This window comes from Vibrio sp. SCSIO 43136 (assembly GCF_023716565.1).
Taxonomy (GTDB): Bacteria; Pseudomonadota; Gammaproteobacteria; order Enterobacterales; family Vibrionaceae; genus Vibrio.
In genome coordinates this window covers 1,499,462-1,614,804 of sequence record NZ_CP071849.1, presented here as the reverse complement: position 1 = coordinate 1,614,804, position 115,343 = coordinate 1,499,462, and the positions used below count along the sequence as shown (strand labels likewise).

94 protein-coding genes and 4 pseudogenes (1 of these 98 cut by a window edge) are annotated in these 115,343 nt (G+C 44.5%); 43 read left to right on the top strand and 55 right to left on the bottom strand.

Features of this window, described 5'->3' with window-relative positions; all coding sequences use genetic code 11:
* Positions 1-1,209, bottom strand: the 5' portion of a protein-coding gene (locus J4N39_RS22145; protein ID WP_252025020.1) for a putative nucleotidyltransferase substrate binding domain-containing protein. It extends 657 nt beyond the left edge of the window; only the first 1,209 of its 1,866 coding nucleotides appear in the window; the start codon lies at positions 1,207-1,209; its stop codon lies beyond the left edge, outside the window.
* Between the two features lie 470 nt (positions 1,210-1,679).
* On the opposite strand from J4N39_RS22145, the gene J4N39_RS22140 reads away from it, so the two are divergent.
* Positions 1,680-3,476 (top strand): hypothetical protein, encoded by a 1,797-nt coding sequence (locus J4N39_RS22140; RefSeq protein ID WP_252025018.1) that lies wholly within the window; start codon positions 1,680-1,682, stop codon positions 3,474-3,476.
* Positions 3,477-3,677: 201 nt separating this feature from the next.
* Here the strand turns inward: J4N39_RS22140 and J4N39_RS22135 are convergent, their stop codons facing one another.
* A complete protein-coding gene (locus J4N39_RS22135; RefSeq protein WP_252025016.1) occupies positions 3,678-4,304 on the bottom strand; it encodes a hypothetical protein in 627 nt (208 codons plus the stop codon).
* Positions 4,305-4,751: 447 nt separating this feature from the next.
* On the opposite strand from J4N39_RS22135, the gene J4N39_RS22130 reads away from it, so the two are divergent.
* Both J4N39_RS22130 and J4N39_RS22125 read left to right on the top strand, forming a co-directional pair.
* The gene (locus J4N39_RS22130; protein WP_252025014.1) at positions 4,752-5,483 is read left to right on the top strand and encodes a transporter substrate-binding domain-containing protein; all 732 of its coding nucleotides are present in this window, start codon (positions 4,752-4,754) and stop codon (positions 5,481-5,483) included.
* A 27-nt stretch (positions 5,484-5,510) separates the two neighbouring features.
* Positions 5,511-7,928: a sensor domain-containing protein gene (locus tag J4N39_RS22125; protein WP_252025012.1), complete on the top strand. Its 2,418-nt coding sequence runs from the start codon at positions 5,511-5,513 to the stop codon at positions 7,926-7,928.
* A gap of 64 nt (positions 7,929-7,992) precedes the next feature.
* Here the strand turns inward: J4N39_RS22125 and J4N39_RS22120 are convergent, their stop codons facing one another.
* Positions 7,993-8,949, bottom strand: a complete 957-nt coding sequence (locus J4N39_RS22120; RefSeq protein ID WP_252025010.1) for an AEC family transporter — start codon at positions 8,947-8,949, stop codon at positions 7,993-7,995.
* 158 nt (positions 8,950-9,107) lie between these two features.
* Positions 9,108-10,328, bottom strand: coding sequence for a D-mannonate dehydratase ManD (manD, locus tag J4N39_RS22115; RefSeq protein ID WP_252025008.1), 1,221 nt, complete (start codon positions 10,326-10,328; stop codon positions 9,108-9,110).
* A 130-nt stretch (positions 10,329-10,458) separates the two neighbouring features.
* Here manD and J4N39_RS22110 point away from each other — a divergent pair, with 130 nt between their 5' ends.
* The 5 genes from J4N39_RS22110 (at position 10,459) to J4N39_RS22090 (ending at position 15,813) form a co-directional block, all read left to right on the top strand.
* Positions 10,459-11,472, top strand: a complete 1,014-nt coding sequence (locus J4N39_RS22110; RefSeq protein WP_252025006.1) for a LacI family DNA-binding transcriptional regulator — start codon at positions 10,459-10,461, stop codon at positions 11,470-11,472.
* Positions 11,473-11,524: 52 nt separating this feature from the next.
* Entirely contained in the window at positions 11,525-12,115 is a 591-nt protein-coding gene (locus J4N39_RS22105) for an HD domain-containing protein (RefSeq protein WP_252026883.1), read from the top strand.
* A gap of 86 nt (positions 12,116-12,201) precedes the next feature.
* Positions 12,202-13,548 (top strand): DASH family cryptochrome, encoded by a 1,347-nt coding sequence (locus J4N39_RS22100; protein ID WP_252025004.1) that lies wholly within the window; start codon positions 12,202-12,204, stop codon positions 13,546-13,548.
* A gap of 12 nt (positions 13,549-13,560) precedes the next feature.
* Positions 13,561-15,105, top strand: coding sequence for a cryptochrome/photolyase family protein (locus tag J4N39_RS22095; RefSeq protein WP_252025002.1), 1,545 nt, complete (start codon positions 13,561-13,563; stop codon positions 15,103-15,105).
* The gene (locus J4N39_RS22090) at positions 15,106-15,813 is read left to right on the top strand and encodes an SDR family oxidoreductase (RefSeq protein ID WP_252025000.1); all 708 of its coding nucleotides are present in this window, start codon (positions 15,106-15,108) and stop codon (positions 15,811-15,813) included. It begins immediately after the preceding gene.
* Here J4N39_RS22090 and J4N39_RS22085 read toward each other — a convergent pair.
* On the bottom strand, positions 15,802-15,966 hold the full coding sequence (locus J4N39_RS22085; RefSeq protein ID WP_252024998.1) for a DUF2256 domain-containing protein: 165 nt from the start codon (positions 15,964-15,966) through the stop codon (positions 15,802-15,804). The genes J4N39_RS22090 and J4N39_RS22085 overlap by 12 nt on opposite strands.
* Positions 15,967-15,987: 21 nt before the next feature.
* The gene (locus J4N39_RS22080; protein ID WP_252024996.1) at positions 15,988-16,761 is read right to left on the bottom strand and encodes a substrate-binding periplasmic protein; all 774 of its coding nucleotides are present in this window, start codon (positions 16,759-16,761) and stop codon (positions 15,988-15,990) included.
* A 229-nt stretch (positions 16,762-16,990) separates the two neighbouring features.
* On the opposite strand from J4N39_RS22080, the gene J4N39_RS22075 reads away from it, so the two are divergent.
* Positions 16,991-17,263, top strand: coding sequence for a hypothetical protein (locus J4N39_RS22075; RefSeq protein ID WP_252024994.1), 273 nt, complete (start codon positions 16,991-16,993; stop codon positions 17,261-17,263).
* A 177-nt stretch (positions 17,264-17,440) separates the two neighbouring features.
* Here J4N39_RS22075 and J4N39_RS22070 read toward each other — a convergent pair whose 3' ends face one another.
* Complete coding sequence (locus J4N39_RS22070) at positions 17,441-18,361, bottom strand: siderophore ABC transporter substrate-binding protein (RefSeq protein ID WP_252024992.1); 921 nt, start codon at positions 18,359-18,361, stop codon at positions 17,441-17,443.
* 346 nt (positions 18,362-18,707) lie between these two features.
* Between J4N39_RS22070 and J4N39_RS22065 the strand changes: the two genes are divergently transcribed.
* Positions 18,708-20,708: a TonB-dependent receptor domain-containing protein gene (locus J4N39_RS22065; protein ID WP_252024990.1), complete on the top strand. Its 2,001-nt coding sequence runs from the start codon at positions 18,708-18,710 to the stop codon at positions 20,706-20,708.
* A gap of 56 nt (positions 20,709-20,764) precedes the next feature.
* On the opposite strand, the gene J4N39_RS22060 is transcribed toward J4N39_RS22065, so the two are convergent.
* The 7 genes from J4N39_RS22060 to J4N39_RS22030 form a co-directional block, all read right to left on the bottom strand.
* Positions 20,765-20,983 (bottom strand): DUF6500 family protein, encoded by a 219-nt coding sequence (locus tag J4N39_RS22060; protein ID WP_252024988.1) that lies wholly within the window; start codon positions 20,981-20,983, stop codon positions 20,765-20,767.
* Positions 20,984-21,445: an NUDIX hydrolase gene (locus J4N39_RS22055; RefSeq protein WP_252024986.1), complete on the bottom strand. Its 462-nt coding sequence runs from the start codon at positions 21,443-21,445 to the stop codon at positions 20,984-20,986.
* A gap of 142 nt (positions 21,446-21,587) precedes the next feature.
* Positions 21,588-23,084 carry a tripartite tricarboxylate transporter permease gene (locus J4N39_RS22050; RefSeq protein ID WP_252024984.1) on the bottom strand — a complete coding sequence of 499 codons (1,497 nt, stop codon included), beginning with the start codon at positions 23,082-23,084 and terminating at the stop codon, positions 21,588-21,590.
* Positions 23,085-23,093: 9 nt separating this feature from the next.
* The gene (locus J4N39_RS22045; RefSeq protein ID WP_252024982.1) at positions 23,094-23,543 is read right to left on the bottom strand and encodes a tripartite tricarboxylate transporter TctB family protein; all 450 of its coding nucleotides are present in this window, start codon (positions 23,541-23,543) and stop codon (positions 23,094-23,096) included.
* 70 nt (positions 23,544-23,613) lie between these two features.
* Positions 23,614-24,540 carry a tripartite tricarboxylate transporter substrate binding protein gene (locus tag J4N39_RS22040; protein WP_252026882.1) on the bottom strand — a complete coding sequence of 309 codons (927 nt, stop codon included), beginning with the start codon at positions 24,538-24,540 and terminating at the stop codon, positions 23,614-23,616.
* Between the two features lie 28 nt (positions 24,541-24,568).
* A complete protein-coding gene (locus J4N39_RS22035; protein WP_252026881.1) occupies positions 24,569-25,042 on the bottom strand; it encodes a hypothetical protein in 474 nt (157 codons plus the stop codon).
* A 344-nt stretch (positions 25,043-25,386) separates the two neighbouring features.
* The gene (locus J4N39_RS22030; protein WP_252024980.1) at positions 25,387-26,106 is read right to left on the bottom strand and encodes a FadR/GntR family transcriptional regulator; all 720 of its coding nucleotides are present in this window, start codon (positions 26,104-26,106) and stop codon (positions 25,387-25,389) included.
* Positions 26,107-26,451: 345 nt separating this feature from the next.
* On the opposite strand from J4N39_RS22030, the gene J4N39_RS22025 reads away from it, so the two are divergent.
* The 4 genes from J4N39_RS22025 (at position 26,452) to J4N39_RS22010 (ending at position 30,281) form a co-directional block, all read left to right on the top strand.
* On the top strand, positions 26,452-27,228 hold the full coding sequence (locus J4N39_RS22025; RefSeq protein WP_252024978.1) for an SDR family NAD(P)-dependent oxidoreductase: 777 nt from the start codon (positions 26,452-26,454) through the stop codon (positions 27,226-27,228).
* Positions 27,229-27,332: 104 nt separating this feature from the next.
* Positions 27,333-28,049: a FadR/GntR family transcriptional regulator gene (locus J4N39_RS22020; protein WP_252024976.1), complete on the top strand. Its 717-nt coding sequence runs from the start codon at positions 27,333-27,335 to the stop codon at positions 28,047-28,049.
* A gap of 109 nt (positions 28,050-28,158) precedes the next feature.
* Positions 28,159-29,469, top strand: coding sequence for an MATE family efflux transporter (locus J4N39_RS22015; protein ID WP_252026880.1), 1,311 nt, complete (start codon positions 28,159-28,161; stop codon positions 29,467-29,469).
* A 185-nt stretch (positions 29,470-29,654) separates the two neighbouring features.
* Positions 29,655-30,281, top strand: a complete 627-nt coding sequence (locus tag J4N39_RS22010; protein ID WP_252024974.1) for a hypothetical protein — start codon at positions 29,655-29,657, stop codon at positions 30,279-30,281.
* On the opposite strand, the gene J4N39_RS22005 is transcribed toward J4N39_RS22010, so the two are convergent.
* Entirely contained in the window at positions 30,278-31,192 is a 915-nt protein-coding gene (locus J4N39_RS22005) for a LysR family transcriptional regulator (protein WP_252024972.1), read from the bottom strand. The two genes, J4N39_RS22010 and J4N39_RS22005, sit on opposite strands and share 4 nt — an antisense overlap.
* Before the next feature lie 117 nt (positions 31,193-31,309).
* Here J4N39_RS22005 and J4N39_RS22000 point away from each other — a divergent pair, with 117 nt between their 5' ends.
* Positions 31,310-32,941, top strand: a complete 1,632-nt coding sequence (locus J4N39_RS22000; RefSeq protein ID WP_252024970.1) for a glycoside hydrolase family 13 protein — start codon at positions 31,310-31,312, stop codon at positions 32,939-32,941.
* Between the two features lie 103 nt (positions 32,942-33,044).
* Positions 33,045-33,539 carry a GNAT family N-acetyltransferase gene (locus J4N39_RS21995; RefSeq protein WP_252024968.1) on the top strand — a complete coding sequence of 165 codons (495 nt, stop codon included), beginning with the start codon at positions 33,045-33,047 and terminating at the stop codon, positions 33,537-33,539.
* 163 nt (positions 33,540-33,702) lie between these two features.
* On the opposite strand, the gene J4N39_RS21990 is transcribed toward J4N39_RS21995, so the two are convergent.
* The gene (locus J4N39_RS21990; protein WP_252024966.1) at positions 33,703-34,689 is read right to left on the bottom strand and encodes a zinc-binding dehydrogenase; all 987 of its coding nucleotides are present in this window, start codon (positions 34,687-34,689) and stop codon (positions 33,703-33,705) included.
* A 387-nt stretch (positions 34,690-35,076) separates the two neighbouring features.
* On the opposite strand from J4N39_RS21990, the gene J4N39_RS21985 reads away from it, so the two are divergent.
* From J4N39_RS21985 to J4N39_RS21970, 4 genes are all read left to right on the top strand, one after another.
* Complete coding sequence (locus J4N39_RS21985; protein ID WP_252024964.1) at positions 35,077-37,734, top strand: hypothetical protein; 2,658 nt, start codon at positions 35,077-35,079, stop codon at positions 37,732-37,734.
* A 224-nt stretch (positions 37,735-37,958) separates the two neighbouring features.
* Entirely contained in the window at positions 37,959-38,918 is a 960-nt protein-coding gene (locus tag J4N39_RS21980; RefSeq protein WP_252024962.1) for a transposase, read from the top strand.
* Positions 38,919-39,666: 748 nt separating this feature from the next.
* On the top strand, positions 39,667-40,845 hold the full coding sequence (gene malE / locus J4N39_RS21975) for a maltose/maltodextrin ABC transporter substrate-binding protein MalE (protein ID WP_252024961.1): 1,179 nt from the start codon (positions 39,667-39,669) through the stop codon (positions 40,843-40,845).
* A 74-nt stretch (positions 40,846-40,919) separates the two neighbouring features.
* Positions 40,920-41,648, top strand: a complete 729-nt coding sequence (locus tag J4N39_RS21970) for an HAD-IIB family hydrolase (protein WP_252024960.1) — start codon at positions 40,920-40,922, stop codon at positions 41,646-41,648.
* Here J4N39_RS21970 and J4N39_RS21965 read toward each other — a convergent pair.
* On the bottom strand, positions 41,645-42,457 hold the full coding sequence (locus J4N39_RS21965) for a fumarylacetoacetate hydrolase family protein (RefSeq protein WP_252024959.1): 813 nt from the start codon (positions 42,455-42,457) through the stop codon (positions 41,645-41,647). The two genes, J4N39_RS21970 and J4N39_RS21965, sit on opposite strands and share 4 nt — an antisense overlap.
* A gap of 97 nt (positions 42,458-42,554) precedes the next feature.
* A complete protein-coding gene (locus tag J4N39_RS21960; RefSeq protein WP_252024958.1) occupies positions 42,555-44,885 on the bottom strand; it encodes an aminotransferase class III-fold pyridoxal phosphate-dependent enzyme in 2,331 nt (776 codons plus the stop codon).
* 743 nt (positions 44,886-45,628) lie between these two features.
* Here J4N39_RS21960 and J4N39_RS21955 point away from each other — a divergent pair.
* Both J4N39_RS21955 and J4N39_RS21950 read left to right on the top strand, forming a co-directional pair.
* Positions 45,629-46,669, top strand: coding sequence for a porin (locus tag J4N39_RS21955; protein ID WP_252024957.1), 1,041 nt, complete (start codon positions 45,629-45,631; stop codon positions 46,667-46,669).
* Between the two features lie 366 nt (positions 46,670-47,035).
* A complete protein-coding gene (locus J4N39_RS21950; RefSeq protein ID WP_252024956.1) occupies positions 47,036-47,356 on the top strand; it encodes a cupin domain-containing protein in 321 nt (106 codons plus the stop codon).
* Positions 47,357-47,461: 105 nt separating this feature from the next.
* Here the strand turns inward: J4N39_RS21950 and J4N39_RS21945 are convergent, their stop codons facing one another.
* Entirely contained in the window at positions 47,462-48,319 is an 858-nt protein-coding gene (locus tag J4N39_RS21945) for a DUF2608 domain-containing protein (RefSeq protein WP_252024955.1), read from the bottom strand.
* A gap of 213 nt (positions 48,320-48,532) precedes the next feature.
* Entirely contained in the window at positions 48,533-49,807 is a 1,275-nt protein-coding gene (locus tag J4N39_RS21940; protein ID WP_252024954.1) for a serine hydrolase domain-containing protein, read from the bottom strand.
* Positions 49,808-49,966: 159 nt separating this feature from the next.
* Between J4N39_RS21940 and J4N39_RS21935 the strand changes: the two genes are divergently transcribed.
* Positions 49,967-50,848, top strand: coding sequence for a LysR family transcriptional regulator (locus J4N39_RS21935; protein ID WP_252024952.1), 882 nt, complete (start codon positions 49,967-49,969; stop codon positions 50,846-50,848).
* Between the two features lie 13 nt (positions 50,849-50,861).
* On the opposite strand, the gene J4N39_RS21930 is transcribed toward J4N39_RS21935, so the two are convergent.
* Positions 50,862-51,932 (bottom strand): LacI family DNA-binding transcriptional regulator, encoded by a 1,071-nt coding sequence (locus J4N39_RS21930; RefSeq protein WP_252024950.1) that lies wholly within the window; start codon positions 51,930-51,932, stop codon positions 50,862-50,864.
* Between the two features lie 252 nt (positions 51,933-52,184).
* On the opposite strand from J4N39_RS21930, the gene J4N39_RS21925 reads away from it, so the two are divergent.
* Both J4N39_RS21925 and J4N39_RS21920 read left to right on the top strand, forming a co-directional pair.
* The gene (locus J4N39_RS21925) at positions 52,185-54,287 is read left to right on the top strand and encodes an alpha-galactosidase (protein WP_252024948.1); all 2,103 of its coding nucleotides are present in this window, start codon (positions 52,185-52,187) and stop codon (positions 54,285-54,287) included.
* Positions 54,288-54,410: 123 nt separating this feature from the next.
* Positions 54,411-56,180: a solute:sodium symporter family transporter gene (locus J4N39_RS21920; protein ID WP_252024945.1), complete on the top strand. Its 1,770-nt coding sequence runs from the start codon at positions 54,411-54,413 to the stop codon at positions 56,178-56,180.
* A 58-nt stretch (positions 56,181-56,238) separates the two neighbouring features.
* Here J4N39_RS21920 and J4N39_RS21915 read toward each other — a convergent pair whose 3' ends face one another.
* A complete protein-coding gene (locus J4N39_RS21915; RefSeq protein ID WP_252024943.1) occupies positions 56,239-57,840 on the bottom strand; it encodes a sensor domain-containing diguanylate cyclase in 1,602 nt (533 codons plus the stop codon).
* Positions 57,841-58,152: 312 nt separating this feature from the next.
* On the opposite strand from J4N39_RS21915, the gene J4N39_RS21910 reads away from it, so the two are divergent.
* Entirely contained in the window at positions 58,153-58,521 is a 369-nt protein-coding gene (locus tag J4N39_RS21910) for a hypothetical protein (protein ID WP_252024941.1), read from the top strand.
* Positions 58,522-58,628: 107 nt separating this feature from the next.
* Here the strand turns inward: J4N39_RS21910 and J4N39_RS21905 are convergent, their stop codons facing one another.
* Together J4N39_RS21905 and J4N39_RS21900 are read right to left on the bottom strand one after the other, a co-directional pair.
* Entirely contained in the window at positions 58,629-60,779 is a 2,151-nt protein-coding gene (locus J4N39_RS21905; protein ID WP_252024939.1) for a heparinase II/III domain-containing protein, read from the bottom strand.
* A 3-nt stretch (positions 60,780-60,782) separates the two neighbouring features.
* Entirely contained in the window at positions 60,783-62,936 is a 2,154-nt protein-coding gene (locus J4N39_RS21900) for a heparinase II/III domain-containing protein (RefSeq protein ID WP_252024937.1), read from the bottom strand.
* A 313-nt stretch (positions 62,937-63,249) separates the two neighbouring features.
* Here J4N39_RS21900 and J4N39_RS21895 point away from each other — a divergent pair, with 313 nt between their 5' ends.
* The 3 genes from J4N39_RS21895 to J4N39_RS21885 all read left to right on the top strand — a co-directional run bounded on the left by J4N39_RS21895 (position 63,250) and on the right by J4N39_RS21885 (position 65,250).
* A complete protein-coding gene (locus J4N39_RS21895) occupies positions 63,250-63,588 on the top strand; it encodes a cupin domain-containing protein (protein WP_252024935.1) in 339 nt (112 codons plus the stop codon).
* A gap of 27 nt (positions 63,589-63,615) precedes the next feature.
* Positions 63,616-64,548: a 2-dehydro-3-deoxygluconokinase gene (kdgK, locus tag J4N39_RS21890; protein ID WP_252024933.1), complete on the top strand. Its 933-nt coding sequence runs from the start codon at positions 63,616-63,618 to the stop codon at positions 64,546-64,548.
* A gap of 78 nt (positions 64,549-64,626) precedes the next feature.
* Positions 64,627-65,250 carry a bifunctional 4-hydroxy-2-oxoglutarate aldolase/2-dehydro-3-deoxy-phosphogluconate aldolase gene (locus tag J4N39_RS21885; RefSeq protein ID WP_252024931.1) on the top strand — a complete coding sequence of 208 codons (624 nt, stop codon included), beginning with the start codon at positions 64,627-64,629 and terminating at the stop codon, positions 65,248-65,250.
* Positions 65,251-65,401: 151 nt separating this feature from the next.
* Here the strand turns inward: J4N39_RS21885 and J4N39_RS21880 are convergent, their stop codons facing one another.
* Entirely contained in the window at positions 65,402-65,848 is a 447-nt protein-coding gene (locus tag J4N39_RS21880; RefSeq protein ID WP_252024929.1) for a hypothetical protein, read from the bottom strand.
* A gap of 4 nt (positions 65,849-65,852) precedes the next feature.
* Positions 65,853-66,290: a hypothetical protein gene (locus tag J4N39_RS21875; RefSeq protein ID WP_252024927.1), complete on the bottom strand. Its 438-nt coding sequence runs from the start codon at positions 66,288-66,290 to the stop codon at positions 65,853-65,855.
* A gap of 738 nt (positions 66,291-67,028) precedes the next feature.
* Here J4N39_RS21875 and J4N39_RS21870 point away from each other — a divergent pair.
* Positions 67,029-68,804 carry a sodium:solute symporter family transporter gene (locus J4N39_RS21870; RefSeq protein ID WP_252024925.1) on the top strand — a complete coding sequence of 592 codons (1,776 nt, stop codon included), beginning with the start codon at positions 67,029-67,031 and terminating at the stop codon, positions 68,802-68,804.
* Positions 68,805-68,881: 77 nt separating this feature from the next.
* On the opposite strand, the gene J4N39_RS21865 is transcribed toward J4N39_RS21870, so the two are convergent.
* Positions 68,882-69,493, bottom strand: coding sequence for a DUF2913 family protein (locus J4N39_RS21865; RefSeq protein WP_252024923.1), 612 nt, complete (start codon positions 69,491-69,493; stop codon positions 68,882-68,884).
* Between the two features lie 248 nt (positions 69,494-69,741).
* Positions 69,742-70,185 (bottom strand): DUF2798 domain-containing protein, encoded by a 444-nt coding sequence (locus J4N39_RS21860; protein ID WP_252024921.1) that lies wholly within the window; start codon positions 70,183-70,185, stop codon positions 69,742-69,744.
* A gap of 294 nt (positions 70,186-70,479) precedes the next feature.
* Here J4N39_RS21860 and dmeF point away from each other — a divergent pair, with 294 nt between their 5' ends.
* Both dmeF and J4N39_RS21850 read left to right on the top strand, forming a co-directional pair.
* On the top strand, positions 70,480-71,430 hold the full coding sequence (gene dmeF, locus J4N39_RS21855; protein ID WP_252024919.1) for a CDF family Co(II)/Ni(II) efflux transporter DmeF: 951 nt from the start codon (positions 70,480-70,482) through the stop codon (positions 71,428-71,430).
* Positions 71,409-71,825 (top strand): MarR family winged helix-turn-helix transcriptional regulator, encoded by a 417-nt coding sequence (locus tag J4N39_RS21850; protein ID WP_252024917.1) that lies wholly within the window; start codon positions 71,409-71,411, stop codon positions 71,823-71,825. Before dmeF ends, J4N39_RS21850 begins: the two co-directional genes overlap by 22 nt.
* 52 nt (positions 71,826-71,877) lie before the next feature.
* Here J4N39_RS21850 and katG read toward each other — a convergent pair whose 3' ends face one another.
* A complete protein-coding gene (katG, locus tag J4N39_RS21845) occupies positions 71,878-74,070 on the bottom strand; it encodes a catalase/peroxidase HPI (RefSeq protein ID WP_252026879.1) in 2,193 nt (730 codons plus the stop codon).
* 516 nt (positions 74,071-74,586) lie between these two features.
* Here katG and J4N39_RS21840 point away from each other — a divergent pair.
* Positions 74,587-76,800, top strand: a complete 2,214-nt coding sequence (locus J4N39_RS21840; RefSeq protein WP_252024915.1) for a TonB-dependent receptor — start codon at positions 74,587-74,589, stop codon at positions 76,798-76,800.
* Positions 76,801-76,842: 42 nt separating this feature from the next.
* Here J4N39_RS21840 and J4N39_RS21835 read toward each other — a convergent pair whose 3' ends face one another.
* The 8 genes from J4N39_RS21835 to J4N39_RS21800 form a co-directional block, all read right to left on the bottom strand.
* A complete protein-coding gene (locus J4N39_RS21835; RefSeq protein WP_252024913.1) occupies positions 76,843-77,721 on the bottom strand; it encodes a metal ABC transporter substrate-binding protein in 879 nt (292 codons plus the stop codon).
* Positions 77,722-77,735: 14 nt separating this feature from the next.
* Complete coding sequence (locus J4N39_RS21830; RefSeq protein ID WP_252024911.1) at positions 77,736-78,617, bottom strand: metal ABC transporter permease; 882 nt, start codon at positions 78,615-78,617, stop codon at positions 77,736-77,738.
* Positions 78,618-78,625: 8 nt separating this feature from the next.
* A complete protein-coding gene (locus tag J4N39_RS21825; RefSeq protein WP_252024909.1) occupies positions 78,626-79,381 on the bottom strand; it encodes a metal ABC transporter ATP-binding protein in 756 nt (251 codons plus the stop codon).
* Between the two features lie 3 nt (positions 79,382-79,384).
* Positions 79,385-80,284, bottom strand: a complete 900-nt coding sequence (locus tag J4N39_RS21820; protein WP_252024907.1) for a metal ABC transporter solute-binding protein, Zn/Mn family — start codon at positions 80,282-80,284, stop codon at positions 79,385-79,387.
* Positions 80,285-80,298: 14 nt separating this feature from the next.
* On the bottom strand, positions 80,299-80,835 hold the full coding sequence (locus J4N39_RS21815; RefSeq protein WP_252024905.1) for a hypothetical protein: 537 nt from the start codon (positions 80,833-80,835) through the stop codon (positions 80,299-80,301).
* A 5-nt stretch (positions 80,836-80,840) separates the two neighbouring features.
* Positions 80,841-81,179, bottom strand: coding sequence for a hypothetical protein (locus J4N39_RS21810; protein WP_252024903.1), 339 nt, complete (start codon positions 81,177-81,179; stop codon positions 80,841-80,843).
* A 28-nt stretch (positions 81,180-81,207) separates the two neighbouring features.
* Positions 81,208-82,977, bottom strand: a complete 1,770-nt coding sequence (locus tag J4N39_RS21805) for a PepSY-associated TM helix domain-containing protein (RefSeq protein WP_252024901.1) — start codon at positions 82,975-82,977, stop codon at positions 81,208-81,210.
* Between the two features lie 460 nt (positions 82,978-83,437).
* Positions 83,438-84,436, bottom strand: a complete 999-nt coding sequence (locus tag J4N39_RS21800) for a GGDEF domain-containing protein (RefSeq protein WP_353505628.1) — start codon at positions 84,434-84,436, stop codon at positions 83,438-83,440.
* Positions 84,437-85,031: 595 nt separating this feature from the next.
* Between J4N39_RS21800 and J4N39_RS21795 the strand changes: the two genes are divergently transcribed.
* Positions 85,032-85,448, top strand: a complete 417-nt coding sequence (locus J4N39_RS21795) for a VOC family protein (protein ID WP_252024899.1) — start codon at positions 85,032-85,034, stop codon at positions 85,446-85,448.
* Positions 85,449-85,542: 94 nt separating this feature from the next.
* Here J4N39_RS21795 and tatC read toward each other — a convergent pair whose 3' ends face one another.
* The 5 genes and pseudogenes from tatC to J4N39_RS21770 all read right to left on the bottom strand — a co-directional run bounded on the left by tatC (position 85,543) and on the right by J4N39_RS21770 (position 89,789).
* Positions 85,543-86,295, bottom strand: coding sequence for a twin-arginine translocase subunit TatC (gene tatC / locus J4N39_RS21790; protein WP_252024898.1), 753 nt, complete (start codon positions 86,293-86,295; stop codon positions 85,543-85,545).
* 68 nt (positions 86,296-86,363) lie between these two features.
* Positions 86,364-86,645 (bottom strand): annotated as a pseudogene (tatB, locus tag J4N39_RS21785) (Sec-independent protein translocase protein TatB); the annotation flags it as partial.
* 3 nt (positions 86,646-86,648) lie between these two features.
* On the bottom strand, positions 86,649-86,909 hold the full coding sequence (gene tatA / locus J4N39_RS21780; protein WP_252024897.1) for a Sec-independent protein translocase subunit TatA: 261 nt from the start codon (positions 86,907-86,909) through the stop codon (positions 86,649-86,651).
* A gap of 93 nt (positions 86,910-87,002) precedes the next feature.
* Positions 87,003-88,925: an amidohydrolase gene (locus J4N39_RS21775; protein WP_252024896.1), complete on the bottom strand. Its 1,923-nt coding sequence runs from the start codon at positions 88,923-88,925 to the stop codon at positions 87,003-87,005.
* Between the two features lie 642 nt (positions 88,926-89,567).
* On the bottom strand, positions 89,568-89,789 hold the full coding sequence (locus J4N39_RS21770) for a DUF333 domain-containing protein (RefSeq protein WP_252024895.1): 222 nt from the start codon (positions 89,787-89,789) through the stop codon (positions 89,568-89,570).
* Between the two features lie 566 nt (positions 89,790-90,355).
* Here J4N39_RS21770 and J4N39_RS21765 point away from each other — a divergent pair.
* Together J4N39_RS21765 and J4N39_RS21760 are read left to right on the top strand one after the other, a co-directional pair.
* Positions 90,356-91,291, top strand: coding sequence for a universal stress protein (locus tag J4N39_RS21765; RefSeq protein ID WP_252024894.1), 936 nt, complete (start codon positions 90,356-90,358; stop codon positions 91,289-91,291).
* Positions 91,292-91,368: 77 nt separating this feature from the next.
* Positions 91,369-91,560 (top strand): hypothetical protein, encoded by a 192-nt coding sequence (locus tag J4N39_RS21760; protein WP_252024893.1) that lies wholly within the window; start codon positions 91,369-91,371, stop codon positions 91,558-91,560.
* Between the two features lie 44 nt (positions 91,561-91,604).
* Here J4N39_RS21760 and J4N39_RS21755 read toward each other — a convergent pair whose 3' ends face one another.
* The gene (locus J4N39_RS21755) at positions 91,605-92,138 is read right to left on the bottom strand and encodes a dihydrofolate reductase family protein (RefSeq protein ID WP_252024892.1); all 534 of its coding nucleotides are present in this window, start codon (positions 92,136-92,138) and stop codon (positions 91,605-91,607) included.
* A gap of 201 nt (positions 92,139-92,339) precedes the next feature.
* On the opposite strand from J4N39_RS21755, the gene J4N39_RS21750 reads away from it, so the two are divergent.
* Positions 92,340-93,353: a substrate-binding domain-containing protein gene (locus J4N39_RS21750; RefSeq protein WP_252024891.1), complete on the top strand. Its 1,014-nt coding sequence runs from the start codon at positions 92,340-92,342 to the stop codon at positions 93,351-93,353.
* 58 nt (positions 93,354-93,411) lie between these two features.
* A complete protein-coding gene (locus tag J4N39_RS21745) occupies positions 93,412-93,678 on the top strand; it encodes a hypothetical protein (RefSeq protein ID WP_252024889.1) in 267 nt (88 codons plus the stop codon).
* Between the two features lie 150 nt (positions 93,679-93,828).
* Here J4N39_RS21745 and manA read toward each other — a convergent pair whose 3' ends face one another.
* The 4 genes and pseudogenes from manA to J4N39_RS21725 form a co-directional block, all read right to left on the bottom strand.
* Positions 93,829-95,016, bottom strand: a complete 1,188-nt coding sequence (manA, locus tag J4N39_RS21740; RefSeq protein WP_252024886.1) for a mannose-6-phosphate isomerase, class I — start codon at positions 95,014-95,016, stop codon at positions 93,829-93,831.
* A 1-nt stretch (position 95,017) separates the two neighbouring features.
* On the bottom strand, positions 95,018-96,166 hold the full coding sequence (locus J4N39_RS21735; protein ID WP_252024884.1) for a glycerate kinase: 1,149 nt from the start codon (positions 96,164-96,166) through the stop codon (positions 95,018-95,020).
* Positions 96,167-96,213: 47 nt separating this feature from the next.
* Positions 96,214-98,853, bottom strand: coding sequence for a mannosylglycerate hydrolase (gene mngB / locus J4N39_RS21730; RefSeq protein ID WP_252024883.1), 2,640 nt, complete (start codon positions 98,851-98,853; stop codon positions 96,214-96,216).
* Between the two features lie 158 nt (positions 98,854-99,011).
* Positions 99,012-99,512 (bottom strand): annotated as a pseudogene (locus J4N39_RS21725) (fructose PTS transporter subunit IIA); the annotation flags it as partial.
* 749 nt (positions 99,513-100,261) lie between these two features.
* On the opposite strand from J4N39_RS21725, the gene J4N39_RS21720 reads away from it, so the two are divergent.
* From J4N39_RS21720 to J4N39_RS21710, 3 genes are all read left to right on the top strand, one after another.
* Positions 100,262-101,878: a PTS fructose transporter subunit IIC gene (locus J4N39_RS21720; RefSeq protein ID WP_252024881.1), complete on the top strand. Its 1,617-nt coding sequence runs from the start codon at positions 100,262-100,264 to the stop codon at positions 101,876-101,878.
* A gap of 267 nt (positions 101,879-102,145) precedes the next feature.
* A complete protein-coding gene (locus tag J4N39_RS21715; protein ID WP_252024879.1) occupies positions 102,146-102,865 on the top strand; it encodes a GntR family transcriptional regulator in 720 nt (239 codons plus the stop codon).
* A 212-nt stretch (positions 102,866-103,077) separates the two neighbouring features.
* Positions 103,078-105,537 (top strand): glycoside hydrolase family 31 protein, encoded by a 2,460-nt coding sequence (locus tag J4N39_RS21710; protein WP_252024877.1) that lies wholly within the window; start codon positions 103,078-103,080, stop codon positions 105,535-105,537.
* 57 nt (positions 105,538-105,594) lie between these two features.
* Here J4N39_RS21710 and J4N39_RS21705 read toward each other — a convergent pair whose 3' ends face one another.
* Positions 105,595-106,080 carry a VOC family protein gene (locus J4N39_RS21705; RefSeq protein ID WP_252024875.1) on the bottom strand — a complete coding sequence of 162 codons (486 nt, stop codon included), beginning with the start codon at positions 106,078-106,080 and terminating at the stop codon, positions 105,595-105,597.
* A gap of 375 nt (positions 106,081-106,455) precedes the next feature.
* On the opposite strand from J4N39_RS21705, the gene J4N39_RS21700 reads away from it, so the two are divergent.
* Positions 106,456-106,965, top strand: a complete 510-nt coding sequence (locus J4N39_RS21700) for an RNA methyltransferase (RefSeq protein WP_252024873.1) — start codon at positions 106,456-106,458, stop codon at positions 106,963-106,965.
* 206 nt (positions 106,966-107,171) lie between these two features.
* Here the strand turns inward: J4N39_RS21700 and J4N39_RS21695 are convergent, their stop codons facing one another.
* The 5 genes and pseudogenes from J4N39_RS21695 to J4N39_RS21675 all read right to left on the bottom strand — a co-directional run bounded on the left by J4N39_RS21695 (position 107,172) and on the right by J4N39_RS21675 (position 111,894).
* A complete protein-coding gene (locus J4N39_RS21695; protein ID WP_252024871.1) occupies positions 107,172-107,831 on the bottom strand; it encodes a DUF3626 domain-containing protein in 660 nt (219 codons plus the stop codon).
* Positions 107,832-107,938: 107 nt separating this feature from the next.
* A complete protein-coding gene (locus J4N39_RS21690) occupies positions 107,939-109,312 on the bottom strand; it encodes an EAL domain-containing protein (protein WP_252024869.1) in 1,374 nt (457 codons plus the stop codon).
* Positions 109,313-109,574: 262 nt separating this feature from the next.
* Positions 109,575-109,834 (bottom strand): annotated as a pseudogene (locus J4N39_RS21685) (transposase); the annotation flags it as partial.
* 111 nt (positions 109,835-109,945) lie between these two features.
* Complete coding sequence (locus J4N39_RS21680; RefSeq protein ID WP_252024867.1) at positions 109,946-110,737, bottom strand: hypothetical protein; 792 nt, start codon at positions 110,735-110,737, stop codon at positions 109,946-109,948.
* A gap of 98 nt (positions 110,738-110,835) precedes the next feature.
* Positions 110,836-111,894, bottom strand: a complete 1,059-nt coding sequence (locus J4N39_RS21675) for a DUF1214 domain-containing protein (protein ID WP_252024865.1) — start codon at positions 111,892-111,894, stop codon at positions 110,836-110,838.
* A gap of 504 nt (positions 111,895-112,398) precedes the next feature.
* Here J4N39_RS21675 and J4N39_RS21670 point away from each other — a divergent pair.
* A pseudogene (locus J4N39_RS21670) lies at positions 112,399-113,032 on the top strand (transposase); the annotation flags it as partial.
* 87 nt (positions 113,033-113,119) lie between these two features.
* On the opposite strand, the gene J4N39_RS21665 reads toward J4N39_RS21670, so the two are convergent.
* The gene (locus tag J4N39_RS21665; RefSeq protein ID WP_252024863.1) at positions 113,120-114,013 is read right to left on the bottom strand and encodes a LysR family transcriptional regulator; all 894 of its coding nucleotides are present in this window, start codon (positions 114,011-114,013) and stop codon (positions 113,120-113,122) included.
* A 532-nt stretch (positions 114,014-114,545) separates the two neighbouring features.
* Complete coding sequence (locus tag J4N39_RS21660) at positions 114,546-115,172, bottom strand: MarC family protein (RefSeq protein WP_252024861.1); 627 nt, start codon at positions 115,170-115,172, stop codon at positions 114,546-114,548.
* Positions 115,173-115,343: the final 171 nt, after the last annotated feature.

The following is a 115,343-nucleotide window of genomic DNA, read 5'->3' as shown; positions in this document are numbered from 1 at the left end:
GAAGTCGCAGCGAGCCAGTCCATTAGTGACCATCATAGCTAAGTGATTGAAGTAAATACGATCATTGTCAGTTGCATCATCGGCTAGCACGATAGCGCTGTCTTGATCCGATAGCATATGGACTTCGTTACGGGCGTGTGAACCTGCGACAATCCAAGAGAATTCACACGGCGGAGGTCCGAGTTTGTCGATAGCGATCTGGATTAAACGACGGGTATAGGCATCCATGATCATCGTCATTACTTTGCCTGTCGTCTCAGGACTCACCTTGCCTTCAACCAAGGCTTCAAAGATCGCTTGGCGTTCGGGTGTAAAGGAAGACAAAGTCTTAACACTGCCTGCGTACTTGATTTTCTCAATGAGGAAAATCGCCTGCATGCGATGGTTTTGCACTAAATGGGTTGTGGTTAACAGTCCGACGACTTTATTGTCATCCACGACAGGTAAGTTTCGAATATTGAACTGCATCATCACAGATGCTGCGTGCAATACCAAATCGTCGGGTTTTATGGTCAGGGGCTGCTGTGTCATCACTTCGGAAATTGGCTGAGTGACAGGGACACCATGAGCGATGACGCGTTTGGTCATATCTCGGTCTGTGACTAGCCCAACGATTTTGTCATTGTCATACACCACAGCGCAGGGTGAGCGTTTAACTATACGCATTTCGTGGGCGACTTGTTGGATGGTCTGATCCGCCGTCACAACCGCAATACGGCCACTCGCCACCTCTTGAACTTGTTTGATAAACAAGCCTTTGTCTTTATTTGACCACACCACATCCAACGCAGATTTCAAACGCACTTGCGCCTGTGAGGCAAAGTGCTCAGCACAATCTGGATAAGTTTTGAATAGCTGTTGCAGAGCGGTATGCGGAATGATGTAAATCAGTGAGTTCTCAATTGCAATGGCCTTATAGCCTTTATCGCCATCCACATCTTCAGATAATGCGGTAAAACCAAACAGATCTTCCGCCCCCAGCTTGGCTCTTAGCACTCCATCCTTTTTGCGCTGCTCCATTGAGCCTGTACGCACGATATAGAGGGACTTTTCTTGGTCTTTAGCACATAAGTCGATCACTTCCCCTTTGCTGAGATAAGTGATCTGCACCTGCGAAGCCAGTTCACGCAAGGCGGGCTGCGGGATTTTATCGAATGGGTCGATCTGGCCAATAAACTGAAGAATATTAGGAAGCAAAGACTCTGTCATGGGGTTCCACTGCGCAATTGAGTTATTTGTATGATTATATACTCAGAAGACATGAATGCACGTTGATTTCTATAAAACTTTGGTGTTGGTTAGGTTTGAAGAGATAAATGCCGGGTAAGTTGTGTTTGCACTCACACCCCTGAGGAGACGTAGATAGATAGGTTTTTGGATAAGTGCAAATTATCGTACTTAAATACTCGGTAACAATCAGTGCATAGATAATGCTTTTCAGTTAGATCGCTATAAGCGTTACTGGCTTCGCCAGCTTGTTTTACCACTTCGCTTTCTGCAAATATAAAAAAGGGCGCATAAATGCGCCCTTCAGTATGATTGGTCTCAGAACTTCTCGGGAACATGCCACAGTCAAAAGTGGAGACCGTTTTTTTCGGAATCAACAGCTTAGTGTGCTATTGATGTAAAATCTGTATGATGTGGATGAGTATAACTGACACTGGTGGATTGAGCAAGGTATGCGCATTTTCAAGGAGATTAACCGAAATCTGGAGAAACAACAGCTGTTCTTTATTGAATGCTGGGCTAGCATGAGCAATGTCAAAAGTTTAGACAGTGATCGAGTCTCATATAATAATACGCTAAATTCGGTGTTAGAACTGCTGGACTTATACTCTTTAGGAAACAAGCACCGAGCACCAGAAAAACGAAAGCATGTTGTTGAGGAACTTACTTCATTTATAGATAAAGATACAATTCTAGGCGCTGCTTGCTTTAATGGTATTCCTAAAAAGCTAAATGACATTTTTTCTAGTCATGGTGAACCACTTGAAAACCAAAAGGAATTGGTCGTTAGCTTGCTGCAAGAGGTAAAAGACCTGCTGATTTTGCACTATAGAAATGAAGTAGTGCAAGACTTGAGACAGCGACTTGCAGACGGAGCAGATTCTGGTTCAGAAGCACTAACAACCATTAATATTAAAGCTAATGCTCTTTTGAGCCACCTCGTAACTCTCGGTATGCCGACTTCTGAATGCTACCTTTTATGCAGGAATTATTTGAAGAAGCGTAGAGATGATGTCGCTTTTATTGATGCTTTCGAAAACTTCACCAGCAAAATCACTCTCGACACTAAGGCTTATACAGTAAAGCTAAGCCTCGACAATAAATCACTGTTCGAGTTGTTAAGCCGAACTGAAGTGCAAACTTTGGAAGATTGTCAGTTTGAAGTGCCAGAGCAAGTTGCCAACAGAAATCATATTGTCAATGCTACAATAAAAGTTGCTGCCATTTCATACAGTTCTGCGCGCCAACTTGCCGAAAAGCGTATTCTTCAAGCTTTAGATTTGTTCTCGTATTTCCTAGGCAAAAATGAAATTCAAATTGGCTCGAAAGTAACTGTAGTAGACGAATCGGGAGAGTCTAAGTCATTGCCTAGATTTGACAAAGACTTAAGCAACTCTCTCGATCGCTGGGCCAGTGATGATCTATCCATATACATAGATGCGGTGAGTCACCTTAGACAAAAAGGTTCAATAAAGACAGGTAACAAAATCAGCGCAGCTTTTCGTTTCTTCCAAAATGGTGTGAATGAGAAAAGTCTTGAAAGTAGGTTTACCGCTTTTTGGTCGGCACTGGAGTCATTGACCCTAATCGATGAGGATGGTCCTCTGAGACATGATGAACATGTAATAAAAGCTGTATTACCATGTATTGCTCTTGATTACCCAGTAAAGCAGTTGTTTGCCCTGAGAGGGTGCGCAAAATCGCTGAATTGGACAGCGATTGGTAACATACTGGTTCAAGATGCTGATCTAGGGACTATTTACAATGCACTTAAACGAAAAGATTTTGCTAGTGAGGTCAATAAACGACTAAGTGAGCACCCTTATGCTCAATACCGATTCGGTAACTTTATGGAACTGTGCTCTAGTCCATTCGAACTAGCACAAAAAATTGAAGCGCATGAGCGCAAAGTGGAATTACACATCCATCGAATATATCGCGTAAGAAATGCGATTGTTCACAACGCATCTCCACATGAGCGACTTGAACTTTTGATCGTAAACTTGGAACATTATCTTCGCAGCACATTAAATGCACTTGTTTACATGGTACATAAGTCCAAGAGCATTAAGTCTCCAGAGGAAGCATTCATCCGTTATCAGTTTGAGGCAAAAAGGATTTTTGGCGAAATGGACCCTTCGAGAGGGCTTTCTGGTAAAAAGCGTAATGGGCATATTACGTCTATAAAAGCCGGGAATGTGGTTATCAAAGATGAACAGCTAGTGAGCTGGTTAAGTATGCATCGCTAAAACCGTGTTATAGATAACTTTAGGTTTTCTATTTAAGTAAATTGTCTTGTGACTCTAGCTTAATTCCCTCTAGTTTTTGTTCTAACCTCTGTCCTGCATGGCAAGATCTCCTATTACCAAAGCCCTGACCTGAAAACAGGGCAGGGCCCTCCTACTAATCGCACTTGAGCTACAAAAAATTAGGATTCTTAATTTCCAAATTTATCGGGGTGAGTGTGTAATTAAGCTACGTCTCATCATAGGGTGTTTGCTGACGGTGAAAAACAGCAAAAGCAGAAGTGAGATACCGATATAAATCCCAGCCACATGGTGCAAATAACGACTTGCTTGTGTTTGAGACTGTGCCTGTTTGATGGTTTTTGCCACGTTAAGGTGGAGCTCAATACCCAAGTCATTAAGTAAGGTACGTACTTGGTTTCCAAATTGGTAGGGAAGTCGGTGCATGGCTTGGCTCTGCGATGCCGTATCTAGTTGCGTTAGAAGGTCGAGGTTGGTCTCTACGTCTTTTAGCGCTGCGGTTAGGTTTTGCACTGTATGAGACTGCGGCAAGTTAGTGTTGATATCGGCCAGGTGGGTATGTGCCTTTGCTAGTTGCGCTATTACTGAAGGCAGTTTGCTAGCGTCTTGGTCGGACAGCATGACGATGTAGCGGTGAGCCGACGTTATATCATGGCTTAACTCATTATAAGAGACTTGGGCCTGTTGCAGTTGGTCTAGTTGATAGGTGTAGTAAAACTCTCCTGCCCATTTACTCATTAGGTAAAGTAGTGCCATCACACAAATGGCGCTGTTGACTAAAGTGAACCACTTAAATGCTCTATCCATCATTCTCTCTTCCTTGAATAGGTATAGATAGCAATACGGCTCCCACGGTGAGTGAGTCGCCTGTCTTGAGCAGTGTATGAGTCGAATATGACGATTTGATTGACGTGTGCTCAAGATCATTCGCTAAATTATGTTCGAGTAGAGAGCGTAATTAGGCATTGCAGAGCAATTATGAAGAAATTGAGGAGTTGAGGTAAAAAGTGCCCGCCGTTTGCAAAGGGGGCGCTGAGGGACAGGGTGCAAGAGCACTGTTCGGAATCTGGTAATACCTCTTATACGTTTCTATGCTTGTATATGGAACAGCGCAATGGTTTCGGGGCTTTGCTGTGTGGATGACAGACATGCGCAGGGTTTTTAACTATCCACCTAACGGCGGACAGGAGCAAAACACCGTTGCCTTTCAGAATATAAACAGTTAGTTTTATAAATGATTATGAAAATAGTGAACTGATGATGCGTAAGATTATTTTGTTTTTCATATTTATATTTAGTGGCCTAGTGAGTGCACAGGAGCCGCTGACCTTTTATGTCGTTCACTATCCTCCCTATATGATCGTAAATAGTGACAACGAGATATCTGGTATGGATGTTGAAGTGGTTGCGGCTGCATTTCAAGAAAGTGGTCAGGAAGTGAAATTTGATGTTCTTCCTTGGAAACGTGTAATGAAATTAATGCAAGTCGGAGAAGTCGCTGGGGGGTTATCATGCAGTAAGAGAAAAGGGCGGGAAAAATATATGCTATTTAGCGAGTATATTAGTACCACTCGGCAAACTGCTATTACCCGAAAAGAAACGCAAACGGAACCGATTAATAACCTGAATGACCTTGCAGGTTATAGCGTTACCACTATTGCGGGTTGGGGGGCAACAAACAAGTTGGAGGCGCACGGTATTGAATACCTGCCTTCAAAGGATATGCGTTCAGCACTGGTTAGTGTGCTACATCGCGGTGTGGATGTCTTTTACGGGCCCGAAATTCCAACAATGCATATAGCGAAAAAAATGCAGTCTCAAGAAAACCTCAAGGTTACATATATCGAGGATGTGGCATCCATTTCGCTACATTTATGTGTGAGCAAACCTTATCCGAATAGCGAGCAAATAGTTACATCTTTTAATCGCGGCCTACAAGCAATAAAGCAAAATGGAACATACGAAACGATACAAAGAAAATATTTTTAGTATGCCTATAGAAGAGTTGTTCCTCCAATGAAGTTAAGTCTCTCTATTAAGCAAACCATATACGTTTTTATCGCATCTATGTTATGCGGGGGGCTTTCGGCTGCTGTCCATGTTTACTTAAATCTTGAGAAAGATAGAGTTGTTCAGGCAGAGATTATTGCCCGTTCGGTTGATTTGCACCGGGATACATTGAGTAGTGCCGTTTATACCCTCGACGAAGAGCAAACCGAAGAGATATTAATGTCTCTTATTCGCCAACCCTTAATTAAAAGAGCAGCCTTTTATGATGATTTTGGTGACGCATTAGGGGATAAACAACGTGCGGAGACCTATGCCATGTCTCCGTATATTCAAGCTGCATCATATTTGGTAAACATGCCACCAGAGCAATCCTTTCAAATCAGTGTCAGCTCACGCAAGCAGAATGCGACGCTAACAATCTATGTTGACGAATCAGTGTTAGCTAATGAATTAGTCAAGGAGGTCCAGATCAACCTTGGCATCGCATTGATTTTTACCTTGCTGCTAGCAGCAATTCTTGTGCTTCTTAATTATGTGTACATATCTAAGCCGGTGATGAAAATTGGGTTGTGGGTAACCAACCTAAGCTCTGGGAAGAGCATGGAGCCATTGCCTTATATCAGGGACGATGAACTTGGTTTGCTGGTGGAACGTTTTAGTAACGAGTGGCAAGCCAATCAGGCGGCTTCGGTAAAATTGACCGAAATGGTGGACAGTCTCGCAACAAGTGAACGCTTTTCTCGCTTGCTGATGGAGAACTCCAGTGAGGCTATGTTTCTTTGCCATCCCAATACACAGGTGCAGTTTGTAAATAAACTGGCAGAAGAGTTACTGGGGCTGAGTTTTGACACGCTTAATGGACGCAGCTTGGCCGAGTTTAGTCAGCTCTTCTCTGTCGCAGAGATGGAAGTTCTGTTCAAGAAAATAGCAGCACATAGTGTACATAGTTACGATGATGAGTTTGTCAGCATGGTTGGCGGGAATGATGAAAAGGTGCATCTGGAGTGCCGTGCGACCTATTTTGATGTTGATGGCAACGCATTTGTGATGGTCAATGCACGGGACGTCACTGAAAGAGTGATTGCTCAGAAAAAGATTCATGAGCTTGCCTATTATGACTCATTGACTCAGTTAGCCAATCGCAGCCTTTTCTCTCAGCAGATTGAAGAGTTGATCCAACAGCATCATGAGGAGAGCAAGTATGGTGCGCTTCTCTACTTTGATTTAGATCAGTTCAAAAAAATCAATGACTCCTTGGGACATGGTGTCGGTGACCAAGTGTTGATCGAAGTTGCATCTCGTACTCGTTCCATTTTTAAAGCTAAAGCGATATGTGGTCGTTTAGGGGGAGATGAGTTTGTCGTTGCCCTATCTGATCTGGCGGACAGTCCAGAATATGCTGCCGAGAAAGCCATGGTGCTGGCACGTGAGCTAGCAAATAGTCTATCGAAGCCACTAATTCTTGATGATGCGACTCTGCATACTACTGCCAGTATTGGTATCGCTTTTTTTCCGGACGAGAACGTTGATGCCAGTGAGCTAATTCGCCGGGCAGATACAGCTATGTACAAAGCAAAATCTCTAGGGCGCAATGGGGTGCAGTTTTTTGAACGAGAAATGCAATACGCTGCCCAGCATCTGCTTGAGCTGGAAGAGGGGATCCATATTGCTTTGGAGAAAAACCAGTTTGAGATTTGGGTACAGCCTCAGGTTAGTATAGGTAAAAGCCGTTTAAGAGGAGAAGTGCTGGTAAGGTGGAACAGTCCAAAGCATGGGCTAGTCATGCCTGGATTTTTTATCCCCCATGCTGAGGAGAGCGGGCTCATAATTGACATCGATAAATGGGTTCTAGAAGAGAGCATGTCACATTTGGCGACTTGGCGACAGATTGGCAAACTAGACCAGATTGAACGTCTGTCTGTGAACGTCAGCCCTTCTTTTTTCCTCCAGGTAGATTTTGTCACATACATCACCAATCTTCTTGATAAGTACGAGATACCAGGCAATCTGATTGTTCTGGAAATAACGGAAAACCTGTTGTTGAACAACTTTGAAGTCGCCAAAAACAAAATGCTTCAGCTCAAAACAAAGGGAATCGCATTTTCTATTGATGATTTTGGAACGGGTTATTCGTCGTTACGTTACCTTAAAGAACTTCCCCTAGATGAGCTGAAAATTGATCGCTCCTTTGTTAACGGGCTGACTGATGGGACAGATACCTCACCACTGATTGATGTCATTTTGACCATGGCAAAACGCCTGGATTTAGAGGTGATTGCTGAAGGTGTAGAGACTCAGACTCAGCTCGATTTGTTAGTCAGCCAGGGGTGTGTGAACTTTCAGGGGTATTATTTCGGACATCCGGTGGTCAGCGACAAGTTTGTCGGAAATAGTGTGCCGTTGCCTATTCAGGTTCGTAGTTAAGTTGTGCTAGAAAGCTAGCACAACTCTAATTAGAAACGCATTTAGTAGATTCAATACACGGCCGTTATAACAGCTTAAAACTCGATAGAATAACAAGCCCTAAGGTGCAAGTGATGGTAGAGATCGCTGTACTCATGGCGATGACATTCGCCGTTAACGTTGCGTTTCCTCCCATAGAACGAGCCATCACATAAGCTGCGGCAGCCACTGGTGCGGCGTTCATTAAGTACAAAATACCCAACTCGACACCTCTAAACCCAAGTAAGTATGCACTTACTGTGATGACTAGCGGTGCTACCACTAGCTTATAGCTGGTAGCAAACCAAGCTGGCCCTGTGTCCTTCTTCATTGAGCCTAGGTTAAGAGAGCCACCAGTACATAGTAGTGCTAAAGGCAATGTCATGCGTGATAAATAGTTACCAGCATCTTCAACCATCTGTGGGATAGGGAGAGAGAGCAGGAAGAACGCAGTACCCGCTAAGATCCCGATGATCAGTGGGTTCTTAGTTAAGGTTGTCATCATCAGCTTAGCTGCTTGTGAAAATGTCGTTTCCCCTTTCGGTGATAAGCAAATCACCGCTTCTACGTTGTAAATAAAGGTTGTTGTCGCTACGTACAGTGCTGCTAAGGCAACGCCATCTTCACCATAAGCACTTGCAACATAAGCGATGCCGATAATGGCAGTATTGGCGCGAAAACCGCATTGGGTGATCACCCCTTGATCTGGAGACCCTCGGAAAAAGAGCTTAGTCGAGAGGGTGGTAAAGATAAAAAAGAGGATACTCGCCACTGCGCCAAACTGAACGAAGTCACTGGCCGCACTGAAGTCGTGATCTGAACTGGCGATGCTCAGAAACAGCATGACTGGAAGGGTTACTTTAAACACCAGCTTTGAAGCGACATCAATGAAGTTTTCGTTTATCCAACCGATACGCTTAAACACTACCCCAAGGACTAGCATTAGGCAGATAGGACCGGTAATTGAAAACGAAAAATAGAGCTGCTGAAGCAGGGTTTCCATGGAGTGTCCTTAACAATAGCAAAGAGCAAATAGTATTATGATATGCCCATTAGGGTAATCTATTTCTATCGTAAAGCAAAAACCTCTCACCTAGTAAGTGAACTACGATGAGAGGTTCTATTGTTAAGCGAAATCTTAGTTAATTACAAATCAATTGTTTACCAGTGCCACAGTGTCCCATCTTCCAAACGGCTTACAGGCAGGTAAGAACGTTTGTACGGGTATTTCGCTGCGGCTTCTTCATCAAAGTCGATTCCTAGACCCGGTTTATCGCTGATCATTAGCATGCCGTTTTCTAGCGTTGTCTCGTCGCCAGGGAACACTTCTTTGGTTTTTTCGTTGCCAAAGCCAACAAATTCTTGAAGGCCGAAATTCGGTGTTGAGATGTTTAGGTGCATATGCGCAGCAAAACAAATTGGCGAAAGATCAGGTGCGCCGTGTGGCGCAGTACGTGCGTTATATACTGCCGCAAAATCAGCAATACGCTTCATCGCTGTAATACCACCTGCATGGGTCGCTGCGGTGCGGATGTAATCGATCAGTTGATTTTCTAAAAGCTCTTTGCAATCCCAAATAGTGTTGTAGGTTTCACCTAGCGCCAATGGGATGGTGGTGTGGTTTCGGATGATCTTGTAGTTGTCTTGATTTTCCGCAATCGACGAGTCTTCGAGGAACGTCAGATTGTATGGCTCTAGCAGTTTGCCCAGACGTGCAGATTCAATAGGTGTAAGACGGCTATGAACATCGTGTGTTAGCAAAATATCATCACCCAAGCGCTCACGAGCTTGCTTACATAGCTCTGGTACTATCTTCATGTATTTTGGAGTTGACCATTCTTGCTCAGGTGGAAGTGGGCGATTGCCTTGCAACTCGAAGTAGTCTTTCTTATCGCCTAGCACACCATAGGTTTCTTTCATACCTGGAACGGCGCATTGAAGACGGATAGCTTTGAAGCCTTGTTCTTTCAACGCCTCCGCTTTATCTAACGTATCTTCGATAGTTTCACCGTTTGCATGAGCATAAACAGTAACACCTGTACGGCTCTTACCACCGAGCAGTTGGTACACCGGAAGACCAGCAACTTTACCTTTGATATCCCAAAGTGCCATATCGATGGCAGCAATCGCTGCCATGGTAACAGGACCACGGCGCCAATAAACACCTTTGTATAGGTACTGCCAGATATCTTCGATCATGTGAGGATCACGTCCAACCAAACAAGGCGCAACATGCTCTTCAAGGTAGGTCGCTACTGCCATCTCACGGCCGTTGAGTGTCGCATCACCAATACCATAAACGCCTTCATCCGTTTCAATCTTTACGGTAACGAAGTTACGGCCGGGAGCACATACAAAAACTTTCACTTGTTCGATTTTCATTTGTTGATCCTTCTCATGTTTATCGGTTTACAAAACCGATTTACCAAATCGATTTACTCGATAATTTATGGATCATTGGTTAGTATGTCAATCAGCCAAACATGACTTAGATAACAAAAAAAGAATTTGTATGACAAAAGTTAGAATTATCGATGTTGCTGAGAAAGCAGGCGTGTCGAAAAGCACCGTCTCACAATATCTAAATGGCCGTTTTGGCCATATGTCAGAAGCGACGAAAGAGCGTATTAAGTTAGCCGTTGCCGAACTTAACTATGTACCCAACCCTATAGCGAGAAGCTTAAAAACGGATTCGACCAAAACGATAGGCGTTATCGTGCGCGATATTACAGGCTTTAACACCAGTCGAGTGTTGCGAGGTATCGATGACTTTTGCAAAGGCAGTCAGTTCAATGTGTTCATCTACAATACTGACTTCGACCCAGATATAGAGCGCCGAGCATTAACCAATTTAAAAGAGATGCGTGCGGATGGCATCATCATTACTTCTTCGGGCAAAAATAATGACCTGATCCGAGAATATGTTGAGCAAGGTATACCTTTAGTACAATTCCAGTTGGAATACGATGATGCTCCGAGTGATATGGTCTTGTCTGACTACCGACAGGCAGCGTTTGAAGCAACTGAGCATTTGATCAAGCTTGGTCATCGCCGTATTAGCTTTTTGACTCAAGATTTTTCTCTCAGTAATTCCCGCAAGGCACGTTATCAAGGTTACGTCGATGCCCTCGAAAAGCATGACATTAAGTTGGATACCGATTTAATTCATTACTGGGACAGACAGCACGGCTTTGATCAAGCACCGACAAAAATCCTATCCCAAGCCAATCCGCCCACCGCTTTTTTTAGCCAACACTTGGCATTAACAACCGATGTGCTTAAAGACTTAGATGGCTCATCATTTAAAATTCCACAAGACGTATCACTGATTGGCTTTGATGACATTCCTATGGTGGAGCTATTTAAAGTCCCAGTGACTGTAGTGAAACAGGATGCTTACAAAACGGGAGAATTAAGTGCCAAGTTATTGCTTAGTAAAGTAAAATCGAAAAGCAAAACGCTAGAAAAAATTGTCATCCCATGCGAGTTGGTAGAACGGGATTCTTGTTCTCCGATCGCTCAATAAAGAGTATACGTCAGTGAATTTAGATCATTTTGAACCTCAATTTGTTCAGTTTATGCAGCAGTGCATGACGCAAGATGCCGGCCATGACATCGGACACGTGATGCGCGTGGTTAAGACAGCCAAACAGCTATGTTTGGCAGAGGATGCTCAAATGGCGGTGGTGCTGCCAGCGGCCTATCTACATGACTGTTTCACTTACCCTAAAAACCACGCTCTTCGTGCCCAAAGTTCGCAAAAGGCGGCGGAAGTTGCAATTGACTTTCTAGCATCGATTGATTACCCGAGTGAGCACTTTGACGCAATCGCTCACGCCATTATTACTCACAGTTTCAGTGCCAACATCAAACCTGAAACCCTTGAAGCCCAAATTGTCCAAGATGCAGACCGACTGGATGCGCTTGGTGCGATTGGTATTGCTCGCTGCTTGCAAGTGAGTACTAGCTTTGGCGCTAAGCTGTATAACCCAGTGGACCCGTTCTGTCATGAGCGAGCGCCAGATGATAAGAATTACACAGTCGATCATTTTTATATCAAGCTTTTGAAACTGGTGGACACCATGAACACCGAGGCCGCAACGCAAGAAGCCCGTCAACGTACTGAGTACATGCAGGGCTTTTTGCACCAGCTGGAGCGAGAAGTTTAACTTGTCCCCTAAATGGAAGGAGTAATGATCGCTTAGCACTTGATGGTCGTAAGCAATTAAATGCGATACGGCCCCAAGGAGAGAGCATGGTCAATCAAACAGCGCTGTACTGGTTTACTAATGACTTACGCCTTCAAGATAACGCCCTTTTATCAAAAGCTGCTCGGGATTCGGACAGACTAGTGTGTCTGTTTTGCAGGCCACATCTGAATGATTACTTGCGGCGATATGCTCAGGTTGGACAATTTGGTCACGCCAAGCATTGCTTTCTTGAGCAGTCACTTACATCGCTTGATGATGGATTGAAAGCGCTTGGACAGCGTTTGTTTGTTTCAGGCTTGCCCCCTTTGGTTGCTATGATCCGTACGATTGAACATCTAGGTATTACCCATCTCTATTGCAATCACTCTGCGGGCAGTGATGAGCAAAAAGTAGTCTCGGCTCTAAGTGATCACTTCGAATTCTTGACCATTGTTCAGCAGCCCGTTGGTACTTTGTACGAGATAGCTCAATTACCCTTTGATCTTTCTGAGCTACCTAAGACTTTTACTCAATTTCGCAAAAGAGTCGAAACATTACCGATAGAGTTGCAGGTCAGCAAAATAGATACACTTCCTCCTAGCCCGAGCCATATTGGTGTGGGAGGAGATGCCATTACACCTTGGATGACCAGTGGCGATTTTGTAGGTGGAGAGTTTGTCGGTGGCGAGGGAGAAGCGCTTGTCCATTGCCAGCGATACTTTGCCCGCAATTTAGCCAGTCACTATAAGCAGACTCGTAATGGCCTAGATGGTAAGGATTACTCAACCAAGTTTTCTCCTTGGTTGGCACATGGTTGCATCGCTCCGAAACACATTTTGCGCTCACTGGTCAACTATGAACAGAGTTTTGGTCGCAATGACTCTACTTACTGGATCTTCTTCGAGCTTTTATGGCGTGAGTATTTCTACTGGTATGCACGTCAGCATCGGGAAAAACTGTTTAGTTTTTCAGGCATTCATGGCAAGTCACCACTTACCAGTTTTTATCCTAGTCGCTTTAAAGCGTGGCAGGAGGGCAAAACACCTTACCCTCTTGTTAATGCGTGCATGAACCAACTTAGTAGCACTGGATATATGTCAAATCGAGGTCGGCAGTTAGTTGCAAGCTGTCTGGTACACGAGCTAGAAGTTGATTGGCGGTATGGTGCGGCTTACTTTGAATCTCAGTTAATTGATTATGACGTAGCGTCAAATTGGGCCAATTGGCAGTACATTGCAGGTGTTGGGGCCGACCCGCAAGGCAGCCGTCGTTTTAACCTTGAAAAACAGACCGAAATTTATGACCCCAACCGAGAATTCATTAACCAGTGGACGAATACAGAGGACAGACAAGGTATCGATGTTGTTGATATGGTGGATTGGCCAATTATGGTCGACTCTAGCAATAGATAGTGAGGATCGATAATGACGATACAAACGGTGCGGCTCATTCTAGGCGATCAATTAAACCTACAGCACTCTTGGTTCGATAGGGTCGACGACAGTGTCATTTATATTGTGGCTGAGCTTAAACAAGAAGGTGTATACGTTTCTCACCATATTCAGAAGATATGTGCATTTTTTGTTGCCATGCAGCAGTTTGCCAAGGAGCTGCAAAGTGATGGTCATCGGGTCATGCACCTTACCTTAGATGACACTCATGAGTTTGATTCACTCGATGGTCTACTTACTCACTACCTGCATGAATTTGGTGCTCAGCGCTTTGAGTACCAAAGACCTGATGAATATCGCTTGCTTGAACAAATGCAGTCTTTCTGCGCTGAAGGTGTTGAGGTTTCTTGTGTCGATAGTGAGCACTTCTTACTCGAGTTTGACGAGCTAGAGAGTCAATTTCCCCGTGGTAAACATGTGATGATGGAGCACTTTTACCGCCGCATGCGTAAGCGTTTTGACGTGTTGATGGAGGCTGGTAAGCCAGAAGGAGGAAAATGGAATTATGACGCCAATAACCGCAATAAACTCAAGCCTTCGGATATTGAATCGCTACCGCAACCACTGGTGTTTTCGCAAAATGTTGAAGCTGTGGTGCAACGTCTCGAACGTCATGACATAAAGACCATTGGGCGACTCGATGGCCCTCTCCTTTGGCCGACTAATCGTGCTCAAAGCCTGACATTACTGGCGCACTTTTGCACGGTGTGCTTACCTCTTTTTGGGCGCTTTCAAGACGCAATGACTCATAAGCACCCTGCTCATTGGAGCTTGTACCACAGCCGTTTGTCTTTTTCGATCAATACCAAACTGCTCAACCCAAAAGAGGTCATCGACACGGCAGTTGATACTTATCGACGCAACCCAGATATTGAACTGTCGCAGATTGAGGGGTTTGTCAGGCAGATCTTAGGCTGGCGCGAGTATGTGCGAGGGATTTACTGGGCGAATATGCCGCACTACGCAACTCTAAACGCATTAGAAGCCGATAGGGCGCTTCCCGGTTATTTCTGGACAGGACAGACCAAGATGAATTGCATGAAACATGCTATTGATCAGTCTCTTGACTATGCCTATGCCCATCATATTCAACGTTTAATGGTGACAGGCAATTTTTGTATGCTGACCGAGATTGATCCCTCTCAAGTCGACGCTTGGTATTTGGGTATCTATATCGATGCCATTGAATGGGTAGAAATGCCTAATACACGAGGTATGGCCCTATTTGCGGATGACGGTATTATTGCGACCAAGCCTTACGCAGCAAGTGGTGCTTACATCAATCGTATGAGTGACTATTGCCAAGGTTGCCAGTACGACATAAAAGTCAAAAGTGGCCCTCGCTCATGCCCCTTCAATAGCCTCTATTGGCGCTTTATGGATAAACATCAAAAACGACTCGCCGTGAACCCAAGGATCGGCATGATTTATCGCTCGTGGGACAATATGAGCGAAGAGCAGCGCCAAGCGGTGTTAGATACAGCAAACCACTATTTAGACAATTTGGAGTCTCTTTAAATGGATATCTTAGTCATCGGTGGTAATGGTGGTATAGGGCTTGCGATGGTAAAGGCGCTGGCCCAGCGTTTTCCCCAAGCAAATGTACACGCAACTTACCGTCGACACCAACCGCAATGGACGTCAGAGTGGGTTATCTGGCATCGGCTCGATGTCACTGATGAACATCACATTGCACAACTTTCGAGGGCGCTCAACCAACTGGATTGGTTGATAAATTGTGTTGGCATGCTTCACACCAGTGAGTGCGGGCCTGAGAAAAATATCGCTGCTATTGATGAAGACTTCTTCCTGCAAAATATTGCGACGAACACCTTGCCATCCATGCTGCTCGCCAAGCACTTTAGCCCTTTGCTCAAAGCGAGTTCTATGGCTAAGTTCGTGACCATTTCTGCAAAGGTGGGCAGTATTGAAGACAATCGTTTGGGTGGCTGGTATAGCTATCGCATGTCTAAAGCGGCGCTCAATATGTTTTTAAAAACCTTGGCGATAGAGTGGCAGCGTACGATTAAACAAGGGGCGGTGCTTGCACTTCACCCAGGCACAACCAATACCGCGCTGTCCAAGCCTTTTCAATCTAACGTACCGACAGGAAGTCTATTTCATCCAGACAAGGTAGCGGATGATTTGATTGGTTTAATTGAAGGTGCGACACCTGCTGATAGTGGTGCGTTTTGGGCTTACGACGGGCAGCGTCTACCTTGGTAGTTTGTGCTCAGATTTGGTGTTTTTTTGTCGTCGACAGCGCTCTGAGCAATAAACCACCTCATTCCAATTAAGAGCCCATTTTTTACGCCAAGAAAAGGTGCGCTGGCATACAGGGCAGATTTTGGTGGGTAGCTGTTGTTTAAATCCTTTCATTCGGTTCATACCGCCAAGAGATCAAAGGCCGTACTTGTCCCTCAATTCTTGGTATTCCTTGGTTTGCTTGAATAGCTTCATTTGAGCGGTGAACTTTTCAGCAATCGTTTGGGTGTGCTCGTGCTTGGAAAAGCCAATGTAGACCGAGGTGGTATAAAGGGGAGGCAGAATAAACTCTATTTGGTCTATGTACTCGGAACGATTGGCTTCACCTAAATCTTCTTCGCTGATCACGCCAAGATCATAGCGCTGGCTTGCGATGAGTTTCAGTATCTGCTTAGTAGACTTCACTGCAGTCTTGTTAATGTCGGTGGCATTATCGAATGCATCACCAAAAGTATACTGTGAAAGATGCACGACGGTATGTGGGGTGAGTTGATTTAAATTACCATTGAAGTGAATGTCTTTGCGAGACTTGTGTTTGAGCAAATAGTGGGCAGTGCCCGAGAGTGTATTGGCGTGGAAGTAATGAATAAACTTAGTGCGTTCTTCATTTTTGGCAACGTAGGTAACGGCATCGGCTTTGCCTCGTTGTACCATTTTGATGGCTCTTGGCCACGGCAAATTTTTGAACTCAACATCAATATCAGCTTGATAGGCGACGACTTTGACAAGTTCGATATGAAAACCCGTGAGCTCACCGTCTTCAACCATCTCAAATGGCGGCCAGTTACCATCTCCACGAGTGACGATCATCTTATCGACTGCAAAGGCCATGGGTGATGCAAGACTTAAAAGCGTCATTAGCAGGCAAATATGGCTTAGTGCTCGAAAATCAAAGCGTTTATTCAACATTGACCAAGCTTCCTTGAGGAGCAATATTGGCGAATAGTGATTGTAAATATAGACCTCAGCGGCTTGATTTATCTAGTTTTCACAACGGGTAATTGTTCAACGATTGTCTGTTAGACTCTCACAGTTGCACCAATAAGCACACTGTTATTTGCTTCGCAAAGCAGAATCAAAATGCAAACTATGAGTGCTAATAGTGAATACAATCTACAGCACTAGGTTGGAGGTGGAGATGAACTTAAAGCAACAATCTGAGTGGAAAGAGATACGTAAAGTTGGCCGTAGGCGCTATCTTCTAAACAAAATGACATCAATGCTAATGACTGTTGTCTGTGGGTCACTATTTGGCTACTGGTTGCAATCAGACCGATTGGATTTAGGCCAATTTATCACTCAATATGGTTTGTCGATGTTTATCGTGCTCTTTTTTGGTGGCTTTGCGATAGATAGATATTGGCACGTAAGGGAACGTCGTTATAACTATCGGGAGGCAGGCGACGATTAGACTTCTTCAGATCGTTAATCATCCATTCGGCTATAGAGAAATATAGTGATGAATATTGATAAAGTGATTCTACAATTCGCTATCCTGATAGCCAGTTTACATGCCCTAATGTATCAATAAAATCAATGATGCTGTTAAGAGCGGCTGCTGTTAGTCAAGCAGCCACTTGATGATTGTTTAATCTAGAGCCTTGAAGACATCTTTGATGATATTGTCTGTAGCTGTGATTCCGCCAGCCGTTAGATACCAAGCATTGGGATCGATAAATACGATTTTGTCATTCTTGCTTGCAGGCGTAGATTTGATTAGTGCATTGTTGAACTGCTGTTTTGCCTTATCTTCACTTAGGCCAATAGCTTGTTCACGGTCGAGGATAAAAATAACCTCTGGCTGTGCATCTTTAATGTATTCAAACGAGATCAGATTTCCATGCGGTCGGTTTACTGTCGGCTTAAATGTGGTCGAAGAGTCTGTGAAACCAAACTCATCGAATACTAGTGAGAAGCGACTACCTTGATTGTACATGGAGATATTACCTCCGCTATTCATCAGCATAAGTGCTTTTAACTGCTGTTCTTTTGCCTGACTTGAAGCTTTAGATATGAGCTTAGAGGTTGCACTGATCTTGGCTTCTATATCGTCTTCTCTACCCAATACCTTGCCAAGCATACGCCAGTTCTTTTGCGTGTTTTTCCAATACTCTCCGTCCTCTACGTAGAACATCACGGCAGGTGCAATTTTGCTGATCTCTTCATATAAGTGGACCATACGATTTTCCACGATGATCAAATCAGGTTTTAACGTATATAGGGCTTCAAAGTCTGGTTCATGGAATGACCCGGTATTCACGGTTGTGGATTCATATTTTTTCAAATAGCTCGGCAGTAGCGAATGAAGTGCCCCAACAGGTTGAATTTCCAAGTAATTGAGTAGATCTAGGCTACCGTGACCTAATACGGCAATACGTTGAGGTACTTTATTGATGGTCGTTTTGCCTGCGATGTGTTCTACCGTAACCGCATTAGCGGCAGTGACAAAACCCAAGGCAAGAATACAGACCAAGCTTATTTGCCTGAAAAACCTTTGAAGAAGATACATTTTTATTCCCTATTTATGCATGAATTAGTCGAACAGGATTGGCAGTATAAAATTATGTTAATGATAATCAATATCATTTATTGGCGAAGTGTTCAGTGGTGCAACAGTAACTAATTGAATAGTTGTGATTTTTGTCAGTTACCGCAGATTGGAGTTTTTCACGAAGTGTAACCATGATCACAAAACGTGCGAGTTGATTAGTCTTTTTGGTGTTTTTCTATGTGGAATTGTTATAAAACACTGCTCGCAATGATAATGAGATCCATTATCATTGCGAGCAGTGGTAGTCGCCCATAAGCGATTAAATAACACAATTAAATAGAGCTCGACTCATGGAAAATAAAATATGACAACCAAAGTTTCTTTGATTGCCCTTGCAATCAGTAGTGCGATTTCAGCACCCACTCTCATGGCACACGAACACGATTCAACTTCAGATACACAGGAGCAAAACAAGCCTGAAGATGTCATTGTTGTTGTAGGCGAAATGACTAACTTCGCCGTAACGGATAGTGAACTTGAAAGCTATCAAGCCCAAGACTTAGAAGATATTTTTCGTACAGAACCTTCAGTTACTGTTGGTGGCTCATTGGGAGTTGCGCAGAAAGTGTATGTTCGTGGATTGGAAGATACTTTCTTAAATGTCACGGTTGATGGTGCACCACAAACCAGTACGCTGTTCCACCATATTGGGCGTTTATCCATTGACCCTTACTTACTGAAAAGTGTAGAGGTTCAAGCAGGTGCCGGTGAGGCAACCAGTGGTGCAGGTGCTATTGGTGGTGCTATTCGCTTTAAGACCAAGAATGTCGATGACTTATTGGCTCCAGGTGATAGTTTTGGCGGCTCTGTAAGTGGCAGCTACTTTAGCAATAGTGGTCGTAAAGCCAGCGCTAGCTTGTATGGTGCGATTAGTGATGACTGGGGCTTGATGGGGACTTTCGTCGATGTAAAAAACAACGACATGAAAGATGGCGATGGTAATGAGATCCCTGGGACAGCATCAGATAGAAAGCTTGGTTTCTTAAAGGTCAATGGCAATATTGCAGATAACCAAACGCTGACGTTAAGTTACGAAAACCGAAACGAGCAAGGCGATTACAACCAAAGACCTAACTGGCCTGCAAGTATTAGTTCAACTTTGTACCCAATGGAGTTGCAACGTCATACCGTCACGGCTAACCACACATTGACATTGAACCAATTAGTCCATTTAGAAACAACGCTTTATCACACACAGGCAGATGTCACCCAAGATGTGACTGACCGTTGGGGCAAATACAATGGTGAAGTGCGCACCGCTGGTTTGGATATTCGTAACACCAGCAAAGTAGATCTCCACTCGGTGACATATGGTGCTGAGTATCGCAATGACAAGGCAAAAGCGAAATCTCTAGAGCCTAATGCCGCCGATGGTCATGAAGAAGTGGGTGACGTGTTTGGTCTCTACGTTCAAGACCACTGGCAGCTTACCAATCAGTTCCTATTAAGTTATGGCTTGCGTTACGACAAGTATCAAATGGAGCAAAAGACCACGGACACCAAGGTAAACAGCGATGGTTTTAGTCCTAATGTAGGTTTCAACTACCAAATCACCGATAACTGGAAGCTGAATGCTGGTTATGCTCAAGCTATGCGAGGCAAGCAAGTAGGCGATACATTTACCCTAGAGTCAAAAAGTGTTGACCCTGACTTGAAAGCTGAAAAAGTGGATAACACAGAAGTTGGTATAGAGTATCAGGCGAGCAATTGGCTAGCGTCAGCCACTGTGTTCCAGAGCGCAATCAATGATGTAATCAGTGCTCAAATTGGTAGCAGTCAGTATAAGAATATTGGAAAGTTGGAAACTAAAGGGTACGAGCTGAAAGCGCATTACTGGTATGAAGATTTATCCTTGGTCGCCAGTTTCACAAGCTTTGATTCCAAATTGAACGGCAACACAGTGGAAGGCTACGAACATATTGGTCTTGCTAACTCCCGTGGCGACACTTTTGGTTTAAATCTGACTTATGATGTTAATCCAGACATTGAGCTTGGGTGGAACTACACCTATGTTGCTGACTTAAACAACATCGAAGTTCTTCAACGTGCTGTGGAAATTGGTTGGATTGGAGAGACATACAAAATCGATAAGCCGGGCTATCAGGTTCATGATATTTATGCGCAGTGGTACCCAATGAGCAGCGAAGATCTTCGAGTAAACTTCACGGTCACCAACCTGTTTGACCAGTTGTATCGCGACCATTCAAGCGTAGGAGATTACAGCAGTGTACCGGGGTGGGGCTCTGTCTCAGGTTTGTATGCCGCAGGTCGAGATGTTCGTGTATCGGTAAATTACGCTTTCTAAACTTGTCCTATCTCAACCAAGCCGCTAGATATGATCTGGCGGCTTGTTTGCATTTACTAAGCGTTTGATTCTACCAGCTCCATCACTTTTACTGCCTTCTCAAAGTGGTCAAGTTCGTGAGTTTGAATCCACCAAGTGGCAGCTTCCATCAACAGTTCAGGGTCGTCATTTTTGTTGGCGAAGAATGCATAGAATGAGACGCCAACATTGTCGCCTTTTTGCGCAATCTTCTTTTGGCAGACTTGGATGATTTTTTCTCTCAGTGATTGACGCATTTAAGCTTCCTTACTGATTGGAACTCGGTAAAGAGGGTTGATGGGTTGACTGACGAAATAGCGCCAAACGTGTTCATAGACTCGGTGCTGGTTGGGAAATGGTGCTAGGGCTATCGCTTCTTCAAGGTTGCACCAACGGTATTCACTGTGTTCATTGTTGAGGGTGATGTCCTGGTTTGGCGGACACTGAACCACAAACACAGGGATGAGCTCGATGACATTCACACCCGCTTCATAAAACTGTTCCAAAAACTGAGCGTTATAGAGCTCGGTGACCTCTATCTGTGTCTCTTCTGAAAACTCCCGAATGATCGTCTGCCAACCCGTTTCTTCTCCTTCAATGCCTCCGGCGACGTGGCACCAAAAGTTGCCTTTGGTGCGTTTCATTAACAGCATTTTGGTTTCGCCATCGATAACCGATAGTGCAACGCCAGCCACGATAGAAGTATTGAGTGGGATCATTTTGAACCTTTAAGAGTAAATGGAGATGGACGAGGCGCAAAGGGTAGCATTAGGTGGGCTTGCATGGGTGTGTAGTGAGTCGCAAATTCCATTTGTTGCATAAAAAGTAAGGACAAGCCTTGGCTTGTCCTTATCGGTGGGGTTATGCAGGTTCTTCGACCGTATTGAGTTTTTTCTTTTTCATCTTCATGGTGGAGTAGACCGAGAAGATGGCAAGTAATACGAATGCGAGAGCAATTGGCCTTTCGTACAAGAAGGACCAACTGTTGTCGTACATCAGCAGCGCTTTACGCAAATTGGTCTCCGCCATCGGCCCAAGGATGATAGCCAATAAAATCGGTGAGGAAGGAATCTCTAGTTTGCCTAAAACAAAACCGAGCAGGCCAAAGCAAAGCGCGATACCCACATCAAACATTGAGTTGTTAATGGCGTATGCCCCGACGACTGAAAGGAAGATAATCACAGGGATCATCAGTATCTTTGGCACTTCAATGATGCGACAGAAGAATCGAATGCCCACTAGGCCAACAATCAGCATCACAATGTTAGCAACCAACATAGAACTGAATACGCCGTATACCACTTCAGGGCTTTGGCTAAACAGCAGTGGCCCAGGGGTTAGACCTTGCACTATCAATGCGCCAAGCAACACTGCGGCCACAGCATCACCAGGAACCCCTAGTGTTAAAAGTGGTACTAATGAACCACCCGTTACGCCGTTATTACCGGCTTCCGCAGCAGCAAGGCCACGTACAGACCCTTTACCAAATTCATCAGGATTCCTGGACACACGTTTGGCTTCGTTGTAACACACAAAGGCAGAAATATCGGCGCCCGCACCCGGCACAGAGCCAATTGAGGTGCCTAAAATGCCACTTTTCACTGCGGTTGGCATCATGTCTTTAAGGTCTTGTTTGCTCAAGAGCTTGCGATCAAATTTAGGCACTTCAGTTTTCTTGTCTTTGATGAACTTCTCAAGCTGATTCAGCGCTTCCGACAGGGCAAAAAGACCAATGAGGACTGGAATAACGTTAACACCGCTGTAGAGATCCATGACGCCAAAAGTAAACCTTGGCACACTGCTGATAGGGTCAAGACCGATGGTGGATACCAGAAGACCAATTGTGCCAGCCAGCAAACCTTTGAGGATGTTTTGCGACGAGACACTGGCGATAATGGTCAAGCCAAACAGTGCCAGGGCAAAGTACTCAGGCGCATTGAAACGCAGTGCGAAGTTTGCCAAGAGCGGAGCAATAGCAATAAGCACTATGGTACTGATTAGGCCGCCAACAAAGGATGCGACTGCAGAGATACTTAGCGCTCTCGCCGCTTGCCCTCTGGCTGCAAGGGTATGTCCATCAAGCACGGTAGCTGCGGATGCAGGAGTGCCGGGCGTTTTAAGTAAGATGGCAGCGATCGAGCCGCCGTAAATGCCACCTATGTATACGCCAATCAGCATCACCAGCGCCGCCGTTGGCATCATGCCAAAAGTGAAAGGTAGCAAGATGGCAACACCCATGGTGGCAGTCAAACCGGGTAGGGCACCTAAAATGATCCCGCCTAACACACCAAATATCAGTACTGGCAAAATCTCAGGGCTCATCGCCGTAAGAAGACCACTTAATAGATAATCAAACATAGTGTCTCCTTAGTAGAACAGTAGACCTTCAGGAAGTGCAATCACAAACACTTCACCAAAGAGGTAGTAAACGCCTAATACGAAAGTCCACGCAACAGCGTAGTAGAGTGGTTTCTTCACTTTGAAGAAAACCAAGTAGGCGGTAAATGCAGCAAGGCTTGCAATTAGGTAGCCGAAAACATGGATCAGTAGGGCGTAGCCAAATAGGAAACCTAAACCAAATAAAGACATCTTGGAGAATATCGGGGCTAACTCAGCGTCTGGATTTTTCTTAATCCAGTGTTGGATCATCAGCACGATACAAATAATGATTTGTGCAATTGCAATAACGGTTGGGAAAAATTTCGCATCGACACTGGCGTCTTGAAACCTCGGTTCAGCAAACTGACCAATGGCCACCAGAATGAAAGCGCTCAGGGCGATGATTAGTGAGGGGAATACTATGTTTCGATTAATCATAATGCGTACCCATAACGAAGCGTTGAAAATAAAAAGGAGCGGCAAAGGGCCGCTCCTAAAAGGGCATTACTTAGTTGATTAGTGTGCCTAGTGCTTTAGTGTCGTCTTTTACAAACTGAGTGAACTCTTCAGCGTTCATGTTGTGGATAGTCATCGCACCTTTTTCCATAAACTCTTTGAAGTCAGGAGAAGCCATTGCTTGGTCAAATGCTTTGCCTAGAACTTCGATGACTTCATCTGGAGTATTCTTAGGTGCGCCAATACCACGCCAAGTACCTGTCACCACGTCGACACCTTGCTCTTTTAGCGTTGGAACATCAGGGATGTAAGAAATACGCTCGTGAGACATCACGCCTAGAGCTTTAAGTTGGCCTGAACGAAGCTGCGCAATAGCTTCGCCTGGAGTCACCATAGTCACGTCAGTGTGGCCACCAAGAACGGCTGGAATAGCTTCAGAAGCACCGTTGTAAGGGATTGCATTTAGCTTGATGTTTTGGTCTTTCTCTAGCGCCATTAGGTAGAAGTTTGGCGCTGCCGTGGAAGCAAACTTAACAATGCCGTCGCCTTTTTTCGCTTCGGTGATAAGGTCATTAATCGTGTTGTAAGGCGAGTCTTTTGACACTAGAACGACTGCAGGGTCTAGGTTGACCAAACGGATCAATTTGAAATCATCCGCATCGTGTTGCATCAGGCCCATTTGAGGCAGAGATGCAATTTCGCGAGTTACCACCGTCAGTGTGTAACCATCAGGTCGAGCCTGAGCGCCAAAGCTCATGCCTACGGCACCTGCGCCGCCAGTGCGGTTCATCACCGCAATGTTTTTACCTAGGATATCTTTTGATGCATTGGCTAGCGTTCGGCCAACTGCATCGGTACCGCCACCTGCGCCAAATGGCACTACGAGACGAATGTTCTTAGCTGGGTAATCAGCGGCCGTTGATGCACCCGAGAAGATGATACCGGCAGCCATAAGCAGGGAAGTAAGAAGTTTGCTGATTTTCATACCTATTGTTCCTTCAATCTTATTATTTACGTAGGGTTTGAGTCGGATTGTCGACTTTGTTGTTCTGATATTCCGCCATGCAAAGCTGCTCAATTGCTAACGCAATCCAACTGCTAATTAACATGTCGTACCATTGCTCAACACCACTGCAAGCCACGACAACATCGCCATAGACAAATGAGCCGTAGAACAGCAAGTCATCTTGTCGTAGGGAAGCGGTGTGCGTCGTTTGTTGGGTGATATTAGGCGCTGAATTTCGCCAAGCTTGCTGGGCTTTTTTACGCGCAAACTCGTCAAATGGGATGGTCCATTGCTCAGGTGAGCCTAATGAGGCCTCACACAAGATGGCTTCTTCAAATGAGCTTTCCCAAGGCTTGACTCTTGGATCCATCACAACGATGTGCAGCTCTTTACGGTTAGTGCGTTCGAACAAACGTTCGATTGCTGGGGTCACTAGTTCAATGGCGTCTTTTGCAATGTCTGCATGACTCTTGATCATCACTGTCGTCCTGATAGTTGTTCTCATTAACCATCTTGACTATATGATAATACAAATGTTTTGGGTGAGCTCATGCAAACAACTGATATCTGCATCACTCTACGAGGGTTGGAAGTTTGAGAATGATCTTACTATTGAAGGGTTTTGTGAAACCAAACAGTGATCTATTTCACGTAAGATGTTTGACGTCAGATTTTTGCCGATTAAGCGACGGGTTGTGTTCTTATATTAGTTATAACCAAACGGGGTTTCAGGAAAAAAAAGTATAAAAAAACCTGCTTAGTCGCAGTCAGATTTTTACTAACTGGGCTAAACAGGTCAATTTGTTGGTGGTTATTTAATCAACCCACTTCGGTTAGGCGGTGCTTCGACTCTTGAAGGTGGTTTGCCGACGCAATACGCGCTTTATCCGAGTTGCCTGCCATGATTGCTTCATAGATTTGGCGGTGCTCTTCGATACAGGTGCTGCCTTCTTCAGAAGAGTGAGCAATAAAGTTCACAAACATGGTGGTTAGGATATTACCAAACGGTAGGTAAAAATCGTTGCCCGTGGCATTGAAGATGAGGCTATGGAAACGAGTATCGACTGATAGCCAAGCTTGTTGATCAAAAACTTCAGCGTCAGAGACTTCAACCATTTCTTGGAAAGTTTCAGAAAGCTCAATGCGCTGTTCAGCGGTGGCATGAATAGCTGCCAGTGCACATGCTTCAGGCTCGATAGCACGGCGCAGACCTAGGAACTGGCCACAGAACTGGTCAGTATCAGCAAGACCGTCCATCCATTCGATCAGCTGTGGATCAAGGAAGTTCCAGTAAGCACGGTCAATCACTCGCGTACCCACTTTAGGGCGTGACTCCAAAAGGCCTTTCGAGGTAAGTAGTTTTACCGCTTCACGCAGTGCTGTACGGCTGATGCCGAATTGTTCACACAGCACCATTTCGCCAGGGAGGATTGAACCTTGAGCGAGTTCCCCAGATAAGATTCCACGCGCGATTTCACGTGCGACTTGCACGTGCAGGCTGCGCTTGGAGCCTGAGATTGATCTGAATTCACCGTTCATTGCTATTAGCTTCCGACATAATATGTATTATTTAAGTGCGACTATAGCACTAACCCCTGATCGCACCAACTCTGGAGGCTGTAAAGGTGATGTAGCACCACATCTATTTTGTTCTATAAAACGGCACGTTTTAAACGTATTACTTATTAGCCAAATTGCATTTTGATCTGGCGGAGAAAATTCATACAAGAGCCTGTTCGATATTAAATGAAATTCTTGATGGTGTTCACAGTTATCGGGTGAATGTTCGGTAAATAGTGTAAAAATTTGAGCTATGTCGCTGTGGAACATAAACCATATTGTATTATTAAATAAGAATTGAAAAATACTCATAGGATTTTCAACATGTTTAATGATTTGAAAGGCAAGCGTGTTCTGATCACAGGCTCAACTGCGGGTATGGGTCTGGCGACAGCACGTGTTTTTGCCAAGTACGGGGCGAAAGTGGGCATCAATAGCCATCAATCCGGCCCTGACGCAGAAGCTGCAGTGGCAGAGCTAAACGCTCTGGGCGGTGAGGCGGCATTTTTCCAAGCCAACTTGATGGAAACTGCCGACTGCGAAAAGCTCGTCACCCAATTTGTTGAACGTTTCGGTGGCATGGATGTGCTGATCAATAACGCTGGTGGTTTGGGTGGTCGTGAAGGGCTTGAAAACATTGACGATGAATTTTATGACCGTGTCATGAATCTCAACGCACGTTCGGCGCTAATGACGACTAAGTTCTCTATCCCACATCTTCGAGCGTCTGCTGCGCAATCGGGCGAGACTTCCTGCGTGATCAGCACCGGCTCAATTGCTGGACGTGAAGGTGGCGGTGTTGGTGCGGGTATTTACGCAGCATCAAAAGCTTGGCTACACGACATTCACCGTAACTGGGTGAAAGAGTTTACCCAAGACAATATTCGCTTCAACATTGTCTCTCCAGGCACTATCGATACGGCATTCCACGACGGTAAGTCTGATGAACTAAAAACGGCAATTGCTAATAGCATCCCAATGGGCCGCTTTGGTCGTATCGAAGAAGTAGCACCAACATTTGCATTTTTTGCATCGCATGCATGTGCTGGTTACATCACAGGTCAGATCCTGGATGTTAACGGCGGCCAAATGGCACCCTAATAAAATAATAATTAATGATCATTGGGGCGTTATGCGACTGCCTGCTTAGCGTCCCAGCACTTTCTCTCATTTAGGGAGAAAACTAAAATACACAGGAGCACCCCATGGCAATTTTTTCTCTGGTTGCTGACTCAAGCCGGAAAATCCATGTACAGGTTGCTCGGCAAATGGCGAGAAAGATCCTCTCTGGTGAGATCAAACAAGGTGAAAAGCTACCGAGTGAAGTTGAGCTTTGCGAATTGTTTGGTGTTAGCCGCACGGCTTTGAGAGAATCAACTAAGCTGCTTAACGCTAAAGGCCTTATTGAATCCAAACCTAAAGTAGGTACACGGGTTCGTCCTCGCTCTGCGTGGCATTTTCTTGACCCGCAGTTACTTGAATGGATTCAGGACTTAGAAGATAACCAGATTTTTTTAACCCAGTTTTTGGGACTTAGAAAAGCAATCGAACCAGAAGCATGTGCGCTAGCCGCAAAACATGCCACCGCCGAGCAACGTAAAGAGCTATCCGTTCTTTTTCAGAAAATGACGATGGCTGCGAATAGCTTTGATTATCACGAATGGACCGTGAATGATCAGTTGTTCCACCAAACCATTTTCCTAGCCACAGGCAACCGTTTTTACATACCGTTCAGTAATATACTGTCGACCATTTTGAAACAGTTTATCGATATGTCCGCTGAAGGGGGCCGATTCTGTCTCGAAGAGCACAAAATGATTTACGACGCCATCATGAGTGGCGACGGGGATAAAGCAAGAAACGCCTCTTTACTCCTCCTCAACGACGACAATCAGAAACTGGCCAAGGTCGCCAACGGTTAACAAACCCCACAGCAGCAAAACTAAGTTTTGCTGCTTTTTCACTATCTAAAGCAAGCAAAAAATGGCATCCGAATCTTACGTAAGAAAAAACATATCCATTGCATGGCCAATGGCATTAAACGCCCTGTTGATGCAGTCCATGTTGATGATAGATACCTTTTTGGTCTCCCCACTGGGCGAAATATCATTGGCTGCGATGGGTATTGCGACAACCATCATCGCCTTCATCCTAGGCATCCAAATGGCGTTGGCTCAAGGCTCGCAATTGGTTCTTAGTCGTGCGGCAGGCTCGGGTAGTCAAGTTTCTTTAGCGAAAGGTTTTTGGTCGGGGGCGATGATCAACTTCTCGGTTGCATCACTGTTCTGGTTGCTGCTTACCTTGTTTGAGTCTCCGCTAATTGCTTTGCTGACAGATCATCAAGCGCTACACGCTGAGATATCAGACTATCTTGCTATCGGTAAACACATCGTGTTGGTGAATGCGATCACACAAGTCATGATCGCACTGTTCAACGGGCTTGGGCGCACTACGGTGCCATTTAAGGGCTATTTACTAGAGATGCCTGTGAATGCCATATCTTCTTACTTCATGATCTATGGGTTTGGTCAGTGGCAAGGGATGGGCGTGGAAGGTGCTGCGCTGGGCAGCTTAATTGCGATTGGTTTACGTTTGGCCTACTTAGCACTTTGCATGCGTATTGACGATGCTGTGCATGTGCCTTTGAGTGCTCTAGATGCCTCAATGAAAAGCAATAGCTGGGCGCATTTTAAAGAGATATTTCCCGTGGCGGCCAACATGACCATTTTGTCGGTTGGAGCTACCATCTATCAATTGATCTACTCGCAGCTCGATATCAACTCCTATGTAGCGATTACCCTTATCTTCCCTTGGGTTCGAGCGGGTACGCAGTTTATCACCGCTTGGGCGATGTCGTCGGCGATATCTATCAGCCAAGCGATCGGCTCTAAAAATTTGGATGATTTAGACAAGAATATAGATGCGAGCATCAACGTAGCGGTTGGTTTGTCATTTATCTCTTGTTTGTTCTTTCTTGGCTTGAGCTTTGTGATGGATGACTTTTACCCCGACCTTGACCCAGCAACCTATGAAGCGTTGGCGATTATTGCCCCTTTATATATCTTGTTGCCATTGGTGAGAGGCTACAACACTGTGCATGGGCATGTGATGCGTTCTCTAGGAAAAACCACCGAGGTGTTTAAGATCAACTTCACTGGTCAGTGGCTTGTATCCATCCCCCTATGTGCATTGGCGATCCTTTATTTTGAACTGTCGGTGTTTTGGGCGTTTGCGTTTATGCCATTCGAGGAGTTAGTGAAATTGCTGCCATTTCGCCATCTCGCTCGTAAAGCGGTACGAGAATTCGATGACGACAAAGCTAAGCAGTTGATGTACGACTAAATGGTGAGTAACACCTGCGATATGCTAGCTCATTTATACAGGATGGCATATAAACTGGATGCATATCACAATATAGAGTGCCATTGGCATTGACTGTGAGTGAGCACTAATCATTTTTGTTACAGTTGAGTGATTCCAAGCTCTGATAAAAGAGCAAGCTAGGCTAGAAAACTCAGGCATATATAATGTTAATTCGTCACGTGCGTATCAGTGTTGCAGTGGCCCTATTGGCGATCGTTTTCGTCACGGCTTTTATTGCATTTCAGCTTCAAACCATACGCAATAATTCTGCATATATAGAAAATGTCGCTCAAGTGCGAGAGTCTAAAGGGATAGCACTTAGAGAGAGTCTACTTGAGATCCAACGCATTCTGGCGGTCGCCAGTGCCACTCGTGGCGAATATGTGCACGCAGGCGAAGCGACCGAGCATTACCACCAAGCAAATCAATTGCTTGAGGACTTGAAGGCCTTACCAACGGAAGATCTTCTTCTCTATCAAAAGCTCGCTAAAGAATTAGACATTTATTATCGCACCGCAGTGAAACTCTCCCGAATCTATATCGAGCAGGGCAATGCCGAGGGCAATAAAGTTGCGCCTGCATTCGAGTCGGTGCACCATCAAATCTTCTCAACCCTAAACAAAGTTATTGTGCAGGCCTCGCAAGATGTAGAGAATCGCATGGCGCAGGTACGAGCGCATTCTGCCCGCATAGAGTGGACGTTATACGGCCTTGTAAGTTTTGTACTCATTGGTCTGTGCGTCCTGTTCATATTACTGTGCAATAATCGACTGCATTTCGCTAAAGCTTAACTTTGTTTTAGTGCTAACATTTCGACGCTAGTACGCATTTTATCGATTAAGTCGAGCGTCTTTTGATCTTCTAGCTGGCGCTTATGGTATATCCCAACATTGCCGACTCGTTCATGATTGACGGACAGTAGCTCGATGCCATTTTTCTTCATCCACGCTTGCATGCAATCGCTATAGGGCATAATGGCATCCGTGGCTTTAAGTAGATCAAGGCTCGCCAATAGTGAGTCAACTTGATAAACCACTGAGGTATCGGATACCCCTTTTTGGATTTCGCTAGTGAAGTCGATGACACTGTTTAACACCGAATGGTGACGTTGATGAGCGGGCGTGATCCGAATGACTGGAAAGTCTGCAATATTCTTTTCACACTGAGTAAGTAGGGGATGGCCTTCCCGTACAAAGATGGCTTCTCTGTCATTGAGCAGCGGACGAAATGTCACGGGTATGGATTCTTTAAGCCCCGTCACTTCATGACCAATCAGCAAGTCAATGTCTCCTTGGATGAGGTGATACATCAACGCAAGGTTATTGCCAAACTCAAGGTAAAGCGAGCTGTTAGGGTTTTGCTGCTGATACTGGGTAATACTGTGACGAGCAAACAATTCCCACCAGACTTCGCCTACACCAACTTTAAGCTTTCCCTGCTCTCGCTGATACATGTCTTGGATGCTATGCATCATGGTTAGATGTTTGTCTTGCTCTTCTTCCACGTACCGCAAAAACACCTCACCATATTCCGTCAGGTCAACGCCTTTAGAGCGGCGGATTAACAGTGGTACGCCCATATCTGCTTCGAGTTTTTTAATTGCTGAGGTAAGGGCGGGTTGGGTGACGTAAAGTTGCTCAGCGGCCTTTTTAATATTGCCGGTACGAGCTACCATCAAAAAATATCGGTGTACGCGGTTCATGCTATATCCAGTGATATCAAGATAATTAATATCATGGCAAAAAAGTTCAATTTCTAAAGTGGTGAGTATCACACTATAGTCGTTACTATGTTCAATAGTTTTTTAGGCAGTTAACTTATGAAATTTCAGTGGTGGCATGATGCCGTTGTTTACCAGATCTATCCTCGCAGCTTTTGTGACTCCAATGGAGACGGCATCGGTGATTTACCCGGTGTTATAAGTAAACTTGATTACCTAAAGATGTTGGGCATTGATGTTATCTGGTTATCTCCTGTGTACCAATCGCCGATGGATGATAACGGTTATGACATTTCTGATTACCAAGCCATCGCACAAGAATTTGGGTCTATGGAAGATATGGAGCGACTGTTTGCTGAGGCAAAACAGCGCGGCATTAAAATTGTGATGGATCTGGTCGTGAACCACACCTCGGATGAACACCCTTGGTTTGTGTCGGCTCGCAGTTCTAAATCGAGCCCATATCGTGATTTTTATATTTGGCGAGATGCAGACGAGCATGGCAACCCACCCAATGACTTAGACTCCATTTTTGGTGGCAGTGCGTGGCAATGGGATGAGACCACCCAACAGTTCTATTTGCACCTGTTTTCTAAACGCCAGCCAGATCTAAATTGGGAAAACCCAAAAGTGGCCGAAGAGGTCTACAAGATGATGAACTGGTGGATCGAGAAAGGCATTGGTGGCTTCCGTCTCGATGTCATTGACTTGATTGGCAAAGAAATTGATAAGGGCATCACCAATAATGGTGAGCGTCTTCACCCGATGATCCAGCAAATGAACCGAGAAACGTTTGGTGGTAAAGACCTGATTACTGTAGGCGAAACATGGGGGGCGACACCGGAAATTGCCAAGCTCTATAGCCAACCTGAACGCAACGAGTTTTCAATGGTGTTCCAGTTTGAGCACATTACTCAGCGCTGGAATAATGGCGACAAATGGGACCCAAAACCTTTGGATTTGCGCTCATTTAAGCGGGTGTTGACTAAGTGGCAACAAGAGCTAGCAGATGACGGCTGGAACTCACTGTTTTGGAATAACCACGACCTGCCACGTGCGGTATCTAACTTTGGTGATGACGGTCAATATCGTATTGAGTCTGCCAAGATGCTCGCCACGGCACTTCACTTTCTGAAGGGCACGCCTTACATCTATCAAGGCGAAGAGATTGGCATGACGAACGTCGCCTTTGACACCTTGGAAGACTACCAAGACATTGAGACCCGCAACTTCTACCAAGTAAAAACGGCGGCAGGTGTCAGTCATGAACAGATGATGGCCGCTATTCATGAAAATGGTCGGGATAACGCCCGTACACCGATGCATTGGAGCAGCGCCCAAAACGCTGGCTTTACCGATGGTCAGCCGTGGATCAAGCTCAACCCAAATTACCCTGAGATTAATGTTGATGCCGCACTTAATGATCCCAACTCGGTGTTCTACCACTACCAAAAGCTGATCGAGCTGCGCAAAGCGCACCCAGCTATTGTGTATGGAAACTTTACCCCACTGTGGGATGCCAGTGAGCAGGTGTTTGCTTATCTAAGAGAGTATCAAAACGAGCGCTTGCTAGTGGTTAATAACTTTAGTGGTGAGAGAGTAAGTTTATCTGTACCAGAGCAATATCAGCAATTTAAAGTCACGGGCTTGATTGGTAATTACGAGATACCGACCAAGCTTGGCGCTGAGCTTAATTTATCGCCCTATGAAGCGTTTGCGGTGAAGTTGTAATTGATTTAGGGAGACTAGTAATCTCTAATTGTTTGTCGCCGATTTGAGCATCTAGTGGTAGGTTAAGCCAAGCTGTATGATTTTGATCGCCAAGGAGGGGGACATGAATATCAGAGAAGCGAATCTCTCGGACTCGGCAGCCATCGCCGATATCTACAATTACTATGTAGAATCTACTTTTATCTCATTTGAAGAAGAAATAGTGGCTTCAAGTGAGATGGCAAAAAGAGTGGAGCAAGTTGTGGCTGCAGGATATCCGTGGCTTGTGATGGAGATAGATGGAGAGGTGGTCGGCTATGCCTACGCTAGCACTTGGAAAGCTCGCTCGGCGTACCGCTTTACCGTTGAACCTTCAGTTTATGTATCGCACCGACACACTGGCAAAGGACTTGGCATCGCACTCTACACCGCACTTTTTGAGCGACTAAAACAAGATAACTTTACCAATGTTATCGGTGTTATTGCCCTACCAAATCCTGCCAGTATCCGACTTCACGAGCGCCTTGGTTTCAAGAAAGTTGGCGAGTTTGCCAATATCGGAGTGAAGTTTGGTGAAAAGCGCTCGGTGGGGTATTGGCAGTTGGAGTTAGCGGAATAAAGCTCCGATTGACGGATATTGTTTATAGTATTTGTATTAGTGAGCCGACGTGGTGCTTCTTGTATAGCCAATGCTATAATCCAAGCAATATCGAGTGTAGAAATGGTCACAGACTCCTAGATAGGAGTCTATGGTCAAGATTCTGCGATTCATCAATTATGTATTAATCTAGCTTCGCCACAATCTTCCCTACGGTTCGCTGATTACGCATGTCTTTCAATGCATCTCCAACTTGTTCGAGAGTGATGATTTGAAGGTTAGGTACGGTAAGTACGCCTTGCTCTAGTAATGCCGAAACTTGTTTCCCAGCATTGACCAGAGATTGTAAGCCTTTCTCGCCATTGCGATGTCCAGAGCCAAGGCTGAGCTGGTGAAAAGTGAGTCCTCGTAGGAAGGCATTATGGTAGCTCGCAGGCTCGACGGTTTTTACTAGTTCAACCATTTCACCTTCAAAGCTGAGTACCGCAGCGCATAGCTTGTCGTTGTCACCACCCACGCAATCTAGGGCGACATCAACACCAATCCCATTGGTGATTTGCATCACCTCTTGTTCGATATCTTGTGATTGATAATTAAGGATATGGGTGGCGCCGAGTTGTTTAACGAACTCATGGTTGCGCTCAGAGCAGCTGGTGATAATGGTTTCTACCCCAAAGTGCTTAGCCATTTGAATCGCAAAGCTTCCCACACCGCCAGAGCCCCCTGCGATGAAGATGGAATTTCTCTGCTCGATAGCAAGCTTATCGACTAGTGCTCGGTATGCAGTCCATGCAGCACAAGGCGTTGCAGCCGCAACCTCTGGGGAGACATTTGGGTGAGCAACTAAGGTTCGAGCGTCCTGAACTGCAAACTCGGCAAAGCCGCCTTGAGTGCGTGTCATATTACCGTGATAAAGTACCTTATCTCCAATGCTCCAGCCTTCTACGGCTGAACCCAGGGCGATGATTTCACCAGAGACATCCAACCCACCAACAAAAGAGTCATCAAAGCCATCAACCATACTGTTCCACAAATGCACTTTGGCATCGACTGGGTTAAGTCCAACGGCGTCCACCTTAACCAATACATCATATGGCTTGTGAATGCTTGGAGTATCTAGTTGCGTGACGGTAAAGGTATCTTGAGATTTTTGGTAAGTGATGGCTTTCATGACTTTCTCTATGTCTTCAATAAGTGATAATTCATGTTAGCTCAGATAGTGATAATTCATGATTATCAATAGTTATTGCTAGGATAATTTTGGTTAATGATTTAGCTCAAATTACCGCAAATGTGTCAGTGGGTAAGAACCTGCGTTTGTGCTTTTTATAGGGTATGGCATCCTGCAATAGGTCTAATCTCAGTTCACTATCTAATTGATTAGTAAGGTCAATGTTTCCTGTGTTGCTCATTCATAAAATTAAGTGATTACGATCGCTTTTATATAAAATATCAATGATATCAACTTAATTAATATCCTATGATTGCATATCCGGTTCGGGCAGGGCAGATGTCGGACCAGATAAGTCTATTTATAAGTAATTAAGGATAATGTTGGATGAACACACGTTGGTTGTATAACAACAAAACCATGGTAGCTGCGGCAGTAACAGCAGCATTAGTGACGGGCTGTGGGGGAGGGTCGGATTCATCTACTGACTCTGGCAACCCTACACCAGTAACAGGCTTTACAGTCACGGCTTTAGATGGCTACTTGCATAAAGCAAGCGTTAAGGTAGATAACGATAACAATGGCGTTTGTGAAACCGATCTTGGTGTGACGGATGAAAAAGGCCAATTGAAAGTTGATGGTCAATATAAAGATAAACCATTGTGTGTGACAGCAACGCCTGGCACAACGGTGGATATGACCCGTGGTGTTGTTGAAAGTGCCTTCACATTGAAAGCACCAGCGGGTGCAGTTGTTGTTAACCCTCTGACAAACTTAGTGGTAGAAAAGCTAGAAAACGACTCAACGTTAGACTTAGCTGCGGCGCAAAAAAGCGTTGTTGATGCCTTAGTTGAGAGCGGCATCCCTGTTGATAATGATGATGCTTTTGGTGATTACCTTTCTGCCACCAACTCACCGCAAGATGCATTGAAGAGTAAGCAGCTTGAAGTGATTGGTGAAGTGCTGGTCGATAACCACGATAAAGCCAACATCAGCCCAGAGTCTAAACTGACGATTGTTAAGCAAGTGGCGACGGAAGTTAAGGACAAAACCAGTGCTGACGAGCTTGAAGGTTTTAATCCGGTTGTCGGCGACATCAAAGAAGATGGTAGTGTTGATCCAATCACTGTTAACCACCGACCTAAGAGTATTGGTGCGAAAGATCTCACCTTTAAGTCTGAAATTTCTGTCGGTGGCACCACCAGTATTAACCTCGCTTCACAGTACGGTTTGGCGTTTGAGGATGTTGATAGCGGTGATTCATTCACCCTTAAAGTATCTACTGACTCTGAGTATCAAAATGGCGTGAGTCTCAGTAATGAAGGTGTGCTCTTCAATATCAAACATGATAAAGCCGGGGTTTACACTTTCTATATCTTTGCTATCGATTCTCACGGTGCTCGCTCCAACCCTGTGGAGCTGAAAGTTACCTTTACTTCTCCAGATCTTGCGCCAAGTGTCGACGAAGAGACTAAAGCGACATTTGTTGAGACCATTAAAGCGATCGAGTTTACCAAAGGGGTTGAATTCCCAGAGCAGACCTTCAGCTTAGACGGCTTGTTCATTGACGAAGATGTTGCGGCGTTAACCATCAATGCGGATACAGATGCCCCGGGTATGAGTGCAACCATCAGTAGTGGTCAGTTGGTAATTAAAGGTACTCCAACAGTTGATGGTGAGTTTAACTTGGTAGTGTGGGCACAAGATGCAGTTAACCAAGATCAAGCCAGTGTTAATATCTTCTATACCATCAAACCATCAGATGTTGCGGTAACTCACCCTCTGGAAAACAAGGTATTTTACTCTATTGAAAACAGCGCTGTAGCAGAGCATCCGATGCTTGGGTGTTACTCACTTAAGTTTGAAAACAACGTCCTTTATTTCTCTGATATTAGTACCGACTACACTTGTTCTGAGCCTAACCTACAAGTGGGCACTTACAGTGTTGAAGGAGATATCATCAAAACGGTAGTTAATGATGGCACTTCAGACGAAGTGGATCATATCTCTATTGTTAAAGCGTATGACTTCAGTCAGGGTTACTTGATCAAAGCAACCTCGCAAACTAGTCAAACCAACGGCGCAGCTACGGTATGGCTAGGGGATATTTTTACTACCAGTAAACATGTGGAAAGCACCTTGAACATGCGTGCATCAGGCACCATTTACCGCTCCTTCTTGTGGCATAACAATGGTTATATAGACCCAGCAACAAGCGTGATGCTTAATGGTCTTAATGCGTTGAATAACCAGCCATTTGCCAGCGTCTCTTTTGCATCAGCATTAACGTGTGATGATGTGATGAGCATCTATCCGACCTTCTATCTGTCTAATGAAAATCGTGCAACAGCGATATCGACAGTGTGTGCGGTTAATAGTGAGACTAATCAGCCTACGGTTCAATTCAACAGCCTTTCTGGTACAGGTGAAGAAAACTTGGTTAATGGTAAGTTCTACACCATTAGCGCTGATCTCGCTCCGGCATTCGCAGACAAAATGGCACCACTTGCGGCACGTATAGAGCATCAAGGTGTTCAGTCTTGTACAACAGGGGATGACTCAAGGGATTCTAACGACAATCCGATTTCTCTATCGAGCATTGAACAATACCAAGCAGCGATTACTGATTGTAAAGCAGCCAGCAATACTGTCATGAACATTGAATCAGCAGTTACCACTTTGCTATTAAACGAGCCAGTGAAACACTTCACGCTGAAAAACTTGAACCAAAGCTACGTCTTCTATGATCAGCCAAACGGACAGCGCAGCGTTAACGTGAAAGAAGGTTCACAAAGTGTTGGCATCGGTACGTGGGATTATGTAGACGGCGATATCGTTATTTCCAATGCAAAAGATGCGAATAACACGCCTGTAAACCTCAAAGAGACCATCGCAATGACCTCTTGGAGATACGATAATCTAGGTATTGCGGTTAAGAGTTTGCTGCAAGAGCAAAGCAACGACTCACTTGGCCTAGGGGATTGGACAACGCATGGCAGTGTTTCGTCTGATGTTTATGTGATCGTTGTTGGCGCTGAGCATTAATTTGCAGGAGCGCTAGAATCACACAATTAAGTGACATAAATCCGAGTGCTGGCGAAGCACTCGGTTTTTTTATTTAGAGGACAGACACCAAAAGCTGACTCTATTATGAGGACACACACCGAAAGTATGAATTTTGACTGAATTCTCCTTTAAGCGGATAGCACACGCATTTTCTCGGGAGCTCAATTGCTAAATTATTGGCAAACTCATTGCTACTTACATTCATGACTACTGCTAGAAGTAAGCTCGTGTCCGTTGAGGCCACTTCCTATTACCACTGTGTTTCTCGTTGCGTGAGACGCAGCTTTTTGTGTGGTGTAGATAAGCTGACTAACACTAGTTACGAGCATCGACGATCTTGGGTCGAAGAAAAAATTCAATCACTTACTTATACATACTGTATTGATGTATGTGCATATGCTGTGATGAGCAATCACTTTCATTTAGTTCTGCACGTCAACCGAAATAAGGCCCAAGCCTTAACACCAGATGAAGTGATTAAACGTTGGGGACTAGCGCACAAACTTCCTGTGATTATTAAGAGGTGGCAACAAAATCAACTATCTAGTGAAGCAGAAAAACTAAAGTGCTTGGAGATAATAGAAGTTTGGCGTGAACGTTTGTGGTCGTTGAGCTGGTTTATGAAAGAACTCAATTATGACATTGCCTGTCGAGCCAATCGAGAAGACAAGTGTACTGGCCATTTTTGGGAAAGCCGTTTCAAAAGCCAAGCATTGCTTGATGAAAAAGCACTCGCAGCAGCGATGGCCTATGTTGACTTAAACCCTGTACGGGCAGGTGAAGCTAAAACCCCTGAGAATTCAGCATTTACATCAATAAGAACTCGTATTTCTGCTTTGCGCAATAACCTCGAAACCGCACCGTGTCTATATCCGTTTGTTGGTACTGTCGAGGATAAAGTACAAGATGGATTGCCATTTAAGCTTATCGACTACATTGAATTGGTCGATTGGACCGCTCGTCAATTAAGGCCAGATAAGTGCACAATGGACAGAACGTTACCCCCGATACTTATTAGGCTTAACATCGCTCATGTGAGTTGGTTAAAGGTCTGTACTCAATTGGAAAAGCAAAAAATAACAGCGATTGGTAATGCTAGTCTAATAGGGCAGGCAAAATTGGCTTTGGGGAAATCCAAACTTCACCTCTATCATCTCGAATAAGCACACCTTAAAACCTTAAATCACCCCACGCCAGCTAATGCTGGTCAATTGTGTTGGACTAACTTAGACATATTTGTTTACAAGTTACTGAACGACGGAGTTCTTGACTTTGTGTGTTAACTCTCGTGAGCGAGTGGTTTAGGCGCCTGTCCTCCATCAAGGAACAGCTAATAATGAAATGGGCGAGTAGGCTAGTTTTTGATTCGGTGTGTGTCCTCAAATTGAGGAGACCATTTTCAAGCGAGAAAACGAGCCAGAAATAGCTCGTTTTTTATGTGGTAGGTTGGTCACTAAGCAACTCTTAGTGACCAACCTACTATCTTATTTCGTTAGCGCTTCTACGATCGCAGGAACGAACTGATGGAACTGCATCACAGCGAAACGTGGAGTTTCAGCCATAGAGCATCGGTGTCTGTCCTTGTTTCATTATCTCGTAAACGAAGCGGCTGGTCCTATTGATAGCTATTGATTTAGGTGTCTGTCCCCAATAGGAAGGTACATTCTCATTGAGCCACAAATCACATATCTGTTTAATCAAAACTTATAACAATTTTGTTAGTTCAGGTGAGTGGGCCTGTTGAATCAAGGGCTCTGGAGTAGCGGTTAAGCCTAGTCTTAGGTTGGTATAGATTTTGACTATATCATGGCTAATTTAATTTATTTTCTATCTCATTGGGACGTTCATAAGATGAGAGGGCTTAGCACATCTTATCCACTGGTTCGGACCAGATTTGAAGGAATAAATATAATGAAAGCCCTACTTAATACCCTCTCAATTTGTACACTTTCTGTTTTGCTTGCTCCGTCTGTCAGTGCGATGGAGGAAGGCGAAATCATCATTTGGATCAACGGGGATAAATCCTACGAAGGACTTGCTCAAATCGGCAAACAGTTTGAGCAAGACACTGGAGTTGCCGTGATTGTTCAACACCCTGATTCGTTGGAAGAGAAATTCCAACAGCACGCTGCAACAGGTGGCGGTCCAGATGTGATTTTTTGGGCTCACGACCGCTTTGGTGGTTACGCTGAATCGGGGTTACTTTATGAGTTAAATCCTAGCCAAGAGTTTAAGGATAAATTGGTGGATTTTAGCTGGGATGCGGTGTCGGTGAATGGCAAGATTTATGGCTACCCCCTAGCGATTGAAACACCATCGCTGATTTACAACAAAGATCTATTGCCAGAGCCTCCAAAGAGTTGGGAGGAGCTTGCGCAAATTGATAAGCAGATGAAAGCGCAAGGTAAGCAAGCCATCATGTGGGATGTGAAAAATGCTTACTTTACATGGCCCATGATCTCTGCTGGTGGCGCATACGCTTTTGAGAAAGTAGAAGGTGGCTATAATGCGGCTCATACTGGGGTGAACAATGATGCAGGGATTGCAGGGCTGCAATTTCTTGTCGATATGGTGAACCAAGGCGTGGTGAATCCGGATATGGACTATTCCGTATCGGAATCTGAGTTCAGTAAAGGGCAAGTGGCTATGACGATAAACGGTCCTTGGTCTTGGGGCAACTTGGATAAACGTGGGGTTAACTATGGGGTAGCAGTGTTACCGACCTTAAATGGTGGTAAAGGCAACCCGTTTGTCGGCGTGCTTAGTGGTGGTATTAACGCATCCAGTCCGAACAAAGATTTGGTGATAGAGTTTTTTGAAAACTATCTATACAAAGACAGCGCACTAAAAATCATGAACGATGATAAACCACTAGGCGCTGTGGCGTTGAAGTCGTTCCAGAAGATCATTGAAAGTGACGAGAGAATTCGCTCAACCATGATCAACGCGGCGAATGGTGAAATCATGCCAAATATCCCGCAAATGACAGGATACTGGTTTGCCGAAGGGGCGGCGATTGAAAGTGCTATCTTAGGCAAGCAAGGGGTCAAAGAGGCGCTAGATACCGCCGCTAAACAGATCCTAAAATAGGGTAGAACACGTATAAAGGGAAGGCCTAGCGGTGTGCTGGGTCTTTCGTGTATTAACAAGCAAGGGTTTCTCGCATGATCAAAATGTTAGTATGTGATTTCGATGGCACCATTCATGGTGGTGGCGACGCAGATGTGTCACACCTTTATCAGGCGATGCAGGTAGCACCTGATATTCGTTTTGTGGTTTCGACTGGTCGCACGTTTTCATCGATTCAGCGAGGCTTGTCAGAGCATGACTACCCCACAGCGAGCAGTATCATCAGCGATGTGGGCACCCAAGTCTTTCACTGTGGCTCGCACTCGGTTGACCTTGATTGGCAAAACAGATTGCGAATGTGGGATCGTGAACAAACCCTTGATGTGCTAGCAACATTGGGCTTTTTGGGTAAGCAGGTTGCCCAGCACCAGAGTGATTACAAGGTGACTTACGAAGGGCAGCTAACGTTAGAGCAAGTCAGCAAGCTTCAAGCTCTGATTGAAGAACAAAGTCTTGCTGTGGATATGACTTATTCACATGACTGGTTTCTAGATATCACCCCAGCAGGCATAAACAAAGCTAGTGCTCTGGAACACCTAATGGCTTTGTATGAACTGGCTCCTAATCAAGTCGTGGTGGCTGGTGATTCCGCCAACGATACGGCAATGTTAACGATGCAAGGCATTAATGCCGTGCTGGTCGCCAATCACTTCCCAGAAGTTAAGCACCTAGTAGAAAATGAGAATGTGTACCTTGCCAAAGCCAGCCACGCTCAAGGAGTTGTGGAGGGGTTGAGGTATTGGCAAAAACGTTACCCTGATTAATCAAACCTAATTTTATTTTTGACTTCTCCCACCTGCTCAATAGATACCGAAATAACATCGTTATCTTTGAGCGACTGTGTGCGTCCCGGTGTGCCCATAAAGATCAGGTCTCCAGGTTTGAGCGTAAAATATTGGCTTAAATAGCTCACTACTTTGGCGGGGCTGTGGATCATATTCTTGGTGCTCTCTTGCTGCACGATTTTGCCGTTTAAACGTGTGGTGAGTTCTACATTTTCATAATCAACGCCAGTGACAATCGTCGCACCGATTGGGCCAAATCCGTCTGCGGCTTTTGCTCGCATCCATTGCAAGTCTGAACCTTGCCAATTGCGTTCGGTCAAGTCATTTCCTACGGTTACCCCCCAAATTGCTTGTTTGGCTTGCAGCTGCGAAACATTGCGAACTTGTTTACCAATCACCAATACCAATTCTCCTTCAAAGTGCACATTGCGAGCGTCTTTGGGGGCTTGAATGGTGTCTCCTGTGAGGATCAAAGATGAAGGCAGTTTAAGAAACAGGGGCGGCGCTTGGTTGGAAGGAGATGCGAGATGACTAGCGAAATTCATTCCGACAGCAAATACCTTTTCAGGTGTTGTGGGTAAGAGCACCTCAATGTCGTTTAAGTCGAGCGGTGTGTTCGTGACTTTGTGCTCTCCAAACAGGTCACCTTCAATAGGATAGACGGTCGCACCATCGAGCTTTCCATGCTGAATATTGCCTTGATGTTCAAAGCGAACGTAATGTTCGGTTTCAGCCACCGCAGTTAAAGAACCAAAAATCAATACTATTGGAAGGGCAGACAGCTTCATCGTCGATTCCTAATTTTTTAATGTCTATTGATAAAGTTTAGAATAGAAAAAATCCGGTGCGAATAACACCGGATTTACATTGTAAATTGATTATTGTTTAAGCAGCATTAACTTGCTGATGGATTTGTGAAAATACTTTTTGAAAGGCAGCCAGAAGCGTTTCACATTCGTTCAAACCAAACACGAGTGGCGGACGGATCTTGATACTACAACCTTCTGTACCAGTCAGACCTACTAGTACGCCGAGCTCTTTCATCGCATCCGGGATCAAGCTGGCGAGCTGATGATCTGGTTCTCCGTCACTCTGGATATCAAAGCTGAAGTACAGACCTCTGCCACGAATGTTGGTGATGAAGCTAAACCGATTGGCAAGGTTATGCAGGCCAATCGATAATAGATGCTCCATTTTGGCTGCATTGGTTACCAAATCTTGCTGCTCGATTTGTTCAAGTACCGCACTAGCAGCAGCGCAAGATACGGCGTTGCCACCAAAGGTATTGAAGTAAACAGTGGACTGCATGAATTTTGCGGCGATCTCTTGGGTAGTTACTACAGCGCCCACTGGGTAGCCGTTCCCCATAGGTTTACCTAGTGTCACCATATCGGGCACGACGTGATATTGCTCAAAGCCCCACATTTTCCCAGTACGGCCAAACCCTGATTGAACTTCATCGGCAATGCAGTAACCGCCATTATCCCTTACTTTGGTGTAAGTTTTAGCAAAGAAGTTTTCTGGGGCGATATGCCCACCGTATGAGTCAAAAATGGAGTCACACATGAAGGCTGCGATTGGGTGCTGCTTATCCTCTAACTCGTTTATTGCATCAGTAAGCTGCTGATCGATTGCGGTTTCATCTTTTGGCAAAGGGAGGGTTGCGACAAACTCGGCAAGTGGTCTGTAGTTGAGTTTATGTGTCGCTGGCGATAAACAATCGATCAACTGAGTATTGCCGTGATATGCCGCATCCATAACCAGAGCACCAGAACGCCCGCTGATAGTGGTGGCAATTCGCATCGCAAGGTCGTTGGCTTCACTGCCTGAGTTGGTAAAAAATACTACGTCCAGTCCTTCGGGCATAGTAGATGTAAGTTGCCTAGCATAGTGTGAAAGCGTTGGGTTTAAGTAACGGGAATGAGTATTAACCTGATTGAGTTGCTCAAAGATTGCATTGGCGACCGCACTGTTTGCGTGGCCAACACTTTGCACATTGTTGTAGCAGTCTAAATACGCATTGTCTTGATGATCAAACAAGTAGCAACCTTCGCCTCGCTGTGCAACTAGCGGCTGTTTATAGAATAGAAAGCTTCCTCCAACACTCGCACGACGTTGTTCTACCAGTGTTGTAAGTGACTGATCTTCCAAATCATAGTCATTAAGGTCTGTGGTGGCGCTGCCTAGCATAGAGCCTTGTGGCTGAAGAGAAAGGTATTGCTCAGCGAGCGCAGTCGCAGCTTCTATCACCATGCCTGTCATCTCTTTTGCGGTAGAAGAGTCACGACGAGTATGCATCCAGCCGAGATAAGTTACTGAGCGGATAAATAGGAAGAGAGGAAGTTTGTCTAGGTGATTGTCATCCATCGGGCGGACTTCCATGTAGCCCACGAGAATGGCATCAAGCACCTGTTCAAAGTGATCTTCCCCTAGGTACGGGAATACTGCCGTTGCGATATCAAACAGCAACCAACCAAATCCCGCATCGTCAAAATCGATTAGGCAGATGCCTTTGTCTGATTTAAGTAAGTTCTCTGGCAGGAAATCCGCATGGATCAAGCTATAGCGATCAGAATCTTTACCGTATTGTTGTAGATCTTTGCGGGCGAGGCGACAAGCTTTGTCGATGAGCTGAGTTTGTTCGTCACTAAGTTGGGTTAAATCTTGGTAGTTGCCCCAAAGTGAGTTTGGCCCAAAGATACCTTGCTCGTCCCAACTATGACGTTCAAAATCTGCTGGCGGTGTCCATTCTTCAGCATGATTGTGTGTCATTGCCATTAAGCGGCCTACTTGGTGGTAGGTTGATTCGAGTAGTTCTATGTCATCGCACCCATCTTCAATAGTGGCAATAGGCGCACCATCTGCCCATTCTAATAAATCGATCTGTAGCGGTTGCATGCCAACTTCCAAGGCAAGGTTAAGGAACAGCTCACCATTGAGCGTTGGTAACACATCAGCGGTGAACAGCTCACCATTTGGGATTGCATGTATCCAGTGCAGTTCTGAAAGCAGTTCTTGATCCGTATGGTAGCCAAATCGGTGAATACGCATTGCGTAAGTACCTTGTCGGCTAAAGATTTTAAATACTGCGTTTTCACGATGTTTGATCAGCCTTATTTCAGTAGAAGGCTCTAGCCCCCAATGGCCAATGGCTTTATGAGCTAGAAGTAAAAGTTCTTGAGTGGTGTAGTCTACAGTGGTGATTGAGTTCGACATAAATATTCCATCCATGGCTGTCTTGAGCGATGAATTGGTCTGAGCATAACGCATGCCAAAACTCGAATTTTTTCGAGTTTAAAATTAATGCTTTTATTATTCAGTGGCTTACATTCGCTTCCAATACTGAAAAAAGGAGGTTGGAGAAATCTTGTCGGTTGTAAAATGCACATTATAAGTGCATAGAATTTCATCCAAGCCCAATTATTGGTCAACGATTTTCACTCTGTATCATTTAATAGCACTTCTACTTTTACTTGTTAGCTTTAAGCGACTCCATACGTTCTTTTTAGAGGAGTGGAGATTGATTCTTCATGGAATCATTAAGTTTAATTCGCTAGGCAGGATGCAAATATGTGAGACACATCAAAAACATTGTTTTAATGTGAAATATTGACACTTTCTAAGTATTGATTCAGTTTATTGAACCCCTTTATGTATTAAAGATCTGCGATTTTTAAACTATTTCACTTAAATATTGGTTGTTTTATGGTTACATTATCTATCTTGTTGCTGCAATGTAAGATTTCATTTCTGATGGGTAGTCAAAATCTCTCCTGAAAATAAGTTTTATGTCAAATTATTTTGAACGAAGATTGAACGGATATAGATGGTGTCTTTACAAGGTTTTTACATAGGTGTGATATAATACCTATTGTTGACAAGGAACTTAATTGCTAGCTTGTAATCAACCCACAGCGGATATGTGGGGCATTACAAAACATGACAGACAGGAAAGTTTCATGAAAAAAACACTTCTAGCAGCGGTAATCCCATCTCTTTTAGTTTCTTCTTTTGCTGCACAGGCTGTAAATATTCACCAGTCAGAAGCAGGTAGCGTTGACTTTTATGGTCAGCTTCGCGCTCAGTTCCTTGATTCGGATCATCCTGAATCTGCACTAAGTAAATCAAAACTAGAAGCGGGTTCTTCACGTGCAGGTATCGCTGTTGATTTTAACGTTGATGAAAACCTGCGTGCCATTGGTAAAGCAGAATTTGGTCTGTATGCAGGCTCTTCGGATCTGGACTTATACAGCCGTCTTCACTATGTGGGTCTTGCGGGCGATTTTGGTCAGGTGACCATGGGTCGTCAATGGACTGTTGCAGATGACTTTTCTGGTGCGGATTTTACCTACTTTTACGGTGGTGATGCGCTGCGCTACAAAACGCTAAACGACGGTCTACATAGCTCATTGATCAAATACGTCTATGAAAGCGAAGGTTTTAAACTCGCGGCGAACTACGGTGTTGAGCAAGAAGCAACCAAGCACCAGTTGATTGAGCTATACGTTGCCAAGGAATTTGGTGATTTCCTAGTACATGTAGGTGCTGGTCGTGATACTGCGAAAGAGTACGAGCTTGCGAGTGGCGACAAAGTAAATCTACGTAACACTTATGCTGAAGTCACAGCAGAATATGCAATTGCTGGTGGTGTAGTCGCTGCGACTTACTATGCAGCGAAGCAAGAAAAACTAGACTCTACTCCAGAGCAAAGCATCGATGAAGGCGCTCTATCTCTATCTGCAAAACTACCAGTGGCAGAAAAAACCTCAATCTACACAGGTTTTGAGTACACAGTACAAGAAAAGAGCACCAACAGTGACAAAGATGACTTAACTTACGGCTACGTTGGTGGGGAGTACAAGTTTAACCAATACGCACGTGTGTACGGCGAATATGGTTACAAGAAAGGCGAGTCTCAAAGCTTCACAACGACTGGAATCAACACCAGTAGCAATGATGGCGAAGGCCTATTCGCACTAGGTGCACGTATCTACTTCTAAGCTGAGAAAAATTAAGGGCGGTGCATGGTTGCTGCCTAGTCCTCAGTGACGTGCTTAGGTGACTGTCCTTAATCGCTAGTGTTCAAAAACTAGCAACTTAAAAGCTCTGCATGGATTTGCAGAGCTTTTTTGTATTAGTTATTGATAGGTGTCACGGGTAAATAAGTTTGATCTAAATCTCATTTTGGCGCTTAGCACGTTACTTTCGGCATCACTTCATATAGTATTTGTAATACAAAATGATTAATGTGTTCTTGTTGATCATAGAATAAATTCAATCGGTGAGCCTTTGATGGCTTGCCTAACAATTATCACTAATCGTATCGATCAAACGCTTTAGTGCACTGGAAGAAAAAGGTTATAACTATGTTCGTATTCAACAAAGACGTTGTTATTGAAGATCTAGGTGGCGGTCTTTCACGTAAAGTTCTTGCTTACAGCGATAACATGATGACTTGTGAAGTGTACTTCGAGACAGGTACTGTCGCAGCTATGCACAACCACCCACACGAGCAGCTAACTTACGTAGTGTCTGGTAAGTTTGAATTCACTGTAGGCGACGAAACTAAGATCGTTGTTGCTGGTGATACAATTTACAAAGAGCCAAACATCATGCACGGTGCTAAGTGTCTTGAGAAAGGCGTGCTTATCGATAACTTCACGCCAATGCGTCAAGATTTCGTATAAGAGTTAAGTATTTCGAAAAGCGCCCTTAGAGTTTTCTCTAAGGGCGCTTTTTCATGGGGTAACAAAAAAGCTTCACAAAAAGTGAAGCCTTTTAAAGTGGCTAGATTAAAACCCTAGGCAAACATCACCAACGCGCGCCGGTGCGATTTTATCGAGCGTTTTGTTCAGCGCTTTCCAGTCACTTGCCATTTTGTCGGCTTGCTCTTGAGTTAGAACAGCGCCGTTCTTCTCGATACGGTCGTGCTCAACTTTGGTGTAATAGAAGATGGTCATATCAACGTCGTTGTTGTCTTTATATGACTCTTCCATCGCAACGATGTTGTGCTTGCTGTCATCAACAAAGATCACAGAAGTGAACTCTTGCTCAGTTTTCGCAAGGATGTGCTGAAGCATTTCACCTTTGTGCATGCCAGTCGTCATCATGATGCCGTTGATGTAGCTTAGTGGACGCTGAGTTTTCTCGATGTAGATTGGAGTCTCATCTGAGCCTTTCTCCTTAAGTGGAGTTAGCTTCATATCGAAACCGTTGCGGTACATCTCTCGCTCAGTCGCATAACGGTAGTTTGGTGAACGAGAAGTTAGAGCAAAAACAGTTAGACCGTTGTCCTGCCAGCTGCGTACTGTCGCAGGTGCATTTTCTTCAATAAGGTCCATTGGCACGAGTTCGTATAGCAGGCCAATAGAGTCTTCAAATAGGCAATCTACTTTATCATCACCTTGTGGTTTAACGTCTAGCTTACCACGTTGCCACTGGTACCAGATGTCACCACCAATGTCCGCAGAAGAAGTTAGAAGTGTGTTGTCGATATCTAGAACGATTAGTGGCTTCTCACCAGCTTTTTTAAGTTCTTCAACTTTCTTCGCCACGTCTTGGAAGTGGTTGGTTTCTTTCACAGTAACACCAGCAAAAGCGTTAAAGGATAGAGAAGCAGCAAACAGTGCTGAAAGTGCTTTAAATTTCATGGGGACTACCTAAGAAATAGTAAATGTGATTTATATCACGTTATATTGCAACGTTTGCGCAAACGATATCACAATTTTTGAAGTGGTCCTATATCAAATCATAGCTTGAACAATCAACTGATTAATTAGCCATCGGCATAAAAAATCCGGCGTCGATTTCTCGACACCGGATTAATATTGGGTTGATTACTTAAGCGAGTTACCCCGCAGTAATTATTTTACTTCGTCAGCTGCTGCGAAGATTGCTGGTAGCGCTTTGTAGAAGATAGCGATAGCCATGCGTGGTGTTTCAGTTTGAGGGTAGCCACCATTCATTGCGACAACAGTACCTGTTTTGTGGTCCATTGCGACAACCTGACCGTGGATACCAACCATCGCCATGATTTGACGACCGCCAATGTTTAGCGAGCGGAATTGGTCTTTGTACCAGCCTTCAGCCAGTGCAGACTCTTTACCTTTCAGCCATGCAGCACGTACTTCGTCGTTACCTTCTAGGATGTTGTTGATGAACTCAGCAGGAACGACTTGCTCGCCTTTGTAGTTCTTACCACTGTTCATTAGCATGCGACCAACGCGTGCAAGGTCTTTTGTTGCTGCGTTCAGACCGCCAGAAGCAACTGGGTTACCTGCGAAGTCCGCTTGGTAGTGTGCGTTTTCGCCCATACCTACTTTGCCCCAGAAGTTCTTCTCTAGAAGGTCAGCCAGTTTCTCACCAGTTGCTGCTTCTACAACTTTACCTAGAACCTCAGTGTTGATGCACTGGTAAGAGTATTTAGAGCCCATTGGTGCAGATACTTCTTTTACCATTGGGAAGTAGTCGTTGATGCCGTTCGGGTAAGTTTTTGAGAAATCGCCGTTCCAACCTTGAGAGTCAGTCATGCGAGTATCCCAAGACTTGTGTTTTTGGATCTCTTGGATAACGTTAGTACGCATGTCGGCAGTTTCTTGAACTGTCGCACCATCCCACGCGGTACCTTTAAGGTGGGGTAAGTAGTCAGTAACTTGTTTAGACATATCAAGTTTGCCTTCAGCTGCTGCGATACCTGCTAGCATTGCTGTAAAAGACTTAGTTACAGACATGTCTAGGTGAGTTGAGTGCTCATCCATACCGTTCCAGTAGTGCTCGTGCAGCATTTGGTCGCCTTTAAGAACAACCATAGAGTGGTTCTTAACACGGTCACGTAGGAAGTCGTTTAGAGACATTTCACCATCAATAGCAGGAACCATGATCTTATCAAAGTCTAGAGACTTGTCTGTTTTGAATTGCTCAGGAGCAAGACCAGACTTTACGATCTCGTATGATGGTGTGAACTTATAAGCATTTGGGAAAGAAGACGCTGCATATTCTGCGCTGTCCCATAGTTCTACTGGCATACCAGACGCTGCTGCGCCTTCTAGGAATGCTGCATCAGGCTTGCTGAACGTTGCTGCGTTAGCGGCGAAAGAGCTGCTTAGTAGGACAGCTAGTGATAGTGCTTTAAGTTTCATGTTTGGTCTCCTGCTTCATGTTTTCAGATGGAGTGAATCATGAAGGTTAGATATAAAATCAATTAAGGTCTGAGAAAGAATTTAACTTAGATACTATTACTGGCATAATTGCTGAGCATGCGACATTTGCATGCAAATGATCATTTAGTGGAGAGTGTTATGAGTCTTAATTTGGATTATTTGGCGGCTTTTGTCGAAGTATATGAAGAAGGTAGTTTTGCTAAAGCAGCAGCAAAGTCTCATCGGCACGCATCTACATACAGTCGAAAAATCAGTGCGTTAGAGGATGATTTGGGTTTTGAGTTATTCATTCGATATAGCCGTTCATTAGAGGCAACTGAGAAAGCGAAGGCCCTTTACGATCATGCAAAAGCATTTTTGTTAGAAGCAAGTGCGTTTGATGTCAAAGTTGAAGGGATATTTCAGGGGCATTCGGGAGAGACCGTAATTGTGATCGATGTCGCAGTGATAGAGCTCGGTGTGATGACTGCGATCAGTGAGTTGATTAAAGCAATGCCATCGTTGAAAGTCACTGTAAAGACTGGCGATACACAATCAGTCCGTCAGGCACTAATCGACGGTAGCGCCGACATGGCGTTTGCGCTAACAACATATTCCTTGCCTGCGGAGGTAAACAGCTTTCGCCATATGGACTTTCCTTTGGTACGAGTCGCTACGCCTGAATATATGCAAAGGTTCGGCTTTAGTACCGATAAGCCACTGACTCCAAGTATGATCCGAAGCATGACTCAAGTGGTAATGACGCCGCTTAGAAACCTTGGTGTAGAGAGCCAAGTATACAGCCACGATATCATCAGCGCTGATAGCTTAAAGGTGGGGATGGAAATGGCCAAGCAGAGCGTGGCATGGTGTAACCTACCCGAGTCATTAGCTATGCAAGAGATCAATGACGAGAAATTGATTCAGTTTGAAGTCGAAGATGACTATGACTTGTCTTGGTCAGTCGAACTATTGTGGTCCACTGAGAAGATATTTGACCCTGTCAGAGACCGTCTAATTGAGTGCTTAGAGTCTAAATAATTGTTTGCCGTTATCACAGCAGTGCTTCTACCTTTCTTAATAAACGTTTGATTTCATGACGGCTATCGTCATCCTGCGTTCTATTAGCTGAGCTTTGACGCACAATCAACTCAACAGGGACGTGTATCTGTTTGCAAACGGTTTGTGTTTGAAGAGTGCTATTTTTGAGCTCAATGGCTGCGACAACCGCTTGCTCACCAATTGCAGTGAAATCTTGCTTTACGGTTGTTAGGGGAGGGTTGAAAAAGGCGCTGTCAGCAATGCCATCAAAACCTGTTACAGCCACCTGCTCAGAGACGGCAGTTTGCATTTCGTCTAACGCTCTAAGTGCACCAAGTGCCATTTGATCGCTTGCGACAATCACCGCATCAAAATCCACTTGGTTGCCGATAGCTTCTCGCACTGCTAAGTAACCACTGCTTGCCTGCCAATCTCCTTGGTATTGATAGCTAATTTTTTTGTTCGCCGCTTCGATCTCTTGCTGCCAGATTTGGTGACGAATGTTGGCCGCACTCGACTCTTGCGGGCCGTTGATCAGTAAAAACGTCTCTCGTCCTTGATCTAGAAGGTGCCGTACTATCGCCTTCGCCCCCTGAGCGTGCTCCCCATACACATAATGGACCGGAGTCCCCTCCGGCACATCAATGAAAACTAGATGCAAACTTGGAAATTGTTCAACTAAGGCTGTTGCGTCTGACGAGGTCAGCGGGACATTGAGGATGATGCAATCTACCTGCTGGGCAATTAATTCTCTGACCGAAGCTTGAACGCAACCAAGTCCAGACCCAGACACCACTGAAAACGCAGTACCAAAACTGAGTTCAGTGGCCTTTCTTCTTACACCATTGGCGATCAATGCGGCGCCATGCAGCGCCATATCGAGTGTGACCAAACCAATATTGGTCGATTGAGCACGGCTTAACATCTGTGCTCCTTTGTTCGGCACATAACCGAGCTGCTTTATCGCTTGGTTGACCTTTTGTCGGGTCTTTTCCGCCACACTCTCTGAGCCATTGGTGACTCGAGATACAGTTTGAGTCGAGACACCAGCAAGTTTTGCTACATCTTTGAAGGTTACCGTCACGTTTATCTCCACCAATACACTCAATAGGAGTTTGGATAGTAGCTATTCTTTAGAATAGGTTCTGTGGCAGCGCTCAAAAAATGTTGGCGAAAACACGGAAGAATGTTTTCGAAAACAGTCGATCTAAAGCAGGTTTTTGATAATTTAAAGCGTGTTTTCATCACATTTTGTCGGGAATTAACTGAGGTTGAGACAGATAAAGCGCACTATTGGTTCTAACAAATGTTTACGAAAACAATTATTGGGTTTGATATGACGAAGTTTCTACATCTGCAAAGTAATAAGCATAGTTTGATCATTAAGACTGACCGCATGCCAGAGATCCTTCATTGGGGAGCGAAGATCGCTCAGATAGATGAGGATCTATTGTTATCCACTGAAAGGCCGATATCTCAAGCGCGATTGGATGTGGATGTGCCTTTGTCATTGTGCCCAGAGCTTGGTAGTGGTCACTTTAACGCTCCGGGTCTAGAAGGGCATCGTGACGGATTTGATTGGGCTCCAGTATTTGAGCTAACCTCATCCAAGCTTGAAGGAAACCAAGCCCAATTTGTCATGAAAGATGAGATTGCCAAGCTCGAACTTACCGTTGAGCTTAAGCTCGACTACGACACTGATGTAGTGCAAAAGCGCATCAAGGTGAAGAACTTAGGTGAGGGCAAGTACTACCTTGGCAAGCTCTCTTCAACCTTACCTTTACCGAATCACGCCAATGAACTGATGACTTTCCATGGACGTTGGTGCCATGAGTTCCAGACTCAGCGTCAGCGCTTTGAGCACGGTGGATTTATGCAAGAAAACCGCCGAGGCCGCACTTCTCACGAAAACTTCCCTGGTCTGTTTGTTGGCACCAACGGTTTTAGCGACCAACTGGGCCAAGTATGGGGTTTCCATCTTGGTTGGAGTGGTAACCATCAGATGCGTGCAGATGTACGTAGTGATGGTCGACGTTTTGTGCAAGCAGGTGAGCTACTTCTTGCTGGCGAGTCTATTCTTGAGCCCGATCAAGAGTATCAAACCCCTTGGCTTTACGGCTGTTATAGCAATACCGGCCTCAATGGTATTTCCCAGCGTTTCCAACAGTTTGTGCGCAGCAATATCGTTAAGTTTCCAGTGGATAAGCCGCGCCCAGTGCATCTGAATACTTGGGAAGGTATTTATTTTGACCACAAGCCTGAGTACATCATGGCAATGGCGACGGAAGCTGCCAGCATGGGCGTTGAACGTTTCATTATCGATGATGGCTGGTTTGTCGGTCGTGACGGCGAGCGAGCAGCGCTGGGTGATTGGTATCTGGATGAAACCAAATACCCAGACGGACTAGAGCCTGTGATCGAGCACGTCAACCAACAAGGCATGGAGTTTGGGCTTTGGGTTGAGCCAGAAATGGTCAGTCAGGACTCTAACCTTTACCGTAATCACCCTGATTGGGTGTTAAGTCTACAAGGATATCATCAGCCGTCTGGCCGTTGGCAGTACGTGCTTAACCTGCAAAACCAAGACTGTTTTGATTACTTGTTCGAGCGCCTAGACGCACTGCTGGCGCAATACAATATTACCTACATAAAGTGGGATATGAACCGTGAGTTGGTTCAGCCCGGACATCAGGGAAGACCGGCGGTGCACGGTCAAACGCAGGCGTTATATCGCTTGGTTGATGAGTTAAACAAGGCGCATCCAGATGTTGAAATCGAATCTTGTTCTTCTGGTGGAGGACGGATTGATTTTGAAATCTTAAAACGCATGCAACGTTTTTGGGCATCCGATTGTAATGATGCACTTGAGCGACAAGCGATTCAAAAAGGGATGAGCTATTTCTTCCCACCAGAGGTCATGGGGGCACATATTGGCCCTGCTGAGTGTCACTCGACCAATCGTCGCCACGGGATCAACATGCGCGGTGTAACAGCGTTAAGCGGTCACATGGGGGTTGAATTGGATCCTGTTAAAGAGTCTCAAGAAGAGAAACAAGCCTTCTCTCGCTACATTGCTTTGCACAAGCAGTACCGACATTTGCTGCATAGCGGTCGAAGCTTCCGCATTGATGCCGCTGACAAAAATCAGAACATCTATGGTGTCGATAATGGTGAAGAAATGCTGATCACCGTATGCCAACTGGCGATGCCTGATCACGCACTGCCATCACCACTGCGTGTTAGTTGCGCAGATGTTGAAGCCAAATATCAGGTCAAGCTGGTGGAGATGCCGCAAACCAGTTTCCAGCTGATGAAGCAGCGCCCTAAATGGCTCGATAAAACTCTGACCCTGAGTGGCGACAACATAAAGGAAATCGGCCTAACCCTGCCAATTTTGGACCCTGAATCTGCATTGATTGTGCATCTTAAAAAAATCTAGATAGGTCAACACACTCAAATAAATTCGCTTGAGATGAAGGTGCGACGTCGTCGTGCCTCGTATCCCTTCGTCTCAATAAAACAGTTACAAACGATTATTCAATAACTTAAGGACGATTTAATCATGCCAATGACAATCCTACTGTCATTCTTTTTCTTTACTGCCTTTGTGGTGTTATTCACCTGGCAACGAGTAAAGAAAGAGAGAAATGACTCAAAAGATGGCTACTTTCTCGGTGGACGAAGCCTCACTGGTGGTCTTATTGCAAGCTCACTGATCCTGACTAACCTTTCTGCGACCAGTTTTGTTGGGATGAGTGCGCTCTCCTTTAAGGGCAATATGTCGGTGATGGGCTATGAGGTAGCGTCGGGGATCACTTTGATCATCATCGCATTGTTCCTCGTTCCACGCTACTTGAAACAAGGCATCACTACGATTCCTGATTTCTTGGAATCTCGCTACGACTTGTCGGTGAAGCAGTTTGTCACCGTACTGTTCTTACTGAGCTATATCATTAACTTATTGCCAAACACCCTGTATGCGGGTGCGATGGTCATTGGTGGCATTTTTGATGTTGAGACCATGCTGGGCATCACTCGATTTGAGGCGATTCTATTGATCGCTTTGATCATTGGTCTGCTGGGACTGTTCTATGCCATCTATGGTGGCCTAAAAGCGGTGGTTATAGCCGATACGCTTAACGGTGTTGGTCTGATTGTTGGCGGTATGATGATCCCAATTTTTGGTTTGATCGTGCTTGGCGATGGCAGTTTTATGCAAGGGGTCGAGGTCATCACTACCAATGCTACCGACAAGTTGCAGGCCGTTGGGGCTGAAGACGATCCTAACGTGCCGTTCTCAACGATGTTTACCGGTCTGTTGTTAGTGAACCTCTATTACTGGGGAACGGATCAGGCGATCATCCAACGTGCGCTTGGCGCTAAGAACCTCAAGGAAGGACAAAAAGGGGTGATTCTAGCGGGGGCTATCAAGGTCATTACTCCACTGTTTTTGATCATTCCGGGCATTATCGCTTTTCACATGTTTGGTACGGCAGATGCTGCAGGCCAAAGTTATGAAGCAGACACCATGTATACGCGTCTTGTGAATGAAGTGCTGCCTAAGCCTCTGGTTGGTTTCTTCTTAGCGGCGATGTTTGGTGCCATTCTATCGACCTTTAATGGAGTGCTTAACTCTTCCACTACGCTGTTTACTCTCAATGTCTACAAGCCACTGTTTGATAAAGAGAACAAGCTGTCAGACTCAGAGTTAGTGAGCAAGGGACGTCTGTTTGGTATTTTCATCGCTGTCCTGTCTGTGGGTATTGCTCCGTTTATCATGTTTGCTCCCAATGGATTGTTTGATTTACTGCAACGTTTAGCGGGTCTATTTAGTGTGCCGATCTTCACCATCGTGTTTATGGGCTATATCACTAAGCGAGTACCAGCGATTGCCGCTAAGGTATCTTTAGCGGTCTTCGTTGCTGCATATGGCATCATCCAGTTTACTCCAGCATCTATGCATAGCTACCTTGGTCCGTTGCAACCGCTAGCCGAGCTGCACTTCTTCCACCAACTAGCAGTGTTGTTTGTCTTCTGTTGTAGCTTAATGTTTGTGATTGGTAAGGTTCGTCCTCGCGATACCGATTACGTGTTGCCAGTGAACAAGAACATGGATATTAAGCCTTGGGAATTCCGTTTCGAGGCATCCGCAGTGATCCTATACATGGTGCTTGGTGCATACATCACTTTCTCTGACCTTGGCCTAGTGGCAGGAGACACTGCCTTTATGGTGACATACGCCCTGTGTGGCATTGTTATATTGGGTGGTATCTTTGCTCGTGTTCGCAGTAAGAAAGCGAAAGCGGCACAGCTAGCGCTTCAAGATGCGTAATAGTTAGTTTGAATGAAAAAGCGGAGGGAAACCTCCGTTTTTTAGTTTCAGTGTTAGGTCAAAAAGCCACGACTTTGTTTCGCCCATTATGCTTTGCTTGATATAAGTATTTGTCAGCACGCTGCATGATTTGCTCAATGTCATCTTTGTCTTGTACTTGAGTTACACCAACGCTGATGGTGAGCTTGAGCTCATTGGTAAATTGATGTTCAGCAAAGCTTTTACGTAGCTTTTCACTGATATGCATCGCTTGTTTTAGGTCAAGGCTTGGCAACACGACTAAGAACTCTTCGCCGCCCCAGCGGCCGACGATGTGATGGCAATGGCTGCTGTTTTTCAGTTGAGTAGCGGCTTCTTGAAGCACTTTATCGCCCATGGCATGCCCGTAGGTGTCATTGACACTTTTGAAATGGTCAATGTCGATAAGCACCACGCTAAATGGCGTGGAATTAAACTCGAACATTTGAAGCTCTGAGTAAAGGCTTGCATCCATTTTGCGACGATTGTATAGCCCAGTTAGTTGGTCTAGTGAAGCCAGTCTTTCTAGCTCTCGGTTTTTAGATTCAAGCTCGACATTGATGTTATCAAGGCTATTGGCACGCACGCATAGTTCGTGCTTGGCCAGTTGCAGAACTTCATTGGCTATGTGGCCTATTTCATTTTTGGGGAAATCGTACCCAACATCATGGGTATCTTTGCCTGAAATCACTGCTCTAACATGCTGTTTAAGGGCGACCAATGGGCGTGAAACACTGCGGCTTAGGGCTCGGCTAAAAGCCAGCAATACAAGAAAGCTCACTGCGCTTATTAGGAACACTGTTAGCAGCAATTCCTTCCAAATGGGTTTAAATACTTCATCAGAGTCGACGGTAGTGAACAGCAGCCAATCTTTTCCTGGAACTCGAGAGTAGAAAGCAATCTTTTCGTCCTGCCCTTGTTGATATTGAAAGCCACGATGACTGTTTTCAGCTAAATCTCCAGAGGCATGAAAATAAACTCTGTCGCCGATCCTCTCTGGGACTGGGTGCATGATGATTACCCCATTCAGATTGGTGATATAACTCATCGAGGTGGCATATCTTGCAGCAGGCTTGGCAAGTAGATTGGCGATGATTTCTAGGGAGCTGTCGATACCTACTACGCCAAGCGTGCCATCTTCGGCTTTGAATGCGGTTGCGGTTGAAATGAGCCAGTCATTCGTTATTGCCGCTTGATAAGGCAAACCACTGACGACGTCTGGCGCAGTGGCCACAGAGTGAGTAAACCAAGGACGGGACATGACGTGGAAGTCTTGAGGAATATCGTAATGGTTGATCAACAAATCACCATTGTCGTAACCCGCATAAATATGGGTGACTTTGTTATTCGCTGCTTGTATCGCCTTGAAATAGTCGAGTACCTGACGCTTGGCATTACCTTCTGGCTGAGCGCCATTTCTGACAAAGCTAAGTTCGCCCAACGCATCCACAATGTCATGAATGTCGGTAAAGTGCCCTTCAATGATGTGGCTAGTAGATTCGTTCCTAAGTTGGATTATGTCGTACGCTTTGGATTTTTCGCCTTCATATAATGCAATGGCTGAAATGATGCCCAAGCAGGCGATAGTGATCGAGGAAAAAACGATTCCCTGTCGAAAGATCTGATTTTTAATACTTTCCATGGTTGTAGTTATTTTATAAGTCCATTTTTAGTTCAAGTAATGACCGAAGAATATGAATGGTTATTCATTGGTTTTACTTTAAACCTTATATCACAGATAGAGTGAAAAGTATTTGTCTTCTTAGATTTAGTCCTGTTTGCGGTGTATAAAATCTGTAACAGAATGATATTGGCGAATAAAGATGCGCTGGAAGTGACTTAGTTGAGCTTAATTTTGGGGCAAAATGATGCTGGTGTTTTCGGCGGTTTGATTTATTCTGTTGATACATTAGCCTGCCGTTATCGGCTAAGAAGTAAGTATTAAGGACAGATCATGAGCTCAAATAAAATTCTAAATGAAACGCTAATAATCAGTGGCCGAGACATCCCACTAAAAGAGCTGTTGTTCGCTAAACGTGTATTGGATAACTACCTAGCCATTGTCAATGAGACGAGCCCAAGTGAGTTGCTGGCAGAGATGTCAGAGGCAATCAAAGGGGTAAAGTACTTTCAGACCCAAGATAACCCTTGTGAAGCACGGAATGTTGTAAGCAATATGCTGGTGGACGCCAGTGGTGCTGCAAGTGTGGAAGAGTTTAAACGTGTCGCCAGCCAACCTCGTCAGGCACTCCATGAGCTAATCCAAGATCGTGCAGAGCTTATTCAGCACGAGCGTAGCCTGCTTTCTGCGGCGGGTTATTAAGGCCAACAGGTTTAGGCTAAATAAGAAAAAGCCAGATGAGGGGGAATCATCTGGCTTTTCATTGGGAAGTTAAGCCGCTGAATGGGGATTTAGCGGCTTTTTTTTACTTAAATCTGCGCAAAGGCACCTGTCCAAGTAAAGTTTTTGCCACCAAACTCAACGGTGTGCTCAGCATCTTGCTGCGCTTCTTCACGGTTAGAGATTGCGATGTGGTATGTGTTACCAGACGTGGTCTGGATGCGTACTACGGTACCTACTTCGTTGTGACCTAGTACTTCTACCGACTCCACCAATCCACGCGCGTTAAGCGAAGCTTCGAACTCTTCGTTGAAGTAGCCGTGGGTTTCTAGTATCGATGCGAATACATGATCTTTACCGGATTGGCGGAAGATGAACGCTGGCTCGCTACGTAGGTTGAAGTCAGGATCATTTGCACCTAGGCGAGCAAAGTACACTTCAGAACCTTTTGGCGCAGAAGTTACAAGGCTGTAGTAGCTGTTGTCGTGTAGCCAGCTTACTAGAGAGCTGCCTTCTACTTCACCAGAACCTAGGTTCCATAGGTGTTGGTAACCGTTGTCTTCGCCCATTGGCTTAAGTGTCTTAGCCGTTTGGTATTCAAAGTCGGTACGTACGATTTGACCGCTGTAATGCATTGGTAGGTCGTACTGGTTCTCTTGCTCTGATTCAATGCGGTAAACATCGATGATCAGTGGCTTTTCAAACTCTGGGATATCCGCAAGGATCACGCTGCGCTGCATCTCGGTGCCTTCGTAGTAGCCAGAGATACGACCGCTCATGCCTTGCATCTTCTCGTTGTCAGCGACAAAGAAGTGTTTCTCACCAAACTTAGACTCAGCCAGTGCTGTGTTGAAGTTGTTTTGCGTTTTCTGGTTCACAACTACAGTGTTGTGCGCCACGGTTTGCTTACAGTAAGACTTGTTCTCTGGGATGTAACGACCACCGAACTTAGGCTCAACGTTTACCCAACGACCGTAGCCGTAGTCATGCAGTACTTCGTGACCACGGTTAAACACGCTTAGGTGCAGGCCGTCATAGTGACCGTGATCCAGCGCTGAGTGGTATTGGTGATCAGAACCGTGTTGGCCGAACCAGATCAGAGCCATAGTATCGTCATCTTGCTCATCGCGGTGGCGAAGAATGCTTAGACCACCTTTTTCACCTTTCGGGCCGTCAGTCACATATAGGCTGCCCCAGCTAAATGGCTTGATTTCATTAGCAGCTTCAACCGCATCAGAAAGTGTCTTACCTGCGGTGTGAACCCATACGTTTTGCTGGTGGTTAGCCATACCTAGTAGCGTTTCAGACTGCTCGTAACGGTGGAAACATACCGATGTCGCCATGATCACGCCTTCATCGTTGATAGAGATGGTCTTCGATGAATCGTTAAGCGCTGGTAGCGTGCCGTCAGGGAATGCAGTCTTAAACACAGCGTAAGACGTTGTCTTGATCACTGAGTTGTTGAACTCATAGATACCGATCTCTGGTTGGCGACGCTCAATGGCTTCGGCAAACAGGTAGATTGGACGTAGCGAGAAACGGTGGTAGTAAGGACCTTCCATGTAGTAGCCATCTGGAGAGAATAGCTGCTCAAGCTGAGCAAGGAAGCCGCCGCTTACTTTATCTAGTTTCAGGCCGTAAAGGGCTTTATCTACTGACTCTTGGTCGTTAATTGCGTAGCCACAGATACCTACTGCGGCTACCGCCCACAGACCGTGGTTGTGGATGATGTCGAAGTCGTGTCCGTAAGTCACTAGGAACATGTGGATCATCTGCTTGAACAGGTCATCTTCGATCTTACGCTTCTGGCTTTCCTCAAGTGTGTGGTAAACACACGAGTACGCACATGAAGAGTAAAGCATCCACATGTTTTCGTTCAGCGTCTGGTGGAACAGCTTGCCCGGTGGGTTTGAATCACGGCTTACGTGATCTGGTAGGGTCGGGTAAACCGTTGCGTACGCCTCTAGCATCTCAACGATGTAGTTGCGGTATTTTTCATCTTCAGTGATTAAGAATAGGCGACCCGCTAGATCCATGTGGATGTAGTTTTGCTTGTGACGGTTATGTTCGTAACCGCCAGCTTCGCCAACGCCCGGTACTTCAATACCGATTTCACTGATGTATTTATCCGTTTGAGCTATATCGCGCGTTAGCGCTTTACCAAGTAGGCTATCCGTGCCTAGCGACTTCTTAAGTTCCGCCGCCTCTTCAAAGCTAAGTAATAGTGGTTGGTAGCTCATTGCTTAATTCTCCTGTACTACTGCACTGATTTCCAGCGAGTAGAAGCCTTTCCAGCTGTAGTTTTTACCGTTGATTTCAACGTGGTTTTCTGTCGCCTCGTTAGCACCTTGTTGGTTGCTAACCATAAGCGTAATTTGGTTGCCTGTAGTTTCGATCTCAATCACAGAACCTAATTCAGTGTGAGCAATGATGCGAATGTCCTGCACCTTGCCACGAGCATTAACAGACTGCTCAAACTCTTCATTGAAGTAGCCGTGCGTCTCTAGCACTGAAGCAAATAGGGTCGATTCACCTTTGCTGCGTAGCATAAATGAGGTTTCGCTACGTAAGTTGAAGCTCGGATCGTTAGCACCCGTGCGCGTGAAGATCACTTCGCCATTGTCGTTTGAGCTCGTGCCAAGCCAAGTGTAGTAGCTATTGTTTTGTAGCCAACTAACAAGCGCAGTATCGCTTTTCTCACCTTGTGCAACTTTCCATAGGTGTTGATAACCGAAGTTTTCACCTAGGGTTTCAAGCTCTTTATTCGCTTGGTAGTCAAAGTTAGTACGAACAATTTGGCCATCGTATTGGTGCGAGTAGTCATACTGATGCTCGCCTTCGCCAGTTAGGCGGTATAGATCAATCAGCAGTGGGGCATCTAGCTCATCACTGTTGAGCATAAATACCGAGCGCTGCATGCCTAGATCATCATAATGATCATTTGCGAATGCGCTCATGCCTTTGAAGTTAGCGGCATCTGCGGTGAAGAAGTGCGGCAGACCGTGAACAGAATCAGCACGCTCTACGTCGAAGTTGTTTTGGCACTGCTCATCAACCGTGACAGCATTGTGAGCAATAGTCTGGCGTGCGTAAGACTTGTTTTCATCAAGGTAACGACCTCCAAATTTAGGCTCAACGTTTACCCAGCGGCCAAAACCGTACTCACGCAGCACTTCCTGACCACGGTTAAAGTATGAGATACCAAGCGTATCAAAGTTTCCGTGACCCATGCCGTGTTGGCCGTAGTTCATAACAAGTTGTGAAACGTCTCCTGTCTCATCTTGCATACGCATAAAGCCTTGAGCACCTTTGTCGCCGTTAGGGCCTTCGTTTAGCTCAACACTTGGCCAGAATGGTAGGCCAATTTCTTTGTCAGCGGTTGCAGCTTCGTATGCGTTAGATAGCTCTAGGCCACAGCCGTGCATCCATACGCCGCCTTGGATCTTCGCCATGCCTAGCACGTTGTCATCAATGCCGTAGTGTTTTGCGTAAACGCTTAGTGCAACCTGAACACCTGCATCCTTGATGCTCATGGTGCGAGAGGCATCGTTCAGTGCTGGGAATGCGCCGTTCGGGTAAGCAGTTGCAAGCAGCGCTTGAACCGTATTACCAATAACTTTGTCTTTGTAGTTGTAGATGTCGATCTCTGGCATGTGGCGATGAACTACTTCTGCAAGGACACACAGTGGACGAATGGCATAGCGGTGGTAGTAAGGACCTTCGATGTAGTAGCCAGACGGTGCAAACAGTTGCGAGATCTGTGCTAGGAAACCACCTGTGCCATCATTGTCTTGGCCGTAAACTGCTTTTTCAAGGTATTCAGGCTTACCAATCGCAACACCACAGATACCTACTGCGGCAACTGCCCACACGCCGTGGTTATGAATACGGTCAAAATCGTGGCCATATTTTACGGTGAACATCTCAAGCATTGGGTCGAAGATGCGGTCGATAACGTTCTGACGCTCAGCTTCTGTCATGGTTGATGCAACGCAAGAGTATGCGAGGCTGGTAAACATTAGCCAGCAATGTTCGTTCAAGATCTGGTGGAAAAGGCGGCCCGTAGGGTTAGTATTCTTTTGAACATGAAAATCAAAAGTAAGGTATTTATCCGCATAGATAGCAAGCAGGTCTTTGACGAACTGAGCGTACTTTTCTTCGCCTGTCACCAAGAATAGACGGCCTGCAAGGTTCATGTAGGTGTAGTTTTGCTTGTGACGGTTATGCTCATAACCCCCAGCTTCACCATGTCCTGGCACATCAAGTGGTAAACGCATAAAGGCTTCCAGCTCTTTTACATGCTTAGCAATGCTCTTGCCCATCAAACTTGATTTGCCGACTTCCTTGCGTAGTTGTTCTACTTCAGAGTTCGCCAATAGAATTGGTTGTGTTGTCATTATCCTTGCCACCTTGGGATGAAGTATCGATTACCAATATTTTCAATATAAAGTAATACAATAAGAGGTTTTGAGGAAGTTTGGTCTCCGAAAATGATGAGTAATGTCACACAACTTTGTATAAGGCATTGAAATATATAGGCTGAACATCAGGGTTGAGTTTTCTATTGAGCGTGCTTTTGTTTGCCGTTGAAAATTTCTAGTATGACAAACATCACACTATTATGGATATATTGTATGACAATTGAAATGTGTGGGTTATGCTAGGTCCCATCAAATGAATTGAGCATTTAAATTTGTCGGGAGTACAACAATGAACGCATTCTTTCACGCGGATGAACATCCATGGGAAGATCTAGGAGGCGGTCTAAAGCGTAAAATCGTGGCATATACGGATGACCTGATGGCAGTTCATGTATGTTTTGATAAGGGCGCAGTTGGGCATCTACATGCGCACGAAATCCATGATCAAATTGGTTATGTCGTTGCTGGCAGCTTTGAAGCTGAAATCGACGGTCAGAAACGAATCCTTAAACCAGGGGATGCGTACTTCGCCAAAAAACACATGGTTCACGGTGCGGTTGCTCTAGAACAAGACAGTGTACTACTCGACGTATTCAATCCAGCTCGCGAAGATTTTCTCAATAAATAATCTGAGCCAGCACACTAAGGTAAAATAATGAAAAATATCAATATTGCTATCATTGGTGAATGTATGGTTGAGCTGCAGCGTAAGGACGGTGTACTTGACCAAACGTTCGGCGGCGATACTCTTAACACTGCGTTATACCTAACTCGCCTGACTAAAGCTCACGGCATCAATACGAGTTATGTAACAGGTATGGGCACTGATCCTTTCAGTAAGCAGCTAGTTTCTGCTTGGGAAGCTGAACAAATCGATACAGATACCGTAGTAACCATTGAAAATAAGCAGCCGGGTCTTTACTACATTGAGACCGATGAAACTGGCGAGCGTACCTTTACGTACTGGCGCAGTGACGCAGCTGCGAAATTTATGTTCGATCAAGAAGATACTGCGGCGCTTATCGATAAGCTATCTAGCTATGATGCTGTCTACTTGAGTGGTATTACGCTGGCGATTCTGACTGAGTCTGGCCGCGAAACTCTGTTTTCATTCCTAGATGGCTTTAAAGCGAAAGGCGGCAAAGTATTCTTTGATAACAACTACCGTCCAAAACTTTGGAAAGATGCGCAAGAAGCACAATCTTGGTATCTGAAGATGCTAACCTTTACCGACACGGCACTGCTGACTTTTGATGACGAGCAGGACCTATATGGTGACGACGATGTCGAGCAGTGTATTGAGCGTACTGCGGCGGCAGGTGTCGCAGAAATCGTTATCAAACGTGGTAGCAAAGATTGCCTAGTGGTTGAAAATGGTGAAGCTAACTATGTTGCAGCCAACAAGATTGACAACGTAGTCGATACTACCGCTGCTGGTGACTCGTTCAGCGCAGGTTTCTTAGCGAAGCGCCTATCAGGTGGAACCGCTCAGGAAGCCGCTTATGCAGGTCACTGCGTGGCAGGTAACGTGATTCAGCACAAAGGTGCAATCATTCCAGCAGACGCAATGCCAGACCTAGCTCTATAATTTATATGGCCCAGCACAACACGCTGGGCTTATTCGTTTGTCCATTGATGGGCTCGTAAACACGATAAGAGAACTAACATGACTACTCTAAACGAACAGCTTTCAAACCTTAAAGTAATCCCAGTAATCGCTATCAACAAAGCAGAAGATGCGATCCCTCTAGGCCGTGCGCTAGTTGAAAACGGCATGCCTTGTGCTGAAATCACATTCCGTACTGAGTGTGCAGCAGAAGCTATCCGCCTAATGCGCAAGGAGTTCCCAGAGATGCTGATCGGCGCTGGTACTATCCTAACTAACGAGCAAGTAGACGAAGCTGTAGATGCTGGTGTTGACTTCATCGTAAGCCCAGGTTTCAACCCACGTACTGTTCAGTACTGTCTAGATAAAGGTGTTGCTATCGTACCGGGTGTTAACAACCCAAGCCTAGTTGAGCAAGCGATGGAAATGGGTCTTCGCACACTTAAGTTCTTCCCAGCAGAGCCATCAGGCGGCGTTGGTATGCTTAAAGCACTAACCGCTGTTTACCCAGTGAAGTTCATGCCAACAGGTGGTGTTAGCCTGAAAAACGTTGACGAGTACCTGTCAATCCCAGCAGTACTTGCGTGTGGTGGTACTTGGATGGTTCCAACCAAGCTTATCGACGAAGGTAAGTGGGACGAGCTAGGCGCTCTAGTACGTGATGCAGTTGCGCACGTGAACTAACTAGAAACTCAAGCCATAAAAAACAGATCTCTTTCTTTGCTTCAGCATGTAAGTATTGAAAGTAGGTCTGTTTTTTTACTCTAGCTTTGTCGTTCTAGGTTGTGTTCTTGCGGCAATAGCAATTGTTTAGAGCAGATGGCTGCTCGCGATTTTAGTTATTTAAAGCTTTATCAACACGACGCATTGTACCATTGTGGCATTGGTCAAAGTTAATAAGCTCGGCTGGTGAATACACAGATGTTACTTTATCTATTTTCCAACGCTTATCTTGCTTGACTAGGTCTACCATCAAATAGTCAATGTCACCATTAGACGGTAAGAAAACGCAGCCAATTTTTCCGCTATATGATTCTAGAGAATCCTCCCAAGAATCCACCTTGTCTGAAAAGTGAATATAGGTATAAAACTCTTCCTTCGCACTTGGCAAAATATCAAAAAACTTCTCGATAGTTGCATCACTCCAATATTCAGCTAAAACAATGGCGCTATCTTTGTTGAGCGTCACATCTGAGTACGACTTAATCCTCGATGTTAATTCACCCGAATGAGCCTGAAAAGTTAGAATAAATAGAAAGAGTATCGATAGTGAATTCTTCATAGCATTAGTCCATAGCTTCGGGAAGGTGTTTCCTGAGAATTTCTTCTATTGCTGCATGTCGAGCCTGTGTCTTATTTACTAAAACACATGGGCTTAAATCACATGCTTTAAGCCAAGCATGAGTATCAATAATCCCATTGACTTGTACGGACGCCAACTTACCGACTCCAACAGAAGCCGTATAAGAAACTTGACCAGTAGTCCTAGAAGTTAGGTGAACCCCTATATTCCCAACTTGTAACCCTGCTGATGTGAAGTCATCTTTCTTAGAGGATAGCCTGATATTTTTCCCTGCCAACGTTCCGGTTATATTGCCATGTTCATCGATTTTAATTGCGCCAGACTTTGATCTAAAAACTAAGCTAGGATCAATGCCACTCTCAGAAATAGTGAACTCTATATACTTTAGAACGACTATTTTAAGCGATTGCTTCTCTTCCATCTTATTTATAACTCCCTTAACAGAATTGAATCCTTAACCTTGGATGGTTTCAATTGTCGATTTTCATTGACTACCAGATTAGACCTTTTAAGTATCACTAGTAGAGGATTCTTGTTTTCCCATGGACTCTATTTTAAAACGTAATGAATAGATTCAACGTATCATGCCAGATATGTTTGTGTAAAATGTCAAAGTAAATTAGTAATTTACTCATTAGTTCCTTATCTTCGAGTTTTTTCTACGGCTTAGATTGCTGTGAAATGCTGGAGGGAGGCGGGGCACCGGCAGGTTTGGTCACAATATTCAATAGCCAACAGTAATGACATTATGGTGATTTATTGTAATACAAGGGCTAAGTCGTGATTGTGAGCTTTAAGAAAAGATCGGCCTCGCTCACGCGCTTTACGGGCTCAAGAGTATCAATCCATTCTTGTAGTACCTAATTTGCTCTAACATAAACACTTCTAATTGAAGGGCTAGACAGTCTAAATCAAGTGTTTGGTTAATGAAAATTTACGATTTATTGTATTACTAAAGAACAAATTTACTTTACTCTGACATTTGTAGCGATGAGGTTATATTGGTAACAAACCTATATACACCAATGGTTGCAGAATGATTTATTCACCAAAAAAAAGATACGTTCGAGATCACAATTAAGACTTATTGTAATACAAAAGAACTTAACGAAGCTGTAGTCTTGTCATCAGTAAATACTGAAACCTTAAAGGCTCAAAAATGACTATTGATACGCTTGTTGTTCTCGCCTATTTCTTCCTATTGGTAGCCATTGGATGGATGTTCCGTAAGTTCACGACATCAACCAGTGACTACTTTCGTGGGGGAGGCAAAATGCTCTGGTGGATGGTGGGTGCGACAGCATTCATGACCCAGTTCTCAGCATGGACGTTTACAGGTGCGGCAGGCCGCGCATTCAGCGATGGATTCGTTGTTGTTATCCTATTCCTAGCCAACGCATTTGGCTATTTCATGAACTACATGTACTTTGCACCTAAGTTCCGCCAGCTACGAGTGGTTACGGCTATTGAAGCCATTCGTCAACGCTTTGGTAAAACTTCTGAGCAATTCTTTACATGGGGTGGTATGCCTGACAGCCTTATCTCTGCGGGTATCTGGCTAAACGGTCTGGCTATCTTTGTTGCAGCGGTATTCAACATTCCGATGGAAGCGACAATCATCGCAACTGGTCTAGTGTTGATGCTAATGGCGGTGACAGGCGGTTCTTGGGCGGTTGTTGCGTCTGACTTCCTACAGATGGTTGTTATCATGGCGGTAACTATTACCTGTTCTATCGCAGCCTACTTCTACGGTGGCGGCCTAACCAACATCATCTCTAACTTCCATGTGGGTAATGAGAGCTTTGAAGGCAGCTTCATGCTGGGCAGCAACTTGAACTACATCAGCATCTTCGTGCTATGGGTGGTGTTCATCTTTGTTAAGCAGTTCGGTGTAATGAACAACAGCATCAACGCATATCGTTACCTATGTGCAAAAGACTCTGAAAACGCACGTAAAGCGGCAGGTCTTGCATGTATCTTGATGGTGATTGGTCCTCTAATTTGGTTCCTTCCTTCTTGGTATGTAGCGGCGTTTATGCCTGAATTTGCTCAAAACTTCTCATCGATGGGTGATAAAGCAGGTGATGCGGCTTACCTAGCGTTTGTACAAGAAGTGATGCCAGCAGGTATGGTTGGTCTACTGATGTCTGCGATGTTTGCGGCGACTATGTCTTCAATGGACTCTGGTCTAAACCGAAATGCGGGTATCTTCGTGATGAACTTCTACAGCCCGATTCTTCGCAAGAATGCGTCGCAAAAAGAGCTAGTAGTGGTAAGTAAGACAACAACCGTTGTAATGGGCTTTATCATTATCGGTATCGGTCTGTTCATCAACTCACTGCGCCACCTAAGCCTATTTGATATTGTACTGAACGTTGGTGCCCTAATCGGCTTCCCAATGCTTATCCCAGTACTGCTAGGTATGTGGATTCGTAAAACGCCAGATTGGTCTGGTTGGGCAACACTACTTGTGGGTGGTCTAGTGTCATACATCTTCGGTATTTCGCTACAAGCGAGCCACATCAACGAGATGTTCGATATTACGCTGACTGGCCGTGAATGGTCTGACTTGAAAGTGGGTATATCACTGGCAGCGCACGTAGTATTTACTGGTGGCTTCTTCCTAGTGTCTTCACTGTTCTACAAAGGCCTAAGCCCAGAGCGTGAAGCTGAAGTTGAGCAGCTATTCAAGAACTGGAACACGCCAGTGGTTGCAGAAGGTGAAGAGCAGCAGAACCTAGACACTCGTCAGCGTTCAATGCTAGGTAACCTAATCTCAGTGGCGGGCTTTGGCATCATCGCAATGGCGCTTATTCCGAACGAGATTACTGGTCGACTACTCTTCCTACTGTGTGGTTCGATTGTCTTGACTGTGGGTATCTTGCTGGTTAACGCAGCAAAAGGCCCAAAGGCTAAGCTTGCGGCAGTGAAGTAATTGAAACCTTAAGATAACGAAAAACGCCACTGAAGAGATTCGGTGGCGTTTTTGTATGTTTGAGTTTTTAATTAAAGTTATTTAAAGCTCACCGACAATGTAAAGCGAATGAAATCATCGTCTTCGTATTGCACTTTGGGTTCAAACAGTGCGAACCCAGAAATGGCATTAAAAAGCATTGAACGGTTGTATCGCGACGTGCGGGCAAGGAAGTTGACTGGGGTGGTCATTTTACCTTGGCTGTTAAAGTGTGCATTGAGATCGTCAGACAATACACACAACAACTCTTTCTCTTGTTTGTAATCAAGCTTGACCTGTTGCGGAGATGACAGCATTAAGGTGGAGTTAAATTCTTTTTCTATCGAGCGCACCATGATCAAAAACTCTTCAAGGTGTGTGGTCTCAACTTCTTCTGAATAGTTGATCGCCTCTAATAGCACCTTCTCTAAATCAATACCTCGTGAGCTACTAACGCTGGTCAGCAGAGTCCTGACTTTCTTCTTAAGCAGCTTAAAACGTTGGCGAGCCGACTGTTTTTTCAGCCAAGTCGACAGCGCAGCATTTCTATCCGATACCGTTAGCGAACGCTTTGCCTCGAGTTTCTTAAACTCAAGATGCAACAACCCACTTAACGCAAGGTCTCGCAGTAGGAGAAATTTGGTTTCTTCTTTGGATAGTAAGGTCTTCAAAATATACAACTTAGCTGGATTAGAGAGTTATCGATTCACCGTTGCCAAGATGATCTAGAAGTAAAGGTATGAGCTATTTATATCAATAGCTTAGGGGGAATACTGCGATACACCTGGCTGAAAGTGAACGTGTAATAATAATTTAATTGAAAAAAGTTGCCAGCTTTAAATGCGCTAAAAGCCAATGGTTAGGGCTTAACAGTAATATTCAGCAGCGCTGTTGAGCGCAAGCGCTGCTGAAATTAGGGTTATCGCGCGCTTACACCCAGTTCAGGCATACTATAGCGCTTATAGACCACCCAGTGGCACAGCGGTACGACCAAATAAGACGTTATCATGCCAACCGGAACCCCAACCAGAATCGCATTGAATAGCAGTGCGAAGTCGAGCCCAACTCGAGGGATCAGTGCAAATGGCACCATGATGAGGCTCATAACTACCGACATCAATAAGCTAAATAGCAGTGCCTTGAGGTGGTGAGACCAATGCGGTGTGTATTTAGCAATGAAGATACTCACGCCAATACCGACCAGAGCACCGGCAGGAATGGTTAATGGTAGTTGCATCGCCCAGTTCAAAACATTAAAGGGTTGCTGATAAGCGGTGAGAAAGATGAGGTTCATGGTCAGTGAAAAGGTCACAGACACTAATAAACCAAACTTGCGACGACGGTTACGATCGTATTCGGACATAGAAAAGCCTCTCTAGTTAGATTGAGAGGCGAGCATATATAAACATTTTTGAAATTATCAGTCTAGTTTTTTAACAAAAACTTGTTATTGGTCATTAGTGACCTTTAATTAAGTTGCTGTTAATAATGGTTTTTTGTTTAAATTGGCGTGGTTGAGGGAATTGAAATAATTTCGAGTAAGCCGTGGTATTGCGTTGTAAATTATTCCGACAGTCCCTAGAACATTGACATAGTTTGATAATCAAACTATCTTGATATTCAAATACTTTGACTATCAAACTAAAAGCATCTCAAAATGGATAAACCTGCTGCAGTTCCACTTAAACACTCACACGACTTTGCTTCTCACAATCATCGAGGTGAAAAGCGTACATTTTACGTCTTGTTGCTAACGGCAGCGACCATGGTGATTGAGATCGTTGCAGGCACTGTATACGGCTCAATGGCTCTGCTCGCAGATGGCTGGCACATGGGTACCCATGCGGCTGCTTTCTGTATCACCTTGTTCGCTTATCGATATGCTAAGCAGCACGCAAATAGTGATCGTTTTTCTTTTGGTACGGGAAAAGTCAGTGTGCTGGGGGGCTTCACCAGTGCTATTGCACTGGGCATCGTGGCAATGCTGATGTTTGTAGAGTCAGTGCATCGATTGTTAAACCCGCAAGCGATTCAATTTAATGAGGCCATTTTAGTCGCTTGCATTGGCTTAGCCGTGAACGTAGTAAGTATATTTTTGCTTGGTGATGAGCACCACCACGATCACTCCCATGGGCATTCTCATAGTCACGACCACGATGATCATCATCACCACGATCACAATTTACGAGCAGCCTACATGCACGTACTTGCGGATGCATTAACCTCGGTGCTCGCTATTGTCGCTTTGTTGTTCGGTAAGTTTTATGGCTGGCATTGGCTAGATGCAGTGATGGGGATGGTTGGTGCTGTTGTGATCGGTAAATGGACATTAAACCTGATTCATCAAACCAGCCCTATCTTGCTTGATGAAAATATCGAACAGGGTTACCGCCGAAAGATTATCTCTGAGCTTGAGCCTCATGGCGTCATCGAGGACATGCACGTTTGGAAGGTCAGTGGTCACCATTACAGTGCTGCTATCACCATTTCTCCAGACTCGGAGTTGAATGCGGCAGACTTTAAGCAGATGCTAGCGAAGTTTGATAAGATAGTGCACCTGACAATTGAGGTACATCATTCTCCGTTATGCAAAACATCGAGCACTTAAGCCAATTACTGACAGAATTTTACGACAAGATGTCATCTTGGGAGCAGTCCGTGGTCAAAGATACGGGCTACTCTTTGGCCCAAGTCCATACCATTGAAGTGCTTGGTGTCCATGGTGCGCTGCGAATGAAAGAGCTGGCTGAAAAGCTGGGCATTACTACCGGAACATTGACAGTGCAGATTGAAAAGTTAGTTGCGGCAGGTCTAATCGAGCGTAAAGCTCACCCCACCGATCGTCGAGCCATAGTGGTAACGCTGACCGAACAAGGGGAAGTGATTCATCGTCAGCACAATCAGTTACACATTGATTTGGTGACGGATTTAACTCGTCATATCGAGCCGTCTCAACGAGCTGTGTTGATTGAGAGTTTAACCAAGATTAACCAAGAGTTTTAAGCAACAAAAAGGTGGAGCATGCTCCACCTTTTTACTTTTAATTGTCCCGTTGTTACTTCACGTCAAAGCGATCTGCATCCATCACTTTCACCCATGCGTTGACGAAGTCTTGAACGAACTTCTCTTTCGCATCGTCACAAGCATACAGTTCAGCCAGTGCACGCAGTTGGGAGTTAGAACCAAACACCAAATCAACTCGAGTGGCGGTCCACTTCTTCTCGCCCGTTGCACGGTCAGTGCCGACGTAAGCGCTGTTGTGTGGGCATACTGGTTTCCACTCAGTGCTCATGTCTGTAAGGTTAACGAAGAAGTCGTTAGTTAATACGCCTGGCGTCTTAGTAAACACACCGTGTGGTGTTTCACCGTGGTTCGCACCAAGTACACGCAAGCCACCCACAAGTACCGTCATTTCTGGCGCTGTTAGCGTTAGCAACTGAGCTTTATCAAGCAGTAATTCTTCTGCTGGAATTGTGTAGGTTTTCTTCGCAAAGTTACGGAAACCATCAGCCACAGGTTCAAGCACCGCAAAAGACTCTGCGTCTGTTTGCTCTTCGGTTGCATCCACTCGTCCCGCAGTGAAAGGTACTGAGATTTGATGACCTGCTGCTTCTGCCGCCTGTTCTATTGCGAGGTTACCACCGATGACAATAACATCTGCAAGCGATACATCACCGCTGAACTGCTCTTGAACTTGGCGATAAACATTTAGCACGCGTTCCAACTGCTCAGGTTGGTTTACTTCCCAGCCTTTTTGAGGAGCAAGCTGAATTCGAGCACCGTTCGCACCACCGCGGAAGTCTGAGCCACGGAATGTCGACGCTGAAGACCAAGCGGTATACACCATTTCTGCAACGGATAGATCGGTTGCTTTGACGATGTCTTTGATTGAATGTACACAATCTGCCGTTAGGGCTTTTCCTGTCGCTTCAGGTAGTGGATCTTGCCAGATCAAATCTTCAGCAGGGACTTCTTCACCAAGATAGCGAGCTTTTGGCCCCATATCACGGTGAGTCAACTTAAACCAAGCACGAGCAAATGCGTCGGCAAATTGGTCAGGGTTTTCGAAGAAGCGCTTAGAGATTTCTCCGTATATCGGATCCATACGCATCGCCATGTCCGCCGTTGTCATAATAGTTGTGACTTTCTTACTATTATCATGAGCTTGAGGCGCTTTATGCTCTTCATCAACACCAACAGGTACCCATTGCCAAGCGCCCGCAGGTGATTTCACAAGATCCCAGTCGTAGCCAAACAGCATTTCAAAGTAGCCGTTATCCCATTGAATTGGGTTTGGTGTCCAAGCCCCTTCAATACCACTGGTGGTAGTGTCATCACCAATACCTGTGCCATGACTATTGGTCCAGCCAAAACCCATTTCTTCAAGTGGTGCCGCTTCTGGCTCTGGGCCCATTAACTCAGGGTCACCTGCACCGTGAGTTTTGCCGAAGGTGTGTCCCCCAGCAACCAATGCTACGGTTTCTTCATCATCCATACCCATGCGCGCAAAGGTATCGCGAATATCACGGCCAGAGGCCAAGATGCTTGGGTTGCCATTTGGACCTTCAGGGTTTACATAGATAAGACCCATTTGAACCGCCGCAAGTGGGCTTTCTAGGTCACGATCACCTGAATAGCGTTCGTCGCCTAGCCACTCACTCTCTGCACCCCAGTAGATGTCTTCTTCTGGCTCCCAGATATCTTCTCGTCCGCCAGCGAAACCGAAGGTTTTAAGACCCATAGATTCAATTGCAACGTTACCTGCAAGGATAAACAGATCCGCCCAAGATAGGCTATTGCCGTACTTTTTCTTCACCGGCCAAAGCAGGCGGCGAGCTTTATCTAGGTTACCGTTGTCTGGCCAGCTGTTTAGTGGCGCAAAACGTTGGTTGCCTGTGTTGCCTCCACCACGGCCATCGGCGGTGCGGTAGGTTCCCGCGGCGTGCCACGCCATACGGATCATAAATGGACCATAGTGACCGTAATCTGCTGGCCACCACTCCTGAGAGTCGGTCATCAACGCCTCAAGATCTTGTTTTACCGCCTTGAGATTTAGCGCTTTGAATGCTTCTGCGTAGTTGAAATCGTCGCCATTTGGGTTCGATTTAGTATCGTTCTGGTGCAAAATTTTAAGGTTCAATTGGTTTGGCCACCAATCGACATTTTTTGTCGCTTTGCCACCTAACGTCGTGTTACCGCCGTGCATGACAGGGCATTTGCCGCCCGAGCTATTGTGTTCACCGTGCATCATCGCCTCCTGATTGCGACTTAAAGAGTTGTTTGTCATTTGAACTAAATCAACCTAGCACTAAACCTGGTCAGAGCAGTTCAAATTTACATAAAAACCATAATCTTTACATGGTTATGTGATATGTATTACAAATAGTATGCAGGTATAGAACCCATAAGGATAATGGGTTCTTTCTATAGAGTTGATAGGCATTGACTATCTATTTATCGCTAATCTCTCACCTTGAATATCTTGAAATCTTGGAGATATATTGTTTATTAAATAGCTTCAATAACAGGTTCAAAAAGGTGGGAAATAGTTTAATCAGACTAGTTAAACTATAGGTCAGACCACCACCCTGTAAGAGTAATGATAATTATTGTTATTAATATTATCTGTATGTATACTCCTGCTTTCATCAGGTATGTCAATTGTTTGGTGCTTGGTTTTATAAAATAAGTATGCTGGATTAACAGTACTAAACAACGCTAGAAACCTTCTCGAAGGCTTGAGAAGTATGTTTAAGGAGTAAACGTGTTTAAAAAAACAACGCTAGCAGTGGTTGTGTCATCATTATTTTCAATTCCTGCTGTTGCAAACAGCACTAATTCAGAAAATGTTGATGAAATAATTGTTGTTAAAGGACAAAAGCTAGAGAGAGCCCTGCAGGATACTAAGGAAAGTGTTGCTGTAGTGACAACAGATGCCATCGAAGAGTATGCCATCGTAGATTTGAACAATGCATTTGCACTGTCTGCCAACGTTTATGATCTAGGGGCAGGAGAATCATTTGGTATTCGTGGTGTGAGCCAGAACTCATCTTCTACTGGTGGTGGTACTGGAGAACTAGGGAGCTTATACGTTGACGGTGTGGCATATACAGGCTTTGCAAGTCGATTTATGCCTAAAGATTTGTGGGATGTTGAACAAGTCGAAGTTTTGCGAGGACCTCAATCTACTAACGTTGGCCGAAACGCATTGATAGGTGCAGTTGTTGTTACGACCAAGCGCCCAGAATTAGGCTACCACGAAGCAGCTCTGCGTGTTGGGGGTGGTAACTATGGTAAACGAAGTATTGAAGCGATGTTTAACGCACCAATAAGCGATATTGCTGCATTTCGTTTTAGTGGTCAGTTTGCAGAATCAGATGGTTATATTACTAATGCACCATTAAATGACGACAAGTTTGATGCACGCAAAAACTACAATCTTCGTTCCCAATTACTGATTGAGCCAAGCGATATCTGGCGCCTGAATTTATCAGCCCAGTACGCAAAGACTGACCGTGGTCAGGATATCTATTATGTTAATGAAGCCAATGGTTTCCCACTGGATAGCCGTACATCACAAGATGATGTCGAAGCTTACGAACGTTATAACGGTTGGGCATTAGCTGCTAATCTAGACTACATGATCAACTCAAACTGGTCACTTAATGCAGTCACCTCATACCTAACAGGTGATTATAGTCGTCAAGATGACACTGATCGTAAACCAGGTATCACTGGTAATGTGGTAAATCGTACTGTCGATGATCAAAATATATCTCAAGAGCTAAGATTTAATTATCATGACTCTAAACTAAATGGTGTTATCGGTTTGTATGCCACCCAAGTTAAGTACCAAATCGATAGTGATCGAATCGATGGTTTTACACTTGAGTCGTTTGGTATTACTGACCCTACATTTAATGCGCTTTACGGCACCTTATATGCAAACCAAGATTATAAAGGTGGTCATACTACTGAGAATATTGCACTGTTTAATGAGTGGGATTACCAACTCGATAGCAATTGGATACTTTCTGCTGGGTTCCGTTACGATTATGAAAAGTTAAAAGTGGATCAAACTGATGTAAAAGCATCGCTAGCCAATGGAACAACCTTGCCTACTGCCAATACAGGTAATCCTCTTATTGATGGCACGATAACCGCAATTAACAACCAAATTAATGGCTACCTTGGGGATAGTCTAACACCAGCGCTCGATACTAGCTTCCATGCGTTTCTGCCACAACTAGGTGCGACTTACAAAGTTTCTCAAGATACCTCTGTGAGTGCCTTCTATAAACGTGGTTATCGTTCAGGTGGTGCTGAATTCCAAGCAAACTCACGTGAAACCGTGAAGTATGATCCTGAGTACCTCAATAATTATGAGCTGTCTGCTCGTAGCCAATGGCTTGGTGGTGACCTAGTAACAAATGCGAACGCCTACTACGGTGATTGGGGCAATCAGCAAATTAACGTTTGTCCAGCAGGTGACGTTACTGCTTGCCGTACAGAGAACGCTGCAAAATCAGAAATCTACGGTGCTGAACTTGAGGCACAGTATCGTGTAACCCGTGATCTCGCCGTTTTTTCGAACATTGGTTGGGCTAAGACCAAGTTCAAAGATTACGTAAGTAAAGAAGGGGATTTCTCTGGTAATGAGTTCGCGTTTAGCCCTGAGTTTACGTCAAGTATTGGCGGTCGTTACTTCATTACAGATAGTTTATATGCCACTGCTACGGCTAATTACCAGTCAGAAATGTGGGGAGATATTGCGAATAATCCAGAATACAAGATGGACTCTCGCACCCTTTTTGATGCATCGATTGGTTACTTAGGAGAAAATTACAAAGTGGATGCCTACATTAAAAACATCACTGATGAATTTTATCTAACAGGTAACTGGGATAGTACGGGAGATCGCAATGTTAGAGCAGGTGCACCACGAGAGTTTGGGGCATATTTGAGCTTTTTCTTATAACTTGAGTCAGAACTAAAAATGCCCGGAAAAACCGGGCATTTTTTATGGTCGCTTGGTTGGCAGATTCTCAATATTTTTCTGCCAACGAGTGCTAAAAGACTCAGCGCTTAACTTAGAAAAGTCATCGATATGCCATACGTAAAAGTGGTCAGGTAACTCTTTAAGGCTCTTGTGATTTGGTTTGCGACCAGTTAAATACAGTGTTGGGAAACCGCTTTGTTCAGCTTCAAATTTGCTGACAATCGGTAGCATAGTTGCAGCGGCTAAGTCGATGAGTTCGGGCTTATCAATCGTGATTTGCATAAAGTCGCTATGGGCTATCTTTGCATCGAGCATAAGCTGTACTTTTCTTAATGACTCGGCTAGCGATGCGTAGTTTGCTCTCAATTCGACGTTTGAATCTATGCCTTTAGTTTCGAGTACTTGATTTAAATCCCGCTGCATAATGCCGATCATGATCAGTGCATTAGAAGGGCTGAGCCAAAAGTAGCTCACATTTTCAGAAGGGAAAACAGCAACGCTCTCACCACCCAACATCATAGCCTGTGCAACATCAATCGGGATAATTGCAATGTTGTTGGCTCTAAGCGCAGGGTACGCATCTATAGCAGGCCATGATGAAGCGATTCCTATAATTACGTCAGCTTTTGGGAGGGTTTTAGCATCTTGACGGTTTAACCAACCTGGTATGCGACGAATACTGTACTTTTCAGGAGTTAGTGCGAGTGTCTGAATCGGTGTGTTCAGAGTCAGCTCGGTTGCCATACTGCTGACGACGGGCACAGCAGTCACTGCAGAGATAGTATTCAAATTATCTTCTTTCGGTGTTGAACACCCTGATAAGGTTGATGCGATCAGGCTGGCAACTAGTGCCAATGATTGACTATTACGCAGTTTGAAATGCCTCAATTGAGAAGTCATGTTAGTCCTTAAATTTAGGCGGCTCGCAGTTTTGTTTGACGATGAATTAAACTTAAAACAAACCAGCCACACGCAAATAAGGTGATAGCTGGTCCAGCAGAGACTGGCCAATGTAGATACATGGGAATCAAAACACCCATTACCGAAGCAGAGGTAGAAAAAGCAATTGATAACATCAAGAGCTGTTTTAGATTTCTAGCAATTAATCGAGCGCTTGCAGCAGGAATGAGTAAAAGTGCTCCAACCAAGACCGCTCCAATTATTTTCACAGAAGCTACGGTGATTAAAGCTATTAGGATGACAAAAGCATAGTCATGGATGCGTGTGTTGATTCGTTGGCTATGGGCAATGTCTGGAGAAATCGCCACTAGGTAGGCCTGATTGCCGTAGAAATAACTCAAGACGGCTACTATTACACAAATGGTACTGAGCATGATCAGATCACTTGGAGTAGTCACGAGGATAGAACCGAACATAACTTGCTCAATTAAGTGTGCATTGACCTTTTTTGCTACATAGAGCAATAGTGCTGCCCCTGCGGCTAGAGCAAACGAGAGGAATACACCAATTAATGCGTCGTATGGAATAGTTGAGCGGCCCTTTACCCATTGCAATAGTAACGCAAATAAAATTGAAAACGTAAACAAGCTAATGAGAGGAGCTGTTGGCGCTTCGCCGAGCAAGATACCAATGCTCACACCTGTTAAGACACTATGCCCGACGGCTTCTGATAAAAATGCCAAACGTTTTACAACCACTAAAGTTCCTAGCAGCCCTAATAATGGGCCAATTAGAAGACTGGCGAGTAAAGCATTAATAAGGAACTCATATCCGAACATTTCTGGTAGGACACCTTGTTCTACCCAGTCAGAAAATATGCGATAAATAGAATTCATGATTTTCCTTATGTTGGGAGAGTTATTTGGCTAGGGAAGTGAGCATTATGGCGTAGTGATTGGTTTCGAAAGAACGCCTCTGTGCTCGATACTGACAAGATGGTTTTATCTACCCAAAAAATTTGTTGGCAGTATTTTTCGACTACTTCCCAATCATGTTCGACCATCAAAATGGTTCCTCCTGCTTGGTGGAACATTTTGAGCAAATGTAGGCAGTCTTCTCTACCTTGCTTATCTAGGCCTGTCATAGGCTCATCCAATAGTAATAAACTTGGTTTCTTCAGCAGGGCAGTACACAACATGAGACGCTGGCGCTCACCACCTGAAAGTTCACCCAGTTTTCGCTTGAGTTTGTCCTCCAATTGAACTTCTCTAAGTGCATCGATTACGTCTGTCGCTAGATTTCTTTTAAACCAAACCGGTACAGTCGTTAGGGTCATGAGTAGATAATCATGCACAGAGATTGGCAAGCTAGCATCAAAAGGAGATAACTGAGGTACGTAGCCGAACGTTTTGTGTTTAGGTGTTGGCGACAATGGCCAATGAATAGAAAGTTTTCCGCGATGGTTTGTCATGCCAAGGATGGTTTTCAGTAAGGTGCTCTTTCCACCACCGTTGGGACCTAATACCGCATGCCAGCCACCAGAAGAAAAAGTACAGTTTATTTCATGAAGTATCTGTACAGGCCCCTCATTGAGGGTTATCCCCTCAAAACATATTTTAGGACCTGCAATCTTCTGCGAAATTAAGTGGGTGTTACTCATCGACTATGGCCTCCTTGCCGCATAACTCAATGCGGTAACCAGTGTGTTGAGATTTTGACTCATATCCTGTTCGACTAACTCCTCACGGTATTCACCATAGGTCATATGAGAAAAGTGAAATAGTCGAGTATTAGACTCTTTCTCGATAACCTCTACGTACTGGTTCGCCATGTTCAGTTCAGTAAAGAGCACTTGTACATTGGCATTGCGGATTTTAGTGATGGTGTCTTGAAGCTGTGAAGCATTGGGTGAAACGCCATGAGCTGGCTCAACAACAGCCGTCACTGTCATACCTAGCTCTTGTAGGAGGTATGCGTATGCGCCATGAGTACTAGCAATACGGACGTTTTCTAGATTGAGAGCTGTTATTTTTTTCAGAGCTTGTTGTTTGATAGCTCGTAATTTTTTAGCGTAATTTAGAGCATTCTTTTGGAAATACCGACCATTTTCGGGGTCCAGTTTTGCTAGTGCTTTAGCGATGGTGTAAACCTGGCGGATAGCTGCATCTATTGAAACAAAAGTATGCGGATTATAGGTACCACTACCGGCTTTACTGATCAGCGGAACCTGAGAGTTGGCTTCAATAATGCTTAGGTTTGGCAGGTTAAGGCGTTCTAAAACATCTACTGCAAATTGATCATGGCCAATACCGTTGATCACAATAGCATCCATTGAGTTGAGACGGTCAAGATCAGCTGGTGATAATTTATAAGCATGTGGGTTAAACCCAGCATCTATCAAGGGGGTAACTTTCGCACGGTCACCTACTATATTTTTCACATAGCTATAGTATGGGTGAAGAGTAATTCCGATGTTAAGCTGAGCTAAAACGGTTGGGCTGTATGCACTCAAGTAGCTAACAAACAAAAAGAGCGTAACTCGTGGTGTTGTTAAGAAGATCATTTTGGACTCGTTGTTTAGTTACGGTTAGATAGTTGGTGTGGGTTAATCGAGAACCACTCATTTGAGGATGTTTCGCTACAGGCATGGTCTAGTGATTCTTTGAAGTGAGGTCGCCAAAGAACTTCTGCCGTTAGAGCTTCGCTGAGCGAGAGTCGCAACTGGTACTGGTTTTCGCCAACGCTTACTGAACCTAAAAAACAGTTTCGTTGTTGTTGCCATGATACTGACTCAAGAGTACTTACCAAGGGAGGCGTAAAGGGCTCGATTCCCATGTCGATTAAGTCGTCAAGGGTAGGAGTCTTACCATCAATACTAGATAGTAAAATGAGCTCTTCTGCACTGTTGCTTAAAGAAGTCAGGTGCTGCTGTAGTCCCTTTGGAATATGACTAATTTTAATATTATCATGGCGATAGATAGTGACTATTAGTACAGCCGCTATCACGAACAAAATGGCTATGGTAGAGAGAACAACTTTGTCCTCTCGTTTACCATCAGCTGGTGAAATAACTTCTATGTACTCTTCTGGTAATTGGGAATGTTGATTAGTCATGGTTTCTAAAGCGCTACCGCTACATCATCATTAGAGATCTCAAGTACGTGTCCAGGTCCCGCATCCATAAGTATAAAATATGAACCTTCAGGTTTAGGGAATCGATACAGAGCATCATCATCTGTTAGACCAGAAGACAATACATCATCGTCCTCAGAAAATACTTCCATTAACACATTCGGGGCTTTGGCTCGATTAGAGAAAGAAGCTTCACATAAAACGTGCTCAGAGGCGTCTGAATCCGTGACAATTTTACAGTCTAAAATAGGGTAGTGAGCCCATACACTATTAGTGAATAACAACGCTAGCATGAGTGCTATCAGACGGTGTAGGTTGAATAGCATTAATAAAATCCTTTTTATAAGTTGCTGTTTAATTAATAACGGCAACGCGCTTATCGATAGTATTTACACCATCGGGTAGCAACGGCCAGGAAGTTTGATAATAGTTTCCATACCAGTCCTCAATGGTTAACCAAAGCTCTGCATTGTCAGGAAGCTCCTTAGGTACGGTGCCATGAGCATGGAGGTTTCCGGTAACACCGTGGACTACAAAACCAGGGGCGCGCATTGTCCGGGGTTTTTTGAAGTCGACGTACATAAATTTGATCGCAGAGAAGTCCCCTTCTATATATGCATTGATATTGGTACGACGACCTGGAGTAATTGGGTTTAGATCTTTTTCTAGTAATCCTAGGACGGCATTAAGGGTGACTCTCCATTCGCCAACTTGTTGTTGCTGGTATTGAAAACCACTGTTAGCTGTTCCTTCACGTTGAAGTTTAAAACCAATGTTAATACCGATACACATGATGATGATGAACAGCCAGTTTAAGTACTTAAATACTGACATTGGACCACCCCAAGGTCGAATCACTATCCAGATCTTCTTCAGGGTACGCCTTTTACCTGTCAGTGTTGAAGGTAGAAGTCGTGTGGTTGCCGATCGAGTTCGCTTGTAATAAATCACAGTGCCTGATATTGCCAGAAGTGACATTGCCATTCCGAAAATAAACCAGATGGTTTTGACCAAAAGGTCGCTCCAGCCAGAGTAACCAAATGTACCGTAATGAAGAGGCTCCATAGCGCGGTCAAATCGTTTCAATGCATCAGCTTCTTCCATTAAGCGTTGACCGATGATCTCACCGGTGAATGGATGAACGTAGTAACTGCTGTCCCATCTATTGGTAAGCAAATCGTGCTTAGTACCTCTCACACGATAAGCCATACCACTATGTTCTGGTTGTACCATAAGGGTTATTTCAAACTCTGGATCGTGTGCTTTTACCGCAGTTGCAATTTCTGCCGAGCTAAGTCTTTTGGGAATACCTTCACCTAGTTTTTTTAAGTCTCCTTTTGTTAGTGCTGGATCAATCGGCATCGGTTCCATGATTGCTGGGGCAACCTTATAGAGCACTAATGGGTTGTGGTAGAACCACCAACTTCCTGACACACCAATGATCAATACAAACCATAGGGACCACAGGCCAACAAACTTATGAAGGTCGGCAAGAAAGCGGTGAAACTTAACGCCACGATATTTGGGAAGAGTAAAGAATTTTCTCCAGAATCGACGATATGCAATCAATCCAGAAATCAATCCAATTAGACATAACACACCAAAAAAGTTAACAAAAGCTCGGCCAATGAGCGGCATGAAGAGATTGGTGTGAAGTACTCTTATAAAACTGCCAACAGTTAAAAAATTTGTTTCACCTTGGTATTTACCAGTATATGGGTCGATATGTACCACCTTGAACCCACCTCCCGGTGTACTTTTCAAGGCTGTTGCTGCGGTTCGTTCGCGATCTGCCGCAGTATAGAAAGATGACAGACCTACACCTGGTAGCTGATCTTCAAGTCTATCGAGAACCTCGCCAGGGTTCATTTTTTCCGACTGTGGGGTAACTCGTTTTTCAGCATAAAGTAACCAGTCTATTTCTTCATGAAAAACAGCGAAAGCTCCACTGAGCAAGACGATACTGAAGATAATCGAAAGCTTCAATCCGATGTAACTATGGATTAAAAAGGCAATACGTCCAGCTGTAAGCTTATTTTTGGTCTTTGAATGGGGTTTACCAAGATTTTTCTTTCCTTTTGGAGAAGAAGGGGAAGGTAAATCTTGGGGAATGGTTGAGCTCACAGATAATCTCCCTATAGCGAAACTGAATAGCCATCCGTTGGTTATTCAGGCAGTGATTTCATCATTGGTATTTCTCTCCAAAACAACAGATTGAAAGTTATTAACAATAGAAAATGTGTTGCGGAGGGAATCTAAAGTTGAGGCGAATTATCTATTCTAAAAAGCAAACATGCAAATGATAATCGGGATTATTTGTATTACTGTGGTAAAAGAAAACTCATCGCCCCTTTCAGGGCTAAAGCGGCGATGAGTGCAAGTGAGTGGACTTGCTCAAAGGTTGTCAAAAATGAAACACCCACTTTGCTTCAATACGCTAGAAATTGATTCAAAATGGATATGACATAAGTTAGATGTCAAATGCGTAGGAAATATGGAGAAAATGTGTAATTCGGACTTAATTCCACTTTTTCATTTAGTTAAGTGAGTAAGTAAAGAGCTGCTCGCACTCTTTATTCGCACACTATCTTGGCAGTCCAAGATGTGAGTGTTGCTCACTACGAGCGTTACGATCCGTCCATCGACGCATTGGAGATTCACTCCAGACCACTTGATTTCGACCATTTTCTTTAGCGCAATATAGAGCGCTATCACTGCGGCGAAGCGCTGAATCTAGGTGCTCGTCAATGCGATAGTGGATCAGTCCACCACTGATGGTGACTGAAATTGACTGCCCTTCAACATCGATGGCCGTTTGTTCGACTGCAGACAGGATTTTTTGGGTTTTTTGATAGGCACTTTGCTTGTCTTTCGCAGTAAAAACTAAGCAGAACTCTTCGCCTCCGATTCGATATAGCTCCCCGTTGAAGCCAACTAGTGTAACGGCTTTGCACAGCTCAACGAGGATGTTATCCCCTATGGAGTGACCGTATTGGTCATTCACTTTTTTGAAGAAGTCGATATCGAAGTGGAAGATGTATTCTCGACCGTTGTTACTGCGTTTAGTCACGGACTTTTGCAGTGCAAGGCGGTTATACGCACCCGTTAAAGCATCAGTCAGTGCCAAGTTAGCTAGGTGATTTTCAATTTTGACCCGGATGTTTTCTTGCAGATGGACCACCACCCAAATTAATCCATAGGCACTCAGAAAGTTGAGCATCATGAAGGGAAATTGATGGTTTCGGATCTGCTCTAATCCGTAGGCATAGCTAACGCAGCCGCACGCCAGTGCAGTGAGTAGGGTCGCCTGTAATCTGTTGACCAGAACATAGTAAAAAACAGGCAAAATGAAGATCCAGCTGACGATCCCTGACTCAGCTTGATATTGAAATACACCATACAAGATCGGCATTGAAGCAACGATGGCCATGACTAAGCAGTGATGATTAATTGGTTTTCCTTTGCGTAAGCGAATAAACATCGCCACGCAAACCCCAGCAGTGAATAGCTGAGCCAGGGGTATGAATACCGCTGCAGAAACGGAGTAATTAATCATTGCCCAAAAAACCGAAAAGGCGGCCATTATCGGGCACACAATAGTAAATAGTTGATTTCGTAAGGAGAGGATCTCTAGTCGATTTGCCATAGGCTGCTGCACTGCTTCATTTTCTGATGGTCATTTTATAATTATCTTCTTGCCGTCACAGTCCGTGGGCGGACACTGATTATCGATGACATCAAGTGTGTCAATTGGCGGAAATGATACGGGCATAAAGTCATTTTAATGACGATAGTTCTTATTATTCAATGGGTTATTTTTTTGAAACTTCGTGCTTAGTTATAAAAGTTTATGCATTTGAGTGCATTAGATGGTGATAATGCTTAGAAAAGCACCAGTTCGATATCGCACCTGATATTGTCAACATTGAACATGTTCTTTTAATTTAAATAGTTGTAGTAGTGGTTTGTTATCAAGTTTTGTGTGATTTTAGTTAGGAGCTGAATGACCAAATTGTTCATTAAGTTTTTTTAGGAATGTGATCTAGCACGTCAGTTATCGAAAACATATTTTCGAGCTCTTACTAAAACTTCAAAAGCAGTGGCAAGTAACTCTTGACCTCAAGTTAACTTGAGGAATTAGGCTGGATTCATCGCTTATCACTAAAAAAGGAACTGAGATGAAAGCTTATATAGAACACGCCAATATTACTGTTGAAGACCCAAAACACACTATTGCTCTGCTTCTTGCCGCAGCACCTGAGTGGAGGATTCGTGGGCAAGGTATATACGAAGACGATGGAATAGAGTGGTATCACGTCGGTGATCAAGACACCTACATTACCATCCAAGGTGGTGGCAGCGGGCAGTTGCAAGAGTGGAATGTACCCTGGGTCGGGGTAAAGCACATTGGTATTGCTGTGCCAGATCTATCTAAGACAGTAGAAAGCCTTGCTGAAAGTGGCTTCGAACTTGACCATTGGGGCGGTTCCACAGAGCATCGTCGCAGCGTTTATTACGTGGATAAACACAACATCCAGTTTGAATTTGTTGAGTATCGCTCTGAAGACCCTAAGCTAAGAAATCAATACGTCTGATTTGCTGCCTATGGAAATAGGCATTTATGGTGAGGGCTCATTAAATTGATTTGCTAACTCGTATTGACCTATTCAGGGCAGTACGAGTTAGCACTCATGCTTCTGCTTCTGCTTCTGCGCTGTCATCTCGGCGTGTATAGAAGCGTGCAAATAACAGCCCAACCTCGAACAGTAAACACATAGGAATGGCAAGGAGTGTCTGCGAGATCATATCCGGTGGTGTCAGCACCATGCCGACGATGAATGCAGCAACAATGATGTAAGGGCGCTTCGCTTTAAGGCTCTCAATATCTGTTGTGCCCGTCCAACACAGCAGGATAATGGCGACAGGGACTTCAAAGGCCACGCCAAAGGCAACGAAGAGTGCTAGCACAAAATCGAGATAACTGGCGATGTCGGTAGCAAACTCAACCCCACCTAGTGAGATGGTGGTAAAGAAGGTAAATGCCAGCGGGAATACAACGTAGTATGCAAAGGCAACACCGCAGTAGAACAGCAGTGAACTTGATGCCATGAGTGGCATGATCAGGCGACGCTCATGCTTGTATAGACCGGGTGCTACAAAGCCCCAAATTTGATACAAGATCAGAGGTACAGCGATAAATACTGAAGCCACTAAAGTCAGTTTTAGTGGCGTAAAAAGAGGGGAGGCGACGTCCGTTGCGATCATGGTCGCCCCTTCGGGAAGACGCTCGATTAGCGGCGATGCAATAAACTCATATATATCACCTGCAAACCAAACCAAGCCAAGAAAGACCACCACTATAGAGCCAATGGCCTTTAGCAAGCGATCTCTTAGTTCGAGCAAGTGGGTGAAGAGTGGCTGCGTCTGCTCTTGAGTAGACATATTATTCACCATCTAAGTAAAGATTGGGGATCTTGGTGTGCAGATCCATTTTTATTCGGCTAGGAAGTTTGCTTCGTATCTTGAACGACTTGTTTGAGCTCATCGACCGAGGCTTTTAGGTCAGGTGTGACTGCGTCGGTGGCTTTTTTCTCAACCTTACGCAAGTTATCTTGCAGGTCTTGAACTTTTAGCTCGTGCTCAAGCTCATCTTTCACACTGTTAGCGATACTCTTCGCACCGTTAATATAGCGAGATACGGTGCGCAGTGTTGCCGGTAGGCGCTCAGGACCTATCACCACTAAACCCACCACTGAGATGAGGACTAACTCCCAGAAACCGATGTCAAACATGACTTATGCCTGCTCAGTTTGTGGCTTAGCAGTCGCAGGTTCTGTTTGTGCCGTTTTTTGCTCAAGACTCTCCGCTTGGGCTTTAGTTGAAGGCTCTGCGAAGTCTGCATCTTTTTTACTGTTGCCTTCTTCGTTCATCGCATCTTTAAAGCCTTTGATAGCACTGCCAAGATCGCCACCAACCGTACGTAGCTTTTTAGTGCCAAATAGTACGATAACAATGACTGCAATGATCAAAAGCTGCCAAATACTGATTCCACCCATGATTAACTCTCTTTTAGTAATGGGAAAATGAATTCCCCCAAGCAGGCTTTATGGGGCCAGAGATGGGGGAATGAATTAAGGTTCAATCCACTATTAAGCGAATTGACGGCCGTTTGCACCGTAAGTCATGGTTGTGCTTGCGTATTTACCTTCAAGTTCGCCAAGGTTAACCAGCTCTTCAACTTTCGAGCTTAGGTAAACATCTTGACCGTTTAGCACTGTGCTAAGCACTTTGGTCTTATGAACTTCTTGGATTGGCACTTCGAAGATGTTTTGGTCAATAACGGCGAAGTCCGCAAACTTACCTACAGCAATCGAACCGATCTGTTCACCACGCTTCTGGCTGTCTGCACCACCTTGGGTGTACATCCAGAATGCTGTTTCAAGTGGAATTGCGTGCTCTTCTGCGTTTAGAGATGGACCTTCTGTTACACCAGGTGCGCGACGAGTAACCACAGTCTCTAGTGCAACCCAAGGGTTCACAGGCGTTACAGTCCAGTCAGTACCGATAGACACGTTTGCGCCAGAATCAACGATTGGTTTGATTGGGAACATGTATTTCTGCACACGGTGCTTACCGATGTCCTGCTCGATAACACGGATAGCCGCCATGTCGTACCAGAATACTGGAGAGAACTCAGCCCAAACGTTGTTTTGAGCGATACGTGGTAGATCGTCTGGGTGGATCATTGACGTATGCGCAATACGGTGTTGCAGTTTATCTGCGTTGTTGCCTGGTTTCTTGCGTAGCTCTTCAACTGAATCAAGCACCAAACGTGCTGCACCATCACCCGCACAGTGAGCGTGCACCACAAGACCCATCTCATCGTAGCGATGTAGACCTTCACGGTATTGCTCAGGAGTGTTACGCCATGGACCGTGGTAATCTGAGTTTTCGTATGGTTCAACAACGATGGCGGTACGACCTGCCGCTGCGCCATCTAGGATGAACTTAACGCCCACCATCTCAACCATGTTACCTGTGTAATCAGCGTGGTTGTCGATGTACTTATTCGCCAGCTTTTGCATTGTTGGGGTGACGAAGTCTACTGGGCTGTTTGCGTAAGAGGTAATACGTACAGACAGCTCGTTGTTGTCGTCTAGGAATTTGTACGCTTTACCGTACATTTCACGAGACCATGGTTCGGTGATTGAAGTTAGACCGAAGCTGTTTAGGTAGCTAAAGATTGGCTTTAGCTGCTCGCGGCCGATCACTGCTGGCTCTGGAAGAGTCTCTAGCCATTTTTCCCATACTACGTGCGCTGCAAGCTCACGAAGAACACCTGTTAGTTCGCCGTTCTCATCTTTAACATAGTGGCCGCCAACTGGGTCTGGGCTGTCTTTAGTGATGCCACAAACTTCTAGCGCTTTTGAGTTAACTAGCGCTGCGTGACCAGAACATTCCCAGAAGAAACATGGCTTGTCAGGGATCAACTCATCTAGGATTTTCTTGTGCGAAGGCTGACCAAATGTTTGGATGTTGCTGCCATCATCCCAAAGGTAATCAAGGTTACCACCAAATACCCAAGGGCGATCTGGGTGTAGACGTAGCTCGTTAGCGACTTTAACTTTGAACTCTTCCCAAGTGGTCGCCGTTTCGTCAACAGCCACGTTGAAGTAGTTCTCTACCGCCATTTCTGGGTGCATGTGGTCATCGATAAGACCCGGAACAACCGTGTGGCCATGTAGGTCAACCACAAGTGTATCTTTCTGACGTAGTTTTAGGATCTCATCAGTGGTGCCGATTTGAACAAACTTGTCGCCTTTCACCGCAAACGCTTGTGCCCAATCTTGAGAGGTCTTGTCACCTAGGTAAACTTTACCGTTTACGTAAAGAACAAGTTTGCCTTTAACATTACGTGCATCACCAGGAGTTGCATTGCCAACCGCTTGAGCAATTGGGCTTACCGCCATAGTAAGTGCCGCTGCACCACCTGCTTTTTTAAAGAAACCACGACGTGATGGGTTGTCCAGTACGTTGTCGTTGTCGCTAAGATTCAACATCTTACGTGCCATAACATTATTTCCATGTATATTTTGAATGGTAGGACTCAAGTCGCACTATCAATTCAGCCACAGACTGAACAAAAACGCCTTGGTCAATTTTTCAGTAAGTTTAACGTCAAACCATGATTATTCAAATCCTTTTTGACCACAATTTGATAAAGATCATAAAACCTAGCTAGATAGTGTTTGATATGATACTTACGCAAAAGAAAATATAATTTCTTGGCATCAAAAATGAAAAATTAGATTTATCTATATGCCGTTGTTTCGCTTATTTAACAGCTAAAGCTCTTTAAGGGTTGGATAGAGATACAGGCTGTAGATTTGCCCAATTGGTATTTTGGTATCAAGATGAGCAGCAAGAATCGGAGTGATGTATAGCTGCAGAACACGATAGTGATTTTTAGGCATAGCGGTGAAACAAGCGGTAGAAACCTTCCACCAATTGGTCTATTAGTGCCGAGTTAGCACTCCGCAATAGGGCAAAAATCAAGTAAGAGTAGGGCCATCTCATTTCTTCAGATAATAGGAGAGATTAGGAAGTTTATTTGCAAAAAAGCCATCTAAATTAACAATTTAAATGGCTTATATTTGTTTTTTAAACCTGTCATCAAAGCTACGAGTAGCAAAATGATCTAGGCAACTGCAGGGTTATTGTTTGTTTTCCGCTCTTAGTAGTTCCCACTGCTCGATCTCTTTGCCGCTTGGCATAACACATACAATGTCGTCACCCGCCGCTTTTAGGTAGCCACCTTTATTTACACAAAATTGTGAAGCAGGATTCGCGCCAGGAGCGAGACCTTGGTGTGCTGCTGCAATGGTAGAGATTAAAGCGATAGCGCAGAAAGATGCCGTTAGGGTAGTCTTTTTCATTTGTTAACTCCAAATTAGGAAAAAAGTACTTCGCAGGAACTGTTCTGGATTCAATGGCCACTTTCATTTAATAGCATTGAAATGACTCAGGGAGTCATCGGATATAAGTCGTCTGCGAATTCGCTGGTCGCTACTCTATATAAAACTCAGTAAAATTAAAAGTAGTACGACATTAAATTATATCTAAGAATGATCTTGATCTCTAAATCTTGTGAAAAATTTATCGATGTAATGGAGTGCAGTTGTTGGTTGAACTCAGAACGATCACTTGTGTGTAGGGGGAACAATTGTAAAAGTTGTAACTGCGATTGCGCATCAGAGGAAGGATGGATTTCGGCAGGATCATAACCATTAAAATTAAGATTATCAAAAACAGCAAGTGTCTATTTTTTCTTGAAAAATTTGCGATGCACTTCGCTTTGCTGTAGGTCTTCTACCTCTTAAGTATAATGCTAAAAGGATTGCTAGCGTTGATAATGACTCTCATCAAGGAAATAGGCGGTTACAAATGCTCACGGAAAGTCACTTGAGTGGTGGTTATTATTTCATCACTCAAGGAGGTGAGTATGAGACGATTTCAGAACATACTTTTTGCTACCCAAGGATTGCCAGGACACAGTGATGCGCTTTCCCAAGCAATGCGCCTTGCGGCGGCAAACCGAGTACCTGTTGCTGGACTGATTGCCAGCCCTGAACTGCCAGATGATTTGCTGCAATACAAAGATTCCTATGAGCATTCACTGTACACCTCGCTAATGCAAAGCATTGGTCAAGTGATAGACAACGAACTGCCTCATGAGGAATTATCGCCACCGCCTGTGACGGTGAAAAGCTCCTTTCAACCCGCTGTCACCATGATTCAAGAGGTGATGCATAACCGTTACGATCTTTTGATTAAAGAAGCCGAGCCTGTAAGTGATGGCGTCGATGGCTTTAAAGCGATAGATATGACATTGCTGAGAAAGTGTCCATGCCCAGTTTGGTTGCATCGCCCGGTCGATAAACCTCGCAATAAACGTAGAGTTGCGGTGGCTATCGATCCCACGATCAAAGAGACCGAGCAGTATCTTCTGACGATGAGGTTGCTAGAGCTAGCAAGATCCATCGCAGATAGTTGTGACAGCCGACTTCACGTCATTTCCTGTTGTGAACACTATTTAGAGCACTATCTTGCGGAGCAGACTTGGATTCAGGTTGAAGAAGAGGCTTTGGCTTCTCGCATTGCACAGGCTCAGTATGATCATAAACAGGCCTTGGATAGATTGATTCTCGATTCGGGTATCAGAGGCGATATTGTCGTCCATCATGTGCATGGTAAGCCGGATGAGCAAATCCCATTGAGTGTAGAGCAGCATGACATTGATGTATTGGTGATGGGCACAATAGCTCGAACCGGAATTGCTGGTCTTGTGATCGGAAATACCGCAGAAAACGTTTTTCAGTCGATTCATTGCTCACTGGTGGCACTTAAGCCTCAAGGTTTTGAATCTCCGATAAAGTAGCTCTCGAAGAAGAGCACAATAAGTTATGCAGTGATTAAGCCATTAACCAAAGAGTCGATTCTCAGCAGGAGGATGCTATGAAGAAGAACTGCCCATATTGTCACACCGAAATGGTCCCACGTTTTGACAGTTATGCGTGCCCAATGAATGATATTGGTGCTTGCGTCTATGATGTGTTCGATTACATTGAAGACCCAAGAGTGCAATTAAGCTGCTCGATTCCTCCTTTTAAAGAGGCGAACCAAGTCTCTAGTTCTGATTCTCATTGATTTCACCCATTGCGCCAGAAATGACTGGCGCAATGGTTGTAAGCTTAGCGTTGTCGCTCGTAACTGTTCTTTACAATAGCATCAGCAAATCGCTCAGCCTTGGTATGACGGAATTTGAGCGGTGCAGTCAGTTCACCAAACAAAGGAATACCACCCCCTAACAAGGTTGGAATAGTGGTAATGATCATCTCATCGATCATGTCTTGCGCAAGAAAGCTCTGTATGGTTTGGCCACCATCAATATAGAGCTGGTGGTAGCCCTTGTCGTTGAGTTGTTTGACGATCTCTTTTAGCTCACCTTTCACTAAGAAGACTTTATCTTCTAAACCTTCAGGCACCTCAGTCATGGTATTGCTTAAGACAAATACTGGCTTAGCGTATGGCCACTCAACACCAAAGCTTAATACCACTTCGAGGGTGTTTCGACCCATTACCAGTGCGTCGATTCGCTTCATCAGTTCGCCAAAACCAAAGTCTGAACCATCAGGGTTTGGAATGTCATGTAACCAGTCAATTTGATGGTTTTTGTCAGCAATGTAGCCGTCAATACTAGTGGCGATATAGACGATGTTTGACATTGTGTGCGCCTCTTTGTGAGATTAGCTCTTTATGATCAATCAGTGAGTAGCGAAACGCAATACTTGGAAGTTGATTTGCTGTGCAATGCTAGTCAGTGGTCCTAAGTGATCAATGCCTTGAAAGTGATTTTCAAATTAAGCTCATTCGCCGTATCAATCTATTCTGCTAGTATTTATAAAAAATACTAATGAGAGCATGAAATGCCGAGAATGAATTTTCTTTACTCCACCTTGATACCTCTATCGCTTGGGGTGGTATCTGCGCTTGCTTCTGCACAAACGACCTACACAATCGCCGTGATCGGCAAAACTAAAAACGACACTTTTTATCAACAGTCGCTGCAAGGGTGTGAAAACTATGCTCAATCGGTGAAGGCTTCTGGGGTGACGATTACGTGCCGCTATGGTGGCGCTGAATTTTCCCAGCACATCCGAGAGCAGGCCAAATCAACCAACGCATTGATTGATGACGGGGTGGACGGCATTCTCATCTCGATTACGGATTCGAAGTTTCTGGCAAAACATGCGTTGAAAAGAGCGCATACGTTAAATATTCCGGTGTTCACCTTTGACTCTGATCTTCTTCCGGAACATCAACACTATCGTTTGGCATATATTGGCACTAACAATTTTGATTTTGGCGTGGCATTAGGGGAAGCGGCGAAGCAATTTAAACGTTACGAATTAGAACAGGTGTGCATTCAGTCTGGTCATAAGAGCACCCCAAACCTCGATGAAAGGATTAAAGGGGTGCGTTATTCGCTCTCTGGTGGAAAATCTACCGAGCGCTTAAAGGGAGAGAATGGTTGGCAAGAGTATTCCCGTTGTCCGTTTTATACCTCTGGTAAACGTGGTAAATCGGTCAATCAGCTTGAGTATTTGCTTGAACAAGAAGTACCCACCTTTATCGCCGTCGCTGGGTTTGCCCAGTTTTCACCAGAATATATTGAACGAGTCAGTCCGTTTAAGCAGCAAATCGAGAGCGAGCGTAGCGTGATTGTGTCGGCAGACTCGGAAAAGCTGCAACTCGAGATACTCGCTCAGGGACTATCCACGGTAAATATTGGCCAGCGACCGTTTGATATGGGGCGTATTGGTACTCAAGTTCTTCACCAGTATCTGAAGACTGGTCAACTTCCGGAGGAAGAGTTCATCTACTTGGGATTCCACACCTGTTACCAAGACAATGCCGAGACCTGCACCAACCCAGATTGATTGCGCTTTTTTATATCGGAAAGTGCTATATTGCATCCAGGTTGTTGGGAATGATGTAGTGACAAATTTTATAGATAAACTGAAACATGCCATTAGTGATGTGTTGGACTTTCGCAATCGAGTTTGGGTGGTGAATGTATTTGCAGGGCCGCAAAAAGGTGAGTCCTTTGTGGTCAATGAAGATGGGTTTTCAGCCCCCCTAGAGTGGATGACTCGCAAAGGGTATGACGACACAATGCTGAAACAGGTCGAAGCCATGCCTCGTTCGCAAGTGCTTGAGTTTGATCTCGGGGTGGTTAAGCATCGCCTGATGCGAGTGAAATAAAAAATCCCCCAGCGCTAGCTAGGGGTATGGTCATAAGGATCTGTTTGACAAAAGAAGACCATCAATTACCAATATCGAGAGCGATTGAGGGCAATCGACTCGAACACTTGGAGAGCTTGTCACTAGAGGTGTGGCGAACCACGACGGGGGTTAGTTATAAGCTCGGGCCAAGATACCGTTCCCTTGGTATTGGTACATACTGGAATTATTACTCACGAACACGGACTCTCCGGGTTTGAGGGTGAGTTGGTCGTTGCCGGAAGTGATGGTCGCTTCTCCTTCTACACAGAATAAAATTTCTGCGCTGCGCAGATACTGCGTTTTACACTCATCATTTGCCGATAGAATATCAAAACCAAAATCATCAACGGGTATCGGGTAGCTTAGTTTGCCTTCTCGGGCAACAGGCTTAAGCCGGATGTCTTCAGGTTTCGTCGGTTCGAAATGGGTGTTGTCGATTAGCTCAGCAACGTCGATGTGCTTAGGTGTCAATCCTGCACGTAATACATTGTCTGAGTTGGCCATGATCTCAAGCCCTGTCCCTTGAACATAAGCATGTGGTATTTCTGCGTACAAAAACATCGCTTCACCGGGGGCAAGCTCGATGGTGTTGAGCATTAGTGGTGAGAAAAGACCAATATCTCCCGGATAATGACGTTGAAATTCGGCACTGTATTGCAAGGCTTCGCGTCCCATCATGGTTTTGGCTGGACGTTTATGTGCAGCTTCTAACTCCGCAAGCGCCGTCTGTTTGGCTTCACCTTGGAGCGACATGATGGCGGTGAAAAAGTCTCTAAGTGCTTTGCTATCACCTTGGTTTTCTAGTGCTGATACTTCCAGCGCTAAACTCGCAATGTTCGCCTCTTTAAACAGCGCAACGATATCTTCGATAGGGCGAAACCCGTTCATTGCTTTGTAGAAAGTAAGTGCGTATACCAACTCAGGTTTGTGGTTAGGATCTTTGTAGTTACGATTAGCGGCATTAAGTGGAATGCCTTGTTGATTTTCTCGCTGAAACCCGAGTTGTGCTTTGTGTTTACTTGGGTGTACCTGAATGGATAGCGGTGTTTCTGCCGCAAGTACTTTGAACAGAAAAGGAAGTTCGCCAAAGCGTGCCGCCGTGTATCCGCCAAGAACGTCGAGTTTATTTTCATTGATCACATGGGAAAGAGGCTCACCAGTTTCTCCCAGTTTAGAGCAACCATTAGGGTGTGCACCCATCCAAATTTCTGCTTGTGGTTCGTGATTAGGGTTGTTTATGCCGAACAGGTCGTGGATCGAATCCTTGCTGCCCCAAGCGTAATTTTGAATCACATTGTCTAATTTAAACAGAGACATACTACTTCTCTCCTAAAATTTGTGCGCCAATTTGCAATGTCATGGCGATGTTGCGTGCAGTACGGGTGAGGTTATTACCCGCTTCCGCTAAAACTTGGTTAAGTGACTGGGGTGAACGCACCGTGCCAAAACTACTGTCGATGACGCTGTAAAGTTCATCGATTTCTTGACCCAAAGATCCTGCGATACCTATTACGGGTATTCCTTGTGCCTTGGCTCTTTGAGCGATGCCGAAGGGGGTTTTACCTTGCAGAGTTTGGTTATCCATTTGGCCTTCCCCGGTGAGTAGTAGGTCGGCATTTTTCAACACGCTATCGGCATCTAGGGTATCTAGTACCATTTCGATACCAGCTTTGATATTGATATCAAATAGCAAGGAGAGTCCGAGAGCGGCACCGCCAGCGGCGCCAAAACCAGCTTGATGGCGACGATCAATACCCGTTTGTTGCTCGGCAATGAGCCCAAACTGATTTAGCGCTTGGTCGAGCTGAAGGATAAGTGATTGCGATGCGCCTTTTTGTGCGCCAAAAATGTAGCTGGCACCGTTTTCTCCTATCAGTGGATTATTGACATCACACGCCAGTACGAACTCCACTTGGCTGCAACGAGGGTGAACTTCACTGAGGTCCAATGTTGCGAGTTGGGATAGGGGTAAAGCACCCCATGCCAGCTCATTGCCGTCACTGTCTAACAGCTTGCCCCCTAAAGCTTGCACAATGCCCGCACCACCATCATTGGTGGCGCTGCCGCCAAGGCCGAGCAAAATTTTGTCGACACCATGATCAAGAGCCGCTTTGATTAGCTCACCAGTTCCGTAGCTGGTGGCCGTGGCAGGGTTGCGTTGCTCAGGCTCAATAAGATCCAAACCAGAAGCCGCTGCGAACTCTATCAGTGCCGTCTTTCCATCATCTAGCAGCGCCCACTGAGCTTCGGTGGATTCATTCATCGGGTTGGTTACCGGTTGGCGTTGGTAATTACCGTCTAAACCTTGCATCAGCACATCGACCGTGCCCTCGCCACCATCCGCAAGCGGCAGGTGCACATATTGTGCGTCAGGAAAGACTTGTGAAAAACCTGCCTCTACGCATTGGCAAACCTGCTTGGCGCTTAAGGATTCTTTAAAGGAATCAGGGGCAATAACTATCTTCATGGTTAGCTCACCAACTCCGCCCTTAAAGGCGGAGTTTTCAGGTTAAATTAAAATTTCACTTGGAATGTTTTCGCTTGGCAGGCTTTAAGCTGACCGAAGCTCTGGGTTTCGACGTCACTGTCACGTACTCGTTCATCCAAGCTGGTTTCCTGCCATGAGATCACTTGTGTTGAGAAACGAACCTTGTCTTGAATCTCACCAGCCTCAGCCGGGTTGTAGACTCGCAGAATGAGTGCATCATCATTTTCTGCTTTCTTGAGTACACTCAATACTGCACCGCTTTGCGCTTTTTCCAACAGTGAGTAGGTCAGTGGTTGGTTTTGCTCGCCAACGTTGAGCTTCATTGCGTTGTATGGGATCTTGTTGTAGCACTCGATCGGAGTGACATAGTCACGAGCTTTGGCCATCACATTTGCGTCGATGTGATTGCCTGCGAAACCGAGTAAGCTAAATTCGCATACCAACTTGCCGCGGGTTTGTGAGTCTGGCGTAGGGATCTTGATGCCTGAAGGACGCCCCGGACGCAGTAGCAGCTCTTCTTTACCCAATACACCGACACCGCGAAGCAGGGTCAGAGCAAAGGTATCTCGTGCTTGATTGCCTTGACTCGAGATCACTTCAAACTCACGCAGTCCGTTGGTCATGAGAGCCATGCCCCCAGTCGCATTCTCAACAGCGGCAAAGTTCATTAACTGGTACACAGGTACAGGGGCTTCTTTCCAGCCTTCTTGTTCCCATACTGCCATTGCAGGGTCGTTGGTTGGGCGAGTGATAAGACCAAACTGGTTGTCCGCAACGACGTGCTCAGAGACAAATGGCGTTGGAATGAGCACACGCACACGGTGATCGTCAGCTTGGTTATCTAGCTCGATACGTACTTCAATGCGCTGAGAACCCGCTTTTAGTACTACCTGACAATCGACATCAACAAAGCCATTTTGGCCAGTGCGTTCTTCACGCTCTTGCAGGTTTGCAGGTACATCCATGCGCAGCTTGATGTTGGCAACAGATTGGAAACCTTCATGTTTGATTTCGGTTTGTGCCATAAATTCATCGGAGTACAACAACCATTCTTGGCGTGACGGAGAGTAGTCATACTCATCGCCATCGTCTGAGCCATCTTCAATGCGAAGTACTTGGTCGTAGCTCATCTGGGTCTGTTTATCGAAGATGGTGAGCGTACCGTTGTCATTCACCTTGATGCGGTAATATTCGTTTTCCAGCAAATGCTCTTTTTGCTCTGCAATTTTCAAGCTGCCTTTCTCATTCCCTTGCAGATGCAAGGTGGTAAAGCCCATCGCAGGAACGGATTGTTTTATTTGAATATCGTATTCAATGAACGGGTCATAGTTGCCGTAATGCACGATCTGGCGGTCGATTTTACCGGGATCAATCACTCGTTGATCTTGAATGTAGTACTCAACTGGATTGCCATTGTCGTCAAACAAGTTAAATTGTTCGGCACGAATGGTCACAGTCGTGTTGATCACCTCTTCACGTTCGTATGGAGAAAGGTTGAAGAACGCAAGCTTATCGCAGCCTTCGTGCGCTGGCATGTGGTCAACGATCTTACGTTTATAGAAGGTGATCAGGTTACTCGCCATGTCATCGGCCAAGATATAGCGGTTTAGGATTTCAGCGTGAACCTTATCTGAGCAGCAGCAGCCAATCGAATCGTGGGCATGGTTTTTCATGCTCTCTTTCCACATTTTTTCAATCAAGCCGTGGTGGTATTCAAAGCCCAATGACCATGCGATAGAGGCTAATGGTTCTAGAATATTGACGATCTTATTCTCGACATGTGCGTGGATAAGTTTGATGTCCATGCGAGTCGAAGAGATGGTGCGGTGAACACGCATATACTTGCCGTCGTTAAACTCACCTTTGATAGTATCGAGTTGATCTCGCTCTTGTTCGATGCGGTCAAAAACCTCTTCAAAGCGACTCATGACAAATTCTCGCTCCGGGTAAACCTCTCGCAGTTTATCCATTACCTCAAAGATGTCTTTTTGGATCGGCATTTGGTCGTGGCCATTTGGCAGCAAAATGTCTTTGGTCACCGATGGTTTTTCTAGTACTGGGAAGTATTTGTCTAAACGAGCACGCAGTCCCTCTTCATCTTGAGGAAGGTATTTACCTATCGCATAACCCAGAGGCAGGACTTGGGCTGCCACTTCTGAACCATCGTTTGATTGCCACAAGAACTCAGTTTTGTCAGTGCCATGTCGTTCAGAACAGCCACGCCAGAACATCGCAGTGGTGATATCAAAGCCGTTGTAAATCATTGGCAATTGTGAGCTCATCGAGAACGAATCTGGCAAGTAGCCGATTTTCATTGGTTCACCCAGAGCTAGACAATCTTTGAGTCCGTAGAGCATGTTGCGCACGATGGATTCACCCGCAACTTGCATGGTGTCGGTTTGAGAATACCAAGGCCCAACAATCAATTTGCCAGCCTGCACCAGCTCACGTACACGCTGCTCGTTTTCTGGTTTGATGGCAAAATAATCTTCTAAAACAGCGGTTTGCCCATCTAGAACGTAGTGTTTGTATTCAGGGTCGCTCTCAAGTCGCTGCATGATTTCTTCCATATTGTTGACAAGAAGAATGCGCGACTCTTCGGTGGTGAAGTACCACTCTCGGTCCCAATGCATGTGTGGGGTGATATGAACGCGTGATTTAGTCATTATTTTTACCTTTAATACCGCTCGTAAAGACGACTGGGCAGTGATTTTCTTGGGGTCTTGGCTTGAATGCGATGTCGCTGAGTTTAGCGACCGAACAGTTTGGACACAGATGCACCGATGGCACCTAAAAAGCCAGATTCAGCTTCGCTCTTACGCTCTACAACAGGCTCTGGTGCGATAACCTCGGGCTCTTTGGTCTCTGGTTCGTCCTCGCCAAGCAGCGCCATGATTTGTTCTACGGTTTGTGCCTTTAATACCGCTTCGCGAATGTCGTCATCCACTAAAGTGCTGGTAAGCTCGGTGAGAAGCTGCATGTGAGTTGAACCCGCTTCAGCATTAGGAATAGCGATAAGGAAGATGAGGTTGACGTCTTCGTCTTCATCTAAGCCTTTCCATTTAAGATCTTGTTTTAGCGTCGCAACGGCGAAAGCGGCTTCTTTTACGGCATCGGTTTTACCGTGTGGAACGGCTAGGCCTTCACCTAAAGCAGTAGGACCTTCCTCCTCACGAGCATAAACTGCTTGCAGATATTCGGTCTTGTCGAACAATTTACCTTGTTGATCAAGTTGCTCAGCCAGTGCCTCAATCGCAGCGTTACGGCTCTCAAACGTAGTTTGCAGGTTAATCAGTGCTGGGTTGGTAAGTGATGTTAGGTTCATAACTTTATCCCTTTATTCCGTGTTTGGCAGTCTTGTCTGCCCTGTGATGAGAAAATAATACCAATTAAATACAAATAATCCGTGATCGACATCTCATTTAGCTGCTGAATGGTAATTATGTATTCTAGTTGTATCTATTCAATCAGTCTTCAAGCTGGGCCTGATCACTGTGTTTGCATCTAAAAGATAGTCGTTAAGTGAGTCTTGCTGAGGACTTAGTCCGAGGATTGTAGTTCAATTCGCAAATTAATTAGCTTGCCTGACGGGCGCTTGTTAGGTTTGCTATGCTTATGTAAGGCTTTATGGTCAATGCTGGATAAGTGTAAGTGTTTGATATTTAATGGTCCGGTCTGATTATTAAGGTGATGGCTAAGGTTTGTCTTAGAGTAGTATCGCTCGCTGAGTTACAAACTTTACGAAAACTGTTGCGGTATTTTCAGGCGAGTCATGAAGCACGAATAGCACTGCCAAAGAGACTGTTTGTATAATTTTTAGTCATAAATTACAGTGCGTTACATAGGGTTTCTCAGTGGGGCTTCTCTGAACTTACTCAGGATTGGACACTGTTTTGCGTCAAATATTGTTGTGTTGTATCTAATATGTCTTCCATAAAAATAGAACCAATTAGATACAAATTAACTCAAATGTGAGTGGGGTCACGGATGGATGGTACAAATTGGTAAACAATATATTCATCAATTGAATCATTGATTGCTTAATTGAATTAGACGTGACGCAAGGGACATAAAATGAAAATTTTAGCGATAACAGCATGTACCGCCGGTGTAGCCCACACCTATATGGCGGCAAAGAACTTAGAGAAAAAGGCAGCCGCTCGGGGCTGGCAAATCAAAGTTGAAAAACAAGGTGCGAATGGTCTGGACGGAAAGCTGACAGCACAAGACGTGGCTGAAGCCGATGGCATTATCTTCGCCACCGATGTAGGTGTTATTGAAGCAGAACGCTTTGATGGCTTACTGTCGGTGCAAGGCAAAGTGAAAGATGGCATCAAAAACGCAGATGATATGCTTGATGCGCTTGAGCAGAAAGTGAAAGCGGGTGGATCGTCTGCAAAAGCTGCTCCTGCTGCGAATCAATTTACTCAGGCGGAAGAGAGCAACGATAATATGATCGTGAGCTTCTTGAAGCTTTGGTATAAAGGTGCACTGTCAGGCGTATCTCACATCATTCCTCTTGTAATTATCGGTGGTCTTTGTGTAGGTCTACTTAACCTATTCTTCGGCTACGATTACACCCACCTTTATGATGAAGCGATACTTGTAGAATACACAGGCAAAACCTATGCAGATCTAGGCATCGTCAATGCTGCTGAGGGCCTCGCCAACAGTGAAATCGGTGCGATTAAGAAAGAAGTCTACGCTGCCATTGCCCAACCTGAGTTGAAAGCGCAGTTTGAATCTTCATTCCAAGGCATTATCCACTTCCTTTATTACAGTACGCTTAAAGCATTTAACCCATTGCTGATCTGTGTGCTAGCGGCATTTACCGCTTACGGCATGGTAGGTAAACCTGGCCTAGCCCCTGGATTTGTAGGTGGTTTCGTCGCTGTTGGTGGTGGTTTTGGTAAGATCTCTGTCGTTACTGGTGGCTTCCTTGGTGGTTTGGTTGCCGGTGCCGCAGCAGCCTTGTTTGTTATGCTGGTTCGTCAGATAAAAGTACCTCAAGTGCTAGAGTCAGTGAAGATGATCATCATTACCCCACTATTGGCAGGTATTGCGACACTTATCTTCATGTACGCAGGTCCAGGTAAGTTCTTCGCTATGTTGAATAGCAGCTTGGTTGATTGGCTGACCTCAATGGGTACAAGTAACCTATTGATCCTTGGCTTTATCCTTGGTGCGATGGCGTGTTTCGATATGGGTGGTCCAGTAAACAAAGCAGCCTACCTGTTCTGTATCGGTGTTGGTACGAGTGGTGATTTTGCTGGCGATGCGTCTATCTTCTACGCAGCCTTTACTGCGGCAAAATGTATTCCGGGTATGTCGCTTGGCATTATGTCGGTGGTCTTTAAGCGCTTCTTTGATGAAGAAGACCGTTTGGCCGGCCCTTCAACCGCTATCTTAGGTTTCTGTGGTATTACTGAAGGTGCGATTCCTTACGCAGTTAAAGATCCAATGCGCATCATCCCAGCACACATGATTGGTGGTGGTGTGGCAGCAGCTTTGATACTGTCTTCAAAAATCACAATTGGTACCGTTGCAGGTGGCGCAGTATTCATGTTGCCAGTGATTGGTGACCCAGCAGCATGGTTAGCTTACTTCCTAATTGGTGTTGGCGTTTCAATGGCAATCACAATTGGCCTTAAAGTGATGGGCAGCGGTAGTAAAAAGTTGGCAAAAGCCTAATAGAAACAGGATGCTAATCCGCTAAGGTTTTATAAGGAGCTTGGCTCTAGGTGACCTCACCTAGAGCCTTTTTTGTTTGAAGGATTTGTAACCCATTTAGTTGCACTGTATATGTATTATGTGATTTGTATTAACTGTCCGACTTGTAATTGCTGTTGTAATACATATCATAGTGAGTACGAACACCATAAAGACAGCAGTTGCCAAGTAATTAGCTAGACTTGATGGTTTTCTCACCATCAACATTTGTATTGTCTTGAGGGCTTTATGGCAAGATTACCCCTGTATCGCAAAATCGCTGATGCTATTCGCGAACAAATTAGCACTGGTGTTTACAAGGTGGGCGAAGCACTGCCAACCGAGGCACAGTTGCGAGAAGAGTTCTCGGTAAGCCGAGTGACTGTTCGTCAAGCTCTTAAACTTCTGATCGAGAATGAAGAGCTAGAGAGCATTCAAGGCAGTGGCACTTACGTAAAAGAGAACAAGGTTAACTACGATATCTATCGTCAAAGTAGCTTTGCGGAGAAATGGGCTCACCTTGATGGAGTGACTCATAGCGACGTTCTGGCATTTGAAATCCAAACAGCATCGCTCACCATGGCGGAGCATCTTGATATCTCGGAAGGTGACAAAATCTTCTATGTGAAGCGAGTACGATTTCTTGATGAAAATCCAATCACGGTTGAAGAGACTTGGATGCCAACCGATATGTTCCCTGACCTGACGTATCAAGTGATGCAGGGTTCTAAGTACGAATTTATCGAGAAGCAAAAAGGCATGGTGATTGACCGCAGTGAACAAGAGATCATCCCAGTGCTACCACCGCAAGATATCGCCGAACTGCTCGATATTGACCCAGCGGTACCTATCATTGAAAAACGCACCCGAGGCTACTTGGCCGATGACACTGTGTTCGAGTACAGCCGAAACTTATTTAAGTCGAGTGACTATAAGTTCACCTTGATAGCAAAGCGCACTCGCTCTTAGTTTGGGATATACGAAAAGGACTGGAAACGATCAGTCCTTTTTAATATGGCGAGTTGACTTTTTGAGGGCAATTCTCCAGCTTATTTGGCTGCCTACCGTATACTACTCTTCAATGTGTCCTTACCACCGAATAGTGAATTCATTTTTACGCCATTATCCTCTACTGGCTTCCAATGTAGGATGGGTTAATCATTGTAAACAAAGGATTTGCTATGAAGCGCCCAGACCGTATTGAACGAATATCCATTGACTCTCAAGGTTTGTTGCTGAGACTGGATATTGGAGAGATGAGAGTATCACCCCTGCGAGAAGGCACTTTACGGGTGTCGCTGCGATTTGGTGACGAACAGCGCCTAGATTACTTTGCTCCGCAAGCTGAGACTGACTATTTGTCATCTGTTATCACTGCGTGGTCAGCAGTAGTATCTCAATTAGGATCAGATCCCCAAGTCGTTGAACTGGGATTTGGCGACTATCAACTCATTATTCATCAGTCACCTTTCTATCTTGAAATTTCACACCTAGACCAAGTCATTTATCAAGATTTGCCAAGACGAGCCTACCTTGAAGACAATAACTCAAGACGCTGGCACTACCATCAGCGTGAAGACCAAGACTGCTATTACGGTCTAGGTGAGAAAACTGGCCGATTGGAACGCAGCAGTCGCCGCTTTCGAATGAATAATGTCGATGCGGTTGGCTATGATGCTGAGTGCAGTGATCCACTATACAAACACATCCCTTTTTTGGTTCGCTACCGTCCAAGCGATGATCACCTGATTGGCCTGTATTACCACAACGCCCATAACTGTGAATTTGATATTGGCAGTGAACGCAGTGGATATTGGGGGGCTTATGCCAGTTATTGTGTCGATGGTGGCCAGCTTGATTATGTGTTGATGCTTGGGAAAACGCCCCAGCAACTCATGAATCGTTATCTAGATATCACGGGTTTTTCTGCCCTGCCAACCAAAGCCTCGCTAGGATATTTGGGGTCGACCATGTATTACACCGAGCTTGAGCAGGGCGCAGACAATGCTGTGCTTGGGTTTGTAGATGAGTGCCAAAAGCAGTCGATTCCGCTAAGTGGTTTTCACCTATCTTCTGGCTACACCAAAGGTGAAGATGGTAAGCGATACACATTTCAATGGAACCAAGCCTCGTTTCCAAACCCAGATAACTTTGTCGCCCAAATGGCACATAAAGGCATGGTGTTGTCACCGAATGTCAAACCTGGTCTGCTGACGACCCATCCATTATGGAATGAGTTCGACCAAGCGGGGGCTTTTATTCGAACCCCTGATGGTAGGCACTCTAAAGTTGAGCGTTTTTGGGGAGGAGATGCATCGTTCGTTGATTTTACCAACCCCGACGCTAGAGCCCTATGGAGCAAGTACCTTCACTCTGCGTTGATTGATAAAGGGGTATTGTCTATCTGGAACGATAACAACGAGTTTGAGATGGATGGCGATGCGATATGTTTTGGGGATGGAAACGAGCAGCACGCCGATGCTCTGAAACCTGTGCTTAGTAATTTGATGGCTAAAACCGCTTACGATGCCGTGTTACAAGAAGATCTGCCATTAGTTAAAGGGCAGCCTCGCCCTTTTATCCTCAGCAGAGCGGGATTTGCGGGCATTCAACGTTATGCGCAAACTTGGTCAGGAGACAATGACAGCAGTTGGAAGTGCTTTCGCTACAACATTGCTACTATGCTAGGCATGAGTTGGTCTGGCGTGGCTTTTAACGGCATGGATATCGGAGGCTTTACCGGTGATGCGCCGTCGCCTGAGCTTTTGCTGCGCTGGATTCAAAATGGCGTGTTTCATCCACGTTTCTGCATCCACTCAGTCAACAGTGACAATACTGTAACTGAACCTTGGATCTATCCAAGTATTTTGCCTCAGGTACGTCAAGCGATGCAGCTGCGACGTCAACTATTGCCAACCTTGTATAGCATCGCACATCAAGTGGCGACCCAAGGAAAACCCATGGTTGTGCCATTGAGTTTCTTTGATGTTCAAGATGTAAATAGCCGAGAGGTTGATACCACTTTCATGCTTGGTGACTCGCTGTTCTGTGTTGCAGTGACAGAGCCAGAGGTTGCGCAAATGGAGGTCTACTTCCCTCAAGGTGTGTGGATTGACTGGTATAGCGGTGAGCGATTGATTGGTGGGCAGTGCCATACCCTTGATATTCAATGGGACTACAGTCCGTTATACCTTCGAGCAGGTAGTGGTATTTTCCTAGAGCCAGTAGCAGATAAACTACAAATGACTCTCGCGGTCTGGCAGTCAGGTCAAGCCAGTTTCTATGATGATGATGGCAAGAGCATGGATTATGTCTTGGGTGAGTCTCTTGAAAGCCAAATTGTTTGGCAAACGGGTTCAGAATCCACCCAAATGAGTATCGTACACGCTGGTGAATATCGCCCAGAGTATGCGCATGTTGAATTGATACTAATGGTAGACGGCGTGTGTCCAAGGCAAGTTGTGGTGAATGATAAAGTGATAGAGCAAGCAGCGTATGCTGATCAGCAATCGAAAACTTGTTGGTACTTTGATGTTGAGACGAAGCAAGTACACCTAGAGTTTGGTGATGAGTTTTGGCAATCTGATCTAAAGATTGCGTTAAATTTCTCTCAGTCGATGGTGATATCTATGGACGACTAAGCATTGTTTGCGAGTTCACAAACGTAAAAAGGGTGGCATTACAGCCACCCTTTTCCATTATTCGTAATCTGAAGCGTAAGTCTCTTCGTAAGTGTGAGAGTACAGCTCAAATAGGTTGCCAAACGGGTCTTCTAGGTACACCATTTTTGCAGGCTTGCTGTCGTCTTCTGGGTGGTAACGGTGAACATCCATGCGTACCTTGCCACCAAATTTTTCTACTTTTTCCATCACACCTTCAAAGTCATCTGTTTGCAGACAGAAGTGGAAGATACCTAGACGAGAAAAGTCGACTTCGTGGCGCTCTTGACGCTCTTTCATTTCAAACAGTTCAACACCAATACCGTCAGTAGTCACTAGGTGAGCGATGTTAAACCCTTTAAAGCCTTCACCAAATACAGCGATACACATGCGACCGATCGCTGATTCGCGCTCTTCGATAACTGGTGTGTTGTTCATTACAATTCTTAGACCCAGAGCTTGAGTGTAAAACTCAACCGCTTTGTCCATGTCACCAACCATAATACCTACGTGATTCATTTTCATAATTCTGCTCCTAACGATGATTTTGTTGTGCTGTTTCGTTTCGATGTGGAGAAGTATAGGGTTGTTGATTAATAAATTTAAATTATTAAAAATTATATTTTTGATAATTTAAACTAATAATTATCTTGGGGAAAGGGGGAAAGGGGGAAAGGGGGAAAGGGGGAAAGGGGGAAAGGTGATATTACGCAATAGGAGGCTGAGCGTGATCAGTTCTCACAGTCTATACACTTTGTGAGGTAATTCATTGCAGGACAAACACGAGTTATGAATGCCTCCAATTATCTAGTAGTGGCATCTCTGTCGTGATAAGTCCATAATCTACCGCCCTATCAGCTTTAGGCTCTATTTTTATTTCAACATAGGTATTTTTAAGTAATGACAACGCAAGCAACCGTCGCCATTGGGCTTCATAACCCTAAAAACCCTACTAACGTTGGAGCTGTCATGCGTGCAGCTGGCTGCTACGGTGCTACTCAAGTACGCTACAACGGCAACCGCTATAACCGTGCCGTTGCACTGCAAGCGGATACCAAGAAAATGCATCAACGTATTGGACTGGTTGAGATGGAAGATCTCACTGCAGAATTGCCATCCGATGTAGAGGTTGTGTGTGTGGAATTAGTTGTAGGCGCTACGTCATTGCCACATTTCGAACACCCGAAAAATGCCATTTATATACTCGGCCCTGAAGATAGTTCATTACCTCAAGAGGTTGTCGATAAAGCCGATCACGTGGTGTATATACCAACCAATGGCTGTATGAACCTTGCCGCCACCATCAATGTTGTCTTGTATGACCGCTTAGCTAAATCTGTGGGTGAGATTGATGATCAAGCGCATGTTCTGGCTAACCGAGATAATAAGAATAGGCTGAAAGTTAAGTAACCAACTGCATAAGTATTGGGTTAATTGAGTAGATTGAGGATTTTCTCACAGTGCTTTGAAAATTAGGCATGACTTGATTGAAATGTGTTTTGGGCAAAGACGCGTTTGTTGAGAAAGGTGCTAACACGTTTTTGGACAAAAACGTATTAGTGCTAAAACTTTACAACGGCACTTTTTGCCAAATTAAACTAATGCGAAAAGCTAATTTATATAGAAAGAAGAAAACTATCGCTTTCGGCCAAATCTAGCCAAGTAGTGCCGGATTTTTTGATATCTTGTTCTTTATAGCCATGCTCAGTTGAAGCTAACCCTAGTAACTTGACATTTAGTATACCATTGGGTGCAAGCTCTCTAGCCAAATCAACAAATGACTGACCTCGATAGTCTGGGTAACGGCTCATTTCTTCTACTGGTAATTCAAAACCGCAGTACCACTCCAAAGTAATCCCCAACTCTAAAGCTTGCTCGTGAATTTCGCTGCCTTTATATATGGGATCTAACACGACACTCTCAATGTCATCTCGTATAGATATAACTCCGTGGATATGGGCTTCAATGCAATCATCTAACAAGTCCGGACGTGAGGATTTAGCTTTGCTTATTAACGATTCTAGACGATTTGAAACAGCAAAGTCCTGTAGTTCAAAGTAACTGTCTGGATAACAAAACGTTGTTCTCTCAAGTGTATGAGGTTTTAACTTAAAATATGAAGAACCAAAGCGAGGTGCCGCCCCAACGTCATAGTTTCGAAAATTCAGTGCCCCATATTTGGGGTGAAAATTGATTGTGACATGATGATTGACACAAATAGACTCTCCATCAGACTTGGTTTTCGCTATCGCCTTACGCACAGCGTTTACCGTCATTATGGTCCTTTTTGATTTGCTTGTGTTGGATGAAGAGCATAAGCTCTAGCCGTGGACAACAAACTTATCGGCTCGTATTTATACCTGTTCCTTTAGAACATCGATCATCAGTTAAAACAATGTGATAACTCATTAAGAGGTACAGGCTTACCAAATGTCCATCCCTGTCCTTGCTCTACACCCATTTCAAAGAGTGCCAAGTGTTGTGAGCGACTCTCAACACCCTCAGCTATCACCCTCATATCGATTTCTTTCGCTATCTTTACGATATGTGGTATCAGCAATGATTTAATAGAGTTCACATCAACATCATAGACAAAGCTTTTGTCTATTTTCAAATAATCTGCTGCCAAAGCCTCCAACTGACTTAAGTTCGCATATCCAGTTCCAAAATCATCAATCGCTATCATAAAGCCCTGACGTTTCAATTTTTTAATCTGTTGCTGAGCCGCCTCGTATGAAAATGACTCGTTTTCAATCACTTCCAACACCACCTTACCCGGAAATTCCTGCATTCCTTTTATATCGATCAATTCGGAAATGTCACCACTACTGATATCAGAAGGAAAAATATTGAATGTGACTTTGAAGTGGGAAGGAATATTGTCTATATTTGAAAGTTCTTCCAGTGCCTTTCCAACCATTTGTTGAGTAAACAACCAGCTGTTGCCTGAATCTAAAATTAAGGGGATAAACTGGTCAGGGAAGATATCTCCCGACTTATCAGACAAACGAGAAAGAACTTCTAATCCAACGATATCACCACTACTTAGGTCGACAATAGGTTGATAAACACAATGAAATGTATTGTGCTTGATAGCCAGCCTCACTCTGCGCTCTAAGGAATAAGCATGCTCTAACCGCTTTTTCACCTCAAAGAGTGCAAATATAGCTACCATAAGAGCAACGAAAGAAATTATCCCGGTCTCAACATATTTTGCGGTACTGTATAACCTGTCACCATGGTCACTAGCTGCGACCGCCGACTTTCTGTTTAACACCGATAACTGGTTTAATACAGAGGAATATGCGGTGTAATGTTGTAAAGACAACCCCAAATAAATTTCTGTTGCCGCTTTCTTCTTTAACTGTGCAGAAAGTGCCAGTAATGTTTCCTGCTCAGACAGGTAGTTTGTATAGTGTTGAATAAATTGACGAAACAGACTCTTTTCTAATTCGCTGCTAAGTAGCTTCTCATATAAAGCCAATTTACTTGCAACATCTGAGCGGTGCTTTTTAATTACTCTAAATTGCCGCTGAATCCGCTCTTGCTTGATAGACATGATGTGATTCGCTTCAGCATTTCTTAGGTCTGCCGTTAACGTATTGATTTGTTCTGTTAACTGTACCGATGGTAACCAGTTATCCACAATGACCGTCGACTGATCGTTTATTTCTTTAAGCACGGTCACAACTAAAATCGTCGCTAGTAGTAAGCCCGTTAGAAACACCAGCAAAGGGACCTTTTTAGCGATATTCACAGCTCTCTCCTGTAAATTGACATGTCGATATCTTTTGAGTTTATTTTCCCTAAAGGAGCAAGCAGATATACCCCACCAAGCATTAACAACATAAACAATATGAACTGTATTAACATGGCCATTATTTTTAAGAGCTTTTTTTCTATTTTCTTTATTAAGTTCATAGCCTTACCTTAAATGCATGGAGTCTCTGTGCGTTAAATTGAGTAATTCCTGATTTGATATGTGAAGAGTGGCCCCCAATCATTGAGGTCCACTTCTAGAGCTCGCACTGACGCTTTTCGGTAGTTGAGCAGATTTATCCAACGAACTCTTTTGCTGTGCTCGATCTGACGACCGAGCACTTTAGCCAAAGAATCATTTTTTATGGTCAACAGACTTCCAAAGACAAAAGATCATGGTTACATCGTCCAACAGCTCTTTCTTCCATGTTGAGATTTGGTTGGGGGACAGGTTGTACATCTAGGCTAACTCAGCGACAGTTTTATCACCTTTGGCGAGCTCCGATGCTACCTTGACTTTTAGCTAAGGAGAGTGCTATCTACCTTTTGGGATTCTATTAAAACAGGTCAATCACTTAACGTCATATTCCAAATTTTGGGGGACCAAATATCTACACTTTAGTTAGAGATACTAGAGTTGATAATTGAACTCGATGCGATGATCACCTTTGTCGAATGAGCCGCTTTTCTGATCAGAGTTGTTCCAGTTTGCGAAGTAACGGAAATTCAAACGTGGGTTCACTTGGTAAGAAGCAATGAACTCGTGGTTCAATACTGTATCATCGCCGAGGAAGTAGCTGTTTTTGAATGCGTCTGAACCAGACATTGTACCCATATACATTGGGTTATAGTTTAGCCAGATCTTGTCAGTAATCTCTAGCTTAGCGTACATGCCTGCGATGTAGAAAGTGCCGTGCATGTCGATACGATCACGAAGCTCAGCTTCACCGTGAGAGCCTTCCAGACTCAACTCTTCACCAACAGCAAAGCCAACACCCGCAAGTGGGAAAAATTGTACAGGACCAATTTTAGGCAGTGCTTGCATAAGCGAGTATGATGCAGTGCCTTGTTGGGCTTCTATGTTCCAATTAAGATCAACCTGACCACCACGCCCATTAGCCATATCAACACGGAAGTCACGGAAACGTAGCTCACTAACGCTATCAGTTGCGTCTTCAGACCAGCCGATTGCATCACCACCGATACCTTTAACTTCAATAGCACGCAGTGCCATCTGAGTTGGGTTGCCAGAATCGAATGCCTGAGTGTATTTCAGGTTAAGACCTTTGTCAGTATAACCAGCTCCTACAGAAGTAAACACAGCCATTGGGTCTGACATATCAGCCAATTCTTGTTTTTCTTCAGCGTATGTAGCGCCTGTCATAGTAGTCGCGACTAGTGATGCTAGGATCAGTTTTTTCATTATGGTTTACCTTTATCTTTTGTTTAGGCGCGTGAAGATAAAGGGTGCATATTGAACACCCTTAACAATCACACGAAATGATTACTTAGTTAAAATGATTACTTAACTTTCTCGATTAATGGCAGCACACGGTAGCCTTCTTCAGTCACTTTCTCAGTTGGCTGGTAGTGACGGAAAGCAGCGTTCCATTGACCTGTAGCGTTTTCTATTGGTAGGTTGTTGGTTTCACCTTCACAACCGAAGTGTACCGAGTAACTACCGTCTTCATTTGCGGGAGCAGATAGGCTGTTGATGTTAGCAGTGTCGCTGAACATGAAACCGTTGGCGTTATAGGCAGTCACAGACCAGAATGCTTTGTTCTCTGGGTCTTCAAAAGTTAGCTTGTAACAACCATCAGCAGGCATGTTCCCACCCACTTCATAGAAGTTATCTACAGATTGAGCGCCACCCCAACCGATAGCAGAAGCGGTTAGCCATGCTTCTTCGATGAATTTCTCAGCAGAAGCGTCCTCTGGGTTGTTGAAACCAGCACCGAAGAACTCAGCAGCACCAAACTCTTGAATGAACTTGCCACCATCTCGCTTAAGCGATGCTTCCATAGCATCAAAGCTTTCTTTGTTAACCGCAGTATCCCAAGAGAATGGAGTGTCATCGTTAGAATTGATGATCATTTGATCTTGGTACATCTTAGCTTCTTCTTCGGATAGCGTAGCGTCCATGCGAACGATGATGTAAACGTAATCGCCAGTGTGAGTAGTTAGCTCGAAAGTGCCACCACCGTAAACCATTTCTTGCGTGCGGTGATCTTCAGGAACGACTTGGAAAGAAAGGTACTTACCTTCTGGTAACTCCGGCATAGTAAGGGTTGCACCTTTACCTACGTTAGCTACACCTAGCGAGTAGTAAACATCACGGTTCATACGAACAACTGGTTGGTCATCAGTAGGAGTTAGTGTGCGGTTATGTACGAAGTTGTTAACACCTACAGCTGATTGACGGTTAAGCATTTGCTTAGCAGTCTCAAACATTGGGAATTCAGAACGCTCAACAACAACACCATCTGCTGCAAAGAAGTCATTGATGTCAGTGATAGGCTCAGCAGCAACAGAACCGAACGAAACAGCAGCAATAACAGTAGCAATAGTTGATTTTTTCATTGTTACACCTAAAAATTATTTGGTAAAAATATACGGAATACAGCTCTAAATTAATTACATTAGCTAACCAAGCTATAAAGACGTGTTTTCTGGCATCCTTACCAACCTAAATTAAAACATGAATTCTGGCGCTTGTATTTGTCCGTTACAGAATATAAAACACGATCATGAATAGTTTGTTTTCCTCAACTAAGTTTATTTCACCGTCCTCTTAATTAAAAAGAGGAATGACTAATAAACTTGTAATTTTAGCAATGCTTTAAGAGCGATTGAATTGTAATCAACCCTGTGCTTACTATGCTATGAAATTAAAACTTGCATTTTATGCAAGTTTTCATATGTCATTGTTTTTAAATGCTTTTATGTTTTATACAAAAAAAGAAACCACCATTAATTACTAGTAATATTGACCTTTCTCCTTAAATTAGCACCATAACTTTGATAAGTTTTCTAATACAATGGAATCAACGGAGATCTCAAAAAAAATGGTAAACGGAAAAACAAATCATTAAGCTTATTAAGCAGCACGAGGCTAGCGCCAAGGTAAACAACATTTTTCGTGACATGAGTATTTAATGCGGCACGTTCTACAACTGGCGAAGAAAATATGCAGGGCTGGAAGTGAATGAATCAATACAACTAAAAGAACAAGAGTCTGAGAATAACAAACTCAAGAAACTGCTCGCTGAGAAGTTGCTCGAAGTTAAAGCGATGAAAGACGTTGTCTCAAAAAAGTGGTAACGCTATCTTCTCGAAAACTCATAGTCCACTATCTCATCGATACTCATTAATTGAGTAAAAGAGTGATCTGTAAGTTGCGTGTATGAGTCGAGCAGCGTTTCGATATCACGCTAAGACCCCAGCTAACAATGGTGTTCGAGAGTGTTTGAAAGAGCTAGCGGCACAATACTCTCGTTGCGGCTACCTGATACTCCATGGTTTACTAAAGGCTGACAGCTTGGTTGTGAATAAGATTCGCACCTATCGTCTATACACGGATAAAGGTCTGTAAGTCAGAACCAAAAAACGAAAAAAGCTACACCGTCCTCGATTGGTCATGGATCTCTCGACTCGATCTAATCAACGATGGTCGATAGATTTTGTGTCTGATCGGCTGAGTATCGGAAGATGTTTTCGCGGATAACTTGCGAGTTGTATCAATCAGTGGCCAGCAAGTTCTTAATTTAGGCCCTAAAAATCATTGCAAAAAAACAATCGTAATTGCCTACTGGCTAATTGTGGTGCTTATAATTTTACTTAGCTTCTGATGGATAGGATTATATCTTTGAGTATATTTAACACATGAAACAATTGGAATTTCACTTATTAAGTTAGATGGTACTACCGAGGGGAAATCTATGACATGGTATTTAGGGGTAACACATACACTAGGGATAGCCATAGTTATTTTATGGTTATCTAGTAGCTGCAATGCAATATTAAAATCATCTACAAATGCATGAACTTTAAACGCAGGGTAATGCTTCAGAAGTTCATTTAGAAGCGCATACTGTTGGTCATTCCATCCCACGGATCTCAACACTATGCATGGAAATGTCTTGGCCTCATCCCAGTTAGGTGCTCCAAACTTCCGATTGATTACTAGCTTTACGTCTATTGCTCCTATCTTATTCTGGTAGATGAGTTGCGGTCGGTCTTTCTGATACAAATGTATACCGATCATTTTGTCATCGTGACAAATTTTATCAATAGTATCGTTTTTCCAAGTGAAAAAGTTTATCGTCGATAAGGGAAAATTTTTTCTGATCGCATCGTAACACTTTGCACCAGAGTGTGACAAAACTATATTGGACATAGCAATATCCAAGTCACCTTGATACTCCTCCGACACAAACTCATCTGGTATTAATGCGCGATCGATAACTTCTAATGCATTACCAGCTTCCTCTAGAAAACGAATGGTAAAGTGCGTGGGTTCTAGTCCATACCTAGTTCTGACAAATAACGGATCATTCAACTGCTCTCTAAGAGTCGATAAGTGACGGCTGACTACACTCTCAGTTCGTCCTAAAGCTAATCCAGCTTGCTTTAAGTTGCCATGTTTAGCAATTTGGACGAGTACTCTTAACAGGTTTAAATTCAATTCATTGTTGCGCATAAGATATCCACTACTAATCAAATAAATCGGTACTGCCTTAACTTATCTATGCTACTAATTATTGCACTTTTACGCATTAAAGAAAGGTATGATTGTTTAGCTTAACATATGAAAATCACAAGTGATAATTGTGTAGGTACGTGTAATATTCCACTAATTACATAGACCATAGTCCATAGTCCATAGTCCATAGCATATGAAGATCCAGCCTCGTCCAGTTAGTGAAGTTACATGCTGTTTCAGCGTGAAAGTAGTTCGATGCTGCTACACGGATAGTATCCGAAGCCAAAGGGAACAGGAGGGCTTAACCATGGCGTTCATGGCGTAGCGACTTGCCGCAATACCACTCAAAATTTCCAGAATAAACGCACGCGATCTTATCTCAGAAATTTTATGGTTATGATACGTTTTGTTTATAGTCAATAGTAACTTCCGTTGATAGGAACGCTAAAATGAAAAGAGGTGTAGATTACAATCTATTTGCAACGTATTTTGGTAGTAAGCCCCTCTAGCCAAGCAAATAATCAATTATTTAACCAAGATAGAAGTTTTTTATTCCTAATAGGAGGTTATTAACCGCTACCGCAGCCAAAATAAGTCCCATCACTCGGCTGATTATTGCAGGGCCTATGTTACCCAAAATTTTCTGAAGTTTTGTCGCAACCAACAAAAGCAATAATGTTATGAGCAGAATTCCAACCATAACCGCTGCTGTTACGGATTGATCTACAATAGAATATCTATAATTATCGGTTAGCATAACTATTGCCATCATTGCCCCCGGAGAGGCGATTGAGGGAATTGCTAACGGGTACACAGCAAGATCAGATAAGTGTGACTTACTCATTTCCTTCGAAATTTTGATTTCTACCTCTGGTTTACTTTCGCCAAAAATCATTGACAAAGCAAATAGAAGCAAGACTAAACCTCCAGCGGCTTGAAACGCAGGAAGTGGAATTTGCATAGCCTCCAACAAGAACTGTCCAGCGATAAGGAAAAAGAGAAGTACACAAGCTGCTATTGCGACTGCTTTAATGGCAACCACTCTTTTTTGAGCAGCATTTAGATGCTGTGTTTGTGATAGGTATACAGGCACTGTTCCAATAGGATCAATTACTGCCCAAAGCACAACAAATTGAGTAATTATTACACTTAACATAATCTGCCTAGTTTGTTCCTACGTATTGTTAAAACCACATAACTTAATATTATGGCATGAGAAAAGGTAAAATATGTAAATTCAAAGTAAGTATATGCCACACCTAAATATTACATGTGAATAGTTAGCATTTTCATTGGGTATTTCTATATGAAAAAACTCGAGCTACTT

What these genes read in the sequence shown, in the direction of transcription:
- J4N39_RS22140 (WP_252025018.1), top strand. Translation starts at nt 1,680, where the DNA reads ATGCGCATTTTCAAGGAGATTAACCGAAATCTGGAGAAACAACAGCTG.
- J4N39_RS22135 (WP_252025016.1), bottom strand. Translation starts at nt 4,304, where the DNA reads ATGATGGATAGAGCATTTAAGTGGTTCACTTTAGTCAACAGCGCCATT.
- J4N39_RS22130 (WP_252025014.1), top strand. Translation starts at nt 4,752, where the DNA reads ATGATGCGTAAGATTATTTTGTTTTTCATATTTATATTTAGTGGCCTA.
- J4N39_RS22125 (WP_252025012.1), top strand. Translation starts at nt 5,511, where the DNA reads ATGAAGTTAAGTCTCTCTATTAAGCAAACCATATACGTTTTTATCGCA.
- J4N39_RS22120 (WP_252025010.1), bottom strand. Translation starts at nt 8,949, where the DNA reads ATGGAAACCCTGCTTCAGCAGCTCTATTTTTCGTTTTCAATTACCGGT.
- manD (WP_252025008.1), bottom strand. Translation starts at nt 10,328, where the DNA reads ATGAAAATCGAACAAGTGAAAGTTTTTGTATGTGCTCCCGGCCGTAAC.
- J4N39_RS22110 (WP_252025006.1), top strand. Translation starts at nt 10,459, where the DNA reads ATGACAAAAGTTAGAATTATCGATGTTGCTGAGAAAGCAGGCGTGTCG.
- J4N39_RS22105 (WP_252026883.1), top strand. Translation starts at nt 11,525, where the DNA reads ATGCAGCAGTGCATGACGCAAGATGCCGGCCATGACATCGGACACGTG.
- J4N39_RS22100 (WP_252025004.1), top strand. Translation starts at nt 12,202, where the DNA reads ATGGTCAATCAAACAGCGCTGTACTGGTTTACTAATGACTTACGCCTT.
- J4N39_RS22095 (WP_252025002.1), top strand. Translation starts at nt 13,561, where the DNA reads ATGACGATACAAACGGTGCGGCTCATTCTAGGCGATCAATTAAACCTA.
- J4N39_RS22090 (WP_252025000.1), top strand. Translation starts at nt 15,106, where the DNA reads ATGGATATCTTAGTCATCGGTGGTAATGGTGGTATAGGGCTTGCGATG.
- J4N39_RS22085 (WP_252024998.1), bottom strand. Translation starts at nt 15,966, where the DNA reads ATGAAAGGATTTAAACAACAGCTACCCACCAAAATCTGCCCTGTATGC.
- J4N39_RS22080 (WP_252024996.1), bottom strand. Translation starts at nt 16,761, where the DNA reads ATGTTGAATAAACGCTTTGATTTTCGAGCACTAAGCCATATTTGCCTG.
- J4N39_RS22075 (WP_252024994.1), top strand. Translation starts at nt 16,991, where the DNA reads ATGAACTTAAAGCAACAATCTGAGTGGAAAGAGATACGTAAAGTTGGC.
- J4N39_RS22070 (WP_252024992.1), bottom strand. Translation starts at nt 18,361, where the DNA reads ATGTATCTTCTTCAAAGGTTTTTCAGGCAAATAAGCTTGGTCTGTATT.
- J4N39_RS22065 (WP_252024990.1), top strand. Translation starts at nt 18,708, where the DNA reads ATGACAACCAAAGTTTCTTTGATTGCCCTTGCAATCAGTAGTGCGATT.
- J4N39_RS22060 (WP_252024988.1), bottom strand. Translation starts at nt 20,983, where the DNA reads ATGCGTCAATCACTGAGAGAAAAAATCATCCAAGTCTGCCAAAAGAAG.
- J4N39_RS22055 (WP_252024986.1), bottom strand. Translation starts at nt 21,445, where the DNA reads ATGATCCCACTCAATACTTCTATCGTGGCTGGCGTTGCACTATCGGTT.
- J4N39_RS22050 (WP_252024984.1), bottom strand. Translation starts at nt 23,084, where the DNA reads ATGTTTGATTATCTATTAAGTGGTCTTCTTACGGCGATGAGCCCTGAG.
- J4N39_RS22045 (WP_252024982.1), bottom strand. Translation starts at nt 23,543, where the DNA reads ATGATTAATCGAAACATAGTATTCCCCTCACTAATCATCGCCCTGAGC.
- J4N39_RS22030 (WP_252024980.1), bottom strand. Translation starts at nt 26,106, where the DNA reads ATGAACGGTGAATTCAGATCAATCTCAGGCTCCAAGCGCAGCCTGCAC.
- J4N39_RS22025 (WP_252024978.1), top strand. Translation starts at nt 26,452, where the DNA reads ATGTTTAATGATTTGAAAGGCAAGCGTGTTCTGATCACAGGCTCAACT.
- J4N39_RS22020 (WP_252024976.1), top strand. Translation starts at nt 27,333, where the DNA reads ATGGCAATTTTTTCTCTGGTTGCTGACTCAAGCCGGAAAATCCATGTA.
- J4N39_RS22015 (WP_252026880.1), top strand. Translation starts at nt 28,159, where the DNA reads ATGGCATTAAACGCCCTGTTGATGCAGTCCATGTTGATGATAGATACC.
- J4N39_RS22010 (WP_252024974.1), top strand. Translation starts at nt 29,655, where the DNA reads ATGTTAATTCGTCACGTGCGTATCAGTGTTGCAGTGGCCCTATTGGCG.
- J4N39_RS22005 (WP_252024972.1), bottom strand. Translation starts at nt 31,192, where the DNA reads ATGAACCGCGTACACCGATATTTTTTGATGGTAGCTCGTACCGGCAAT.
- J4N39_RS22000 (WP_252024970.1), top strand. Translation starts at nt 31,310, where the DNA reads ATGAAATTTCAGTGGTGGCATGATGCCGTTGTTTACCAGATCTATCCT.
- J4N39_RS21995 (WP_252024968.1), top strand. Translation starts at nt 33,045, where the DNA reads ATGAATATCAGAGAAGCGAATCTCTCGGACTCGGCAGCCATCGCCGAT.
- J4N39_RS21990 (WP_252024966.1), bottom strand. Translation starts at nt 34,689, where the DNA reads ATGAAAGCCATCACTTACCAAAAATCTCAAGATACCTTTACCGTCACG.
- J4N39_RS21985 (WP_252024964.1), top strand. Translation starts at nt 35,077, where the DNA reads ATGAACACACGTTGGTTGTATAACAACAAAACCATGGTAGCTGCGGCA.
- J4N39_RS21980 (WP_252024962.1), top strand. Translation starts at nt 37,959, where the DNA reads ATGACTACTGCTAGAAGTAAGCTCGTGTCCGTTGAGGCCACTTCCTAT.
- malE (WP_252024961.1), top strand. Translation starts at nt 39,667, where the DNA reads ATGAAAGCCCTACTTAATACCCTCTCAATTTGTACACTTTCTGTTTTG.
- J4N39_RS21970 (WP_252024960.1), top strand. Translation starts at nt 40,920, where the DNA reads ATGATCAAAATGTTAGTATGTGATTTCGATGGCACCATTCATGGTGGT.
- J4N39_RS21965 (WP_252024959.1), bottom strand. Translation starts at nt 42,457, where the DNA reads ATGAAGCTGTCTGCCCTTCCAATAGTATTGATTTTTGGTTCTTTAACT.
- J4N39_RS21960 (WP_252024958.1), bottom strand. Translation starts at nt 44,885, where the DNA reads ATGTCGAACTCAATCACCACTGTAGACTACACCACTCAAGAACTTTTA.
- J4N39_RS21955 (WP_252024957.1), top strand. Translation starts at nt 45,629, where the DNA reads ATGAAAAAAACACTTCTAGCAGCGGTAATCCCATCTCTTTTAGTTTCT.
- J4N39_RS21950 (WP_252024956.1), top strand. Translation starts at nt 47,036, where the DNA reads ATGTTCGTATTCAACAAAGACGTTGTTATTGAAGATCTAGGTGGCGGT.
- J4N39_RS21945 (WP_252024955.1), bottom strand. Translation starts at nt 48,319, where the DNA reads ATGAAATTTAAAGCACTTTCAGCACTGTTTGCTGCTTCTCTATCCTTT.
- J4N39_RS21940 (WP_252024954.1), bottom strand. Translation starts at nt 49,807, where the DNA reads ATGAAACTTAAAGCACTATCACTAGCTGTCCTACTAAGCAGCTCTTTC.
- J4N39_RS21935 (WP_252024952.1), top strand. Translation starts at nt 49,967, where the DNA reads ATGAGTCTTAATTTGGATTATTTGGCGGCTTTTGTCGAAGTATATGAA.
- J4N39_RS21925 (WP_252024948.1), top strand. Translation starts at nt 52,185, where the DNA reads ATGACGAAGTTTCTACATCTGCAAAGTAATAAGCATAGTTTGATCATT.
- J4N39_RS21920 (WP_252024945.1), top strand. Translation starts at nt 54,411, where the DNA reads ATGCCAATGACAATCCTACTGTCATTCTTTTTCTTTACTGCCTTTGTG.
- J4N39_RS21915 (WP_252024943.1), bottom strand. Translation starts at nt 57,840, where the DNA reads ATGGAAAGTATTAAAAATCAGATCTTTCGACAGGGAATCGTTTTTTCC.
- J4N39_RS21910 (WP_252024941.1), top strand. Translation starts at nt 58,153, where the DNA reads ATGAGCTCAAATAAAATTCTAAATGAAACGCTAATAATCAGTGGCCGA.
- J4N39_RS21905 (WP_252024939.1), bottom strand. Translation starts at nt 60,779, where the DNA reads ATGAGCTACCAACCACTATTACTTAGCTTTGAAGAGGCGGCGGAACTT.
- J4N39_RS21900 (WP_252024937.1), bottom strand. Translation starts at nt 62,936, where the DNA reads ATGACAACACAACCAATTCTATTGGCGAACTCTGAAGTAGAACAACTA.
- J4N39_RS21895 (WP_252024935.1), top strand. Translation starts at nt 63,250, where the DNA reads ATGAACGCATTCTTTCACGCGGATGAACATCCATGGGAAGATCTAGGA.
- kdgK (WP_252024933.1), top strand. Translation starts at nt 63,616, where the DNA reads ATGAAAAATATCAATATTGCTATCATTGGTGAATGTATGGTTGAGCTG.
- J4N39_RS21885 (WP_252024931.1), top strand. Translation starts at nt 64,627, where the DNA reads ATGACTACTCTAAACGAACAGCTTTCAAACCTTAAAGTAATCCCAGTA.
- J4N39_RS21880 (WP_252024929.1), bottom strand. Translation starts at nt 65,848, where the DNA reads ATGAAGAATTCACTATCGATACTCTTTCTATTTATTCTAACTTTTCAG.
- J4N39_RS21875 (WP_252024927.1), bottom strand. Translation starts at nt 66,290, where the DNA reads ATGGAAGAGAAGCAATCGCTTAAAATAGTCGTTCTAAAGTATATAGAG.
- J4N39_RS21870 (WP_252024925.1), top strand. Translation starts at nt 67,029, where the DNA reads ATGACTATTGATACGCTTGTTGTTCTCGCCTATTTCTTCCTATTGGTA.
- J4N39_RS21860 (WP_252024921.1), bottom strand. Translation starts at nt 70,185, where the DNA reads ATGTCCGAATACGATCGTAACCGTCGTCGCAAGTTTGGTTTATTAGTG.
- dmeF (WP_252024919.1), top strand. Translation starts at nt 70,480, where the DNA reads ATGGATAAACCTGCTGCAGTTCCACTTAAACACTCACACGACTTTGCT.
- J4N39_RS21850 (WP_252024917.1), top strand. Translation starts at nt 71,409, where the DNA reads ATGCAAAACATCGAGCACTTAAGCCAATTACTGACAGAATTTTACGAC.
- katG (WP_252026879.1), bottom strand. Translation starts at nt 74,070, where the DNA reads ATGCACGGTGAACACAATAGCTCGGGCGGCAAATGCCCTGTCATGCAC.
- J4N39_RS21835 (WP_252024913.1), bottom strand. Translation starts at nt 77,721, where the DNA reads ATGACTTCTCAATTGAGGCATTTCAAACTGCGTAATAGTCAATCATTG.
- J4N39_RS21830 (WP_252024911.1), bottom strand. Translation starts at nt 78,617, where the DNA reads ATGAATTCTATTTATCGCATATTTTCTGACTGGGTAGAACAAGGTGTC.
- J4N39_RS21825 (WP_252024909.1), bottom strand. Translation starts at nt 79,381, where the DNA reads ATGAGTAACACCCACTTAATTTCGCAGAAGATTGCAGGTCCTAAAATA.
- J4N39_RS21820 (WP_252024907.1), bottom strand. Translation starts at nt 80,284, where the DNA reads ATGATCTTCTTAACAACACCACGAGTTACGCTCTTTTTGTTTGTTAGC.
- J4N39_RS21815 (WP_252024905.1), bottom strand. Translation starts at nt 80,835, where the DNA reads ATGACTAATCAACATTCCCAATTACCAGAAGAGTACATAGAAGTTATT.
- J4N39_RS21810 (WP_252024903.1), bottom strand. Translation starts at nt 81,179, where the DNA reads ATGCTATTCAACCTACACCGTCTGATAGCACTCATGCTAGCGTTGTTA.
- J4N39_RS21800 (WP_353505628.1), bottom strand. Translation starts at nt 84,436, where the DNA reads ATGGCCGCCTTTTCGGTTTTTTGGGCAATGATTAATTACTCCGTTTCT.
- J4N39_RS21795 (WP_252024899.1), top strand. Translation starts at nt 85,032, where the DNA reads ATGAAAGCTTATATAGAACACGCCAATATTACTGTTGAAGACCCAAAA.
- tatC (WP_252024898.1), bottom strand. Translation starts at nt 86,295, where the DNA reads ATGTCTACTCAAGAGCAGACGCAGCCACTCTTCACCCACTTGCTCGAA.
- tatA (WP_252024897.1), bottom strand. Translation starts at nt 86,909, where the DNA reads ATGGGTGGAATCAGTATTTGGCAGCTTTTGATCATTGCAGTCATTGTT.
- J4N39_RS21775 (WP_252024896.1), bottom strand. Translation starts at nt 88,925, where the DNA reads ATGGCACGTAAGATGTTGAATCTTAGCGACAACGACAACGTACTGGAC.
- J4N39_RS21770 (WP_252024895.1), bottom strand. Translation starts at nt 89,789, where the DNA reads ATGAAAAAGACTACCCTAACGGCATCTTTCTGCGCTATCGCTTTAATC.
- J4N39_RS21765 (WP_252024894.1), top strand. Translation starts at nt 90,356, where the DNA reads ATGAGACGATTTCAGAACATACTTTTTGCTACCCAAGGATTGCCAGGA.
- J4N39_RS21760 (WP_252024893.1), top strand. Translation starts at nt 91,369, where the DNA reads ATGAAGAAGAACTGCCCATATTGTCACACCGAAATGGTCCCACGTTTT.
- J4N39_RS21755 (WP_252024892.1), bottom strand. Translation starts at nt 92,138, where the DNA reads ATGTCAAACATCGTCTATATCGCCACTAGTATTGACGGCTACATTGCT.
- J4N39_RS21750 (WP_252024891.1), top strand. Translation starts at nt 92,340, where the DNA reads ATGCCGAGAATGAATTTTCTTTACTCCACCTTGATACCTCTATCGCTT.
- manA (WP_252024886.1), bottom strand. Translation starts at nt 95,016, where the DNA reads ATGTCTCTGTTTAAATTAGACAATGTGATTCAAAATTACGCTTGGGGC.
- J4N39_RS21735 (WP_252024884.1), bottom strand. Translation starts at nt 96,166, where the DNA reads ATGAAGATAGTTATTGCCCCTGATTCCTTTAAAGAATCCTTAAGCGCC.
- mngB (WP_252024883.1), bottom strand. Translation starts at nt 98,853, where the DNA reads ATGACTAAATCACGCGTTCATATCACCCCACACATGCATTGGGACCGA.
- J4N39_RS21720 (WP_252024881.1), top strand. Translation starts at nt 100,262, where the DNA reads ATGAAAATTTTAGCGATAACAGCATGTACCGCCGGTGTAGCCCACACC.
- J4N39_RS21715 (WP_252024879.1), top strand. Translation starts at nt 102,146, where the DNA reads ATGGCAAGATTACCCCTGTATCGCAAAATCGCTGATGCTATTCGCGAA.
- J4N39_RS21710 (WP_252024877.1), top strand. Translation starts at nt 103,078, where the DNA reads ATGAAGCGCCCAGACCGTATTGAACGAATATCCATTGACTCTCAAGGT.
- J4N39_RS21705 (WP_252024875.1), bottom strand. Translation starts at nt 106,080, where the DNA reads ATGAAAATGAATCACGTAGGTATTATGGTTGGTGACATGGACAAAGCG.
- J4N39_RS21700 (WP_252024873.1), top strand. Translation starts at nt 106,456, where the DNA reads ATGACAACGCAAGCAACCGTCGCCATTGGGCTTCATAACCCTAAAAAC.
- J4N39_RS21695 (WP_252024871.1), bottom strand. Translation starts at nt 107,831, where the DNA reads ATGACGGTAAACGCTGTGCGTAAGGCGATAGCGAAAACCAAGTCTGAT.
- J4N39_RS21680 (WP_252024867.1), bottom strand. Translation starts at nt 110,737, where the DNA reads ATGAAAAAACTGATCCTAGCATCACTAGTCGCGACTACTATGACAGGC.
- J4N39_RS21675 (WP_252024865.1), bottom strand. Translation starts at nt 111,894, where the DNA reads ATGAAAAAATCAACTATTGCTACTGTTATTGCTGCTGTTTCGTTCGGT.
- J4N39_RS21665 (WP_252024863.1), bottom strand. Translation starts at nt 114,013, where the DNA reads ATGCGCAACAATGAATTGAATTTAAACCTGTTAAGAGTACTCGTCCAA.
- J4N39_RS21660 (WP_252024861.1), bottom strand. Translation starts at nt 115,172, where the DNA reads ATGTTAAGTGTAATAATTACTCAATTTGTTGTGCTTTGGGCAGTAATT.